This is a genomic window from Streptomyces sp. NPDC005402, assembly GCF_040606575.1.
Lineage (GTDB): Bacteria > Actinomycetota > Actinomycetes > Streptomycetales > Streptomycetaceae > Streptomyces.
In genome coordinates, this window is sequence record NZ_JBEXFB010000029.1 from 1 (window position 1) to 105223 (window position 105223).

Here is a 105223-nt window from a genome sequence, read left to right on the forward strand (position 1 = left end):
GGGACTGTCCATCGCCCGCCAGATCGTGACCGACCATCAGGGGACGATCGCCGTGGACCCCGGACCTGCGTCCGGGGCGCCGCCGTACGCCATCGGACCGCTCACCGCCGGGCGGTCACCGTGCTCTCCACCGCGAACAGCTGCTCCTCCACATGGTCGAGAGCCAGTCGCAGCGCACCCGTCGCCACGGCCGCCTCGCCGAGGAGTGACAGGGCGACCTTCGGCGGCCGCAGACAGTAACGGGCCAACTCGCGCCGCAGCGGCTCCAGTACGCCGTCCAGGCCGGCCGCCCAGCCGCCGACCACGACGAGTTCCGGGTCGAGGGCCAGGACGAGAGCCGCCACGTCGTGCACGAGCCGCTGGATGAAGCGGTCCACGGCCGCCCGGGCCCGCTGGTCGCCCTCACGGGCCTGCGCGAAGACCGCGGCGACGGCCTGCTCGTCGAGCGGGTGCAAGGGCTGGTCCGTGGTGGACAGCAGCGTCTCCGGGGTGACCTCGCGGCCCAGCAGATGCAGCGCGCCGATCTCCCCGGCCGCTCCGCCGTACCCCCGGTGCAGCCGCCCGCCGATCAGCGAACCCGCCCCCGGGCTCAGCCCGGCCAGCACGAACACCACGTCGTCGGACTCGGTGGCGGAGCCCTTCCAGTGCTCGGCGACGGCGGCCGCGTTGGCGTCGTTCTCGACCAGCACCGGGCACTTGAAGGAACGGCTGAGCCGCTCGCCGAGCCGCAGCCCCGTCCACTCGGGCAGCGCCGCGCACAGCCGTATGGTGCCGTCCGCCTCCACGATGCCGGGCGAGGCGACTCCCACGGCCCACAGGGAGTCGCGCGCGACCCCGGCCCGGCGCAGCAGTTCGGCGACCGCCGTGCGCAGCCGCTCCAGGCGTTCGTCGGCCGAGGCCGTCTCGTCGACGTCCTTGGCCACCGCGCCGAGCACCCGGCCGTCGAGGTCGGACAGGAGCGCGGCGACCCGGTGCGGCCCGATGTCGAGGCCCAGCAGATGCCCGGCCTCGGCCCGGAACCGGAACCGCCGCGCGGGCCGCCCCTGCCGCCGGGCGACGCTCTCGTCCGCCGCCTTCTCGACCACCAGGCCGCCCTCGATGAGCCCCTCGACGACCCCCTCGACGGTCGGCCGGGACAGGCCCGTCACCCGGGTGATCTCGGTCAGCGTCGCGCAGTCCGTGGCACGCAGCGCGTGCAGCACCACCGCGGAATTGATCCTTCGCAGGAGCGAGGGATCCCCGCCGGTCAGTCGCCCCAACGTCCGTCCTCCCAGCTCGTGCGCGTGTTGCGCGGATCGTACCGGTCGCACCGCCGGGTCGGGCCGCGCCGGGTCGTCTTTTGTCCGCCGCGCTGTCGTGGCCGGTCGCGCGGTTTTGTTCAGCCCGGTGCCACGAACCCCGATTCGTACGCCGCTATCACAGCCTGTGTCCGATCGCGCGCCCCCAGCTTCGCCAGGACGGCGCTGACGTGCGACTTCACGGTCTCGGTGCCGACGACCAGCCGCGAGGCGATCTCCGCGTTGGACAGCCCGCGCGCCATCAGCCGCAGCACCTCGGCCTCCCGCTCGGTCAGCTGGGCCCGCTCCATCGCGGCCCGGGCCGCCCGGTTGCCGCCCTCGTCGCCGTACTGGGCGGCCAGCCGCCGTACCGACGCGGGGAACAGCAGGGACTCGCCCTCGGCGACCAGCCGCACCGCGTGCACGATCTCGGCCGGCCGCGCCCGCTTCAGCAGGAACCCGTCGGCACCGGCCCGCAGCGCCTCGTACACGTACTCGTCGTTCTCGAACGTCGTCACCACGACGATCTTCGGCGGGTCCTCGACCGTCCGCAGCACCGCGCGCGTGGCCTCGATGCCGTCCAGCAGAGGCATCCGTACGTCCATGGCGACCACGTCGGGCCGCAGCTGCCGCACCAGAGGGATCACCGCCGCCCCGTCGGCCGCCTCGCCGACGACCTCGATGTCGGGCTGCGCCTCCAGCACCGCCCGCAGACCGGCGCGTACGAGGGGTTCGTCGTCGACGAGGAGAACGGTGACCGGCATACGGTCAGCGTAGATCAGCGGAGCGGCAGCTCGGCATGCACCTGCCAGTCACCCCGATCGGGCCCGGTGTGCGCGTGTCCGCCGAGCAGGGCCGCCCGCTCCCGTATGCCGCGCAGCCCGCTGCCCCGCCCGGGGCCGGCTACGTCGGCCGTCAGCGGATTGCGGACCTCCAGGGCGAGGGCCTCGCCCGTGACCTCGATACGCACCCGGACCGGGACGGCCCCCGCGTGCCGCAGCACATTGGTCAGCGACTCCTGGAGGATCCGGTAGCCCTCGCGGGAGACCGGCCCGGGCACGGTGTCCACCGGGCCGGTCAGTTCGGCGTCCACCTTCGCGCCGGACGCGCGCGCGGACTCCAGGAGCCGGCCGGCGTCCGTCAGGGTCGGGCGGCTGCTCACCGGCCGCTCGGACTCGCGCAGGATGCCGAGGACGCGCTCCAGGTCCTCCAGCGCGGCCCGGCCGGTCTCCTCGATGGCGTCCAGGGCACGGTCGGTGAAGGCCGGATCGCCGGCCGCCCGGGCGGCGCCCGCCTGGACGACGGCGACGGTCAGGGCGTGCCCGATGGAGTCGTGCAGCTCCCGCGCGATGCGGGTGCGCTCGAGGAGCTGTTCGGTGCGTTCCTCCATGGCGGCCAAGCGATCGGCGGGGGAGGGGCCGAGCAGCCGGAGCGCGAGCGCGGTGATCACCCGGCCCGAGCCGACCACGGTCGCCGCCAGCGCGACCAGCGGCAGGGGGGCGAGCAGGACGTGCCACCACCGGTGGCCGTCGAGGAGGAGCAGCACCCCCTCGTCGACGTCATGGCCGAAGGCCGACGCCACCAGGTCCACCGAGCCGATGAGCAGGTGCACGCTGAGCATCACCGTCGCGTAGCCGAGCAGCAGCCGTACCTCCAGCCACACGACGAGCCGCCACCGGTCGCTCCAGGACGCCGACGGCGCGACGACGATGTCCAGGCTCTGGCTGTTGTGCCGGTGTCCTGTCAGCAGCAGCCTCGCCTGCAGCCCCTCCACGGTGCGCATCGCGGGCACCAGCCCGGCGGGCGCGAGCGTCACGGCCGCCACCAGCCAGGTCCACCACGCCTCCTCGACGAACATCCACATGGCCGGCCACACGACGGCGATGAACAGATGCAGCCATCGTGTGTACGTCACCGCCCGGCCGAACGGGCGCAGCAAGCGGACCATGCGGCCATCGTGCCAGCCGCCACCGACAACGAACCTCCCCCGCACGGGGGAGACGATCTCCACGCGCGGGGGAGGCCCCGCACCCGCGGCACCGGTCAGGCTGCTGCCATGACCAGCATCGAAGTCCAAGCCCTCACCAAGGAGTTCGGCACCCGACGAGCCGTGGACGACGTCACCTTCCGTGTCCTCCCCGGCCGTGTCACCGGCTTCCTCGGGCCCAACGGCGCCGGAAAGTCCACCACCATGCGACTCGTCCTCGGCCTCGACCGCCCGACCTCCGGGACGGCCACGATCGGCGGCCGCGCCTACGTCACCCTCGACGAACCGCTGCGCCATGTGGGCGCCCTGCTCGACGCCCAGGCCGCGCACGCCTCCCGCACCGGCCGCGACCACCTGCGCACCCTGGCGGCGAGCAACCGCATACCCGACCGCCGGGTCGACGAGGTGCTGGAGCGCACGGGGCTGGGCTCGGTCGCCCGGCGCCGGGTGAGGACGTACTCCCTGGGCATGAGGCAGCGGCTCGGTATCGCGGCGGCCCTCCTCGGCGACCCGGGCGTGGTCATGCTCGACGAGCCCTCGAACGGCCTTGATCCCGAAGGCATCATCTGGATCCGTGAGTTGCTGCGCCGGCTGGCCTCGGAGGGCCGCACGGTGCTGGTCTCCAGCCACCTCATGAACGAGACCGCGACCTTCGCCGACCACCTCGTCGTCCTGGGCCGGGGGCGCCTCCTCGCCGACACCCCCATGCGGGAGTTCATCCACGCACGCGCGCAGCCCAGCGTGCGCATCCGCACGACCGACCCCACCGCACTCAAGAGCGCCCTCGCCCGGCACGGCCATGACGGCGTGGAGCACGAGGACGGGCACTGGACGGTGCAGCACGCACGCGTGGACGAGATCGGCGCCATCGTGTCCGCCGCGGGCGTCCCCCTCCTCGAACTCGCCGCGGAGGAAGGCACCTTGGAGCAGGCCTATCTCGACCTCACCGCCGCCGAAACCGAGTTCACCGCACAGCCGCAGGAGGCCTGACATGTCACCCGCATCAACCGCCGGCTCCTTCGCCCCGGTCCTCCGCTCCGAGTGGCTGAAGATCCGTACGCTGCGCTCGCTCCCCGGCGCGCTGTTCGCCCTGTTCGCCGCGACCACCGCGTTCTCCGCGATCGCCGGAGTCTCCGACACCTCCGATCCCGAGTTCGACCCCCTGTTCATGGCCCTGTCCGGAGTGACGCCGGGCCAGATCGCGGCCATCTCCTTCGGTGCCATGGCGGTGTCCTCGGAGTTCCACGGGGGTGGGCTCCGGCTGTCGCTGGCCGCGGTGCCGCGGCGGGGGCGGTGGTTCGCGGCGAAGGCGACGGCCATCGCCGTACCCGCTCTCGTGGTCGGCCTGGTGACCGCCCTCACCGCCCTCGTCGTGGCACGTGCCGGACTCGGCGATGCGGCGAACGGCCTGAGCGCCGGTGAACAAGTACGCGGTGTCGTCGGCTGCGGGATCTACCTCACCTTGATGGCGCTGCTGGCGGCCGGTCTCGCGGCGGTGCTGCGCAGTGGAGTGGCAGCGCTCTCGCTCCTGATCCCGTTCATCCTGGTCGTCTCGTTCGTGATCGGCGATGTGGCGGGTGGGGCCACCGACTTCCTGCCGGACCGGGCGGGACAGATCGTCCTGTACGAGTCGCACGACGGACCTCTTGGACCGTGGACGGGACTCACCGTGACCGCGGCCTGGGCGGCCGCTGCCCTGGCGGCGGGGGCGTGGAGTGTGCGCCACCGGGACGCCTGACCCCCCCCACGTCGCCTGACGCCCCGCCAAATGTCAGTGGCGGCCGGTTTACTGGATCACATGGACAGTGCGAAGTACCTCGCCGCGATCGACTCGCTGTGCGCCCGCGACCTGACCGCGGCGGACGGCGAGTCGGACGCGTACCGGTCGGGGCCCGGCTACCGCATCGAGTCGTTAGAGGTGAGCCACGGGACGCGGACCGGTGACGCGACGCTGCGCATGGCGGCCGTGGCCGACTTCTACGCCCTGAAGAGCTCCATAGCGCGGCAGTTGGACGACCGCTGGGGCAGGAAGCAGCCGCTCTGGGGGATGGGCACGCTCAAGCTGCGCTGCGAACGGGGCGAGGAGATACCCGAGCCCTGGAACACGACGAGCATCGTGACGGACGACCTCGACCTCTGGCAGCCCCCGGGCTCGGACCGCTGGATCGCCCTCGGCGTGGGCTACCGGGACGAGACCGACGAGGTCCACGTCCTCGCCGTGGCCTCGGACATCGACCCGGTGTGACCCGCTGACCGTCCTGCTGACCCGTTAGACGTCCTCCGCCGCCACCCGCAGCCGGGCGAACTCCTCCGCCATCGTCGCCGCCGTCCAGTGCGCGTTGAGGCCGCTCGGGTTGGGCAGCACCCATACGCGCGAGTTCCCGATCGTCCGCTCCTGCGGCCCGACCTTCGCCTTCTTGTCGTCGAAGGCCGCGCGATAGGCGGTGACCCCCACCACGGCCAGCCAGCGGGGCCCGAGCCGCGCCACCTTCTCCGCCAGCAGCCGCCCGCCCGCGCGGTACTCCTCGGCGCTCAACTCGTCCGCCCGCGCGGTCGCCCGGGCCACGACATTGGTGATGCCGAGCCCGTACGACAGCAACTCCTGCTGCTCCGACGGCTTCAGCAGCCTCGGGGTGAAGCCGGACAGATGCAGCACCGGCCAGAACCGGTTGCCCGGCCGGGCGAAGTGATGGCCCGTCGCGGCCGTCATCCGACCGGGGTTGATGCCGCAGAACAGCACATGGAGACCGTCCGCGACCACGTCCGGTACCAGACGGTCGCGGGCGGCCTCCAGCTCCTCGGGGGTGAAGCGCGTCATCGCGTGAGGAGTGTCAGAGGATCGCCCCGGGCGCGTAGCCCGCGGCCGCCGGGTGCTGCTTGACGATCTCCTCGATCCGGCCGACCACGACGGCGACCTGGTCGGCGGCGGCGCCCGTGAAGGACAGCTTGTCGGCCATCAGCGCGTCGAGCCCGTCGCGGTCGAGCGGGATGCGCGCGTCGGCCGCCAGCTTGTCGAGGAGTTCGTTGCGCTCGGCGCCCTGCTCGCGCATCGCGAGGGCGGAGGCGACGGCGTTCTCCTTGATCGCCTCGTGTGCGACCTCCCGGCCGACACCCGCGCGCACCGCGCCCATCAGCACCTTGGTCGTGGCGAGGAAGGGCAGGTAGCGGTCCAGTTCACGGGCGACGACGGCCGGGAAGGCGCCGAACTCGTCCAGGACGGTGAGGAAGGTCTCCAGGAGGCCGTCGAGCGCGAAGAACGCGTCCGGCAGCGCGACCCGGCGCACCACCGAGCACGACACGTCGCCCTCGTTCCACTGGTCGCCCGCCAGCTCACCGGTCATCGAGGCGTAGCCGCGCAGGATGACCATCAGGCCGTTGACGCGCTCGCAGGACCGCGTGTTCATCTTGTGCGGCATCGCGGAGGAGCCGACCTGACCCGGCTTGAAGCCCTCGGTCACCAGCTCGTGCCCGGCCATCAGCCGGATCGTCTTCGCCATCGAGGAGGGTGCCGCAGCCAGCTGCACCAGCGCGGTGACGACCTCGTAGTCCAGAGAGCGCGGGTAGACCTGGCCGACCGATGTGAACGCCTGCGAGAAGCCCAGGTGACCGGCGATCCGCTGCTCCAGCTCGGCCAGCTTCGACGCGTCCCCGCCCAGCAGGTCCAGCATGTCCTGCGCGGTTCCGACGGGGCCCTTGATGCCGCGCAGCGGATAGCGGGCGAGGAGCTCCTCGACCCGGCCGTACGCCACGAGCAGCTCGTCCGCCGCGGTCGCGAAACGCTTGCCGAGAGTGGTGGCCTGCGCGGCCACGTTGTGGGAGCGGCCGGCCATGACCAGCTCGCCGTACTCGGCGGCCAGCTTGCCGAGGCGGGCCAGGACGGCCACGCTGCGGTCGCGGATCAGTTCCAGGGAGAGCCGGATCTGGAGCTGCTCGACGTTCTCCGTGAGGTCCCGGGAGGTCATGCCCTTGTGGACGTGCTCGTGCCCGGCGAGGTCGTTGAACTCCTCGATCCGCGCCTTCACGTCGTGCCGCGTGACCTTCTCGCGCTCGGCGATGGAGGCCAGGTCGACGGTGTCGAGGACCCGCTCGTAGTCGGCGAGGGCCGCCTCCGGCACCTCGATCCCGAGGTCCTTCTGGGCCCGCAGCACGGCGAGCCAGAGCTGACGCTCGAGCCTCACCTTCTGCTCGGGCGACCAGAGCGTGGCGAGCTCGGCGGAGGCGTAGCGTCCGGCGAGGACGTTGGGGATGCGGGGCTTGGCGGGAGCGGAAGTCACGTGTACGGATTCTACTGGCGATTCCTGCAGGCCAGCGTCAGGGTCCCGTTCGTCGGAACCTACGAGAGCGCTTCCGCGAGCTCCGCCAGCACCTCGGCATGGCACGGCTCGGGCGCGCACCAGCAGGCCAGGGCCCTGCCGCGAAGGCCGGGCAGCAGAGCGAGCAGCTCCGGCCGCTGCCGCAGATACGCCCGGTACTTCGCCATGACCTCGGCTCGCGTGCCGTCCCGGCGGCGCGAGGGGGTGTCGTGGGCGAAGGGGTTGTACAGCGGGTGCTTCGGCAGGTCCCAGCCGCCCATGGTCCAGCGGCGGCCCACGTAGACGAGGTCGGCGGGCGCGTGTTCGAGGCGGGGGCCGTACTCGTGGATACGGCCCCTGACGTTGACCACGCGCGTGTGCACGACGTCCTCAGTGCTCGTAGGGCAGGAGGTCGGGCCGCTTCGGCGGCAGGCCGTCGCCCGAGGAGCGGCCCGTCAGGCGCCGTCCGATCCACGGCAGGAGGTGCTGCCGGGCGAAGCGGGCGTCCGCGATGCGCCGCGCGACCCACTTCGGCGGGACCGTCGCCGGGATCGGCGTACGCCACTCCGTGTCCTCCGGGTCGTAGCCGAGGGTCTGCCACACGGCCTCGGCGACGCGGCGGTGGCCCTCGGCCGTCAGGTGCAGTCGGTCCACGTCCCACAGGCGCGGGTCGGAGAGCGAGCGGGCGCCGTACAGGTCGACGACCACCGCGCCGTGCCGGGCGGCGAGCTCGTCGACGACCGTGAACAGCTCCTCCATGCGCGGCCGGAAACGCTCCAGGACCGGGCCCTGGCGGCCGGGGCTGCGCATCAGCACCAGTTGCTTGCAGGACGGGGCCAGCCGCTCCACGGCCTCCGTCAGCAGGTCGCGCACCCGGACCATGTCGCACTTGGGCCGCAGGGTGTCGTTGAGCCCGCCCACCAGCGTGATCACGTCCGCCTGCATCGCAGCGGCCACGTCGACCTGCTCGTCGACGATCTGCTGGATCAGCTTGCCGCGCACCGCGAGGTTGGCGTACCGGAAGCCGGGGGTCACGGCGGCCATCCGGCCGGCGAGGAGGTCGGCCCAGCCGCGGTAGGAGCCGTCCGGAAGCAGGTCCGACATGCCCTCGGTGAAGGAGTCGCCGACCGCGACCAGGCTGGAGTAAGTGGGATTCGTCTGCATGGCGGGAGAAATGGTAACGCGATCACATACTTGCCGGTCGGTGGGTTCGGGTCGTCACACCTGCCGCCCGAACAACTCCCGCAGCACGTCCTCCATCGTCACCAGCCCGGCCAGCCGTCCGTCCGCGCCGAGCACGGCCGCCAGATGTGTCCGGCTGCGCCGCATCGCCGTCATCACGTCGTCCAGCGGTGTGCTCTCCCGGATCCGTGCGATCGGCCGCATGTCTCGCACCGGGAACGGCAGATCCCGCGGTGAGGCGTCCAGCGCGTCCTTGACGTGCAGGTAGCCGACGATCCGGCGCCCCTCGTCCACCACCGGGAACCGGGAGAACCCGGACTCGTTCGACAGCGCCTCCAGCTGCTCCGGAGTGACGCCCACGCTCGCGTAGACGACGCTTTCCAGGGGCAGCACCACGTCCCGCACCGGCCGCCGGCCCAGCTCCAGCGCGTCGTGCAGCCGCTCCCGCGCGCGCTCGTCGATCAGTCCCGCCTCGCCGGAGTCCCGCACGATCCGCGCCAGCTCGGCGTCCGAGAAGCTGGCCGTGACCTCGTTCTTGGTCTCCACGCGCAGCAGCTTCAGCAGGGCGTTCGCGAACGCGTTGACCGCGAAGATCACCGGGCGCAGCCCGCGCGCCAGCGTGACCAGCGGTGGCCCGAGGAGCAGCGCGCTGCGCACCGGCTCGGCGAGCGTGACGTTCTTGGGGACCATCTCGCCGAACAGCATGTGCAGATAGGTCGCCAGGGTCAGCGCGATCACGAAGGACACCGCGTGCCCCGCGCTCTTCGGTACGCCCACCGCGTGGAACGCCGGCTCCAGCAGATGCGCGATCGCGGGCTCCGCGACCACGCCCAGGACCAGCGTGCACAGCGTGATCCCGAGCTGCGCGGCCGCCATCAGCGCGGAGACGTGCTCCAGCCCCCACAGCACGCTCTTGGCACGCCGGTCGCCCTGGTCGGCATACGGCTCGATCTGGCTGCGCCGCACCGAGATCAACGCGAACTCGGCCCCCACGAAGAAGGCGTTCACGACGAGCGTCGCCAGACCGATCAGCAACTGGACAGCGGTCATCGCTCGGTCCTTCCCCAGTGGGTGGTCGGGCGGCGATCTTGGCCTGGGTTGTCGTGTGGGGAGATCGAGCGGCGGACACCGTCCGCTCCCGCGGTCACCGCTCGCGTCTCCTCCCGCGCCCACTGAACGGCGGTCACGACCCGGCCACCTCCCCGTTCCCGGCCAGAGGCGCATGCAGCAGTACTCGTGCGGCCCTGCGCCCCTGCGCGTCCGTCACGTCGAGCCGCCAGCCGGTGACCTCCACCGAGTCGCCGACGGCCGGGATCCGGCCCAGTTCCGTCGCCAGCAGTCCGGCCAGCGTCTCGTACGGTCCCTCGGGTGCCCGCAGTCCCACGCGCGCGAGCTGGTCCACGCGGGCCGAGCCGTCGGCCCGGAAGAGCTCCCTGCCCTCCTCGTCGGTGCCCGCGGGGTCCAGGTCGGGCGTCTCGTGCGGGTCGTGCTCGTCGCGGACCTCGCCGACGACCTCCTCGACGATGTCCTCCAGCGTGGCCACGCCCGCCGTACCGCCGTACTCGTCGATGACGACCGCCATCGTGCGCTTGCCGGAGAGCCGGTCCAGAAGCCGGTCGACGGTGAGCGACTCGGGCACCAGCAGCGGCTCACGCAGCAGCTCGGCGACCGAGGCGCGGGGCCGGCGTTCGGCCGGTACCGCCAGGACGTCCTTGATGTGCGCGATGCCGACGACCGAGTCGAGGCTGCCGCGGTAGACGGGGAACCGGGACAGCCCGGTCGCACGTGTCGCGTTCGCCACGTCCTCGCAGGTCGCCTGGACGTCCAGGGCGATCACCTGCACCCGCGGGGTCATCACGTTCTCCGCGGTCAGGTCGGCGAGGTTGAGCGTGCGTACGAACAGCTCGGCGGTGTCCGCCTCCAGCGCGCCCGCCCGGGCGGAGTGCCGGGCCAGCGCGGCCAGCTCCTGCGGGCCGCGCGCGGACGCCAGCTCCTCGGCGGGTTCCAGGCCGAAGCGGCGCACCACCCGGTTGGCCGTGTTGTTGAGGTGGGTGATGAAGGGGCGGAAGGCCGCGCTGAACCAGCTCTGCGCGGTGCCCACCCGTTTGGCCATGGCCAGCGGCGAGGAGATCGCCCAGTTCTTGGGCACCAGCTCGCCGACCACCATCAGGAACACCGTCGACAGCGCCGTTCCCAGCACCAGCGCCAGCGACCGGGACGTGGACGGCGAGACGCCGAGCGACTCCAGGGGCCCCGCGATCAGCGCCGCGATCGACGGTTCGGCGAGCATGCCGACGACCAGGTTGGTCACGGTGATCCCGAGCTGCGCCCCGGACAACTGGAACGTCAGATTCCGTACGGCCTTCAGGGCACCGGACGCGCCCCGCTCGCCGCGTTCCGCCGCCCGCTCCAGCTGGCCGCGCTCGACCGTGGTGAGCGAGAACTCCGCAGCCACGAAGCCACCGCAGGCCAGCGAGAGCAGGATCGCCACCAGCAGGAGGAGCACTTCGGTCATCGGGTCACCTCCGTCCCATGATCGGACAGGGTCCCCAGGATCGCCCGTCCTAGCCGGCGAGGGGCTTCACCCAGCGCCGCCACTTTTCCTCGGGCGCATACCCCGCCGCGCGCCAAGCGTGCTGTGCCGTCTCGTTGCGCACCAGCACCATCGCGTCCCCGCGCCGCCCGCCGAGCCGTACGAACCGCTCCTCCGCGGCGGTGAGCAGCGCCGCCCCGATGCCGCGCCGCCGGCGCTCCGGGTGCACCGCGAGCCGGTACAGATGGCACCGCCAGCCGTCGAAGCCCGCGATCACCGTGCCGACGAGTTCGCCGTCGAGCTCGGCGAGGATCAGCGCCTCGGGGTCCCGCGTGACCAGCCGCTCCACGCCGTCCCGGTCGTCGCTGATGCTCGTCCCCTCGGCAGCCTGCCTCCAGAAGGCCAGCACCGTGTCGAGGTCGTCGGGCGTCGCGGCCCGTATCCGCAGGTCGGTCATACGGTGATCCCATCACGCCCCACGGCCCGGCACCCGGAGTTCCAGTATTCGGACGCCTACCGGCCGCGCAGCTGAGCCATCACCGGCGCGAACGCCTCCATGGACGCCTCCAGCACGGTCAGATAGGTGAAGCCGTACCTTTCGCGCTGTGCCAAGACCTGCGCGACGATCTCCTCGACCGTGCCGATCAGCATGATGGGCAGGTCCAGGGCCTGCTGGAGGGTCAGGTCCGGGAACCGGTGCAGGAACGGCGTGGCTGCCGCCTCGCGGTCGTCGGTGACGACCACCATCTGGATGAGCAGGTTCAGTTCGGCCGGCTCCTTGCGCCCCTCGGCCAGGTGCACATAACGCGCGACGCGCTCGTCGAGTTGCCCGGCGGTGGTCGGGGTCAGCTTGCCGGTCGTGTTGCCCGGCACGAGGGTCGCCCCGGTGAAGGCCGCGATGTCGGCGTGCTCGGCGGACAGTTCCAGCATCCGGTTGCCTATGCCGCCGATCAGCAGGGGCACCCGGGGCCGCTGCACCGGCTGCGGCACATGGTCGGCCGAGGACAGCAGCCGCTCCAACTCCTCGACCGTGTGCCGCAGATGGTCCACCCGCTCACCCGGCGAGCCGAAGGGCAGCCCCGCCTGGTCGTGCTCGGACCGCACGTAGCCGGTGCCCAGACCGAGTTCGAGGCGGCCGCCGGTCAGGGCGTCCACCGTGGCCACCTCACGGGCGAGCAGGGCGGGGTTCCAGAACCCCGCGTTGAGGACGAACGTGCCGAGCCGTGGCCGCTCGGTGACCTCCGCCGCCGCGACCAGCGCAGGGAACGGCGCGACCTTGCCGAGATGGTCGGGGACCAGGATCACGTCGTAACCGAGTTCCTCGGCCTGTCGGCACTTGGCGCGCCAGTCGTCGTCGGTGGCGGCGGCGGTCAGGTTGACGGCGAAGCGAAACGGGTGGAGCTGATCGGTGCGGGGCTGATCGGGACGGGGCATGAACTCTCCTCAGCGGTAAGCGACTTGAGTTGTCTGCCCCGCGATTCCATCATTCGTGCGCGATCGCCGCCAGTACGTTCATGCGCGATGCACGCAACGCCGGCAGCAGCGCCGCCACGATGCCCACCACCGCCGAGCCGACGACGACCGCGACGATCGTGCCCCAGGGGATCGCCAGCGCGTTCATGCCCTGAAGCGCGAGCACCTGCTGGGTGCACACACCCCACACCAGCCCGAGCGCGAGCCCCAGGACCGCGCCGAACACCGCGATGACCACCGACTCCAGCCGGATCATCCGCCGCAGTTGACGCCGGGCGAGCCCGATGGCGCGCAGCAGCCCGATCTCCCGGGTGCGCTCCACGACGGACAGGGCGAGGGTGTTGACGACGCCGAGCACCGCGATGACGATCGCGAGCCCGAGCAGCGCGTACACGAGGTAGAGCAGGACGGCGATCTGGTCGTGGACCAGGTCCTTGTAGTCGGCGAGGTCGCGCACCTGGACCTGCGGATACGGGTCGAGGGTCTTCTCCAGACCGGTCCGCAACCGGTCGGCGCCGGTGCCGGAGGCGGCGTTCACGTACAGCGCGGAGTCCTGGCCGCCCCGCGCGAACCGCTCCAGCGTGGCCAGACCGAAGTAGATGCCGCCCTGCGTCCCGAACCCCTCCGCCGAGTCCTGGTCGGTGAGGGCGCCCACGGTCAGTTCGGCCCGGCGTCCGCCCTGGAACTCGACGGGCACCTCGCTGCCGACCTTCACGTCGTGGTCGCGCGCGAAGTCCAGGTCCATGCCCAGGTGCCCGGCGGCGAGCGCGGCCGCGGTGTCGCCCTGCGCGTAGGTGATGTGGGCGACCTCGTCGAGCTGCGGGTCGTACCCGGCGGCTGTGGTCTCGACCCGCTTGCCGTCCGGCAGCCGTACGGCGACGGGCGCGAACCTCGACCGTACGACGAGCCCGGCGCCCTCGGTGTCGCGCACCGCGTCGGTGACCTCCTGCGGGAACGGCAGGAAGTTGCCGTTCTGGACGACGAAGTCCGCGCCCAGGGTCTTGTCGATCTGGTCGTCGAAGGACTTGGACATGGAGGCGCTGGCCACGGACATCCCGCCGACGAGGGCGAGGCCGACCATCAGGGCGGCCGCGGTGGCGCCGGTGCGGCGGGGATTGCGCAGGGCGTTGCGCTGGCTCATCCGTCCGACCGGGCCGAAGAGGGCCGGGAAGGCCCCGCCCAGGACCCGGATCACCGGCCGTACCAGCAGCGGGCCCGCGATGACGGTCGCGAGGAGCGTCAGGACGACACCGAGGCCGAGGAAAGAGGCCGCGGAGGCCGTCCTCGACGACAGCACGCAGCCGAGTAGGGCCGCCGCGCCCGCCGCGCCCACCAGGCCGCCCACGATCGCGCGGACCCGGAGCGGCCGTCCGATCCCGGCGATCTCGGCGTCCGAGAGGGCCGCCATGGGGGAGACGCCCGCCGCGCGCCGGGCCGGGAGATAGGCCGCGACGAAGGTGACGCCCACGCCGACGACGTACGCCGCCACGGGAGTGCCCCAGCCGATGACCATCTCGCCGGTCCGGATGTTCATGCCGAAGGCGTTCATGAGCGCGATGAGCCCGACGGCGAGGCCGATGCCGGTGCCGAGTCCGACGGTGGAGCCGACCAGGCCGAGCAGGGTGGCCTCGGTGAGCACCGAGCGGCGGACCTGACGCCGGTCGGCGCCGAGCGCACGCAGAAGGCCCAGCTCACGGGTGCGTTGGGCGATCAGCATGGAGAAGGTGTTGACGATCAGGAAGATGCCCACCAGGACGGCGATGCCCGCGAAGCCGAGCATGACGTACTTGATGACGTCCAGGAACCCGCCCAGTTGGTCGACGTCCGACTTCGCCTGCTCGTCGGCGGTCCGGTACTCGTAGGTGCCCGTGCCGAGTGCGGCGGCGACGCGCTGTTTGAGCCGGTCGTTGCTGACGCCCTCGGCGGCGTCGACCGAGATGCTGGTGGCGGCCTTCGAGGAGCCGAGCAGCTTCGCCTGCGCGGTCGGCGGGTCGAGGAACAGCAGTGTGGCACCGGGGTTGGTGGTGGTGAACGTGACGATGCCGACGATCCGCACCTTGAACGAGCCGGGCCCCGCGATCACGGTGAGCGGGTCACCGATGCGCAGGTCCTTGCGGTCGGCGGTCTCCGAGTCGAGCAGGGCCTCGGCCGGGCCGTGCGGCGCGTGACCCGAGGTGAGCTTCACCGGGCTGCGCGAGGTCGGGTTCCAGTCGGTGCCGATGGTGGGGGCGCCGGTGGTCGAGCCCACCGACTCGTTCTCGGAGTCGGCGACGGTGATCCCGTCGTCCTCGGCGTCGAAGCGCGCGGCGCCGACCCCGTCGACCCGGGCGACCCGGTCCGCGAGCGCGGCCGGCAGGGTGGCCGTCGTGCCGGACGGGATGGCCTCGCTCAGGTCCTGCTTCGGGCTGATCGTGAGGTCGGGAGCGGTCGAGGCGAAGAGCCGGTCGAAGGTGCGGCTCAGGGTGTCCGAGAAGATCAGGCTGCCCGAGACGAACGCCACGGACAGGATCACGGCCAGCGCGGAGAGCAGCAGCCGTCCCTTGTGGGCGAGGAAGCTGCGGAGCGTCGCCTTCAGCACGGGGTCATCCCTCGTCGGGAGCGGCGTCGAACTGACCGCGGAGCACGTCGAAGCGTTTCATGCGTTCCAGCACGGCCTCCGCGGTGGGCCGCTCCATGCTGTCCACGATCCGCCCGTCCCCGAGGAAGAGCACCAGGTCGGAGTGGGCGGCGGCGCCCGGGTCGTGGGTGACCATGACGACGGTCTGCCCGAGCTGGTCGACGGCCTCGCGCAGGAACCCGAGGACCTCGAGGCCCGCCCGTGAGTCGAGGTTGCCGGTCGGCTCGTCCGCGAAGATCAGCTCGGGCCGGGAGGCGAGCGCGCGGGCGCACGCGACGCGCTGCTGCTGACCGCCCGAGAGCTGCGAGGGCCGGTGCTTGAGGCGGTCCCTGAGGCCCAGGGTGTCGATGACCTGGTCCAGCCACTTCTCGTCGGGCTTCTTGCCGGCGATGTCCATGGGCAGGGTGATGTTCTCGGCCGCGTTCAGCGTGGGGATCAGGTTGAACGACTGGAACATGAACCCGATCCGGTCCCGGCGCAGCCGGGTCAGGTCGCGCTCCTTGAGTCCGGTGATCTCGGTGTCGCCGAGCCAGACCTGACCGGCCGAGACGTTGTCGAGCCCCGCCAGGCAGTGCATCAGCGTGGACTTTCCGGAGCCCGAGGGCCCCATGACCGCGGTGAAGCGGCCGCGCGCGATGTCCACGTCCACCGAGTCCAGGGCGAGCACGGCTGTCTCGCCCGAGCCGTACGCCTTGGTCAGACCGCGGGCGCGGGCCGCGATCGCGTCGGCCGGGGCGTGCTCCGCAGCAGCTGTGGACAAGGCTCTCTCCTCGCTCGTGGACGGCGCTCTTGAATGGCTCGCGGACCGGGTGGTCCCCATCCGGCTGAGGGTAATGTGATCCATCCCATACCGGTATCCTCCGTGGGGTCGAGGCGGGCTCCATCGCAGGTCGGGCTTCCGGTATCGGTGTAGGGGGCACACTCCACCCGGTCCAGGGCCCCCCTTGCCGTTGCTAGCACTTCGGCGCTAGCTTCGAGGTATGGCGAAGACTCAGTTGAACGTGCGGGTGGACGAGGGCACCGCCCGCGCCGCCCGTGAACGTGCCCTCGCCCGCGGCGTGAGCGTCAACCGCTACATCGAGGAACTGGTCATGAAGGACACCGGCGAGGCGGGCCAGGCCTTCGTGGAGGCCGCGGCCGACTTCATGAAGCAGTACGAATCCGTGTTCGCGGAGGAGTTCGGCAAGGAAAGCAAGGAACACGAGACTCGTTGAGCGATCTGCACATCGATCTCGCCTGGCTCCTGATGCTCGCGGAGCAGAAGATCCCGGGCGATCCCCAGATCACCGACTGGGGCGCCCTGGTGGCCGCCGTGGCACGGCATCAGGCGGAGATCTTCGACATCCCCGTCTACGACAGCCCGCATCTGCGCGCCGCCGCGCTGCTGCAACTCCTCATCCACGTCCCGGCGTTGGAGCGCACCAACGCCCTCTTCGCCTGCGCGGTCGGGTACGCCTATCTCGTCGCGAGCGGGCTCAGGGTCGTCACCTCGCCCGAACTCGTCCGGGACCTCGCCAAGGTGGCCAAGAAGGGCGACGCCTCGGTGCACGACATCGCGCGCGAGCTGCAGAGGTGGACCCTCTGATCAGCGCTGCGCCGACGGCGGCCGCCAGGCGGTGCCCAGCACACAGAAGGACGTGGGCATCGTCGGCCCTTTCTCCGGCATCGACACCCTTCGGTAGGGGCCGAGTTCGAATCCGGCGTCGCGCAGCGCCGCGACCGGGTCGCGGGCCAGATGGCAGCCGCCGCTCAGCGGGGGCCACACCGTGCGGTCCAGGGCGCGCTGGGTGAGGCGCATCGCCGGGCCACCGCCCCTGCCGTGCTCGAAGAACCGCACGACCCCGCCGGGCCGCAGCACCCGCCGCACCTCGCCGAGCGCCCGCGGCACATCGCGCACACTGCACAGCACCAGCGAGATCACCACGGCGTCGAAGGCCTCGCTCTTGACGGGCAGCGCCTCCGCGGCCCCGGGCACCACGTCGACCGGCACCTCGGAGCGCAGGGCCGCCTCCACCGCCAACCGCCGCAGCCGGCGCTCCGGTTCGATCGCCACGACCTCGGAGACCGCGCCGGGATAGTGCGAGAAGTTCAGGCCGTTGCCCGCGCCGATCTCGATCACCCGCCCGGAAAGTCCGGCGAGCAGCCGCTCCCGCACCCCGGCCATGCCCCACCTGCTCTCGGCGGTGACACTGACCCGGGCGTAGCACCGGGCGAACAGTGGATGGTGGACGGGGTCCCGGGACACCTTGCCGGAACCGGTGGACCGCAGCGCCATGGCAGCCTCCCTCGCAGGACAGGACTGACCTCACCGCAATTGTCCCCCGCGGGACCCTGTCGCACCCCCTGCGGACGCTCACCGCACGAAGTCGCGCACCTGCCCGTAGACGCCGTGGTCGTTGTTCATGTCGGTGTGCGAGACGCACCCGACCTCGACATTGGTCGCACCGCTGAGGATCGCCGTGGTGTCCGGGGTGAGGGCGTCGTCGCAGTTGGACCAGTAACTGGCGTAGGTGACGCCGCCCGGCGTCTCGTCACCTGAGTTGAGAGCCGTGAGGAAGGAGCTGCCGGTGTACATCTCCGCGCACGAGGTGTACAGCCAGGAGCACCAAGAGGCCGTGGTCGTCCCGTGGTTGACGCCGGCGGCCGAGACGAAGTCGTCCACGTACGCCGTGCCGCCGAGGTTCTTCAGGTAATAGCGGGCGCTCAGCGCGCCCATCGAGTGGGTGACCAGGTCGACCTTCGAGGCGCCGGTCGCCCTCAGTACCCGCTGGACCTCGGTGGCCAGCTGCTGGGCGGTGGTCACGTTCGACTGCGACCAGCTGTACGACCAGGCGTCCAGCTCGGACGTGGTGTAACCGTCCGCCTTGAAGTCGGCGATCCAGTCGTCCCAGCTGCTCGCGTCGCTGCTGAGGCCGTGCACGAAGACGATGGGGTTGTGGGTCGCCGCGTGAGCGGGGACCGCGGCGAAGGAGAGTGCCAGAAGGAGAGAAGTGACCACGGCCGTGGCGGCCGCGGCGATGCGACGCCCGAAGCGCTGCATGATGCCTCCTGAAACGGGTGGGGTTGTCAGGAGTGTCGGGCCGGTCTACGCGCGCCGCATCGGCGAAATCGCCGGTCTTTACGGGTCAATTAACTCGCCAGTAACGTGAGTTGTGTGGTGACTCCGGTGAACCCCCCGCATCAGACACCTACTTCGCCTCCACGGCGCGTGATCTCGGCGCTTCCCGAGGGCGTCAGGGTGCGGCTGCTGCATTCCGTTCACGGCGATCCGCGCGCCGCGGCCGAACTCGTGAGGCTGCTGAGCGACCGTCAGTCGGCCGGCCTGGACCCGCTCCCCACCGAACCCGCCGACCTCGCCCCCGCGCATCTCCACTCGATGCGCGCGGAGATCCGCGCCCTGCCCGACGACACCCGCCTCCTCCTGCTCCTCGCGGCGGCCGACCAGTACCCGGTCGCCACCCACGCCTTTCTGCGCGCCGTCACCGCCGCCCGCCTCGACACCCGCCCGCTCGAGAGCGCGGAGGCGGTCGGCGTGGCGCACTCGGGAGCGGGCGGAGTGGTCTTCCGGGACGCCTGGACGAGGATCGCCGCCTACGAGTCCGGCTCCCCGGCTGACCGCCGTGACGTCCACCGACTGCTGGCCGGCGTGCTGCACGGCGACGGTGAGACGCCCCGTCGGTCCTGGCACCGGGGCGCGGGCGCGCTCGGTCCGAGCGGACGGCTCGCGGCGGAGCTCCGCGGCTCCGCGGACACGGCCCGGCGCACCGGACACCTGGCTCTGGCGCGGGCGCTGCTGGAGCGTGCCGCCGCGCTCTGCCCGGATCCGGCGGAACGCTCCCGTCTGGTGACACGTGCCGCCGCCGACGCCTGGCAGGCCGGCGACGGCGACCGGGCCCGCCGCCTCGCGGCCGACGGCACGGCCGACGACGCCCTCACGGGCCTGTTCGCACTGCGCGCGGGCAACGCCGCGGAGGCGTTCGACGCGCTCCTTGGGGCAGCGGTCCACCGCGCGAGAACCACGAGAGGGAACGATTCTCTTGAGGCGGCTGGGACACCAGGTGACGGTGCAGTGACCTACGACGGGGAGGTGGGTCATGACCGTGCGGTGACCCAAGGCGAGGCGACCTTCGATCCCGCCGCTCATCTCCTCGCCCGCGCCACCGAAGCCGCCGTCTACACCGGCGACCTGCGCCGCTGCCGGGAAGCCGCCCGGGTCGCCGGACGGCTCGGGATCGCGCCGACCGGCACGCTCGGCGGACTCGCGGCCGCCTTCGAAGGGCGCTACGAGGACGCCCGCGACCTCCTCCGGGCGGCGGCCGGGCGCTGCGGCCCCGGCGGCGATCCCACCCTCCTCGTCCACGCGGGCATAGCCGCCCTGATGCTCGGCGACCACACCCGCGCCGCCACCGCGACCCTCCGCGCCGCCACCTCCGCCCGCGCCCGGGGCACGACGGCCGTCGTCGCCCAGGCCATGGAGTTCCGCGCCTACGCCGATTTCTGGACCGGCCGCCCACAGGCCGGACAGGCCGCAGCGACCGAGGCCCTGCACCTGGCGCACGCCACCGGGCAGGACAACGGGGCCTGCCATCTCCAGGCCGCCCTGGCCATGTTCGCGGCGATCACGGGAGACGCCGATGTCTGCCGTGAGCGCGCAGCCGCCGCACGCTCGTACGCCCTCGCCAGGGGCCTCGGCCTGCCCGCCGCCCTCGCCCAGTGGGCGCTCGCCTTCCTCGACCTCACCGACGGCCGCTTCGCCGGCGCGGCGGCCCGGTTGCGCGCCCTCGCCGGGTTCGGCCCCGGCCACGGCCACCGGGCCATCCGGCACCTGGCCACCCCGCACTACGTCGAGGCCGCCGTCCGCACCGACGACACCCGGATCGCCCGCGGCGCCCACGCCGACTACCACCGCTGGGCCACGGCCGTCCACAGCGCCGACGATCTCGCCCTGAGCGCCCGCTGCCGTGCCCTGCTGGCCCCCGGTGAGGAGGCGGTGGAGCACTATCGCACCGCCCTCGACCTCCACGCGCGCGGCACCCGCGACTTCGAACGGGCCCGCACCGAGCTGCTGTTCGGCAGCGCACTGCGCCGACTGCGCCGCCGCACGGAGGCACGCGACCGCCTGCACAGCGCCCTGGAGGCCTTCGACCACTTCGGATCTCCGCACTGCGCGGCCCGGGCCCGGGCCGAACTCCGCGCCCTGGGCGCCCCCGCCGCCCCGACGCACGCCGTCGACCCGGCCGCCCGCCTCACCGCCCAGCAGTTGCTGGTCGCCCGCATGGTCGCCGAGGGCGCCACCAACCGCGAGATCGCCGCCCGCCTGGCCCTCAGCCCGCGCACGATCGACCACCATCTGCGGGGCGTCTTCACCCGGTTGGGCATCCGCTCCCGCATCGACCTGGTCCGGCTCATCGCCGAGAGCGAGGTTCCCTAGAGGTCTCTCAGGGCGCCTCGCGCACCCCGAACAGCTCCGCGTCCCACGTCCCGTCCAACCGCGGAGCCAGCCAACCCGGCGCCGCCGCACGGAAGTCGACGGGGGTCAGCCGGCCGGCACCGGCGGGCAGGGCGCCGAGCAGCGGAGCCCCGGACACGTCCGGCAGATCCGCGAGGTTGCAACGCGAGGCGAGGTCAGGGGAGTCGGGCCAGCTGCCGATCACCACCCCCGCCAGGTCGAGCCCACGGCGGCGGAGTTCGCGGGCCGTCAACTCCGTGGTGTTGAGGGTGCCCAGGCCGGCCGTCGCCACGACCAGGACCGGCGCCCGCAGCAGCTCCGCCGCGTCGGCCAGCGTCCCGCCCTCGTCGTCGAAGCGGACGAGCAGCCCGCCCGCCCCCTCCACCAGCACCAGATCGTGCTCGGTGGCCAGTTTGGCGGCGGCCTCGGCGACCTCCCGCGGACGCACCGGCCTGAGAGCCGCCCGCCGGGCGGCCGTCGCCGGGGCCAACGGCTCGGGATAGCGGGCGAGTTCGGCCTTCGTCACACCACCCGCGAGCCGCGCCACCTCGTCGGCGTCCCCGGGCTCGTCCGGCCGTACGCCGGTCTGCGCGGCCTTCAGGACGGCGACCGTCCGTCCGGCGGCGAGCGCGGCGGCGGCGACGGCAGCCGTGGTGACGGTCTTGCCGACCTCCGTGCCCGTTCCCGTGATCACCAGTACCGGCATGTCATCCCTCCCGGGCGGCGGCACCCAGCGCGCGCGCGATCCGTGCCACGTCCTCGTCACCCGTGACGTACGGCGGCATCGTGTAGACGAGGTCGCGGAACGGCCGCAGCCACACGCCCTCGCGCACGGCGGCCTCCGTCGCGGCCTTCATGTCGACGTCGTGGTCCAGCTGCACGACCCCGATGGCGCCGAGAACCCGTACGTCCTTCACACCGGGCAGCGCACGGGCCGGCTCCAGCCCTTCCCGCAGCCCCGCCTCGATCCGTTTGACCTCCGCGAGCCAGTCCTGCCCCAGCAGCAGCCCGATCGACGCGCAGGCCACCGACGCGGCGAGCGGATTGCCCATGAACGTCGGGCCGTGGGCCAGCACCGGCACCTCGCCCCGCGAGATGCCGTCGGCCACGCGAGGCGTGCACAAGGTCGCCGCCATCGTCAGGTAACCGCCGGTCAGCGCCTTGCCCACACACATCACGTCCGGCGTGACCGCCGCGTGCTCCGCCGCGAACAGGGCGCCCGTGCGCCCGAATCCGGTCGCGATCTCGTCGAACACCAGCAGTACGTCGTGCGCGTCGCACGCCTCGCGCAGCACCCGCAGATACGCGGGGGAGTGGAACCGCATCCCACCCGCGCCCTGCACCACCGGCTCCACGATCACAGCGGCCAGCTCGTCCGCGTGCCGCTCGATCGCCGCGCGCAGCCGATCGGCGTACGACTCCTCGAACTCGGCCGGGGGAGCGTCCACGAACACCTGGCGGGGCAGGACCCCGGACCACAGCTCGTGCATCCCGCCCTCGGGGTCGCACACCGACATGGGCTGCCAGGTGTCACCGTGGTAGCCGCCGCGCCAGGTCAGCAGGCGCTGCTTGCCCGGACGGCCCAGCGAGCGCCAGTACTGCAGGCACATCTTGACCGCGACCTCGACCGACACCGACCCCGAGTCGGCGAGGAAGACATGCTCCAGGCCCTCGGGGGACATGTCGACAAGGAGCTTCGCGAGTCGGACGGCGGGCTCGTGGGTGAGCCCGCCGAACATCACATGGCTCATCCGCCCGAGCTGCTCGCGCGCCGCCTCGTTCAGCACCGGGTGGTTGTAGCCGTGGATCGCCGACCACCAGGACGACATGCCGTCGACCAGCTCCGGGCCCTCGGCGAGCCGCAACCGCACCCCGCTCGCCGACTCCACGACGAGCGGGTCGACCCGGCCGGGCATCGGACCGTACGGATGCCACACGTGCCGCCGGTCGAGCGCCAGCAGCTCCGGCACGGGCAGGAGGGGCAGATCAGGCATTGGGCGCGAGGTCCGTTCCGGCACCTCGACGGCGTACGGCGACCAGGTCCGTGCGCGGCTCGCTCACCGTCGGCGCGGCCGGGGCGGCCGTACCGCAGACCCCGCCGCCCTCGTGGGAGCCGCAGTCCGCGCTCTCATGGCAGCCGCCGGTCACCCGGTGCTCCGGCAGCGTCACCTCGCCCGCGCCCTCCACCTCGAACCCTGCGTCCGCGATCATCTCCAGGTCGGCCTTGCCGGCCTGGCCCTCGGTGGTGAGGTAGTCGCCGAGGAAGATCGAGTTGGCCAGGTTGAGGGCGAGGGGCTGCATCGTGCGCAGATGGACCTCGCGGCCGCCCGCGATGCGGACCTCGACGTCCGGACAGACGAAGCGGACCATCGCCAGGATGCGCAGACAGCGCTGCGGGGTGAGGTTCCACTCCTTGGCCAATGGGGTGCCCTCGACAGGGATCAGGAAGTTGACCGGAACCGAGTCGGGGTCCAGCTCGCGCAGCGCGTACACGACGTCGACCAGGTCCTCGTCGCTCTCGCCCATGCCCGCGATCAGGCCCGAGCAGGCGGACAGACCGGCCGCGTGCGCCTTGTTCACGGTGTCGACCCGGTCGGCGTAGGTGTGCGTGGTGGTGATGTCGCCGTAGGTCGACTCGGACGTGTTGAGGTTGTGGTTGTAGGCGTCCGCGCCCGCCTCGCGCAGTCGCTCGGCCTGGCCGTCGGAGAGCAGACCGAGACAGGCGCACACCTCGACGCCCTCGTTCTGCTCCTTGATCGCCTTGATGGTGCCCGCGACCCGGTCCACGTCACGGTCGGTCGGACCGCGCCCGCTGGCCACCAGGCAGACCCGCTTGGCGCCCCCCGCGAGCCCGGCCGCCGCGGCCTGGGAGGCCTGGTCGGGCTTGAGCCAGGTGTACTTCAGGATGCCGGTGTCGGCGCCGAGCCGCTGCGAGCAGTAGGAGCAGTCCTCGGGGCACAGCCCGGACTTCAGGTTGACGAGATAGTTGAGTTTCACCCGACGCCCGAACCAGTGCCGGCGCACCTTTCCGGCCGCGGCCACCACGTCGAGCAGGTCGTCGTCGGAGGTGGCCAGCACGGCCAGCGCCTCCTCGCGGGTCGGCAGCTCGCGCCGAAGCCCCTTGTCCACCAGCGTGTTCAGCAGGTCCATGAGAGCCGATCCTGTCTTACGGACCCGCCCCGGGCCAAGGTAGGGATCGCACAACACACCCGCAGCGACGTGTGGGTATTGCCACACCGTGGGTAGCGTTTGCTGCGACTAGGGTCTGTCCGTTGTCTACAAAAGCCCCGGAGGACCCATGGCGTTCGGCTGGATCGACGAGCAGGCGGCGGCGCGCCGGCGGGCCGGACTCGTACGGACCCTGCGGCCGCGTCCGGCCGACTCGCCGCTGCTGGACCTCGCGAGCAACGACTACCTGGGCCTGGCCCGCCATCCCGAGGTCGTGGCAGGCGCCGCGACGGCCGCGCGGACCTGGGGCGGCGGTGCGACCGGGTCCCGGCTCGTCACCGGCACCACCGAGCTGCACGGCGAACTCGAGCGCGAGCTGGCCGACTTCTGCGGCTTCGAGGCGGCGCTGGTCTTCTCCTCCGGATACGCGGCGAACCTGGCCGCCGTCACCGCGCTCGCCCCGCACGGCTCACTGATCGTCTCCGACGCGGGCAACCACGCCTCCCTCATCGACGGCTGCCGGCTGGCTCGCGGTACGACCCAGGTCGTCGCGCACGCCGACCCGGACGCGGTCCGCAAGGCACTGGGCACGCACGAGGGGCCCGCCCTCGCCGTGTCCGACACGGTCTTCTCGGTCGACGGCGACGCGGCACCGCTGGCCGGCCTCGCCGAGGCATGCCGGGAGCACGGCGCGGGCCTGGTCGTCGACGACGCCCACGGCCTGGGGGTGCTCGGCGCCGGCGGCCGCGGAGCCCCGCACGCGGCGGGACTCGCGGGCGCCGACGACGTGGTCGTCACGGTCACGCTGTCCAAGTCGCTCGGCAGCCAGGGCGGCGCCGTCCTCGGCCCCGCACGGGTGATCGAGCACCTGGTCAACGCGGCACGGACATTCATCTTCGACACCGGTCTGGCCCCCGCGTCGGCGGGAGCCGCCCTCGCGGCCCTGCGACTGCTCGGCCGTGAGCCCGAGCGGGCCGCACGCGCGCGCGAGGTGGCGACCGGACTGCACGCACGTCTGACCGCCGCGGGTCTGGAAGCGGTACGTCCGGACGCCGCGGTGGTCTCGGTGCGCGCACCCTCCCCGGAGGAGGCCCTGCAGTGGGCGGCCGACTGCCGTGCCGCCGGGCTCTTCGTGGGCTGTTTCCGGCCCCCTTCCGTGCCCGACGGCATCTCACGGCTCAGGCTGACCGCCCGCGCGGACCTCTCCGAGGAGCAGATCGAACGCGCTGTACGTGTGATCGGCGGAACACGACCATGAGTCGGCGTGACACGGCCGTGCACCGAACGGACTGAAACGGTCAGAACGCCCGGACGAAGCCCGCCCAGCTCTCGGGGGAGAAGAGCAGCGCGGGTCCGTCCGGATTCTTGGAGTCGCGTACGGCGAGCAGCCCGGCGCACGGCCCGGCCGACGGCCTCGCCGTCTCCACACAGTTGTTCGCCCCAGTGCTGTAGCTGCTGCGCAGCCAGCGCACTTCGGGCAGTCGGGTACTGGAGGTTACGTTCCGAGGCAGTGCAGACATGGTGCCTCCTTACGTGCCGTCACCCATCCCCGCGAGGTAATCCAACGAGTCCTCGGGCGAAAGGGCGTGGATCCGAAGGGTGTTGAAGGCCTCGGTGTAGGCCTGGAGGTCTTCTTTCCGTTCGAGATAGAGGCTACTCGTCAAGTGGTCGAGAACAACCACATCCAGATCAGAAGTGCGCGAAAATGAGAAGATAACGAAAGGCCCGGTGATACCCACATGTGCCCCGGCAGCGAACGGCAGTACCTGCAGCCGCACTTGGGGCAGCCGCGCCGCCTCCAGGAGTCTCTTGCGCTGACGGGCCATCACCTCGGGGCCGCCGACCTCCCGCCGCAGCACCGCCTCGTCCAGGACGGCGCTCAACTCGAGTGGCGGCTGTGCGCGCAGGATGTCCTGACGGGCCAGCCGGACCTCCACCAGGGCGTCGAGACGTTCGTCGTCGAGACCCTCCACCGCGGCCCTGGTCACCGCACGGGCGTACTCGGGCGTCTGGAGCAGGCCGGGCACGACCGAGGTCTCCAGCGTGCGCATCGTGCTCGCCTGGGCCTCCAGACTGATGAAGTCCCGGTATGTCGGCGGCAGGACGCCCCGGTACGCGTGCCACCAGTGGTGCCGGCCGCCGTTCTCGTCGGAACCCGCCAATACCAGCAACAGCTCCCGCAGATTCGCGTCCCCCACGCGGTAGGCGTCGAGCAGTAACCGCACATCGGCCGGTTTCACCCCGCTGGCACCGGTCTCGATGCGGCTCACCTTCGACTGGTGCCAGCCCACGAGCCGGGCCGCCTCGCCGCTGGTGAGCCCCGCACTCGCGCGCAACGCACGCAGTTCGGCGCCCAGTTTCCGCCGGCGCACCGCGGGACCGTGCTGCATGGCGCTACTCCTTACTCCTTACGAGCCGCCCAAATACGGTCTCGCGTCGCAGAGTTCACCGCTTCGAGCGACAGATATATGCACATCTTGGTGGATCGGCACCCGTCACAGCCTCGGTGGTGGCACTCTGGCGATGAACCACCAGTCCGGGACCGTACTCGAACCATCCGCACCGTGTCGGACTCCGGTCCTGTGGGAAAGGGACGACGTCGCCATGGCAGACCACCTGGAAGCATCCGTCACTCTGCCGAGCGAACCCGCCTCGGTCTCCGCGGCCCGCACCTATGTCCTGAGCACACTGGCGGAGTGGGGGCTGCCGCCCACCACGGACGCCGCCGAGACCGTCCGGCTCATCGTCTCCGAACTCGCCACCAACGCCGTACAGCACACCTTCGGGCAGTCACCCACCTTCACGGTGGACCTCGAGCTGGACCGTGACGAACAACTGCGCATCGGCGTCACCGACAGCCACCCCCGCTTCCCCAAGCGTCTGCCCGCCGCGGTCCAGCAGGACAACGGACGGGGGATGGTGATCATCCGCTGGCTCGCCGCCGAGTACGGCGGCAGGCTGAAAGTCAGGCCCACCCGGGAAGGCGGCAAGACCGTCTCCATCGAACTCCCGTGGAAGGTACCGGCGGAGCCGGTCACGGCCGCCGGACAGCAGGAGCCGTAACCCGCCCCACGGGGGACGCGAGGCCGTCGAACCGACGTCAGAGGGAAGCCGAGGCGGCGGTGCGGCCGTTGCGGCAGGGATTCGTCACGAACGCGTGCCCATCCCAAGGCCCCCATCTCAGCCTGCTGGGGGCGGTGGCAGCGTCGGCCGCGGGCGGCTCGGGCCGTAGCCGGGGTCACCGGAGGCGTGTTGACGGTTCTCGGGGTGATGCTCCTGGCCGAGCCGTTGCTCGCGGCCTGATCACCTCGCGCCTCGCCGACGGAGGGGTGGAGTGCGACTGCGCCGCCTTGCGGTCCTCGGCGAGTCCCGCCCGCCGGACCAGTCGGGGGAGCAGGCCCCACAGGCCCAGACACACCAGCAGGGTCGCCGCGCCCGCGGCCACTCCGCCGGCCCGGCCTGTGGTCACGTCCACGACGAGCAGTACGGAGCCGGTGAACGCGAGCACCAGAACCCCCATGCCGACCGTGGCGAGCCGGGAGGAGACCTGCGCGATGCGGGCCTTGGCGCCGCGTTGGAAGAGCGAGTGGTGCAGGGCCGCCGGTGCGGTGAACAGGGCCGCCGCGACGACCGCCAGCAGCAGCGTGGTGACGTACGTGCTGCGCTGGAAGGTGTCGAGGGACGGGAAGCGCTGGGTGAAGGCCAGGGCCAGCAGAAAGGCGAAGAGGATCTGCACCCCGGTCTGGGTGACGCGCAGTTCCTGGAGCAGCTCGCCGAAGTTGCGGTCGGCGCGCTCCAGCGGGGTCTCGTAGCGGGCGGTGCAGGGGCGGTGGTCGGCCATGCGGGCGCGGATAACCAGCTGAGCGCGTGTCACGCGCCCCCGGGAGCCCGAGGGGGCGGCGGGAGGTCAGGTCGCCGCCGCCCCCTCGGGGGCGTCACTTGACCCGGCCGTACCAGACGCTCTTCGTCCAGATCTTCTGCAGCCTCACCACGTCCCCGGTCTTCGGGGCGTGCCAGATCTTTCCCTTCCCGGCGTAGATGCCGACGTGGTAGACGTTCGAACCCGAGTGGAAGAACACCAGGTCGCCGGCCTTGCGGCTGCCCGAGCCGATGTGGCGGGTCTTGTTGTACTGCTGGGCCGCCGTGCGCGGGAGCTTCTTGCCCGCCTTCTTGAACGAGTACAGCGTGAGCCCCGAGCAGTCGAAGCGGCGGGGTCCTGTGGCGCCGTACTTGTACGGCGAGCCCTTCTTGGAGGCCGCTACCTTGAGCGCCTTCGTCGCCGGCGTCGCGGCGGCGGCGTCGGCTGCGACGCCCGGCACCACGACGGAGCCGCCCACGGCGGCGATGGCGAAGGCCGAGGCCGTACCGGCCCGGACCATCAGCGACGGGACACGATTGAGCGCAGTCATGCGCAACCCTTCGTCAGCCGCCTGTGAAGGATGACCTGTCGGATTCGGGCTGGCGAAGTTGCCCGGCCGCTGACGCGGCTTCACCCCAAGGGATGCTCGGCCCGGCCATGGCGTGACCGTTCCGGCGACCCGTCGTGCTTGGGTCCTCCACTCCTGCCGATCCACTCCTGTCGACCGGTCATCCGGGCGGCGGCAGGACTCGGCGTCCGCCCGGATCGCCCCGCCGTTGTGGCGGGGGCTTGTCGTCAGTCAGGGATCTTGGCGCACGGATGTCCCAAAAACCCAATGGAACCGGGGATTTGTGTTGTTACTCACCACTCACCCGTTCGGGTGGACACATGAGCGTTCGAAGAGGCGTCGAGGGGTCCGCTGCCCCCTCGACCAGCACAGGAACTCCTCATCCCCCACCTGAAACACGCGCATTGCGCAACCCGGACGGGCGCGAAAAAGGACTCGCGCCTCCTGCAAACGGCGGTACGTCTTTTGGTCCGTTTCAACCGAGCTCCGGACGCCCCGTCAGACCCGTGGAACGTCCGGAGTCACAGCCGGCGCGTCAATGCGTCAATTGCCGGGTTCGGGCGGCACGGTGACCCTGGCCGTACGCCGCTCTCCGTCCAGGACCCGCAGGGCCCGCGCCAGCGTCGCGGCGTGCAGTTCGCGCTCACCCCGGCCGTGCATCAGCACGAGCGCGTCCCGCAGCTCGGCCGCCCTGCTCACCAGCGCCTGCGCCGCGCGCAGTCCGCCGTAGGTGTCCTCGCGCCGGGCCGGGTTGATCCGGCCCAGCAGGTCGACCACGTCGAGATAACGGTCGATCAGCTCGCCCTCGGCGCGTGTGAGCGCGGGCAGCGGTGGAAGGTCCGGCACCATCGAGGGCTCACCTCGCGCCCGGAGCGGAGTGCGAGGACTTGCGGCTCGGGACGATCGCGTCCACCAGGCCGTAGTCCAGGGCGCCCTGCGCGTCCAGGATCCTGTCCCGCTCGATGTCCGCGCTCACCTGCTCGGAGCTGCGCCCGGTGTGCCGGACCAGCATCTGCTCCAGGCGGCCCCGCACCCGGATCAACTCCTCGGCCTGGATGGCCAGATCGCCGGCCTGCCCCTGCACCGGCTCGCTCAGCGCGGGCTGGTGGATCACCACCCGGGCGCCCGGCAGTACGGACCGCTTGCCCGGGGTGCCCGCCGCCAGCAGCACCGCCGCGGAGGAGCCGGCCTGTCCGAGACACGTCGTCTCCACGTCACAACTGACGTGCTGCATGGTGTCGTAGATCGCCGACATCGCGCTGAACGAGCCGCCGGGGGAGTTGATGTACAGCGCGATGTCCCGGTCCGGGTCCTGGTACTCGAGGTACATGAACTGCGCCATCAGATCGTTCGCCGCGATGTCGTCGATCCGCGTCCCGAGGAAGACGATCCGCTCCTCCAGCAGCTTCGAGTACGGATCCATCGTCTTCTGCCCGAAGCTCGTGCGCTCATGGAACTCGGGCAGGACATGGCGGGCGGTCGGTCGGGTCATGGCGTACCCCTCCTCGCTGCGGACAGCTGTCTGTAAAAAATGTACAGGACGTACGTGACGTTATGATGGGGGTATGGCCTACGAGATTCCGGTGACGCAAGCCAGGGCTGAGCTCGCCGACCTGATCAACCGGGTGGTGTACGGCGGCGAGCGCGTCGTCGTCACACGACACGGAAAGCCGCTGGTCGCCCTGGTGTCCGCCGCCGACCTCGAACGGCTGGAGGAGTCCCGGGCGCCCGTCGAGGAGCCGGTGATCAGCGCGGTCTCCACCGTGCGCGAGGTGGCGTCCGCTCCTCGCGAACAGCAGCGGTTCGGTATCGCGGCACATCACCGGGGGACCGGCCCCGCGTAGCGGCCCCTGCGGCAACGTGTGTGCCCCCGGCCGTCGGGCCAGGGGCACGGGGGAGCGGGTTCGGTCAGCCGACGGGGGCGAGTTCCCGCTCGTCGGCGGCGGGCGTGGCGCCCTTCGCCCGCACCTTCAGCGCGTTCCCCAGCCATACGGCACCCAGGCCCAGCACGGCCCACCAGGTGAGCGTCAGAGCGGGCCCGGTCGCCGCCGCGCCGTCGAAGAAGGACACCGAGCGCAGCAGGGTCGCGCTCGCGCCCGGCGGCAGCCACTGGCCGATCGTGCCGACCGGCTCGGGCAGCAGCTGCGGGGCCGAGGCGGCACCGGAGAACGGATTGCCGAGGAACATCACCAGGAACGCGGCGGCGCCGATCCCCGCGGGCCCGGCCAGGGCGGCGAGGCCCGCGACGGCCGCGCTCACCGCCAACGACGCCAGGGCGAGCGTCCCCGCCTCCGCCCACCAGTTCCCGGTGAGCGCGCCGAGCCAGCTGTGGGCCAGGGCGGCCGCGATGACGCCCACCAGTGCGGCGCTGACGACCAGCGCGGTCACGGCACGCAGACCGCGCAGTCCGAGCAGGGTCACGAGGGCGCCCGCAATGATGCCGCTCAGTGCCAGCGGCAGCACGGACGAGCTCAGGGCCGCGCCCCGCGGGTCGGACGCCGGGGACGGGACGACGTCCACGATCCGCACCTCGCCGCCGTTCGCCGCGGCCTGCCGGGTCACGGCCTGCTGGAGGAGCTGGGCCACGACCGGGCTCGCGGCCGACGCGGTGAGCAACTCGGGGCCCTGATCGGTGACGACGACCGCGCCGTATACGGTCCGGTCCTCGATCGCCGCCCGGGCGGCCCTCTCGTCGGCGTAGCGGTGGATCTCGAAGGCGCCCTCGTGCTGCCGGAGCTGTCTCTCCACCTGTGCGGTCGCGGTGGCCGGTCCCGCCACGCCGAGCGGCAGGTCGCGAGGGGCGGTGCGGGCGGCGGGCCAGGCGAAGGCCCACAGGGCCAGGGTGGCGAGCAGCGGCACGAGGACGACGGCCGCGATCATGCGACGGGTGGACATGGTGGTCCTCTCCGGGGTCGAGGCGCCCCCGCTAAAAAGAAGGATCGTTCGTTTTGATTCATCCACACCGTCTCGCCGTCACCGCGGCTTGTCAAGAAGGAATGTTCGTTTTACTTTGGGCGGCATGGCTCGCGTATCCCAGGCACACCTCGACGCAAGGCGCCGGCAGATCCTCGACGGCGCGGCGGTCTGCTTCGCGCGCAACGGCTTCCACGCCACGTCCATGCAGGACGTCCTGAAGGAGGCCGACCTCTCGGCCGGAGCCGTGTACCGCTACTTCAGCGGCAAGGAGGAGCTCATCGGCGCGATCGTCGGGGAGGTGCTCGCCCAGGTCCACGAGGGTTTCGAGGAGGCGGCCCGCAGCAGCCCGCCCCCGCCCCCGGACGTCCTGGTGGCGTCGGTGCTCAGCCGTGTCCTCGCCACCAAGGAGTCCCTGACGGTGGACGGGCGGCCGGCGTTTCCCCGGCTGGTCGTCCAGGTGTGGACCGAGACACTCCGCAACGAGGAGCTCGCCACCGTCCTGCGCGAGGGCTACGGCGCCGTGCGCGAGACCTGGACGCGGATCGCCGGGGCGTACCAGGACGCCGGGACGATGCGCTCGGACGTGTCCCCGGAGTACGTGGCCCGCACGATGATGGCGGCCGCGATGGGCTTCCTCGCGCAGCAGGCCCTTTTCGGGCCGACGCCCACCGAGGTCCTGGGCGACGGTCTGCGGGCCCTGATGAGCGTGCGGGAGGAAGCCGACACCCGCTGATGGATCACAGCTCGGTTAACGTGCCTGAAACCGGATCCAACTAGCCTGCGGATCCACGCCACCAGGGACTTTGCCCCGGGGCTGAGGCAACCGGGCCCCGCACGGTCCGGAGCGAGGACTGTGAGGTGGGACGTGCAACTGACCCCGCACGAGCAAGAGAGGCTGCTGATCCACGTGGCGGCCGACGTCGCCGAGAAGCGCCGGGCCCGCGGGCTGAAGCTCAACCACCCCGAGGCGGTCGCGCTCATCACGTCCCACATCCTCGAAGGCGCGCGTGACGGGCGTACCGTCGCCGAACTCATGGTCTCCGGGCGGGAGCTGCTCGCCCGGGACGACGTCATGGAGGGCATCCCCGAGATGATCCACGACGTCCAGGTCGAGGCGACCTTCCCGGACGGCACCAAGCTCGTCACCGTCCACGACCCGATCGTCTGAGGGGGCCGTCGATGATTCCCGGAGAGATCCTTTTCGCCGACGGGCCGATTGCCTACAACGAGGGCCGCGAGGTCACCTGGCTGACCGTCCTCAACGCCGCCGACCGGCCCGTCCAGGTCGGCTCCCACTACCACTTCGCGGAGGCCAACCCCGGCCTGGAGTTCGACCGCGCCGCGGCGCGCGGCAAGCGGCTGAACGTCGCCGCCGGCACCGCCGTGCGCTTCGAGCCCGGGATCCCGGTCGACGTGGAACTCGTCCCGCTCACCGGTGCCCGCGTGGTGCCGGGCCTGCGCGGGGAGACCGGAGGTGCCCTCGATGCCTGAGATCTCTCGTGCCGCCTACGCCGACCTGTTCGGCCCCACCACCGGCGACCGCATCCGGCTCGCCGACACCGATCTGCTGATCGAGGTCGAGGAGGACCGCAGCGGCGGTCCCGGACTCGCCGGTGACGAGGCCGTCTTCGGCGGCGGCAAGGTCATCCGCGAGTCGATGGGCCAGTCGCGTGCTACGCGCGCAGAAGGCACCCCCGACACGGTCATCACGGGCGTGGTCGTCGTCGACCACTGGGGTGTCGTCAAGGCCGACGTCGGCATCCGCGACGGCCGGATCACCGGGATCGGCAAGGCGGGCAACCCCGACACCATGGACGGGGTGCACCCGGACCTGGTGATCGGCCCCGAGACCGAGATCATCGCGGGCAACGGCCGGATCCTGACCGCCGGCGCCATCGACGCGCACGTCCACTTCATCTGCCCGCAGATCGCCGACGAGGCGCTCGCCGCGGGGATCACCACCCTGGTCGGCGGCGGCACCGGCCCCGCCGAGGGGTCCAAGGCCACCACCGTCACCCCCGGCCCCTGGCATCTGGCCCGGATGCTGGAGGCGATGGAGCAGTACCCGCTCAACATCGGCTTCCTGGGCAAGGGCAACACCGTCTCGCACGAGGCGATGCTGTCGCAGATCCGCGGGGGCGCGCTCGGGCTGAAGCTGCACGAGGACTGGGGCTCGACCCCGGCCGTCATCGACGCCTCGCTGACCGTCGCCGAGCGGACCGGCATCCAGGTCGCCATCCACACCGACACCCTCAACGAGGCCGGATTCGTCGGCGACACCCTCGCCGCGATCGCCGGCCGGGGCATCCACGCCTACCACACCGAGGGTGCCGGCGGCGGGCACGCGCCGGACATCATGACCGTGGTCTCCCAGCCCCACGTGCTGCCGAGCTCGACCAACCCGACCCGGCCCTTCACCGTCAACACCGCCGAGGAACACCTCGACATGCTGATGGTGTGCCACCACCTCAACGCGGCGGTGCCGGAGGACCTCGCCTTCGCCGAGTCCCGCATCCGTCCCACGACCATCGGCGCCGAGGACATCCTGCACGACCTTGGCGCCATCTCGATCATCTCCTCCGACGCCCAGGCCATGGGACGCGTCGGCGAGGTCATCATGCGGACCTGGCAGACCGCGCATGTCATGAAGCGGCGCCGGGGTGCGCTGCCGGGCGACGGGCAGGCGGACAACCATCGGGTACGGCGTTATGTCGCCAAGTACACGATCAACCCCGCCGTCGCCCAGGGGCTCTCCCGCGAGGTGGGGTCGGTGGAGACCGGCAAGCTGGCGGACCTGGTGCTGTGGGAGCCCGCGTTCTTCGGGGTCAAGCCGCATCTGGTGATCAAGGGCGGCCAGATCGCCTACGCGCAGATGGGCGACGCGAACGCGTCCATCCCGACTCCGCAGCCGATCCTTCCCCGGCCGATGTACGGGGCGATCGGACGGGCCCCCGCCGCGAACTCCTTCAACTTCGTGGCACCCCTCGCCATCGAGGACGGGCTGCCGGAGCGGCTCCAGCTCGGGAAGCGGTTCGTGGCGATCGAGTCGACGCGCGGGGTCACCAAGGCCGACATGCGGGAGAACGACGCGCGGCCCGACGTACGGGTCGACCCCGACAGCTTCGCCGTGCACATCGACGGGGAGCTGGTGGAGGCCACACCGGCGGCCGAACTGCCCATGGCCCAGCGTTACTTCCTCTTCTGATGTCCAGGGCCGCACTTCTCGTCCTGGCCGACGGCCGGTTCCCCGCCGGAGGGCACGCGCACTCCGGCGGGGCCGAGGCAGCCGTCAAGGCGGGGCGCGTCACCGGAGCGGAGAGCCTGGAGTCCTTCTGCCGGGGGCGGCTGCACACGGCGGGGCTGGTGTCGGCGACGCTGGCCGCGGCCGCCGTGCTGGGCGTGGACCCACGGCAGTTGGACGAGGCGGCGGACGCCCGCACGCCGTCCCCCGCACTTCGCACAGCCGCACGCAAGCTGGGCCGTCAGCTGATGAGGGCGGCACGGGCGACCTGGCCTTCGTCCGAACTCGACGCGCTGGCACGGGAGTTCCCCAAGGGCGCCCATCAGCCGGTGGTACTGGGACTGACGGCACGCGCGGCGGGCCTGGATGCGGTGGACGCGGCGTACTGCGCGGCGTACGAGAGCGTGAGCGGCCCGGCGAGCGCGACGGTTCGGCTGCTGAGCCTCGATCCCTTCGACGCCACGGGCGTACTGGCACGGCTGGCACCGGAATTGGACCGGGTCGCGGACCGTGCGGTGGAGGCGGCGAGGCGAGTCATCGCCGACGAGGACGTCGAAGCGCTGCCGTCGGCGTCCGCACCATTGCTGGAGATCGGGGCGGAAGTCCATGCCGCCTGGCCCGTACGCCTGTTCGCCTCGTAAAGGGCGTTCAGGTAACCCACCCAGGGGCGCGGGGAACTGCGCGACCAGCCCCCACGGACCCGCACCCGACAACGAACCCGAGGAGCCGTAGATGCACTTGGACCACCACCACAACGGCCCCGCCGCAGTCAGCGCCGACGCCCACCGCCCGGACGGCTCCCACCGAGCCCTGCGTATCGGGCTGGGCGGCCCCGTCGGCTCCGGCAAGACAGCCACCGTCGCCGCCCTCTGCAGAGCCCTCCGCGACGAGTTGTCCCTCGCCGTCGTCACCAACGACATCTACACCCGCGAGGACGCCGAGTTCCTGCTCAGGGAAGCCGTGCTGCCTCCCGAGCGGATCACCGCGGTGGAGACCGGCGCCTGCCCGCACACCGCGATCAGGGACGACATCTCCGCCAACCTGGAGGCCGTCGAGGACCTGGAGGACGAGGTCGGCCCCCTGGACCTCATCCTCGTGGAGAGCGGCGGCGACAACCTCACCGCCACCTTCTCCAAGGGCTTGGTCGACGCCCAGATCTTCGTGATCGACGTGGCCGGGGGAGACGACATCCCGAGGAAGGGCGGCCCCGGCGTCACCACCGCCGACCTGCTCATCGTCAACAAGACCGACCTGGCCCCGTACGTCGGCTCCGACCTCGCGCGAATGGCCGCCGACGCCAAGGCCCAGCGCGCCGAACTACCCGTTGTGTTCCAGTCCCTCCGTGGCGAGGCCGGTGTCACGGCCGTCGCCGACTGGGTGCGGGCGCAGCTCACCGCGTGGACGGCGTGACCGCGGCCGTGACCGGAGTGCGGGCCGGCGCGCGGATGGTCGCCCGGGACGACGGGCGCGGCGGCACGGCCCTGCCCGTCCTGGAGAGCGACGGGCCGCTGGCGTTGCGGCGGACCCGGGGGAGCGGTGCGGAGGCGCGGGTCATGCTCGTCGGCGCGATGAGCGGACCTCTGGGCGGTGACCACTTCACCGTGGCGGCCGACGTCCAGGAGGGCGCCCGGCTCCGCGTCGGATCGGCCGCCGCCACCATCGCCCTGCCGGGGCAGATCAAGGGCGAGGCCCGCTACGACGTCCGGCTCACCGTCGCCGACGGAGGCGAACTGCGGTGGCTCCCCGAGCAGTTGATCTCCGTGGCCGGCAGTGACGCGTATGTCACCACGCGGATCGATCTCGCAGCGACGGGCCGGCTCGTGCTGCGGGAGGAGCAGGTCCTCGGGCGGGTGGGGGAGGACCCCGGGCGGCTGAGCAGCCGGCTGGTGCTGCGGGTCGCGGGACGGACCGTGCTCGATCAGGAGCTGGCCTGCGGTCCCGGGGCGCCCGGCGGCTGGGACGGTCCGGCCGTGCTCGCGGGGCACCGGGCGGTCGGCCAGCTCCTTGTCGTACGACCGGAGTTCGCCGACGAACCGGTGTCCGCGCAGGTGCTCGGCGAGGGCGCCGCCGTCGTACCCCTCGCCGGACCCGCCGCGCTCGTCACCGCCGTGGCCCCGGACGCCCTGGTGTTGCGCCGGGTGCTGGACGCGGCGCTGGGGGCGCTGGCCCCGTAGTCCGCCGAGCGAACAGGTTCTTCCGTTTATCGGATTGGCAAAGAAGCCCAACAAACCCTGTTCACAGCGACTTCACAACCACGAGGATCCCCGTACGCAATCGAAACGACGTACGGGGAGGGATCCCTCTTGAGGGAGACGAGACCGAAGTGGCGCACGACGGCACTCGGTTCGGCCGGCGTGCTCATCACGGCCACACTCATATCCTGTGCCGTGGCGGCACCCGCGTCCGGCGCGGGCACGTCCGACCGGACGGCCCGGCACGGCAAGGACCGCGAGGCCGTCGGCGCCGCGATCGCCGCCGCCCGGGCCGCGAAGGCCGGCATCGACTGGGCGGACTGCCCCGCCGACTGGGGCATCGCGAAGCCGGTCCAGTGCGGCTGGGTCAGTGTGCCGCTGGACTACGCCAAGCCGAACGGCAAGCAGATCAAACTCGCCGTCGACCACATCGGAAACACCGGCACCAAGGCGGAGCGCCAGGGCGCCCTCGTCTACAACCCGGGCGGACCCGGTGGCTCGGGCATGCGCTTCCCGCTCCGCGTCACGACCAAGAACCCGATCTGGGCCAACGCGGCCAAGGCCTACGACTTCGTGGGCTTCGACCCGCGCGGTGTCGGCCACTCCGCGCCCATCTCCTGCATGGACCCGCAGGAGTTCGTGAAGGCGCCCAAGATGGACCCGGTGCCGGACAGCGAGGCCGACAAGCGCGCCCAGCGCAAGCTGGCCCGTGAGTACGCCGACGGCTGCGCCGAGCGCACCGGCAAGGCGATGCTCCAGCAGATGACCACGCCCAACACCGTGCGCGACCTGGACGTCATCCGTGCCGCGCTCGGCGAGAAGAAGCTCAACTACCTGGGCGTCTCCTACGGCACCTACATCGGCGCCGTCTACGGCACGATGTACCCCGGCCATGTGCGTCGCATGATCGTCGACAGCGTGGTCAACCCGTCCCGGGAGAAGATCTGGTACGAGGCCAACCTCGACCAGGACATCGCCTTCGAGGGCCGCTGGAAGGACTGGGAGGACTGGGTCGCCGCCAACGACGCCGCCTTCCACCTCGGCACCACCCGGGCCGCGGTCGAGGCGAAGTGGCTCGAACTGCGGGCCGCCGCCAAGAAGAACCCCATCGGCGGGGTCGTCGGCCCGGCCGAGCTGATCGGCTTCTTCCAGAGCGCCCCGTACTACGACTCCTCATGGGTGCCGGTCGCGACGGTGTTCAGCAAGTACGTCGCCGGTGACACCCAGGCACTGGTCGACGCGGCCGCCCCGGACCTGTCGGACACCGCGGGCAACATCGCCTCGGAGAACGGCAACGCCGTCTACACGGCCGTCGAGTGCACCGACGCCAAGTGGCCCACCAGCTGGAAGAAGTGGGACCGGGACAACACCGCGCTCCACAAGAAGTACCCGTTCATGACCTGGGCCAACGCCTGGCTGAACCTGCCCTGCGCCACCTGGCCGGTCAAGCAGCAGACCCCGGTGAACGTCAGGACCGGCAAGGGCCTGCCCGGCGTACTGATCGTGCAGTCCGAGCGTGACGCGGCCACCCCGTACGACGGCGGCGTCGAACTGCACAAGCGCTTCAAGGGCTCCCGCCTGATCACCGAGAAGGACGCGGGCTCCCACGGCGTGACCGGTCTGGTCAACCCGTGCATCAACCCGCGGGTGGACGCCTACCTGCTCACCGGCAAGCTGGACAAGGCCGACGTGACGTGCACCCCGCACGCCACGCCCAAGCCGTAGCACGTACGACGCGAGGAGGCGGCCGGAGCCACCGGCCGCCTCTTCTCATGCGCCGAGCGAGTCGAGATACGCGTCCTCCGCCGCGTAGTCGAAGAGGTCGCCGTAGGTCTGGAACATCTTGGGGTACGCCTCCCGCCAGTCCCGTCCGGCCAGGTGCGCCTCGATCCAGGCGACGGTCTCCGGCAGCCGGTCCGCGTACCGCACCACGGCGCGGTAGCCCAACTCCCGTTCGGCGGCTGACATGTCGCAGACGACCGGCACGGGCACCGACCAGGGGGTGTCGCCCACGGTCGGCGACGGCGGCGGCCCGTCCAGCAGGACCGTCTCGGTCTCCACGCCCATGACGGCGTCGATCGCGGCGGCGATCTCCGCCACCGTCGGTGCGTCCGGATCCACGGCGTTCAGGGCCCGTGTGCCCGGCCGCGCGGCCGCGAGCCGGATCAGCTCGGCGATGTTGTGGACGCTCGCGGGGTGGAAGCGGCTCTGCCCGCCGAAGGGGAGAACGCGGCGGGTCCGGCCGTCCAGGTTGCGCTTGACGAAGTAGAGCTCGCGCGGCGTTAGGCAGTGCGGTCCGTGGATCGCGCCGGCCCGCAGCAGCGTCGTCGGCAACTGCTCTCCGGCCGCGAGGAGTTCACGCTCGAGGCCGGCCTTGCGGGTGCTGTACGAGGTGTCGCCCGGGGTGACGGTCCGCTGGTCCTCGGTCAGCGGCACCGGATACTCCGGGAAGCCGTCCGGCTCGCCCTGGGTGTCGAAGCCCCGGCCCTTGTCGTCCTCGTACACCGACACACTGGAGATCACCACGGCCGAGCCCACGCGGTCGGCCAGCGACACCAACTGCCGTGCGTGCGCGGGTCCGTAGGCCACCATGTCCACCAGGACCTCGCAGCCGTCGCCCACCGCGGCGGCCAGGGCGGCGTCGTCCGCCCGGTCGGCCCGCGCGGTACGCACCTGCGCGGGCCAGCTCTCGTCCCGTCCGCCGCCCCGGGAGACGGCCGTCACCTCCCAGCCGTCCCCGGCCAGCGCGCCCACGGCCGCCCGCCCGATCTGTCCCGTCGCTCCGACCACCACAGCACGTCGTGTCATGCGGCGACCGTACGGCGCTCACCCCCGGTTCCTCCAGGGGGTTCTGCCGACGGCAGACCTCAACTCAACGGCAGCCGCCGGAACTTGCGTTCCTTCGCCGCGGCGGCCTCCTCCGCCTTCACCACGGCCGCGTACTGGTCGACGTACTCCTGGCCGGACAGCTTCAGGATGGCGTACATGATCTCGTCGGTGATGGCGCGCAGGATCGCCTTCTCGTTCTCCATGCCGGCGTAGCGGGAGAAGTCCAGCGGCTTGCCGAAGCGGATCACCACGGGGTGGATGTTGGGGATGACCTTGCCGGGCGGCTGTGCCTCGAAGGTGCCGATCATCGCGCAGGGAATGACCGGGACCTGCGCCTTGAGAGCCATCACCGCGACGCCGACCTTGCCCTTGTAGAGGCGGCCGTCGTGGGAGCGGGTGCCCTCGGGGTAGATGCCGAGCAGTTCGTCCTTGCGCAGCACGCCGAGGCCCTCGCGAATCGCGGCCTGGCCCGCTTCCTTGCCGGAGCGGTCGACCGGGATCTGCCCGGCGCTGCGGAAGAAGAACGCGGTCAGCCGGCCCTTGATGCCGGGGCCGGTGAAGTACTCGGCCTTCGCCAGGAAGGTGATGCGCCGCTTGAGCACCGCGGGCATCAGGAAGTGGTCGGAGAAGGACAGGTGATTGCCCGCGACGATGGCCGCACCCGACTCCGGAATGTGCTCCAGGCCCTCTATCCGGGGCCGGAAGACCAGTCTCAGCAACGGCCCCAACAGCACGTATTTGAGCAGGTAGTAGAACAAGAGGGGGCGCTCCTCGGTCGGGCGGACGGCTCAACTCCGCGTTCTGGCTGGTCAACCGGCGTGAGGCGGGGCTGTCAGTGTAGGCGCAGGGGGCGACGGCCGGAACAGGGCCGCCGGCGGGCCCACGGCGGCGACCGCGTCCGCCACCCGTGGGCGTTCACAGCCGCACGATGACCAGTGCCGTGTCGTCCGTGGCGCCCCCGGGCGGGAGGAGCTCCAGCAGGACCGCGTCGGCAAGGGTTTCGGGGTCGTCCCCGCGGTGCCGGGCGAGGGAGTCGGCGAGCCGGGCGAGCCCCGTGTCGATGTCCTCGTGGCGCCGCTCCACCAGGCCGTCGGTGTACAGCGCGAGGGTGGCGCCGCTGGTGAAGGTGGTCGCGGCCTGCGGCCTGCGGCCGGCGCGTCGGGTCGGGGCGGGCGTCGAGCGGCGGGTCGGTCGCCTTGTCCAGGCACTCCACCCGGCCGTCGGGGTGCACCAGCATCGGCGGCGGATGCCCCGCGCTGCTGTAGGTGAGGGTGCCGTGGTCGAGGTCGATGAAGGTGGTGACCGCGGTGGCGGACTCGGCACCGTCGACGACATGCGCGTACCGGCCCAGCACGTCCAGGGCCTGGGCCGGGCCCTCGGCCACCCGGGAGGCGGCACTCAGGGCGCTGCGCAGCTGGCCCATCACCCCGGCGGCCGCGAGGCCGTGGCCCACCACGTCACCGACCGAGACGCCGACGCGGTGGCCGCCCACCAGGTCGACCAGGTCGTACCAGTCGCCGCACACGTGCAGCGCGCCCACCGCCGGCCGGTAGCGCACGGCGGCCCCGTGCTGCAACGTCTGCCGGCAGGTGGGCAGCATGGCCTCCTGAAGGGCGAGGGCGACCTCACGGTCACGGGCGTGGGCCTGCCGCAACCGCTCGTTGACCTCCTGGAGTTCACGGGCGCGGGTGTACAGCTCGGCCTCCAGGGCGCGGTCCCGGTCGCCGCTCGCGCCGCCGTGGGTCCGGATCAGCTCGGTGACCTCCTCGACCCGGTGCACGAGCAGCCGGACCTCGCCGTCCGCGCCGAGCACGGGGGCGTTGCAGGGGCTCCAGTAGCGCTCCTCCCACATCCCCGGCCGCCCCGGCACCTCGACGTCGTACCGCTGCAGGGCCATGGAGTCGCGCTCGCCGGTGTCCACCACCCGGCGCAGGGAGGCGGCCAGATTGCGCATGCCGGTCGACCCGGGGTCGTTCGGGTTGTCCGGGAAGACGTCGAAGAGATAGCGGCCCACGACCTCCTCGCGCCGGCGCCCGGCCATGCGCAGGAACTCCTCGTTGACGTCCGCGTACACCAGCTCGGGCGTGATCAGCGCGACCATGCCGGGCAGGGCCTGGAACACGGCTGCGTAGTCGATGGAGTCGGTGTCGCTGGGTCTGTCGCTCATGGCTGCCGCCTCCCCGCCGGGATCGCACCATTTTCCCACGGTATGCGGGGTGCGGAGGTCGCAGGTCAGTCCGGCGGGTCCACGAGGGACTGCTCGGCCCAGATGATCTTTCCCTCGGGCACGAACCGGGTGCCCCAGCGCCGGGCGAACTGGGAGACCAGCAGCAGTCCCCGGCCGCCCTCGTCGGTGGTGCGCGGGTGGCGCAGATGGGGCGCGGTGTCCCCGCTGTCGAACACCTCGCAGATCAGGGAGCGTTCCCGGATCAGCCGGAGCCGGATCGGGCCGACGGCGTGCCGGATGGCGTTGGTGACCAGTTCGCTGACGACCAGCTCCGTGGTGAAGGCGAACTCCTCCAGGCCCCACTCCGTCAGCTGCCGGGACGCCGTCTTGCGGGCCTCGGCGACCAGGGCCGGGTCGACGGGCACGTCCCAGTCCGCGACCTGGTCGGGCCCCAGCAACCGGGTGCGGGCCATGAGCAGGGCCACGTCGTCGTGCGGCCGGTCCGGGGCCAGGGCGTCGACCACCGCGCGGCAGCGCAGGTCGAGCGAGGGCGCGGCCCTCTCCAGGGCCTCGCGCAGCCGGTTCCGGCCCGCGGCCACGGCCCATCCCTCGCCGCGGGCGAGCAGCCCGTCGGTGTGCAGCGCCAGGGTGCTGCCGGCGGCCAGGGCCAGCTCGACCGACTCGAAGGGCGGACCGCCGACGCCGAGCGAGGGCCCCTGCGGAAGGTCCACGAAGGCGACCGTGCCGTCGGGCATGATCACGGCGGGCGCGGGATGGCCGGCGGAGGCCATCGTGCACTGCCCGTCGACCGGGTCGTAGACGACGTACACGCATCCGGAGCCCCGGGCGCTGTCGGTGTCCTCCGTCTCCGGCCCCGCGCCCTCCTCGCGCGCCGACCGGGCGACCAGGTCGTCCAGGTGACCCAGCACCTCCTCGGGCGGCAGATCCAGCGCCGCCAGGGTCCGTACGGCGGTCCGCAGCCGGCCCATCGCCGCGGCGGCGCCGATCCCGTGCCCGGGCGCCTCGCCGACCACGAGGGCGACCCGCGCGCCGGAGAGCGGGATGAGGTCGTACCAGTCCCCGCCCAGGCCCGTCAGCTCGTCGGCGGGCCGGTAGCAGGCGGTCACCTCCACGGCGTCCTGCTCGGGCAGCCGATGGGGGAGCAGACTGCGCTGGAGGACGAGCGCGGCCTCGCGTTCACGGGTGTACCGCCAGGCGTTGTCCACACAGACGGCGGCCCTGGACACGAGGTCCTCGGCGAGGTTCAGGTCGTCCTCGTCGAAGGGTTCCTGGCGGCGCCGGCGAAAGAACGTGGTGACGCCCAGGGTGACGCCTCGCGCGCGGATCGGCACGACCATCACGCTGTGCAGGCCCAGCTCCAGGAACGTGGCCTGCCGCCCGCCGGGTATGTCGGTCGCCCACTCCGCGGCCAGCGGGTCGAGCCGCTCCTCCCGCCAGGGCCTGCCCTCGGCCAGACACCGCAGCGGGGGCGACCCGGGCCGGTAGGCGGCCACCTCGTCGACCTCCACGACGGCCTCGGGGACGCCCTCGTTCACCGACGCCTGCCCGGCCCGCAGCAGAGTCACCCGCGTGGCGGGCTCCGCTCCCCGCAGCACCGACTCCAGCAGGTCCACGGTGATGTAGTCGGCCAGCGCCGGTACCGCCACGTCGGCCAGCTCCTGCGCGGTGCGCCGGATGTCCAGGCTGCGGCCGATGTACTCGCCGGCCCGGTCGAGCAGGGCGAGCCGCTGCCGGGCCCGGTGCCGCTCGGTGATGTCGACGACCGTGTAGTAGACGCCCATCGGATGGCCCCGGTCGTCGTCGAGCCGGGTGAACGACATCGTGTGCGCGGTCTCGCGGTGCGGGGCGGAGCGGACCCGGCCGACGTGCTCGTACCCCACGACCCGCTCACCGGTCTCCAGCACGTGCCGCATCTGCGCCTCGATCGCCTCGGCGTCCAGACCCGGCTGGATCTCCGCGAACCGCAGCCCCAGCCGCCGCTGGGCCGGTGCGCTGCCGAACTGTTCCAGCGCCGGGTTGGACCACACACAGCGCAGATCCGTGTCCACGATCGCGATGCCGATGGGGGAGCGGGTGACCATCTGCTCCAGCACTTCGCGGCTCATGTCCCAGCCCGGCGCCTGCGCCATCTCGGACAGCAGGACCAGCCAGCGGGCCGAGCCGTCGCAGTCGCCGGGATCGTCGGCCACCGTGATCCGGACCATGACCCGCACCGGCCGGCCCTGTCTGTGCTGGGCGGTCAGCAGCCCCGCCCAGCTTCCGTCGGCCCGGCAGCGCGCGGTGATCTCCGGCAGCCGCCGGGCGTCCTCGGGGATGAGCAGGGCTGCGACGCTTCGTCCTACGGCTTCGGAGGCGGCGTAGTCCAGCAGGCGCTCGGCGTCCCTGGTCCAGCCGGTCACCGTGCCGTGGGCGTCGAGCAGCAGGGGCGCGGCATCGGCCACGTCGAACCGGTGCCGGGTGGTGTCGTGCTCCTCCTGAGCGCCCACGGACGACCTCTCTGTCGCTGAGAGTGGTCTATCACCTCTTCGTCACATCTTCACCCGGTGTGGGGGAGTGCGCGGCCGGGAAGGGGGTGGGTGGGTCAGCGCCTGAGTACCTCTTCCAGTACGTGCAGTGCCTCACGCAGTTCCTCCGCCGTGATGGTCAGCGGGGGTGCCAGGCGGATCGTCGAACCGTGCGTGTCCTTGACCAGGATTCCCTCGTGCATCAGCAGCTTGCTGACCTCCCTGCCCGTGCCGATCGTCGGATCGACGTCCACGCCTGCCCAGAGGCCACGCGCGCGGAAGCCGACGACCCCCTTGCCGACCAGGTCCGCCAGTCCGTCCCGCAGGACCGACCCCAGCTCGGCCGCCCGGTGCTGGAACTCGCCCGTCTCCAGGAGCTCGACCACCGCCGTGCCCACCGCCGCCGCCAGCGGGTTGCCGCCGAAGGTCGAGCCGTGCTCGCCCGGGCGCAGTACGCCGAGGACGTCACGGCGGGCGACCACCGCGGAGACCGGGACGATGCCACCGCCCAGGGCCTTGCCCAGGAGCAGGACGTCGGGGACGACCCCCTCGTGCTCGACGGCCAGCGTGCGGCCCGTACGGCCGAGGCCCGACTGGATCTCGTCCGCGATGAACAGACAGCCCTTGCGGCGGGTCAGCTCGCGGACGCCGGTGAGGTAGCCGTCGTCCGGGATGACCACGCCCGCCTCGCCCTGGATGGGCTCCAGGAGCACCGCCGCCGTCGTCTCGTCGATGGCCGCTTCCAGCGCCGCCAGGTCGTTGTACGGCACGATCCGGAAGCCCGGTGTGAAGGGGCCGAAGCCCGTCCTCGCCGTCTCGTCCGTCGAGAACGACACGATCGTCGTCGTACGGCCGTGGAAGTTCTCCGCCGCCACCACGATCGTCGCCCGGTCGGCCGGGACGCCCTTGACCTCGTACGCCCACTTGCGGGCGACCTTGATGCCGCTCTCCACCGCCTCCGCGCCGGTGTTCATCGGCAGCACCATGTCCAGGCCGGTCAGCTCGGCCAGGCGCTCCGCGAACTCGGCGAGCCGGTCGTTGTGGAAGGCCCGGGAGGTGAGGGTCAGGCGGTCCAGCTGCTGGTGTGCCGCCTCGATCAGCGCCGGGTGACGGTGGCCGAAGTTCAGGGCGGAGTACCCGGCCAGCATGTCGAGGTAGCGGCGGCCCTCCACGTCCTCCACCCAGGTGCCCTCGGCACGGGCGACGACCACGGGCAGCGGATGGTAGTTGTGCGCGAGGACCGGCTCCTCGGCGCTGATGAGATCGGCGGAGGAACGCGTGCCTACGGGTGCGGTCATGAGCGGATCTCCTGGGTGCAGCACTTGATGCCGCCGCCGGCCTTGTGGAACTCGGAGAGGTCGACGGGGACGGGGACATAGCCGTGGTCGTCGAGGCGCAGGGCGAGGGCCTCGGCCTGCGGGGCGATGAAGACGTGCCGGCCGTCGGAGACGGAGTTCAGGCCGAACGCCATCGCGTCGTCGCGGGTCGCGAGCACCGCGTCCGGGTACAGCTGTGCGAGTACCGCACGGCTGCCCGGCGAAAAGACCTCCGGGTAATAGGCGATGTTGTTCTCGTCCAGGACGAACAGCGCGGTGTCCAGGTGGTAGAAGTGCGGGTCCACCAGCGTCAGGCTGATCACCGGGTGGCCGAAGAACTCCTGTACCTCGCGGTGCGCCTCCCGGGTCGTGCGGAACCCGGTGCCGGCCAGCACGTACCGGCCCGTCCAGACGAGATCGCCCTCGCCCTCGCAGACCGCCTGCGGGCGCCGGACGTCGTAGCCCGCCCTCTTGAACCACAGGTCGTAGTGCGTGGACTCGGGGCGCCGCTCCGGCGCGTGGAAGAGGGAGCCGAAGACGCGGCCGCCGACGACGACCGCCGAGTTCGCGGCGAAGACCATGTCCGGGAGACCGGGGACCGGCTCCACGGCGTCGACGCTGTGACCGTGGGTCTCATAGGCGCGGATCAGGGTCCGCCACTGCTCCTGCGCGAGGTCCACGTCGACATGGGTGTCGGGATGCATCCAGGGATTGATCGCGTACTGCACGGCGAAGTGTCTGGGTTCGCAGACGAGGAAACGCCGTCGGCGCGGCACACGGGAGTCGGACACAGAGGGGTTCCTCCGCTTCCTGCGGTGTGTACTGAGGGTTGACACCAAGGTAGGAAGTGACGGTCACGCCCGACAAGCAACAGGAATTGCGTGTCCGCGCAGGAACGCTGCGTATTCGACGGATATGACGCACGACCGCTGCGCCCTCGGATGCTTATTCGGGAGCGGGCTGGGTCGCCCCCGCCTCGGGGCTTTCCGGGATGAGGTGGGACAGCACCATCACACTGATCGTCTTCCGGATGAACGGCTCCACGCGGATACGCTCCAACACCTCCTCGAAGTGCTCCACATCCCGCGCCCGCACGTGCAGCAGGGCGTCCGCGCCGCCGGTCACCGTCATCGCCGCGGTGATCTCCGGATGGTTGCGGACCACCTCCGCGAGCCGCCGCGGCGGGGCCGCGCCCTCGCAGTACACCTCGACGTACGCCTCCGTGCGCCAGCCCAGCGCCGACGGCTCCACCGTCGCCGTGAACCCGGTGATCACCCCGGTCTCCCGCAGCCGGTCCACGCGCCGCTTCACCGCCGTGGAGGACAGCCCGATCGCCGAACCGATCTCCGCGAAGGACGTCCGCGCGTTCGCCATCAGCGCGGTGATGATCTTCCGGTCCAGCTCGTCGAACGCGACGGTCCTGCTGTTCATGTCGGCACTGTATCCAGCGGGGCGTCCGCACCTCCGCACGTGTCCAGTCGTACGAATTACTCCTACACTCCGGGTTCATGCTGCGCGCCCTGGCTGTCGACGACGAACGCCCCTCGCTGGAGGAACTGCTCTACCTGCTGAACGCCGACCCCCGGATCGGCAGTGTGGAGGGCGCCGGCGACGCCACCGAGGCGCTGCGCCGCATCAACCGCGCGCTGGAGTCCGGACCGCACGGGCCCGAGGCGATCGACGTCGTCTTCCTCGACATCAACATGCCCGGCCTCGACGGCCTCGACCTCGCCCGGCTGCTGACCGGCTTCGCCGAACCACCGCTCGTCGTGTTCGTCACCGCCCACGAGGACTTCGCCGTCCAGGCCTTCGACCTCAAGGCCGTCGACTACGTCCTCAAACCGGTCCGCAAGGAACGCCTCGCGGAGGCCGTCCGCCGCGCCGCCGAACGCCTCGACAGCGCACCCCGCATACCCGTGCACGAACCCGACCCCGACCACATACCCGTCGAACTGGGCGGGGTGACCCGGTTCGTCGCCGTCGACGACATCACCCACGTCGAGGCCCAGGGCGACTACGCCCGGCTGCACACCGACAAGGGCAGCCACCTCGTACGGATCCCGCTGTCCACGCTGGAGGACCGCTGGCGCTCGCGCGGCTTCGTCCGCATCCACCGCCGCCATCTCGTCGCCCTGCGCCACGTCGGCGAACTGCGCCTGGACGCGGGCACGGTGAGCGTCCTCGTCGGTGGCGAGGAGCTCCAGGTCAGCCGCCGCCACACGCGCGAGCTGCGGGACCTGCTGATGAGGAGGCCGTAGCCATGCCCCAGGACCCCGCCGAGCGGCGCGTCGTCGTCACCGGGCCGCCCCGCCGCGGCCGCCCCACCTCCGGCTACTACCGGCCACGCACCGAGATCGACGAACAGACCACCCTCGGCCACACCTACGTCCGCTCCCTGATGCGCACCCAACTGCGCGCCGCCCTCGCGGTGTTCGCCTTCCTCGGCCTCCTCATCGGCCCGCTCCCACTGCTCTTCGCGGCCATGCCGGACGCCCACCGCCTCGAATGGGGCGTCCTCGGCTTCGGCCTCTACGTCCCGATGGTCCTGCTGGCCCGCTGGTACGTGCGGCGCGCGGAGCGCAACGAACGGGACTTCGTGCGGCTGGTCGAGGACCGATGAACGCCGAGGCCCGATGAACTCCAGCTACTCCGTCCCCGCCGTCGCGCTCGTCGTCGTCGCCACCGTCCTCGTCGGCGCCTTCGGCCTGCGCATCTCCCGCACCACCTCCGACTTCTACGTCGCCTCCCGCACCGTCGGCCCCCGCCTCAACGCGGCCGCCATCAGCGGCGAGTACCTCTCCGCCGCCTCCTTCCTGGGCATCGCGGGCCTGGTCCTCGTCCAGGGCCCCGACATGCTCTGGTACCCGGTCGGCTACACGGCCGGCTACCTCGTCCTGCTGCTGTTCGTCGCCGCCCCGCTGCGCCGCTCCGGCGCCTACACGCTCCCCGACTTCGCCGAGGCCCGGCTCGCCTCCCAGGCCGTGCGCCGGCTCGCGGGCGCCTTCGTCGTCGGCGTCGGCTGGCTCTACCTGCTGCCCCAACTCCAGGGCGCCGGGCTGACGTTGACCGTGCTCACCGGCGCACCTCAGTGGCTCGGCGGAGTGATCGTCGCCGCCGTCGTGGTCGCCACCGTCGCCGCGGGCGGCATGCGCAGCATCACCTTCGTGCAGGCCTTCCAGTACTGGCTCAAGCTCACCGCCCTGCTCGTCCCCGCCCTCTTCCTCGTCCTCGCCTGGCAGGGCGACGGCGCCCCCAGCCACGCCTTCGACGAACCGGCCGCCTTCCGCGAACAGCGGGTCGTCCGCGTCGACTCCACCCTCGACCTCAAGGTGGAGAGCCCCCTGACCGTCACGGTCAGCGGCACGATCGACGGCCGCCGCCACGACGGCCAACGGCTCCAACTGCCCATCGGCACGCACCACATCGAACAGGGCACCCGCCTCACCTTCGCCAAGGGCACCACCGTCCCCGCCGCCGACCGCGGCACCAGCGACGGCATGTCGACCTCCCTCGCCGCGGGCCGCGAGGAACGACCCCTGTACGCCACCTACGGACTGATCCTCGCCACCTTCTTCGGCACCATGGGCCTGCCCCACGTCGTCGTCCGCTTCTACACCAGCCCGCACGGCGTCGCCGCCCGCCGCACCACCGTCGCCGTCCTCGGCCTGATCGGCTGCTTCTACCTCCTGCCCCCGGTCTACGGCGCCCTCGGCCGCCTCTACGCCCCCGAGCTCACCCTCACCGGCGACGCCGACGCCGCCGTCCTGCTGCTCCCGGAGCGGATGATCGGCGGCCTCGGCGGCGACCTGCTGGGCGCGCTGGTGGCGGGCGGTGCCTTCGCCGCGTTCCTGTCCACGGCCTCCGGACTCACCATGGCCGTGGCGGGCGTGCTCACCCAGGACGTCCTGCTGTCGCGCGGCGTACGGCACTTCCGGCTCGGCACGGTCCTCGCGATGTGCGCCCCGCTCGCCGCGAGCGTCCTGGTCGGCGGACTGCCCGTCGCCGACGCGGTGGGGCTCGCCTTCGCCGTCTCGGCCTCCTCGTTCTGTCCGCTGCTCGTGCTCGGCATCTGGTGGCGGCGGCTGACCCCGCCCGGCGCCGCCGCGGGCATGCTGGTCGGCGGCGGCTCGGCGTTCGTCGCCGTGGCCGCCACCATGGCGGGCTTCCCGGCGACCGGAGCCCTGCACTCCCTGCTCGCCTGGCCCGCGCTCTGGTCGGTGCCGCTCGGCTTCCTCACCATGGTGCTGGTGTCCCTGGCCACCGCGGGCCGGGTTCCGGCGGGCACGGCGGCGATCCTGGCCCGCTTCCATCTGCCGGAGGAGCTCAGGGCCGAGGTGAAAGCATGAGCGGGTTCCTGGCCGGCCTGTGCGTGGCGATCCTTCCGCTGCTGGCCGCCGGTTTCTGGCTCGGCCGGCGCACGGCCCGCCCGCAGACCCTGGGCGGCCTCGGCACCCCCGTCGAACACGCCACCTTCGAGACCCTGCACACCGCCTCCCTGGCCGCGCCCCCGCTGCGGGCCGGGCTGACGGAGGAGACCGCCCGCAAGTCGGCGCGCAGACTGCGCTCGCTGCTCGGCACGGACGCGCTGTGCCTCACCGACCAGAAACAGGTCCTGGTCTGGGACGGCGTGGGCGGCCACCACCGCACCGAGATCATGGAACGCCTCGCCGGCCCGCTGGAGACCGGCCGCGGCGAGGCCTTCCCGCTCACCTGCGACACACCCGACTGCCCGGTCCGCTGGGCGATGGTCGCCCCGCTGACCGTCGACGACCGGGTCCACGGCGCCCTGGTCGCCTGCGCGCCCCGCGAGTCCGCGGTCCTGGTCCGCGCCGCCGGGGAGGTCGCCCGCTGGGTCAGCGTCCAGCTGGAGCTGGCGGACCTGGACCAGTCCCGCACCCGGCTGATCGAGGCCGAGATCAAGGCACTCCGCGCTCAGATCTCCCCGCACTTCATCTTCAACTCGCTCGCGGTGATCGCCTCGTTCGTCCGCACCGACCCCGAGCGCGCCCGCGAACTCCTCCTCGAATTCGCCGACTTCACCCGCTACTCGTTCCGCAGGCACGGCGACTTCACCACCCTCGCCGACGAACTCCACGCCATCGACCACTACTTGGCCCTCGTCAGGGCACGCTTCGGCGACCGCCTCGCCGTCACCCTCCAGATCGCCCCGGAGGTACTGCCGGTCACCCTGCCGTTCCTGTGCCTGCAACCGCTGGTCGAGAACGCCATCAAGCACGGTCTGGAGGGCAAGACGGAGAAGTGCCACCTCCAGATCACCGCCCAGGACACCGGCGCCGAGGCCCTGGTCGTCATCGAGGACGACGGCGCCGGAATGGACCCGGTCCTGCTCCGCCGTATCCTCGCGGGCGAGGTCAGCCCGTCGGGCGGCATCGGACTGTCCAACGTCGACGACCGGCTCCGCCAGGTGTACGGCGACTCCTACGGCCTCGTCATCGAGACGGCCGTCGGCGCGGGCATGAAGATCACCGCCCGGCTGCCCAAGTATCAGCCGGGCGTGCACTCGGCGGGCCGTCTCACGGACGGCTGAAGGTCAGGTACTGCGGGTGGCCACCATGCCGAGGGTGATCAGGCCCAGCACGACCCAGCCGAACCACAGCCAGCCGTTACTGCCGAGCGCCACCGTGTAGGCCGTCACCGCGACGAGACCGCCTACGGTGAGCACCCCCATCGTTCTGGTCGAGCCATCCGTGGAACCGGAACCGGGCATCGCAACACCCTCCTCAGGATTCGTCCTCCTCCATGGTGCCCCCGTTCTGCCTGCGGACGGTGCACACGACAAAATGTGTGCCGTTCTTCCAGGGGCCCTCGCTGGTCCAGGAGCCCGCCGTGTAGACGGACGGATCGAAGCCGTAGTCGCCCGGCGGCACGTCACGCGCGCATGCCGTGTCCGATTCGGTCCGCGCCTCGGACAGCGTGACGTCGGGGGCCAGTCGGGTGAATCCGAGCACCTGCTCGTCGTAGGAGCCCGCGCAGGAGACCAGCCGGGCGTCCCGGTTGGTGCGCACGTCCAGACAGTCCCGCCGCTGCATGGTCGCGGTGTCCGCGAAGCCCGAGCCCGTCTCGCGATGGGTGCCGATCGGCCCGTACACCGGCCCGTTCCCGCCCAGTACCAGACACGCGGTACGCCGTCCCGCGGCCTCGAATCCGCCCTCGGCCGGTACGACGGCCTGGCTGCGGACGTCCGCGAGCCGGTCCCGGACCTGCCGCGTCCGCTCCTCGCACTTCGCCGCCCCCGTCCGCCGCGCCTCGTCCGCCGAGGCGGCCGTGACGAACGCCATCACCTGGCCGTCCGGGGCCGTGCCGCAGGTGGGGTCCAGCCGCAGCCGGGGCGTTCCGCCGAAACGCCCCGACCCCGGCCAGTCGGCGATCACGCAGTCGCCGTCCCGCAGCGGTTTCGTGAGCCCGACCGCCTCGCCGTACGGCTGCCGGGAGCCCTGGATCGCGCCCCCGGCGTCCGACGACCGGTCGGCCATGGCGTACCACACACCGCCCAGGGCCAGCAGCAGCCCGAGACCGCAGGCGAGCAGGGCCCGCAGGGCGTGCGAGCGCTCCCGCCGGTGCCCGTTCAGAGGCGGTGGCCCGGGCGGCGCCGCCTGCACAGCCGCCCAGGGCGGCTGGGAACCGAGATCGGTCTGCGTCCGGACGTACGGCTCGGCCTGCGGTGTCACGATCCGCGACAGCGCCGCCTCCGCCTCCGCCGCCGACAGCCGCCGCCCGGGGTCCTTCGCGAGCAGACCCTGGAGTACGGGGCCCAGCGCACCGGCGCGCACGGCGGGCCGCGGCTCCTCCATGACCACCGCGGTCACCTCGGCGAGATGCGACTCCCGCTCGAAGGGCCCCACGCCCTCCACCGCGTGGTAGAGCGTGCAGCCCAGCGAGAACAGGTCGGCGGCCGGGGTGGGCGTCCCGCCCGTGGCCCGCTCCGGCGCCAGATAGCCCGCCGTGCCGACCAGCACCGACGCCAGCGTGTACCGGGTCTCCCCGGCGTCCGGCCGCACGGAGATGCCGTAGTCGGCGAGCAGGACGCGCCCGTACGGCGATCCCGTGCGGTCCGGCGCCAGCAGGATGTTCGCCGGCTTGACGTCCCGGTGCATCACGCCCCGCTGGTGCCCGGCGGTCAGCGCGTCGAGCACGGCCAGGCCGATGCGGGCGCATTCCGCGGGGGCGAGCGGTCCGCGGGAGTCGACCAGGTCGCGCAGGTCCACGGCGTCCGCGACGTACTCCATGACGATCCACGGCAGGCCCTCGTGCTCCAGCACGTCGTGCACGGTCACCACGTGCGGGTGGCCGCGCAGCCCCGCCGCGTGCCGGGCTTCCGCGCGGGCCCGCGCCACCCGGGCCTCCCGCTCGTGGTCCGCCTCCACCGGGTCACGGAACACGATCTCCTTGAGCGCGACCTCGCAGGCGAGTCTCTGGTCGTGGGCGAGCCACACATGGCCCATGCCGCCGCTGCCGAGCGGGTTCAGCAGCAGATACCGGCCGGCGATGACGCGGCCCACTCCCGACGTCGGTGATCCTGAAGGCATGCGGTGCCCCTCCGGTTCTGCGGGACGCTACGTGGCGACGGCGGTGCTCGGCCCGTCGTCGGCGGGCTCACTCGTCGCGGGCTCACTGGTGGTCGGCTGCGAGGTGGCGGGCCGCGTGGCCGGGGGCGCGCTGGTCACCGACGGAGGCGGCGGAGGCGGAGGGGCCGCGCTGCTGGTGACCGGGGCGCCGGCCGGCGGTGATCCGGTCGAGGGCGGCGGGCTCGGCCGGCTGCTCGACTTCTGGGGCGACGGCGAGCCGGGAGCCGTACTCGACGACGGCGGTGACGACGAGGCCTCAGGCTTGCCGCTGGGCGACGGAGGCGGCGCCGAGGAGGACGCCCCGGGCTTGCCGCTGGTCGAGCCCGACGAGCCCGACGAGCCCGAGGGTGGCGGTGCGCTCGTGGGCGGTGTCTTCGCCCCCGACGGCGGCGGCGGGGGAGTGGTCGTCGGCTCCGTGCCCCCGCCAGAGGTACTCGTGCCGCCCCCGGCCACGGTCAGCATCACGTACCGCCCGAACGGCACCTCCGTCCCCGCGGGCGGATCGGTCGCCGTGACCTTCGCGCCCGCGGAAGGCGCCGCCTGACCGGTGTACCCGGCCGCCAGCCCGGCGTCGATCAGCTCCCGACCGGCCTGGGCGAAGGTCGTCCCGGCGAGGTCCGGCACCGTGCGCCGCTTCCTCGCGTCGAAGGCGGTGTCCTTCGCACCGGTGGTGCCGACCGGCCGGTCGATGCCGCGGGCGGGTTCCCGGACGTCGACCAGAGCGACCCGTTCCAGTTTCCGCGGCGCGGGCTTCACGGCCACCACCGATTCACGCTCGAATCCCGCCCACTTCTTGTTGCCGTCCTCGAACCGGACGGAAATCCTGCCGGTGTCGCCCTCGAAGGGCCGCAGTGGATTTCCACACGAGCACTTCACAGCCGGAAGCCCTTGTTCATCGACGAGAATCGCGATTCCCGCCTGGAGCAGGGAGTTGTACGGGACGGCCTTTTCCTTCTTGTAGTCGTGGTTCTCGACGAGAGTGTCGTGACGCAGCAGAACCGGTGTGAGTCGATCGAGATATTCCGGTATCCCGTCCGTGCCGATGCCCAGCACACCGGCCCACGCCTGTGCCTTTTTGTGATTCCTGGGATCGGTGAGGAATCGTTCGAGTTCGGCGACGTCACAGATGGTCGGCTGCTTGCTGCCGCCGTACAGACCGGGCGTGTCCCCCTGCTGGAGACTTCCCTGGACGGGCTGCGACCGCACGGTGACGGCGTCCTCGCCCAGACCGCTGTTCTCCTCGAAGAACGGCGCGAGCGAGGGCACACCGACGGCGACCGCCTTGACCACCGTCAGTGGATTTCCCTTCCCACAGCCGCTCAGCAGCAGTGAGAAAATCGCCAGTACGGCGATCCTGTGCATAAATGCGCGCAGTGTCATGACCGCTCCCCCCGGCGGTTCCCCCAACGCGCTTCATGCTACTGAATGCTTCGGAAAGACGAAGCCTTTCAACGCTCGCGGGTGCTCAATGAGGCCAAATACGCGTTGTACGCCTCGAGTTCCTTGTCGCCGTCCCGGTCGGCGGCCCGGTCCGTGCGCTTGGCCTGCCGCTGCTCGGAGCCGTACCACTGGAACAGCAGCGCGATCAGCACCAGTACGGACGGAACCTCACTGAACGCCCAGGCGATACCGCCGGCGTAGTTCTGGTCGGAGAGCGCGTCGATGCCGAGCGAGGCGGGCGGATTCTTGAACGTCTTCACCATGGGCTCCGACGCCATCATCAGCGCGATGCCGAAGAACGCATGGAACGGCATCCCGGCGAACAGCTCCAGCATCCGCATCAGGTACCCGGGCCGGTGCGGCCCCGGGTCGACGCCGATGATCGGCCAGAAGAAGACGACACCGACGGCGAGGAAGTGCACCATCATCGCGACGTGTCCGGTTTTCGATCCCATCAGGAAGTCGAAGATCGGCGTGAAGTAGAGGGCGTACAGGCTCGCGATGAACAGCGGGATGGTGAACGCCGGATGCGTGACGATCCGCATGTACCGGCTGTGCAGCAGCGCGAGCAGCAGTTCACGGGGGCCCTTGCGCCCCTTGCCCGCGACGGGCAGCGCCCGAAGAGCCAGAGTGACCGGGGCGCCGAGCAGGATGAGGATCGGCGACAGCATGCTGATCACCATGTGCTGCACCATGTGCGCACTGAACATGACCATCCCGTAGTCGTTCAGCTTCGTGCACATCATCAGCCCGATGGACAGCACACCGGCCACATAGGAAACGGTCCGCCCCACGGACCACGAGTCCCCCCGCCGCCGCAGCCGCACGACTCCCCAGGCATAGAGGCCGAGCGCAAGGAGGCAGGCGACGAGGAAGAAGGGGTCGGCCGACCACTGAAGCCCTCGTCCCAGCGTGAACGGCGGCAGATCGTGCGTCATGCCGTGCCCGCTGTGGTCCATCGCGGCGGCTCCTGATTCGTGGGGGTTGTACAAGTCTGTCCGCCACACAGACTAGAACCGCCCCCGGCCGCTGCTGCGACCGGGGGCGGACTCCTCAGTGTCGTACGACCTGATCTAGAGCACGCACTCCGCTTCCGCGTACCGATCCTCCGGTACCGTCTTCAACGTCTCGACGGCCTCCGCGAGTGGCACCATCACGATGTCGGTCCCCCGCAGAGCGGTCATGTGACCGAACTCCCCGCGGTGCACGGCCTCCACCGCGTGCCAGCCGAACCGAGTGGCGAGAACCCGGTCGTACGCGGTCGGCGTACCGCCGCGCTGCACATGCCCGAGGATGACCGGCCGGGCTTCCTTCCCCAGCCGCTCCTCCAGCTCGATCGACAGCTGGCGGGCGATCCCGGCGAAGCGCTCGTGCCCGTAGATGTCCTTGGCGCCCTCGTCGAAGGCCATGGAGCCGGGCGCCGGCTTGGCGCCTTCCGCCGCCACGACGATCGCGAACCGCTTGCCCGCCTCGAACCGCTCCCCGACCCGCCGGGTCAGCTCATCGATGTCGAAGGGCCGCTCCGGCACGACGATGGCGTGGGCGCCGGCCGCCATCCCGGAGTGCAGCGCTATCCAGCCGGTGTGCCGTCCCATGACCTCGACGACGAGCACCCGCTGGTGGGACTCGGCGGTGGTCTTGAGCCGGTCGAGCGCCTCGGTCGCGACCCCGACGGCGGTGTCGAACCCGAAGGTGACGTCCGTGACCGCGATGTCGTTGTCGATCGTCTTCGGCACGCCCACGATCGGCAGACCGGCGTCCGACATCAGCCGGGCCGCCTTGAGCGTGCCCTCACCGCCGATGGGAATGATCGCGTCGAGCCCGAGCTCCTCGACATGCCCCCTGGCCCGCTCCACGCCGTCCCGCAGATGCGAGGGCTGGACCCGGGAGGAGCCGAGGATCGTGCCGCCGCGGGCCAGGATGCCGTTGACCGCGTCGAGGTCGAGCTTGAGGTAGTCGCACTCCAGGAGGCCCTTCCAGCCGTCCCGGAAACCGATGACCTCGTCGCCGTGGTCGGCGACGGCACGGTGCACCACGGACCGGATGACGGCGTTCAGGCCGGGGCAGTCGCCGCCGGACGTGAGGACACCAATGCGCATAAGCCCGCTACAACCTTCTCGACAGGGGCTGGATCCGGACCACGTCGTCCGGCACGAACCCCGCCACCCTAGCGGCAGGAGGGGGCGGGGCCGAAGCATGCGTCCGCCTGCTGGACGACCCCGCTCACCTGTGCGGACGTACCGTCAGACGGGCTGGTCACGGCGAGCTGAAAATCAGATGTCCGCGCAGGTCAGGCGGGCTGCTGCGCGGCCGCGATGCGCTCGTTGCGCAGGGCCTCGTACCAGCGGTCGTCGGTCGGTGGCAGCGCGTTCACGTCGAGGGCCAGCTTCAGCAGCAGGTCCGCGATGAGCGGGTTGCGCGCGAGCACGGGTCCGTGCATGTACGTACCGAAGACCGTGTCGTTGTACGCCCCTTCCGTACCGTCCCCGGTGCCGTTGCCGTTGCCCAGCTTGACGTTGGCGAAGGGGCGGGCGGTGGGGCCGAGGTGGGTGACGCCCTGGTGGTTCTCGAAGCCGGTCAGCGGGGGCAGGCCGAGGCGCGGGTCGATGTCGGCGAGCACGTCACCGACGCAGCGCGCGCCCTCGCCGCGCACGGAGACCACGTCGAGCAGGCCGAGGCCGGGCTCGCGCTGGCCGAGGTCGTTGATGAACTCGTGGCCGAGGATCTGGTAGCCGGCACACACCGAGAAGACGATCGCGCCGTTGCCGACGGCCCGGTGCAGACCGCCGTCCCGGCGCAGCCGCTCGGCCGCCAACCGCTGGGGCCGGTCCTCGCCGCCACCGATCAGGTAGATGTCGCCGGACGTCGGGATCGGCTGGTCGCTGCGCACGTCCAGGCGGGCCACGTCGAGGCCCCGCTGGCGTGCCCGGCGCTCGATGACGAGGGCGTTGCCCTGGTCGCCGTAGGTGCTGAGCAGGTCGGGGTAGATCCAGACGATCCGCAGTTGGTTGTCGCTCACAAAAGTCCCCTGTGTCTCAGTTGCCGACGCGGCGGCGCAGGTCCTGGAAGGCGGTGTAGTTCGCGATGACCTCGATGCGGCCGGGCGGGCTCATCTGCACGGCCTGGTCGAGGTTGTCGCAGACCTGGAAGTTCTGGTTCGCGACCTCCAGACGCACCGCGAGGTCCAGCTTGCGGTCGCCGATCACGCAGATCGGGTGGCCGGTGAGCCGCGTGTAGTCGACGTCCCACAGCCAGGAGGTGTCGGTGCCGTCGGCGCCGCGGGCGTTGACGGAGAGGATCACCGGGGTCGGCGGCGGGTCGATCAGGCTGAACGTCTCGAGCCAGCCTGCCGGGTTCTTCGCGAGCAGCAGGCGCAGGTCGCGCTGCTGGAACTGGACGACGTCGTAGCGACCGGCCACGGCCTGCACCTGGTACATGCGTTCCAGGGCGACCTGCGGCGGCACGCCGAAGACGGCGGCGACGGCGGCGGAGGAGGCGGCGTTGGCCTTGTTGGCCCGGCCGGGCAGCTGGAGGTGGATCGGCCAGGCGGATCCGTGCGGGTCGAGGACGTGGTCACCGGAGAGCGCCCAGCTGGGCGTGGGCCGGCGGAACCCGCACTCGCCGCAGAACCAGTCGTCGCCCGGCCGCTGCATCACACCACCGCAGGACGGGCAGGACCAGGCGTCGTCCTTCCACATCTGGCCGGCGGCGACCCAGATGACGTTGGGCGAGGAGGAGGCGGCCCACACGACGAGCGGGTCGTCGGCGTTGGCGACGACGACGGCCTTCGAACCGGCGAGCCCCTCACGCCAGTTCTCGGCGAGCATGCGGGTCTCGGCGGCACGGTCGAGCTGGTCGCGGGAGAGGTTCAGCAGGGCGATGCACTTGGGGTCGGTGTCCCGCGCCACGCCCGCGAGGTACTTCTCGTCGACCTCGATGACACCGAACCGGGCGTCCGAACCACCGGCGAGCGCCGAGGTGATGCCGGCCGGCATGTTGGCGCCGAGAGCGTTGGAGACGACGGGCCCGGCGGCACCGAGAGCCTCCGCGATCAGCCGGGTCGTGGTGGTCTTTCCGTTGGTCGCCGAGACGAGGACGACGTCCAGGTGCTGGGCGAGCCGGGCGAGGAGGTCGGGGTCGAGCTTGAGGGCCACCTTGCCGCCGATGACCGAACCGCTGCCGCGACCCGCGGCCCGGGATGCCGCCGCGACGGCCTTGCCCGCCGTCACGGCCAGCTTGGCCCGCGGCGAGAGCGGGTCCGAGTTGCCTGTCATCAGATCTCGATCCTCCTTGCGTACGCGCCGCGCCTCAGCCTCCGGCCACGTGGTGTGGACCTCAGCCTATCGAGATCCTTAGGCACTCCCGAATCGCCGTACCCTTGCGGCCATGCGAAACGGCTCCATTCCGGGCACCCGTGGCCGGGTCCGGCCCCTCACCCTGCTCGGCAGCCCCGTGCTGCACGAACCCTGCGGGGAGGTATCGGACTTCGGTCCGGAACTGGCGACTCTCGTGGAGGACCTGTTCGCGACGATGTACGCGTACGAGGGGGTGGGCCTCGCGGCGAACCAAGTGGGCGTCCCCCTGAGCGTGTTCGTGTACGACTGCCCGGACGACGAGGAAGTCCGCCATCTCGGCCACGTGGTGAACCCACGGCTGGTGGAGGCGGACGGCCTGGTGCTGCGGGGCCCGGAGGGCTGCCTGTCGCTGCCGGGTCTGGAGGCGGGGGTGGAACGCCACGACCACGCGGTGGTGGAGGGTTTCACGATGACGGGGGAGCCGATCACGATCCACGGCACGGGATTCTTCGCAAGGTGCCTGCAACATGAGTGTGATCACCTGGACGGCAAGATCTACGCGGACCGGGTGGAGGGCCGACGCCATCGGCGGTTGATGCGACAAGTGGCCCGGACTTCTTGGCGCAGAGGTAGCTGAACCTGCTCAGGGGCGCGGGGAACTGCGCGACCAGCCCCCACGAACCCGCAGCCGACCGACAACCGTCAGAACCCCGGCCCCCCCACCTTGTCCCCCGCGGCCGCCAGCCGTCCCCACAACAGGTCGGCCAGACTCCGCACCAACTCCGCCCGCGGACAAGGCCGTTCCCCCAGCCACCAGTCTCCCGCCGCGTACATCATCCCGACGATCCCGTGCCCCCACACCCGGGCCAGCAACTGACTCCCGGGCCCGAGGTCCAGCCGGTCCTCGATGACCTGCCCCAACTCCTCGCCCATCCTGCGCAGCAAGGGCGCGGAATGCTGACCGACATCGAAGCCCTGATCCCCGACCTGGCTCCCTTCGGCGGGATGCATCAGGAACCGGTACACCTGGGGCCGGGCCTCGATCGCGGCCAGGTAGGTGTCCAAGGTGGCCTCGACCCGCTCACGCCGGTCCGCCGGGGCATCCAGCGCCGCCCGCAGGGAGTCCAGCAGGGCGTCGGTGTGCCGCTTGGCGAGCGCGGCGTAGAGTCCTCCCTTGTCACCGAAGTGCCGGTACAGGATCGGCTTGGTGATGCCGGCTTCCGCGGCGATGGCGTTCATCGAGGCCTGCGGGCCATCGCGCAGCACCACTCTGTCCGCGGCCTCCAGCAGCTCGCGCCGACGGCGGTCGGCGGACCGCTGCTGATCGGTCCGCTGTGTGGTGTCCATGAGCTCTCCCCACCCGTGCTGAATCGGTAACGCCTGCGCAAACTAACACCCGACAGGCGGTTGACATCGAACAGGCTGCTGACTGGTCATCGGGAGTTGACTTTTCCTACCCGTGGGTAACACACTCGGGTTACCGCAAGTAACATGCACGTGCGTCGCCGCTGGAGGGGACATGGCCGAGTTCACCATGGAGCTCAACGACGAACAGAAGGAGGTCCGGGACTGGCTGCACGGCTTCGCGGCCGACGTCATCCGCCCCGCGGCCGCCGAATGGGACGAGCGTGAGGAGACTCCCTGGCCGGTCATCCAGGAGGCCGCGAAGGTAGGCATCTACTCCCTCGACTTCTACGCCCAGCAGTACTTCGACCCCACCGGGCTCGGTATCCCGATGGCGATGGAGGAGCTGTTCTGGGGCGACGCGGGCATCGCCCTGTCGATCGTAGGCACCGGTCTCGCCGCTGTCGGCGTTCTCGCCAACGGAACCGAGGAACAGATCGGCACCTGGATCCCCCAGATGTACGGCGACGCGAACGATGTCAAGGTCGCCGCGTTCTGCTCGTCCGAGCCGGACGCCGGTTCCGACGTGGCCTCCATGCGCACGCGTGCCGTCTACGACGAGGCCAAGGACGAGTGGGTGCTCAACGGCACGAAGACCTGGGCGACCAACGGCGGTATCGCCAACGTCCACGTCGTCGTCGCGGTCGTCGACCCGGAGCTCGGCTCCAAGGGCCACGCGTCCTTCATCGTGCCGCCGAACACACCGGGGCTGTCCCAGGGCCAGAAGTTCAAGAAGCACGGCATCCGCGCCTCGCACACGGCCGAGGTCGTGCTGGAGAACGTCCGGGTGCCCGGCTCCTGCCTCCTCGGCGGCAAGGAGAAGCTCGACCAGCGCCTCGCCCGGGCCCGGGAGCGGGCGAAGACCGGCGGGGAGCGGGTGAAGAACGCGGCGATGGCCACGTTCGAGGCCTCCCGGCCCGCCGTGGGCGCCATGGCCGTGGGCACCGCCCGGGCCGCGTACGAGGTCGCCCTCGACTACGCCAAGACGCGGGAGCAGTTCGGGCGCCCGATCATCGACAACCAGGGTGTGGCCTTCCAGCTCGCCGACATGCGGACCTCCATCGACGCGGCCCGTCTGCTGGTCTGGCGTGCCTCCTGGATGGCGATCAACGGAAAGCAGTTCACCGCCGCCGAGGGCTCGATGTCCAAGCTGTTCGCGAGTGAGACGGCGAAGAAGGTCACGGCGCAGGCGGTCCAGATCCTCGGCGGCAACGGCTACACGCGGGAGTACCCGGTGGAGCGCATGCACCGCGACGCGGCGATCTACACGATCTTCGAGGGCACCAGCGAGATCCAGCGCCTGGTCATCGCCCGGACCCTGTCCGGCATGTCCATCCGCTGACGAAGTCCGAAGAACACGTCTTCGCCGACCCGTCGGTCGGGTCGGCGAAGACGCGCACGGCAGCGAACGAGCAGCCCTTACGGCGCCCCACCGCTACTGTGCGCAATGCACGCCACATCGATCCGGTCGGCGAGCTTCGCCAGCTCGATCGTCAGCGCGGCGACCGTATCCTCGTCCAGCCCCTCCGTCCCGGCCTCGACCAGGTGCAGCCACCGCCCGCCGAGACTGCGGAGCAGCTTGCTCACGTCGGCGGCGGCGACTTGCAGGGTGCCGCGGTCATCGACGATCAGAGGCAGAGTCACTTCGCGGTTCACACCCGGGATGTTAGCCGCGCAAGTGTCACGCTCCGTGCCAAACCGTCGTGATGTTGCAGAACTCCCTGATTCCGTGCCCGGACAGCTCACGCCCGTACCCGGACCGCTTCACCCCGCCGAACGGGAACGCCGGATGCGAGGCGGTCATCCCGTTGACGTACACCCCGCCGGCCTCCAGATCCCGTACGAACCGGTCGACCTCGGCCTCGTCCCGGGTCCAGACGTTGGAACTCAGCCCGAACGCCGAGTCGTTGGCGATCAGCACGGCCTCGTCGAGGTCGGCCGCCCGGTACAGCGTGGCCACCGGACCGAAGGTCTCCTCGCGGTGGATGCGCATCTCACGGGTCACGTCCGCGATGACGGTCGGCGGGTAGTACCAGCCCGGCCCGTCGGGCCGTTCCCCGCCGCACAGCACGCTCGCCCCGCTGCGCCTGGCGTCGTCGACCAGCTCCTCCAGGTCGGACCGTCCCTGCTCGCTCGACAGCGGCCCGACCTCCGTGTCCTCCTCCAGCGGGTCGCCCACCTTGAGGGCCTTCATGCCCTCGACGAACCGCTCGGCGAACCGGTCGTAGACGTCCGCGTGCACGATGAACCGCTTGGCGGCGATACAGGACTGTCCGTTGTTCTGCACACGCGCGGTCACCGCGATCTCGGCGGCCCGGTCGACGTCCGCGGACGGCATCACGATGTACGGGTCGCTGCCGCCGAGCTCCAGCACGGTCTTCTTCACCATGTTCCCGGCGGTGGAGGCCACGGCCCGCCCCGCGGGCTCACTCCCCGTGAGCGTGGCCGCCTTGACCCGTTCGTCGCGCAGGATGTCGTCGATGGCGCCGGACCCGACGAGCAGCGTCTGGAAGCAGCCCTCCGAGTAGCCCGCCTGATGGAAGAGGTCCTCCAGGAACAGGGCGGTCTGCGGCACGTTCGAGGCGTGCTTGAGCAGGCCGACGTTGCCCGCCATCAGCGCGGGCGCGGCGAAGCGCACCACCTGCCACAGCGGGAAGTTCCACGGCATCACCGCGAGCACGGGCCCGAGCGGCCGGTAGCGGACCAGGGCGCGGGAGGCACCGGAGTCCTTGACGTCGTGCTCGGCGGGCTCCTCGTCGGCCAGCAGAGACTCCGCGCGCTCGGCGTACCAGCGCATGGCCTTGGCGCACTTGGCGGCCTCCGCGCGGGCCTGCTTGACCGGCTTGCCCATCTCGGTCGTCATCACCCGGGCGATGTCCTGCTGTCCCTCGTCGAGGAGCTCGGCGGCCCGGTTCAGAAGACGGGCGCGCTCCGCGAAGGACGTCATGCGGTACGTGCGGAACGTCGCCTCCGCGAGCTGGAGCCTGCGCTCGATCTCCTCCTCGCCCATGGCCTCGTACGTCTTGAGCGTCTCGCCGTTCGCCGGGTTCACCGTCGCGATGGGCATGACCGACCTCCTGAAGAGCTGACTGTGCTTCGACCTTCCCGCGCGTCGGGGGCGACCGCAACGCGTGGACGTCAGGCCGAGTGCTCAGCCAGCCGGTCGAGAAACGCGGCCTGCGCCTTCACGATCACGGCCCGGGCCCGGTCCAGGCCGAACCACTCGACGCGGTCCAGCTCGGGGAATTCCTGTGTCCGACCCGACTTCGGCGGCCACTCCATGGTGAACACCCCCGGAACCACGGTGGCCGGATCGAGGTCCGCATTGATCGCCCACACGGTGACGACCTTGCCGTTCGTCTGCCGCACCTCGCCCAGAGGTACGGCCTCCCCGTCGGGCGGCGGCAGCCCGAGCTCCTCCTGGAACTCCCGGCGGGCCGCGTCCCAGGCGGGCTCCCCGGGTTCGTACTCGCCCTTCGGAACCGTCCAGGCCCCGGCGTCCCGCCGCGCGAAGAACGGACCGCCCATATGGCCCAGCAACACCTCCAGGCCGTTCCCGGTGTGCCGGAACAGCAGCAGGCCCGCGCTCGTCCTCACGGCCTCACCCCGGGATGCGCGGCCAGCAGCGTCTCGACCGTGTCGGCGTCCTCGGGGCGCTTGTCCTCGCGGTAGCGGACCACGCGGGCGAAGCGGAGGGTGACACCGGCCGGGTAGCGGGTCGACCGCTGGAGGCCGTCGTAGGCGATCTCGACGACGAGTTCGGGCCGTACGGTCACCACGTAACCGCTGCTCTCCACCGCCAACTCCTGGAGCCGCTCGGTCTGCCAGGTGAGCATCGCGTCGGTCATGCCCTTGAAGGTCTTGCCGAGCATGGCGAAGCCGCCGTCGGCCGTGCGGGCGCCGAGGTGCAGGTTGGAGAGCTTGCCGGTGCGGCGGCCGTGGCCCCACTCGGCGGCCAGCACCACCAGGTCGAGGGTGTGCACGGGCTTGACCTTCAGCCAGGACGCGCCGCGCCGGCCCGCGCTGTACGGGGCGTCGAGGGACTTCACGACGACGCCCTCGTGGCCGCGCTCCAGGGTCTCGGCGAGGAAGGCCTCGGCCGCTTCCATGTCCTCGGGCCCGGACACCAGTGTGCGCCGGACCCGCATCGGCTCGGGCACCAGCCGGGCCAGTTCCGCGTGCCGTTCGGCGAAGGGCAGGTCGAGGAGGTCGCGGTCGTCGACGGACAGGGCGTCGAAGAAGACGGGGGAGACGGGGACCGCCTCGGCGGCCGTCGACACGTCCACCCGGGAGCCGACCCGGCCCGCGGTCTCCTGGAAGGAACGGGGACGCCCGTCGCCGTCGAAGGCGATCACCTCGCCGTCCAGGATGAACCGCTCACCCCTCAACTCCAGTGCGGCAGCCGTCAGTTCGGGCAGCCGGTCGGTGATGTCGTCGAGGGTGCGGGTGTACAGCCGTACGACATCGCCGTCCCGGTGGATCTGGACGCGGATGCCGTCCAGCTTCTCCTCGACCGCGCAGGTGCCGAGCTTCTCGACCGCCTCGGCGACCGAGGAGGCGCTGTGCGCCAGCATCGGCAGGACCGGGCGGCCGACCGTGAGGCGGAAGCGGTCCAGGGCGGGCGGGCCGTCGGTGAGCAGGGCCTCGGCGACCGTCTGGAGGGAGCCCGCGAGCATCACGGCACGGCGTACCTCGGCGGGAGGTGCCTGCGTCGCCTGGGCGAGCCCCTCCGTGGCGACCGCGTCCAGCGCGCCCTGCCGTACCTCTCCGCTGATCAGCCCGAACAGGAACCGCTGCTCGCCCTCGGTGGCCGCGCCCAGCAACTCCCCGACCAGCCGGGCGCGTTCGGCCTGCGAGCCCGCGCCCGCGACCTTGCCCAGCTCGCCGAACAGGGCGTCCACCGCGCGTACGGTCAGGGTCGGCTCGGCGGCCGGGGCGACCGGGCGGCTCAGCACCTTCCAGCCGACGCCGAGCCGGCCCTGCGGGAGCCGTCCCGCCAGATACGGGATGACGATCGGGACGTCGTCCGCCTCGGCGTCCCGGAACAACTCGGCGAGGAGCGCGATCTTCTTCGAGCGCGCCGAGGTCGCGGCGACGTCCTGGGACACCTGGGCCAGCCGGGCAAGCAACATGCCTCCAGGGTGTACCGGAGAAGGCCGGTCTACACCCCGGCAGCCGCGTCGAGGTCGCTCATCAGCAGCTCACCGTTGATCGTGGCGGCCGCCCGGTACCCGGCACTCGCCGCGTTGATCACCTGCTCGCCGAAGCCGGCCGCGTTGCCCACGGCGTACACACCGGGCGCGGTCGTCTGCCAGCTCCCGTCGACCACGGGGTAGCTGCCGAAGGGGGTTTCCTGGAACTCCGCGCCGAGCCGCTCCAGCAGGCCGTTCTGCGGGAGGGCCCGGGGTGCGGTGAAGACGACCTCGCGCGCGTGCGTCGTGCCGTCGGCGAGGCGCACGGCGCTGAGGCGGTCGTCGGTGACCACCAGCCCGGCGACCTCGCCCGGCACCACCCGGACACCGGCCGCGGCCAGCCTGCGCAGGTCGTCGTCCGAGAGATCGGACTCGGCGACCGTGTGCAGGAAGAGGGTCACGTCCTTCGACCACTGGGAGACCATCAGCGCCTGGTGCACGCTGAGCGGCGTCGTGGCGAGCACGCCGAAGGCCTGGTCGCGGACCTCCCAGCCGTGGCAGTACGGGCAGTGCAGGACGTCCTTGCCGAAGCGCTCGGCGACGCCGGGCACGTCCGGGAGCTCGTCCGTGAGGCCGGTCGCGACGACCAGGCGACGGGCCCGGACCACGCGTCCGCTCGCCAGGGTCACGGCGAAGCCCGGGGCGACCTCGGTCACCCGGTCCCGGACCAGCTCGACGCCGTATCCCTTGATCTCCTCGCGGCCGACCGCCAGGAACTCGGCGGGTGGCATGCCGTCCCGGGTGAGGAAGCCCTGCATGTGGGCGGCGGGCGCGTTGCGCGGTTCGCCCGCGTCGACGACCAGGGTGCGGCGCCGGGCCCGGCCGAGGACCAGGGCGGCGGACAGACCTGCCGCGCCGCCACCGACAACGATCACTTCATATGTCTCGCCGTATGTCTCGCCGTATGTCTGGGTCATGCCGACACGGTCGCTCCGCGGACGCGGGATTGACAAACAACTTTGCTGATTCTGCAATACGGGTATGAGTACCGACGACGTTCTCGCCGAAGTGGGCCCCAGGCTCAGGAGGCTGCGCAAGGACCGGGAGGTGACCCTCGCGGCCCTCTCGGAGACCACCGGCATCTCCGTGAGCACGCTCTCCCGTCTGGAGTCCGGCCTGCGCAAGCCCAGCCTGGAGCTGCTGCTGCCGATCGCCCAGGCCCACCAGGTGCCGTTGGACGAACTCGTCGGCGCCCCGCCGGTCGGCGATCCCCGGGTGCGCTCCGCGCCGCTCGAACGGCACGGGCGCACCTTCTGGCCGCTCACCCGGCAGCCCGGCGGCCTCCAGGCCTTCAAGGTGCTGGTGCCGCGCCGCGAGGAGGAGCCGGAACTGCGCACCCACGAGGGCTACGAATGGCTGTACGTGCTGGCGGGGCGGCTGCGCGTGGTGCTGGGCGACCACGACGTGGTGATGGCGGCGGGGGAGGCGGCGGAGTTCGACACCCGGGTGCCGCACTGGTTCGGGTCGACGGGGGAGGGGCCGGCGGAGTTCCTCAGTCTGTTCGGCCCGCAGGGGGAGCGGATGCACGTACGGGCGCGGCCCCGGAAGGCGTGAGGCACTGAGACAACCGGCCGACGGGCCAGGTAAGTTCACCGGATGGACGAGATATCGCCCCGGGCGCACTTCGCGGCACGGCAGGTCGCCCGGTGACGAGCAGTGACGTGACCTGTTCCCCCGACGTCGACACCCGGCCGACGGCGGCGCCCCGGGACTGGCAGGAGCGACTGCGCCGGTTCGGCTACACGGCCCGCCCGGTGACGGACCTCCGCGAGCGTCTCGTCCCGCGGTTTCCGAAGCCGTCGGTGTGGGACTGGCTGGGGCCGGTGCTCGTCGCCGTCCTGGCCGGGGCGATCCGCTTCCGGCACCTAGGCCAACCGCGCGCCGTGGTCTTCGACGAGACCTATTACGCCAAGGACGCCTGGTCCCTGCTGCGGCTCGGCTACGAGGGCAGTTGGCCCGACCGCAAGATCGCCGACCCGCAGATCCTCGCCCACCCCCAGGTCGTCCCGCTCTCCGACACCGGGGCGTTCGTCGCCCACCCGCCGACGGGCAAGTGGGTGATCGCCCTCGGCGAGTGGATGTTCGGCCTCACCCCGTTCGGCTGGCGCTTCATGACGGCGGCCCTGGGCACCCTGTCGGTGCTCATCCTGTGCCGTATCGGACGCCGGCTGTTCCGCTCGACCCTGCTGGGCTGCCTGGCCGGCTCGCTGCTGGCGGTGGACGGCCTGCATGTGGTGATGAGCCGTACCGCCCTGCTGGACCTCGTGGTCATGTTCTTCGTCCTGGCGGCGTTCGGCTGCCTGCTGGTCGACCGGGACCATGCCCGGGCCCGGCTCGCGGCCGCCCTGCCGGTCGGCGAGGACGGCCGCGCCCGCCCGGACGCACCCTCCGCCGACCACGCCGGAACCGGACCGCGTCCCTGGCGGCTCGCGGCGGGCGTCCTCCTGGGGCTGGCGGCCTCCACCAAGTGGAACGGCCTGTACATCCTGGTCTTCTTCGTGGTCCTGACCGTGCTGTGGGACGTCGCCTCCCGTCGCGTGGCCGGTTCCGCCCGCCCCTGGTTGGCGGTGCTGAACAAGGATCTCGGCTGGTCCCTCCTGTCCCTGGTGCCGGTCGCCGTGCTGACCTATCTGGCGACCTGGACCGGCTGGTTCCTCTCCGACGACGGCTACGGCCGCCGCTGGGCCGACGGCCGCGGCGGCACCTGGTCGTGGATCCCCGCCCCGCTGCGCAGCCTGTGGCACTACGAGCAAGGGGTGTACCGGTTCAACGTGGGGCAGCACATCCCGCACAAGTACGAGTCCAACCCCTGGAGCTGGCTGGTGCAGGGCCGCCCCGTGCTGTTCGACTACCAGTCGCCGCAGCCCGGCCAGGACGGCTGCAGCACGGCGGTCGACTGCTCCCGGACGGTCCTCGCCCTCGGGACCCCGCTCCTGTGGTGGTCGGCGTGCGCCGCCCTGCTCTACCTGCTCTACCGCTGGGCCCTGCGCAGCGACTGGCGGGCCGGTGCCGTGCTGTGCGCGGTGGGCGCCGGTTACCTGCCGTGGTTCCTGTACCAGGACCGCACGATCTTCTCCTTCTACGCCGTCGTCTTCGTGCCCTACCTCTGTCTGGCCGTCACGATGATGCTGGGCGCGATGCTCGGCCCACCGGGAGCGGATCGCCGACGGCGCACCCGAGGCGCGGTGGCCGCGGGCACCCTCGTCCTGCTCATCGCCTGGAACTTCGTCTACTTCTTCCCGCTCTACACCGGGGAGACCATCCCGTACGCCGACTGGCACGCCAGGATGTGGCTGGACACCTGGATCTGAGACCGGCCGTTCCTGGTACGTTACGGAGCTTCTGCCGCCCGACGACAAGAGACCGAGCCCAGTGACGACCGTCGCTTACCAAGGTGAACCCGGATCCAACTCGGCGACCGCCGCGCACACCCTGTACCCCGGGTGCGCCGAGCAGCCCTGCACGGGTTTCGAGCAGGCGCTGGACGCGGTGACGCTCGGCACCGCCGACGTCGCGGTGATCCCGGTGGACAACTCCGCGGCCGGCCGGGTGGCGGACGTACACCATCTGCTGCCCGAGTCGGGGCTGTTCATCATCGCCGAGCACTTCCTCGCCATCCGCTTCGACCTGATGGGCGTGCCCGGGGCGACACCGGACCAGGTGGAGTGCGTACGCAGCCATGTGCACGCGCTCGGACAGTGCCGCAAGGTGCTGCGGGAGGGCGGCTGGCGCACCCTCGTCACCGACGACACGGCCGGAGCGGCGCGCGAGGTGGCGGAGCTGGCGGATCCGCGGCACGCGGCGCTCGCACCGCCCGCCGCGGCCGGGCTGTACGGCCTCGACGTGCTGCGCCCCGGGGTCGAGGACGACCCCGACAACACCACCCGGTTCGTCGTCCTGTCCCGGGAGCCCGTCGTGGCCCCGGACACCGGGGAGCCGACGATGACGAGCCTGTTCTTCTCCGTGCGCAACATCCCCAGCGCGCTCTTCAAGGCGCTCGGCGGGTTCGCCACCAGCGGGGTGAACCTCACGAAGATCGAGAGCTACCAGATCGGCGCCGGGCTCAACGCCAGCCGCTTCTACGTCGAGATCGAGGGCCACCCCGACGAGCGGCATGTCGCGCTCGCCCTGCACGAACTGCGGTTCTTCTCCACCGAGGTACGCATCCTCGGTGTGTACCCGGCCCATCCGCACCGGCTGGAGCACTGACACCGTCGCCGTGTCAGGACGCGCCGAGGCCGTTCAGCAGGGTGTCGACGACGACGTCCGGCGCCTGCGCCGGGCTCAGCCGCCTGGAGAAGGGCAACTACGTCACCCCCACCGTCTTCGCCGACGTCGACAACTCCATGCGCGTCGCACAGGAGGAGATCTTCGGGCCGGTCCTGGTCGTCATCGCCTAGGACAACGAGGACGAGGCCGTCCGTATCGCCAACGACTCGGAGTACGGCCTGTCCGGCGGTGTCTGGTCCGCCGACGAGGCCCACGCCCTGGCGGTGGCCCGCCGCATCCGCACCGGCACCGTCACGGTCAACGGTGCCTCGGTGACCTTCGACGGGCCGTTCGGTGGTTTCAAGTCGAGCGGGATCGGGCGCGAGTACGGGGCGGTCGGCCTCGGCGGCTACACGGAGTACAAGACCATCACCGTCTGACCCCGGTGCTCGCTCATCGCGATGGTGCGCCCTTGTTTCGTCACCCCCTTGACAGGTGACGCATCGGACGTGAATGCTGGGCATCGCCCAAGGCGACGAGCAGGGCACGGTCCACGAAGGGGAGAGCGGTCATGAGCAAGGACCTCACCACGGACACCGGCACGGCAACGCGCCACGCGCGCTTCGGCAGGCTCCCCGAACGCATCCGCTTCGAGGACATGACCGAAGAGGTGAAGGCCGCGCCCGGCGCCGGGGCGAACGCGTACGACCCCGCGGGCAACTGGAAGTACTACTCGTGCCTGGCCCTGGATCTGGGGCTGTAAGGGGCCAAAGTTCGTTGCGTCACCTGTCTGAGAGGTAACTGCTGGAGGTTCAGCCCTGGTGCTCGGCCTGGAACATCCAGCTCTGCTTCTCCAGGGCGGCGGTGAGGCCGATCAGCAGGTCCTGGGTCACGGCGTCCGCCGGGCCGGTCCGCTCGATGCGTTCGCGGACCCGCTCGACCACCGCGGAGAAGGCCTGCACCAGCGCGCCGACGGCGTCCACGTCCTTCGTCCAACCGGGTGAGAACTCCGGCACCCCGCTGGTGGCCGCGACGGTCGCGGCCCGTCCGTCCGGGCTGACCCCCAGCGCCGCGGCGCGCTCGGCCACCGTGTCGGCGTACTCGCGGGCGGTGGTGACCACCTCGTCGAGCTGGAGGTGGATGGAACGGAAGCGCGGCCCGTACAGGTTCCAGTGCGCCTGCTTCGCGACCAGGGAGAGGTCGAGCAGGTCGACCAGGGTCGCCTGGAGGGCGCTTCCGGCGATCTCGCGTTCCTTCTCCGGCAGCGGGCTGTTGATGACCGTCATGTGCGCGGGTCCTTTCCGGGAATCGTCGGCGTCCGCCCTTGTCACCCTGTGCAGGCCACGCCGGTCGCGCAACCGCTGGGCGGCCCGCCTCGGCTGCGCCTCTGTACCGCCCCCCTTTGTGCGGATGCCGACACTTTCCCCGCGGGCTGTTCCCTGATCGGCAAGCGACCGCTTAGTATGCGGAGGACCCCGGTCAGACCCCGGCATGACGACGCAGTCCCGTGGAGGCCCCCCATGCAGGCTTGGCAAGTGCACGAGAACGGTGAGCCGAGCGAGGTGATGCGCCTCGCGGACGTGGCGCAGCCGGTGCCCGGCGACGGCCAGGTCCTGCTGAAGGTGCGTGCCGCGAACATCAACTTCCCGGACGTGCTGATGTGCCGCGGCCACTACCAGGTCCGTCCGCCGCTGCCCTTCACGCCGGGCGTGGAGATCTGCGGCGAGACCGAGGACGGACGGCGCGTGATCGCCAACCCCGTGCTGCCGTACGGCGGTTTCGCCGAGTACGCCGTCGCGGACGCCGCCGCTCTGCTGTCCGCGCCGGACTCGCTGGACGACGCCGAGGCCGCCGCGCTGCACATCGGCTACCAGACGGGCTGGTTCGGCCTGCACCGGCGGGCCCACCTGGAAGCCGGTGAGACGCTGCTCGTCCACGCTGCCGCCGGAGGGGTCGGCAGCGCGGCCGTGCAGCTCGGGAAGGCGGCCGGGGCCACCGTCATCGGTGTCGTCGGCGGTGCCGAAAAGGCCGTCGTGGCCCGGGAGCTGGGCTGTGACGTGGTGATCGACCGGCGCAGCGAGGACGTCGTCGCCGCTGTGAAGGAGGCCACCGGGGGCCGGGGCGCGGACGTGATCTACGACCCGGTGGGCGGCGACGCCTACACGCAGTCGACCAAGGTCGTCGCCTTCGAGGGGCGGATCGTGGTCGTCGGCTTCGCCAGTGGGACCATCCCCAGTCCCGGCCTCAACCACGCCCTGGTGAAGAACTACGCGATCCTGGGTCTGCACTGGGGTCTGTACAACACCAAGAACCCGAAGCTGGTCCAGCACTGCCACGAGCAGCTGACCGAACTGGCCGCCCGGGGCGCGATCAAGCCGCTGGTGAGCGAGCGGGTGCCGCTGTCCGGCGCCGCGGACGCCGTGCAGCGCCTCGGTGACGGCGTGACCACCGGCCGGATCGCCGTCGTACCCACGGGAGCGCAGGCATGATCGACGCAGCCGAACTCCAGCGCCGCACCGCCGAGTTGCTGGCCGCACACCCGCCGGCGACCACGGACCGGCGGGACTTCCTCAAGGCCCGCTTCGACGCGGGGCTCGCCTGGGTGCACTATCCGGAAGGCCTCGGCGGACTGAACGCGCCCCGTTCCCTCCAGGTCGTCGTGGACGCCGAGTTGGAGGCCGCGGGTGCTCCCGACAACGACCCGCGGCGCAACGGCATCGGCCTCGGCATGGCCGCGCCGACGATCCTCAGGTACGGCACCGAGGAGCAGAAGCAGCGCTATCTGCGGCCGCTGTGGGTGGGGGAGGAGGTCTGGTGCCAGCTGTTCAGCGAGCCCGGCGCCGGATCCGACCTCGCCGCGCTCGGCACCCGCGCCGTCCGCGAGGGCGACGGCTGGGTGGTCAACGGGCAGAAGGTGTGGACGTCCGGCGCCCACAACTCCCGCTGGGCCATCCTCATCGCCCGCACCGACCCGGACGTGCCCAAGCACGCGGGCATCACCTACTTCATCTGCGACATGACCGACCCCGGCGTCGACGTCCGCCCGCTGCGGCAGATCACCGGCGAGGCCGAGTTCAACGAGGTCTTCCTCACCGACGTCCGCATCCCCGACTCCCGCCGCCTCGGCGAGGTCGGCGACGGCTGGCGGGTCGCGCAGACCACGCTGAACAACGAGCGCGTCGCCATCGGCGGCATGCGGCTGCCCCGCGAGGGCGGCATGATCGGCCCGGTCTCCAAGACCTGGCGCGAGCGCCCCGAACTGCGCACCCAGGACCTGCACCAGCGGCTGCTGAAGCTCTGGGTCGACTCCGAGGTCGCCCGCCTCACCGCCGAGCGCCTGCGCCAGCAGCTCGTCGCCGGACAGCCGGGACCCGAGGGCGCCGGCATGAAGCTCGCCTTCGCCCGCCTCAACCAGGAGATCAGCGGCCTGGAGGTCGAACTCCGCGGCGAGGAGGGCCTGCTGTACGACGACTGGACCATGCGCCGCCCCGAGCTGGTGGACTTCACCGGCCGCGACGCCGGCTACCGCTACCTGCGTTCCAAGGGCAACAGCATCGAGGGCGGGACCAGCGAGGTCCTGCTGAACATCGTCGCCGAGCGCGTCCTGGGCCTCCCGGCCGAGCCGCGTACCGACAAGGACGTCGCGTGGAAGGACCTGGCCCGATGAGCGCACAGCCCGATCTGCTGTACTCGGAGGAGGAAGAGGCGCTGCGGGCCGCCGTACGGGACCTGCTCGCCGACCACTGCGACGCGCCGGGCGTGATCGCCCGCACCGAGTCGGACACCCCGTACGACCTCGCGGCCTGGAAGGCCCTCGCCGACGGCATGGGCCTCGCGGGGCTCCTGGTGCCGGAGGACAAGGGCGGCCAGGGCGCCTCGCACCGCGAAGTCGCGGTCGTCCTGGAGGAGTTGGGCCGAGCTGTCGCTCCCGTGCCCTACCTCACCAGTGCGGTCGTCGCCACCGAGGCCCTGCTCGCCTGCGACGCCGACGACCTCCTCGCCGAGCTCGCGTCCGGGCGCAGGATCGGCGCCCTCGCCGTCGCGCTGAACGTCGCGCCGGGCGGCGCCTACAAGGTCGTACGCCACGAAGGCGGGGCCCTGCACGGGGAGTTGACCGCGATCGCGGACGCTCGGGCGGCCGACGTGCTGCTCGTGCCCGCGGACGACGGGGGGCTGTACGCGGTGGACGCCTCCTCCGCGACCGTCACCCCGCAGGTCTCCTTCGACCTGACCCGACCGCTCGCGACCGTCACCCTCGACGGAGCTCCGGGCCGCCTGCTGGGCGACGCCGAAGTCGCCGTGCCCCGCGCGCTGCGGGCCGGGGCCGGACTGCTCGCCTCCGAACAACTCGGGCTCGCCGAATGGACGTTGACCGAGACCGTGCGCTACCTCAAGGAGCGCAAGCAGTTCAACCGGCCCGTCGGTGGCTTCCAGGCGCTCAAGCACCGGCTCGCCCAGCTGTGGCTGGAGGTCGTCAATCTCCGTGCCGCCGCCCGCAACGCGGCCGACGCGCTGGCCACCGGTGAGGACGCCGACGTGGCGGTCGCCGTCGCGCAGGCCTACGCGGCGTCCGTGGCCGTGCACGCCGCCGAGGAGGCGCTCCAGCTGCACGCCGGCATCGGCATGACGTGGGAGCACCCGATCCACCTGTATCTCAAGCGGGCCAAGGCCGACTCGATCGCCTACGGCTCGGCGGGCGCGCATCGCGCCCGGTTGGCCGAACTCGTCGACCTGCAGGCGCCTTGAGCATCGCCCGGTGAACGCCGGTGAAGCCCGCCCCACCTGGGGCGGGCTTTTCCGTGCGCCTGCGCGGAAGGAGTGAACGGGCGGCGGCAGTCCGGCCAACTCCTGGCACGTACAGGTCCCTTGAGGGCCGACGGGCCCCATACTCCCTGTGGTTCCGACCCGCCCCACAGGGAGGCAGAACATGGCCCTCATCACCCGTCGCAGAGCCCTCACCACCCTCGGCGCCGCGGTCGCGGCGACGCTGGCCCCGCCCGTCGGCAGCGCGTGGGCCGACAGCCGGAAGCACCGCCCCCGCCCGTTGTGGCGCGCCCACGCCCACAACGACTACGAGCACCCGCGTCCCCTCCTCGACGCCCTCGACCACCGCTTCGGCAGCGTCGAGGCCGACATCTTCCTCATCGGCGACCAGCTCCTCATCGGCCACACGCCCGACGACCTCGACCCCACGCGCACCCTGGAGCCCCTGTACCTCGACCCGCTGGCCGGGATCGTCAAGGCCAACCGCGGTGCCGTGTACCGGGGGCACCGCCGCCCCCTCCAACTGCTCGTCGACATCAAGACCGAGGGCTCCTCGACCTACCTCGAACTCGACCGGCATCTGCGGCGCTACAGGCACCTGTTCACGACGTACGCGCACGGCAAGGTCGTCCCCGGCCCGGTCACCGCCGTCATCTCCGGCGACCGTGCCGCCCGCATCCCGATGGAGACCCAGACGGTACGGCGGGCCTTCTACGACGGCCGGCTCGCCGACCTCGGCACCTCGGCGCCCGCCTCCCTCATCCCGCTGATCAGCGACAACTGGACGCTCAACTTCACCTGGCTCGGCGAGGGCGTCTTCCCCGACGCCGAGCGGCAGAAGCTGCGGAGCATCGTCCAGCAGGCCCACGCGCGCGGGCAGAAGGTGCGGTTCTGGGCCACCCCGGACCTGGCCGGGCCCGCCCGGGACGCGCTGTGGACCGAACTCCTCGCCGCCGGTGTCGACTACTTCAACACCGACGACCTGGCGGGCCTGGAGGCCTTCCTCGACGCCCACAGGTAGGCGCCTTCGAGCGGGCGTGACACCACTCGTTCGGAGGACACAGCAGCCGCCCGGACGAACCCTCCGCTACGCCACACTTGCGGCCGAACGCCGCGAAACGGACCTGGCGGCGTGGCGGAGGAGGCTGCTCATGGTGATTTCCCTTTCTGTGCTGGTGCTGCTGCTGATCCTGGCGGTGATCTTCCTGCGCAGCGGCGGACTCAAGGTCTCCCACGCGCTGGTGTGCGCGCTGCTCGGCTTCTGTCTCGCCGGCACGAGCATCGCGCCCACCATCCACAGCGGCATGACGGCGACGGCGGACATCGTCAGCGGTCTGCGCCCCTGACCTCAGCCGGTGGAGAAGACCCCGATGCCGTTCGGTACGGGCCGTTCGGCGCCGCCCGAGGGGTGGTTGAGGGCGGCGACAGCGCTGGCGCCCGGCGTACGGGCGGCCATGGTCGTGGAACCCCCGCCGTCCAGGCTGAAGGCGTCGACCGAGCCCAACCCCCGCATGGTGTAGGCGACTTCGGCGATCGTCAGCCCACTGCGATAGCCGGGCGCGCCGTCCAGCGCGAGGAGATACAGCCGCTGTCCGCCGTCCGCGATGCCCACGGCCGTGCGCACGGCCGACGTCGTGTCGTCGAGGCCGGGCAGCGGGCGGCTGTCTTCGAGCACCGGATAGCCCCCGAGCGCGAAGCGGTACGCGATTCCCGCCGAGGCCGCGACCAGGCGGTGCTGCACCGTCACCGCCGAGCCGACCGAGAGCTTGCGCAGTTGCTGCGCGCCCGCCTCCCGGCCCACCAGCACCGTGGTGCCGCCGGCGATCGCCCCGCTGCCCGGGGTGTCGGCCGTGGCGACGACGTGACCGTCACGGACCGTCACCTCATGGGTGTCCGTGCTGCACGGGGCGGCCCGGTCCTTGTCCGTCCCGCAGGTCGCCCGCACCCGGGACGCGCCGCCCCAGTCCGAGGTGAACGCGCCGACCGAACCGACGGGCAGCGCGTACTGGTTCAGCCCGCCGAGCGGCAGCTGCCCCTCGGGCGTGCGCACCGACCCGTCGAGCGCGAGGTCGTCGAGCCGGGCCCGACGGTCGGTGCCCACGCCGAAGACGTCCCTGGTGCTCGTGCCGGGCGGCAACGCGGGTCCGAAGCGCTGGCCGTCCGGCACCGCCGCCTTGAGCGCGCGGCCCTCGGCGATCGCCGGGCCGACGCTCGCGCCGGTGGCCGTGACACCGGGGTGCTGGGTCTCCGAGATGTTGAAGAAGTCGCCGTTCACCCCCGCGAGGGCGCCCTGCGAGGTGGCCAGCCGGGACACCGTGGCCCGCGCGGCCACCGCCCCCGGATACAGCAGCTCCACCCGCACCCCCGGCTCGCCCAGGTCCACGCGGATCACATGGGCATGCGTCACCCCCGCGGCCGCGGAGATGTCGAACTGCTCGTACTGCACGCCCGTGGCGAGCTCTGTCCACCCCTGCGCGGCGCCGGCCGGTGCCGCCCCCACCAGGGCCGCACCGGCCAGCGTGCCGAGTGCCGCGAGAAACGTCAGTACCGATCTGCCTGCGCCGAAACGTCTTTGACGGTGCGTCACAGCTCTCCCTGAGGTCGTGTCAACTGTGCCGGAACTCAGGGAAGTGCACCAGACGACGGTGGCCCGAGGGGCTACCCGGCGCCGACCACACGCGAACGGATGAGGAAACGCACCCCCTCGGGTGCCTCGAGAGAGAATCCGCTGCCCCGGCCCGCGACGACATCGACGATCAGCCGGGTGTGGGCCCACACCGCGTACTGGCTCCTCGACATCCAGAACGTCACCGGTTCCTCGACCCCCGCCACGTCCAGCTCGGCGAGCAGCACGTCCGAGCCGCCGGTGCGGAACTCACCCGCCGGGTAGCACATCGGCGCGCAGCCGTCGCAGCAGCCGCCCGACTGATGGAACATCAGCGGCCCGTGCGCCTCGCGCAACCGGCGCAGCAGCTCTGCGGCGGCGGGCGTGACCTCGACGCGCTGCACCTCGTCGTACCCGGCACGTGCGGAATCCTCGTCCATGGTCGTCGAGTGCAGCACGGGGAAGGTTGCGAGGGGGTTGCAGGGCGCTATCCGGCGTACGGCGTGAAGTGCGCCGGAGTGTGGTCGATCGGCAGGTCCGGGCGCCAGGCGGTCAGGCCCTGGGCGCTGCACACGAACAGGTTCTCCGGGAGCCGGTCCAGGGCGAACCAGCGCCAGTCGCCGACGCGTTCGTCGGGCTGGTCCGAGGGGTCGCCCCGCCAGGCGGTGACCTGGCTGGCCACCGTCATCCGGACCACGCCGTCGACGTCGTCGAGGAGCGTGCCCAGAAGCCGGACGTCGGTCGGGCGGGCCTCGATCCCGGTCTCCTCCCGGAGTTCGCGCACGACCGTCTCCTCCAGTGACTCCCCGGGCTCGACGGTGCCGCCGGGCAGCTCCCAGGTGCCGCGCCGGTGCCGGCCGAGCAGCAGTCCGCGGGGGCCGTACAGGATGGCGCCCACCCCGATCGCCGCGTGCGGAACCGGACCGCGATTGCTACGGGGGCGGGAGGAGACCCGGACGGAACGGGTCGCCCGGACGATCCGGTACGAGGCGTGGTTGCCCTCCTCCGGCGCGTCGAGGACGTCGATCCCCTCGATGCGCAGTCCGTGGTCGCCGAGCAGGTCCGTCCAGAGTTCGGGGGTGAGCACCCACATCCGGACGTCGACCTCCCCGCCCCCGGCGAGCCGCAGGATCTCGGGCCGGGACTCGACCACGGAGGAGGGGCCGTCTCCGCGCGAGGTGGTGTGCAGCACGGTGAAGCACAGTGTCCCGCCGGGCCGCAGCGCCCCGGCGAGGGCGGGCAGCAGCCGGCGGGGGTCGAGGTACGGCACCGCGTTGACGGAGTAGACGACGTCGTACGGTTCCGTCGAGCCGAGGTGTTCGACGGCGTCGGCCCTGATCAGGCGCAGACCGGGCAGGGAGCCGTAGCGGGCCAGGGCCCGTGCGTGCTGCGTGGGGGAGGAGTCGACCGCGTCCACCGAGGCGCCGTACCCGCGGACGAGGTGCGCCGCGTGCCGGGCGGGGCCGCAGCCGAGGTCCAGTACGCGCCGTCCGGCGAGTTCACCGAGGATCTCGGCGCCCGGCCCGGTGTCCCGCAGTCCCCAGTCGAAGCGCTCCAGTTCCGGCAGTACCGTGCCGCGCCGCAGATGGTGGTCGCCGTAGGTGTGCCAGGCCTCGGCGTTGACCGAGTGGGGATCGAGGGGTCGTGTGGGCAACGTGCCTCCCAGGTGCGGTGGTCGAGGCTGGGAACCCTATGCGCGGTCGCGCCCTTTGCCGTCGCGCATCTTGACGTGTACTTGACGGGGTGGCTTCTATGGGAGCGCTCCCATACCCCTTCCGGCTGCCTCACCCACCCCTGGAGCCGCAGTGAGAAGCACAGGAAAGAGCCCCTTACACATCCTCCTGGCCAGGCTGGCCGCCCTCGTCGGACTGGTGGTGCTCGGCGCCCTCTGTCCCGGTACGGCCCAGGCCGCCGACACCGGCGCCCAGGCCACCGGTCTGCACATCAGCAACGGCCGCCTGGTCGAGGGCAACGGCAACGACTTCGTGATGCGTGGCGTCAACCACGCCCACACCTGGTACCCCAACGAGCTCGACTCGCTGGCCGACATCAAGGCGCAGGGCGCGAACACGGTGCGGGTGGTTCTCGCCGACGGCCACCGCTGGACCGCCAACAGCGCCTCGGACGTGGCCAACGTCATCGCCCAGTGCAAGGCCAACCGGCTCATCTGCGTCCTGGAGGTGCACGACACCACCGGATACGGCGAGGACAGCGCCGCCGGCACCCTCGACCAGGCCGCCGACTACTGGATCGGCCTGAAGAACGTGCTCGCCGGCCAGGAGAGCTACATCGTCATCAACATCGGCAACGAGCCCTGGGGCAACACCGACCCCGCCGGCTGGACCGCCCCGACGATCGCCGCGATCCAGAAGCTCCGCAACGCAGGGTTCCAGCACACGATCATGGTGGACGCGCCCAACTGGGGCCAGGACTGGCAGCAGGTCATGCGGACCAACGCCCAGTCCGTGTACGCCGCCGACACCACCGGCAACCTGATCTTCTCGATCCACATGTACAGCGTCTTCGACACCGCGGCGGAGGTCACCGACTATCTGAACGCCTTCGTCACGGCCAAACTGCCCATCTTGATAGGGGAGTTCGGCGGTCCCGCCGACCAGTGGGGCGATCCGGACGAGGACACCATGATGGCCACCGCCGAACAGCTCCGCATCGGCTATCTGGCCTGGTCCTGGAGCGGCAACACCGACCCGATCCTCGACCTCGTGCTCAACTTCGACCCGGCGCAGATGACGTCATGGGGCAAGCGCATCTTCAACGGCGCCAACGGCATCGCGCAGACCGCCAAGGAAGCCACCGTCTTCGGCGGCGGTTCCAGTGACACCCAGGCCCCCACCGCCCCCGGCACGCCGACCGCCTCGGCGGTGACGGCGACCTCCACCCAGCTGTCCTGGACGGCGTCCACTGACAACGTTGGCGTCGCCGGATACGACGTCGTGCGGATCAGCGGTGGCACCGAGACGAAGGTCGCGGCCTCGACGACCAACTCGGTGACCGTGACCGGTCTGACCGCCGACACGGCCTACTCCTTCGCCGTCTACGCCCGTGACGCGGCCGGGAACCGGTCGGCCCGCTCGGCGACGGTGAGCGTCACCACCGCCACCACGCCCGCCGGGAGTTGCTCCGTGGGCTACCGGGTGGTCGGCGAGTGGCAGGGCGGCTTCCAGGGCGAGATCGTCATCCGCAACACCGGCACCGCCCCGGTCAGCGGCTGGAAGCTCGGCTTCGCCTTCGCCGACGGACAGACCGTCTCCAACATGTGGGGCGGGACCGCAGCGCAGAGCGGGGGCTCGGTGACCGTCACCCCGGCCTCGTACACCAGCACCATCGCGGCCGGAGGTTCGGTCACCGTCGGCTTCATCGGCAGCAAGGGTGCCAAGAACACCGCGCCGACCGCTTTCACTCTCAACGGAGCGGCCTGCGTGAACGGTTGATGTCCCCCAGGTATCAGGTCAACTGTCCCGGACTCTTGACTCGGAACGCGCTCGGTCGCGATCCTCGACGCATCTATTGCGCCGGTCATGACAATTCCAAGGGCAGTCAAAACGCCCTCGGTCGACGGCGCCCTCCCGCCGACCGAGGGACGTGGGCCATGGCCGGACGCACCTGCCGCAGAAGCAAGAACATCACCGTCACTTCCCTGCTCCTCCTGGTGCTGGCCACGATCCTCGGCCCCACCCAGAGCTCGGCGGCCACCGACTGGTGGACACCGACGGCCAGACCCGCCCCGGACGCCCAGGTGGGCGTGACGGGAGCGCCCTTCACCGGCACCAACTCCGCAGGCGAGGTGAAGGGGTTCATCGACGCCCACAACCACCTCTTCTCCAACGAGGCCTTCGGCGGGCGGCTCATCTGCGGCAAGGTGTTCTCCGAGGCCGGAGTCGCCGACGCGCTCAAGGACTGCCCCGAGCACTACCCCGACGGCAGCCTCGCGCTCTTCGACTACATCACCCACGGCGGCGACGGCAAGCACGACCCCGTCGGCTGGCCGACCTTCAAGGACTGGCCGGCGTACGACTCGATGACCCACCAGGCGAACTACTACGCCTGGGTGGAGCGGGCCTGGCGCGGTGGCCAGCGGGTGCTCGTCAACGACCTCGTCACCAACGGGATGATCTGTTCCATCTACCCGTTCAAGGACCGCAGTTGTGACGAGATGACCTCGATCCGCCTCCAGGCCAGAATGACGTACGACCTCCAGGCGTTCATCGACAAGATGTACGGCGGCACCGGCAAGGGCTGGTTCCGGATCGTCACCGACAGCGCGCAGGCCCGACAGGTCATCCAGCAGGGCAAGTTGGCGGTCGTCCTCGGCGTCGAGACCTCCGAGCCGTTCGGCTGCAAGCAGATCCTCGACATCGGGCAGTGCAGCAAGGCGGACATCGACAAGGGGCTCGACGAGCTGTACGGCCTCGGCGTGCGCTCGATGTTCCTGTGCCACAAGTTCGACAACGCCCTGTGCGGTGTCCGCTTCGACGAGGGCGGCCTCGGCACCGCCATCAACGTCGGGCAGTTCCTGTCCACCGGCACCTTCTGGAAGACCGAGACCTGCAAGGGCCCGCAGCACGACAACCCCATCGGTACGGCGGCCTCCGAGGCGGAGAACGACCTGCCGGCCGGCACCGAGGTCCCGGAGTACGACAAGGCCGCGCAGTGCAACGTCCGCGGGCTCACCGATCTCGGCGAGTACGCCGTGCGCGGAATGATGAAACGCAAGATGATGCTCGAGATCGACCACATGAGCGTCAAGGCGACCGGCCAGGTCCTCGACATCTTCGAGGCCGCGAACTACCCGGGCGTGCTCTCCTCGCACAGCTGGATGGACCTGAACTGGACCGAGCGGGTCTACTCCCTCGGCGGTTTCGTCGCCCAGTACATGCACGGCTCCGAAGGGTTCGCCGCGGAGGCGAAGCGCACCGACGCGCTGCGCGACAAGTACAACGTCGGCTACGGCTACGGCACCGACTTCAACGGCATCGGCGACCACCCCGCACCGCGCGGAGCGAACGCCGCGAACAAGGTGACGTATCCCTTCAAGAGCGTCGATGGCGGCTCGGTCATCGACAAGCAGACGTCCGGGCAGCGCACCTTCGACTTCAACACCGACGGGGCCGCCCACGTCGGCATGATCCCGGACTGGATCGAGGACATCCGGCTCGTCGGCGGCCAGGGCGTGGTCGACGACCTCTTCCGGGGCGCCGAGTCCTACCTGGACACCTGGGGCGCGTCCGAGCGGCACCTGGCGTCGGTCGATCTCGCCGACGGGCGTACGGCGACGGCCAGTTCGTCCGAGTCCAACCCCTTCACCAGCTACCAGCCGGGGCGGGCGGTGGACGGCGACGACTCCAGCCGCTGGGCGAGCGACTGGAGCGACGACCAGTGGTGGCAGGTCGACCTGGGCTCCACCAACCTGGTCTCCAAGGTCACGCTCGACTGGGAGCGGGCGTACGGGAAGTCGTACCGGATCGAGCTGTCGACGGACGGGACGAACTGGACGACCGCCTGGTCGACGACCGCCGGGGACGGCGGGCTCGACACGGCCAAGTTCACCGGCACACCGGCCCGTTACGTCCGGGTCCACGGTCTCGGCCGCGGCACCGACTGGGGATACTCGCTCTACGAGGTGGGCGTCCACAGCGGCTGATTCATTCGACAGCGGGGGACACGTATGGCACGCATGCCGTCGGCCGAGCGGCGCAGACAGCTGACGGAAGCGGCCATCAGGGCGATGGCCCGGGACGGCGTCGCGAAGACGACGACCCGGTCCATCGCCGCCGAGGCCGGCGTGTCCCTCAGCGTCTTCCACTACTGCTTCGACTCCAAGCAGGCCCTGATCGAGGCCGTGATCACCACGCTCACCGACCACTCGGTGCGCGTGGTCCAGGAGGCGCTGCGCCCCAGGGACACCCTGGAGGAGACCGTCGCCGCTGGTTTCCGGGCGTACTGGGACCACGTCCGCGCCCACCCCGAGGCGCACATGCTCACCTACGAGCTCACCCAGTACGCCCTGCGCGAGCCCGGGTTCGAGCACCTGGCCAGGCGGCAGTACGAGCTGTACGGCGAGGCGTACGCCGAGCTCATCGAGCAGCTCCGCAAGGACATGGACCTGGAGCTGCGGGTGCCGGTCTCCGTGCTGGCCCGCTATCTCGCGGCCATGACCGACGGGCTCACCCTGAACTACCTCGTCCTCGGCGACGAGGCCGCCTGGGCGGACATCCTCGACACGGTCACCGCGCACATCGCGGGCCTGGTGCGCTGAGACCGGTCAGGATCCGAGAAGCGCGGGCCGGGAGCCGTGGCTAGCGTGGCGGGCATGGACATCCGCATTCGGGCGAGCTTCCTCCCGCACGACGACCCGGAGGCCTCCCTGGCCTTCTACCGGGACGCGCTGGGCTTCGAGGTGCGCGGTGACGTGGGCCGCGACGGGATGCGGTGGATCACGGTCGGCCCCGCGAGCCGGGCCGGTGCCTCGGTCGTGCTGCACCCGGCGGGCGACGGCCCCGGGCTCCTGCTCGCCACTCCCTGCCTCGATCCCGTCTTCGAGCGGCTCCAGGCCCGCGCCGAGGTGATCCAGGAGCCGATCGAGCAGTCGTACGGCATACGGGACTGCGCCTTCCTCGACCCCGCGGGCAACATGATCCGCGTCCAGGAACTGCGCTGAGGCGTGCGCTTCGACGTAGTGTTCGAAGCTGTCGAAAACGGGAGGACACATCACCATGAGCAAGGCCACTTCGGGCGACCGGCACGCCGCTGACAGCCACGACCTGATCCGCGTGCACGGGGCGCGCGAGAACAACCTCAAGGACGTCAGCATCGAGATCCCGAAGCGCCGGCTCACGGTCTTCACCGGAGTCTCCGGCTCCGGCAAGAGCTCGCTGGTGTTCGACACCATCGCCGCCGAGTCGCAGCGGCTGATCAACGAGACCTACAGCGCCTTCGTACAGGGCTTCATGCCGACCCTGGCCAGGCCCGAGGTCGACGTCCTCGACGGACTGACCACCGCGATCACCGTCGACCAGCAGCGCCTCGGCGGCGACCCGCGCTCCACCGTCGGGACCGTCACCGACACCAACGCGATGCTGCGGATCCTCTTCAGCAGACTCGGCACCCCGCACATCGGCTCGCCCAAGGCGTTCTCCTTCAACGTCGCCTCCATCAGCGGGGCGGGCGCGGTGACCATGGAGCGCGGCGGACAGACCGTGAAGGAGCGCCGCAGCTTCAGCATCGTCGGCGGCATGTGCCCGCGCTGCGAGGGCCGCGGCACGGTCAACGACATCGACCTCACCCAGCTCTACGACGACTCCAAGTCCCTCAACGAGGGTGCGATGACCATCCCCGGCTACAAGGCTGGCGGCTGGAACTACCGCCTCTACAGCGAGTCCGGCTTCTTCGACGCGGACAAGCCGATCCGGAAGTTCACCAAGCGCGAGCTCCAGGACTTCCTGTACCGCGAACCGGTGCGGATGAAGATCGCGGGCATCAACATGACCTACGAAGGTCTCGTCCCGCGGATCCAGAAGTCGATGCTCGCCAAGGACCGCGAGTCGATGCAGCCGCACATCCGTGAGTTCGTGGACCGCGCGATCACCTTCATGGTCTGCCCCGAGTGCGAGGGCACCCGGCTGAGCGAGGGCGCCCGGTCCTCGAAGATCAAGGGGATCAGCATCGCCGACGCCTGCGCGATGCAGATCAGCGACCTCGCCGAGTGGGTGCGCGCGCTGGACGAGCCGTCGGTCGGGCCGCTGCTGACGGCGCTGGGGGAGACCCTCGACTCCTTCGTGGAGATCGGGCTCGGCTATCTCTCCCTCGACCGCTCCTCGGGCACGCTGTCCGGCGGCGAGGCGCAGCGCACCAAGATGATCCGGCATCTTGGTTCCTCGCTCACCGACGTCACCTACGTCTTCGACGAGCCGACCATCGGGCTGCACCCCCATGACATCCAGCGCATGAACAACCTGCTGCTGCGCCTGCGGGACAAGGGCAACACGGTGCTCGTCGTGGAGCACAAGCCGGAGACGATCGTGATCGCCGACCATGTCGTCGACCTCGGCCCCGGTGCCGGGACGGCGGGCGGCTCGGTCTGCTTCGAGGGGTCCGTGGAGGGGCTGCGGACCAGCGGCACCGTGACCGGCCGCCACTTCGACGACCGGGCCGGACTCAAGGACACGGTCCGCAAGGCGAACGGGGCGCTGGAGATCCGCGGTGCGAGCACGCACAACCTCCAGGACGTCGACGTCGACATCCCGCTCGGGGTGCTGACCGTGATCACCGGGGTCGCGGGGTCCGGCAAGAGCTCGCTGGTGCACGGGTCGATCCCGGCCACGGAGGAGGTCGTCTCCGTCGACCAGGGCGCCATCCGCGGCTCCAGGAGGAGCAACCCGGCGACGTACACCGGACTGCTCGAACCGATCCGCAAGGCGTTCGCGAAGGCCAACGGGGTGAAGCCGGCGCTGTTCAGCGCCAACTCCGAGGGCGCCTGTCCCACCTGCAACGGCGCCGGGGTCGTCTACACCGACCTCGCGATGATGGCCGGGGTCGCCACGACCTGTGAGGAGTGCGAGGGGAAGCGGTTCCAGGCCTCGGTGCTGGAGTACCACCTCGGCGGGCGGGACATCAGCGAGGTGCTCGCGATGCCGGTGACGGAGGCGGAGGAGTTCTTCAACACCGGTGAGGCGCGCACGCCGGCCGCGCACAGGATCCTGGAGCGGCTCTCGGACGTCGGGCTCGGCTATCTCACCCTCGGGCAGCCGCTCACCACGCTGTCCGGCGGTGAGCGGCAGCGGCTGAAGCTGGCCACCCACATGGGCGAGAAGGGCGGCGTGTACATCCTCGACGAGCCGACCACCGGACTCCACCTCGCCGACGTCGAGCAACTCCTCGGTCTGCTCGACCGGCTCGTCGACTCCGGCAAGTCCGTCATCGTCGTCGAGCACCACCAGGCGGTCATGGCCCACGCCGACTGGATCATCGACCTCGGCCCGGGCGCGGGTCATGACGGCGGGCGGATCGTGTTCGAGGGGACTCCGGCGGAGCTCGTCGCCACGGGGAGCACGCTCACGGCGGAACATCTGGCGGCGTACGTGGGGGAGTGACGGAGAGCCGGCGGGTGCGGGTGCGGGTGCGGGACCGGGCCCGTGTCCGCGCCTGCCGCCCGGCCGGAACCGACCTCTTGACCCATGGCTCCCCCTCCTCGATGCTCAGTTGCGCATAGCGATACGTGTCGCGAATGAGGCAACCGAGAGTGCAGTCGGAGGAGTGACCCATGGCTCATGAGGTTCGTGCTGTCGTCGCCCGTGCGAAGGGCGCCCCGGTCTCGGTCGAGACGATCCTGGTCCCCGACCCCGGCCCCGGCGAGGCGCTGGTGAAGGTCGAGGCCTGCGGGGTCTGCCACACCGATCTGCACTACCGGGAGGGCGGGATCAACGACGCCTTCCCCTTCCTGCTGGGCCACGAGGCGGCCGGCCGCGTCGAAGCCGTGGGGGAGGGCGTCACCGGTGTCGAGCCGGGTGACTTCGTCATCCTCAACTGGCGTGCCGTCTGCGGTAAGTGCCGGGCGTGCAGCAAGGGGAGACCCTGGTACTGCTTCGACACCCACAACGCGACACAGCCGATGACCCTCCTCGACGGCACCCCGCTCTCGCCCGCCCTCGGCATCGGCGCCTTCGCCGAGAAGACCCTGGTCGCCGCCGGGCAGTGCACCAAGGTGGACCCGGCGGCCCCGGCGACCGCCGCGGGACTGCTCGGCTGCGGTGTCATGGCGGGCTTCGGCGCGGCCGTGAACACCGGCGCCGTCGGCCGCGGGGACTCCGTCGCCGTCATCGGCTGCGGCGGGGTCGGCATGGCCGCCGTCGCGGGGGCACGGCTCGCCGGCGCGACCAAGGTCATCGCCGTCGACATCGACCCGCGCAAGCTGGAGCGCGCCCTCGGGATGGGCGCGACCCACACCGTCGACGGCTCGGCCACCGACGTCGTGGCGGCGGTGCGCGAACTGACCGGGGGCTTCGGCGCCGACGTGGTCGTCGAGGCGGTCGGCCGCCCCGAGACGTACCGGCAGGCCTTCTACGCCCGCGACCTCGCCGGCACCGTCGTCCTGGTCGGTGTGCCGACCCCGGAGATGAAGCTGGAGCTGCCGCTGCTCGACGTCTTCGGACGCGGCGGCGCTTTGAAGTCCAGCTGGTACGGCGACTGTCTGCCCTCGCGGGACTTCCCGGCGCTCATCGACCTCTACCTGGACGGGCGCTTCGACCTGGACGCGTTCGTGTCCGAGACCATCGGCCTCGGGGACGTGGAGAAGGCGTTCGAGAAGATGCACCGCGGCGAGGTGCTCCGCTCCGTGGTTGTGCTGTGAAAGCCTGCTCGGCGTTGCCCCCTGTGCATGATGTTGCATATCAAGCAACGCAGATTGCCGCAGGTGTCCGCCCTCTGGACTCCTTGACAAGGGTTTGCGGGCGCCCCCAAACTGGCGTTGCGTTCACCGCAATCCGTTTCGTTATACGCACCGAGGTGTCATGATGATTCCCGCGTGCCGTCTCGTGGATCTCCCCCGAGGCGAGGCCTACCGGCTCGACATCGATCCGCCGGTCTCGGTGTTCCACACCGACGACGGCGAGGTCTTCGCCATCGACGACACCTGCACCCATCAGGACGCCTCGCTCGCCGACGGCTGGCTGGAGGGCTGCGAGGTCGAATGCCCGCTGCACGCCTCGAAGTTCGACCTGCGGACGGGCGCCGTCGACGCCCCGCCCGCCAAACGCCCGGTCCGCACCCACGAGGTCCTCGTCGAGGACGGCATGATCTACGTCCGGCTGTCCCTGGACGCCCCCAACCTGCCGCCCTGTGTCGCGGCCAGGCTCGCCGGCGGACCCGCGTGAGGACGGTCGCCGTGGTCGGTGCCTCACTCGCCGGTCTGTCGGCGGCGCGCTCGCTGCGGAAGCAGGGCTACGACGGGCGGCTCGTCGTCATCGGCGACGAACTCCACCGCCCGTACGACAGGCCCCCGTTGTCCAAGGAGTTCCTGGCCGGCTCCCTGGCCGAGGCCGATCTCGCGCTGGAGCCGGACGACGAGGACCTGCGGGTGCAGTGGCTGCTCGGCGTCCGTGCCGTAGGTCTCGACGGCCACCGGCGCGCCGTACGGCTCGCCGACGGCAGCGAGGTACGGGCGGACGGCGTCGTCATCGCGACCGGCGCCGCCGCCCGGACCCTGCCCGGCACCGACGGACTGGCCGGGGTGCACACCCTGCGCACCCTGGACGACGCCCGTGCCCTGCGCGACGAACTGGCCCTCGGGGGACGGCTGGTGGTGATCGGCGGCGGCTTCATCGGCGCCGAGGTCGCCTCCACCGCGTACGCCCTCGGACTCGACGTGACCGTCGTGGAAGCGGCCCCGACCCCGCTGGCCGGACCGCTCGGCGAGACCATGGGCGCAATCGTCTCCGCCCTCCACGCGGACCACGGCGTACGGCTGTTGTGCGGAGTGGGCGTCAAGGGGCTGCGCGGCGGGAGCCGTGTCGACACCGTCCTGCTGGCGGACGGCCGCGGCCTCCCCGCCGACATCGTGGTCGTGGGGGTCGGCGCACGTCCGTGCGTCGACTGGCTCGCCGACTCGGGGATCGCACTCGACGACGGCGTCACGTGCGGGGCCGACGGCCGCACCAGCCTGGCCGGCGTGGTCGCGGTCGGCGACTGTGCCTCCTGGTACGACCCGCGCGCGGGCCTGCACCGCCGCGTCGAGCACTGGACCGGCGCCCGGGAGCGGCCCGACGCGGCCGTGACCGCACTGCTGGCGGGCGGCGCGGTGGAACCGAGCGCGCCGAGGCCGCCGTACTTCTGGTCGGACCAGTACGGCGTGAAGATCCAGTTCGCCGGTCACGCGGCCGCCGCCGACAGCGTGACCATCGAGGAAGGCGCCCGGGACGACCGCAACGTCCTGGCCGTGTACCGGCGTTCCGGCCATCCGGTCGCCGTGCTCGGGATGAACCAGCCGCGGCTGTTCACGCGCTGGCGCAAGCAGCTCGCCGCCGCTGCCTGACAGCACCGACGCTGTCGCTCCGTTCAGAACGCCGTCCGCTCTTCCCGGCGTGCACCACCGGTACACGAAGGCGTGCATCACCGGTCCCCGACGTCCCCGAGGAGTGCACTGTGACCTCGACCAGCCTGCCGGACAGCCTGATCGCCACCCTTCCCGGCGTCTCCTACACGGATCCCGGCATCTTCGCGCAGGAGCAGGAGCGCATCTTCGAAGCGATGTGGTTCTGCGCCGTCCGCGCCTCCGACCTGCCCAAACCCGGCGCCTTCAAGACCGTGGAGGTGGGCCGGGAGAGCATCCTGATCACGCGTGCGCGGGACAACTCGGTGCGCGCTTACTTCAACGTCTGCCGGCACCGGGGCGCCCGGCTGTGCACGGAGGAGTCGGGGGAGGTGAAGCGGGCGTTCCAGTGCCCGTACCACGCCTGGACGTACGACCTCACGGGCAAGCTCGTGGCCGCGCCGAACCTGACGAAGATGCCGGACGTGGGCCGGACCGAGTACGGCCTGGTGAGCGTGGCCGTGCGCGAGTGGCTGGGCTATGTGTGGGTGTGCCTCGCCGAGGACCCGCCGCCCTTCGACGAGGTCGTCCAGGACGTGATCACGCGCCTCGGCGACACCGAGTCGATCGAGCGCTACGACATCGGGGGGCTGGAGGTCGGCCGGCGGATCGTCTACGACGTGAAGGCGAACTGGAAGCTGATCGTCGAGAACTTCATGGAGTGCTACCACTGCGCGACGATCCATCCCGAACTCACCGAGGTGCTCCCGGAGTTCGCCGACGGATACGCGGCGCAGTACTACGTGGGGCACGGCGCGGAGTTCGGTGCGGACGTCAGAGGCTTCACGGTCGACGGCTCGGAGGGCCTGGACCGTATCCCGGGGGTCTCCGAGGACCAGGACCGCCGCTACTACGCGATCACCGTCCGGCCGCAGGTGTTCGTCAACCTCGTGCCCGACCATGTGATCTTCCACCGGATGTACCCGGTCGCCGCCGACCGCACGATCGTCGAGTGCGACTGGCTGTACCTTCCGCAGGTCGTCGAGAGCGGTCGGGACGTCAGCAGGTCGGTGGAGCTCTTCGACCGGGTCAACCGGCAGGACTTCGACGCGTGCGAGCGCACCCAGCTTGGGATGAGCTCACGGCTGTACGCCAAGGGTGGTGTGCTGGTGCCCAGCGAGCACCACATCGGCGAGTTCCACGACTGGGTCCAGGCCCGGCTGGGGAATCCGCCCGGGCCGGGGGTGGCTCAGCCCAGGTAGCCCATGCGGTGGCTGATCTCCTCGGCGCCCTTGACCAGGACCGGGGCGAGCTCGTGAAGGCGCTCCTCGGAGAGCCGGTACGAGGGCCCCGAGGCGCTGAGTGCCGCGATGACCTCTCCGTCCCGGTCGCGGACCGGCGCGGCCATGGCGTGCAGGCCGAGCTCCAGCTCCTCCAGGGCCCAGGCGTAACCGCGCTCCCGGGCCTCGGCGAGGTTCTTCTCGAGCTTCGTCTTCGCGGTGATGGTGCGCGGGGTGACCTTCTTCAGACCGGCCTCCGTCAGCAGCGCGGCGCGCTCCTTGGCCGGCAGGTGGGCCAGCAGGATCTTGCCGCTCGACGTGGCGTGCAGCGGGGTCAGTTGGCCGACCCAGTTCTGCGCGGTGACGGCACCGGGGCCGCGCACCTGGTAGAGGTTGACCGCGTAGCGCTCCTGCATCACGGCGAGGTTCACGGTCTCGCCGATCTCCTCGGCGAGGTCCTCGCAGACCGGGCGGCTCTGCTGGGTGATGTCGATGCGGCCGGTGACCGCGCCGGCCAGGCGCACGATGCCGAAACCGAGACGGTACTTGCCGCGCTCACCCGCCTGTTCCACCAGGCCGCGCGCTTCCAGGGCGCCGAGGAGCCGGAACGCCGTGGACTTGTGAACGTCGATCTCGGCGGCCACCTCGCTGACGCCGGCCTCGCCCCGCTGGGCCAGGATCTCCATCACGTGAATGGCCCGGTCGACGGACTGCACCCCACCGCTCGACGACCCTGTCGTTTCGTTATCCGGGTTGTAGTTGCTCACAACGCAACTATACGGGGGGTAAACAACAAGGATGCGGGAGTGTTTCGAGGACTCCGTGCATGTGTCGTGCAAGTTGCGCGCTTCGCAACCTGGTGCGTATCACGCTACCCGTACTACCATGCCGCGCGTATCTACGGCGCGAGCGAGACGAGGCACCATGGCTCCTCAGCAGTACGACTTCGTCATCGTCGGCGGTGGATCGGCCGGCAGCGCACTGGCCAACCGGCTCTCCGCGGACCCGGGCAACCGGGTGCTGGTCCTGGAGGCCGGCCGGCCCGACTACCCGTGGGACGTCTTCATCCACATGCCCGCGGCGCTGACCTACCCGATCGGCAGCCGCTTCTACGACTGGAAGTACGAGTCCGAGCCCGAGCCGCACATGGGCGGCCGGCGCGTCTACCACGCCCGCGGCAAGGTACTGGGCGGCTCCAGCAGCATCAACGGCATGATCTTCCAGCGCGGCAACCCCCTGGACTACGAGCGCTGGGCCGCCGATCCCGGCATGGAGAGCTGGGACTACGCGCACTGTCTGCCGTACTTCAAGCGCATGGAGAACTGCCTCGCGGCCGACCCCGACGACGAGTTCCGCGGCCACGACGGCCCTCTCGTCCTGGAACGCGGCCCGGCCACCAACCCGCTCTTCACCGCCTTCCAGAAGGCCACCGAGGAGGCCGGGTACGCGCCGACCGACGACGTCAACGGCTACCGGCAGGAAGGCTTCGCCAAGTTCGACCGCAACGTCCACCGCGGTCGCCGGCTGTCGGCCTCGAAGGCCTATCTGAAGCCCGCCCGCAAGCGACCCAACCTCACGGTCACAACCCGCGCCCTGGTCACCCGCGTCCGGTTCGAGGGCAAGCGGGCCGTCGGCGTCGAGTACCGGCGCGGCAAGGGCGCGCTCCAGCAGGTCCGCGCCAAGGAGGTCATCCTCTGCGGCGGCGCGATCAACTCCCCGCAGTTGCTTCAGCTTTCGGGCGTCGGAAACGCTGAGGAACTGCGCGCGCTCGGCATCGACGTCGTGCACGACCTGCCGGGCGTCGGCGAGAACATGCAGGACCACCTGGAGGTGTACATCCAGTACGCCTGCAAGCAGCCCGTCTCCATGCAGCCGTACCTCACGAAGTGGCGGGCGCCCTTCATCGGCCTGCAGTGGCTCTTCCGCAAGGGCCCCGCCGCCACCAACCACTTCGAGGCGGGCGGCTTCGCCCGCAGCAACGACGACGTCGACTACCCCAACCTGATGTTCCACTTCCTGCCCATCGCGGTCCGCTACGACGGCTCGGTGCCCGCCGGCGGACACGGCTATCAGGTGCATGTCGGACCCATGTACTCCGACGCCCTCGGCTCCGTGAAGATCAGGAGCAAGGACCCGCAGGAGCACCCGGCGCTGCGCTTCAACTACCTGTCCACCGAACAGGACCGCCGCGAGTGGGTCGAGGCGATCCGCGTCGCGCGCAGGCTGCTCAACCAGCCCGCGCTCGCCCCCTACAACGGCGGGGAGATCTCGCCGGGCCCGTCCGTCGAGACCGACGAGGAGATCCTCGCCTGGGTCGCCAAGGACGGCGAGACCGCCCTGCACCCCTCCTGCACCTGCAAGATGGGCACCGACGAGATGGCCGTCGTGGACCCGGCCAGCATGCGCGTGCACGGCGTCGAGGGGCTGCGGGTCGTCGACGCGTCGGTGATGCCCTATGTCACCAACGGCAACATCTACGCGCCGGTGATGATGATCGCGGAGAAGGCGGCCGACCTCATCCTCGGCAAGGACCCGCTCGCGCCCTCCGAGGCCGTGTACTACCGGCACCGGGACGCCCGCACGCAGGCCGGGTAACGCGGATTTTTCGTGGGACCGCTTGTACCGGAAACCGGCCGGACCCGCGCTGCGCGCAAGGCGCCCGCGTGCCCAAACCGTCATCCCCCAACCCCTTGACGTGGGGTGCCGCAGTCTCCAGAGTGTTCCACCAAAAGCAATACGATGCGTCATGCGCAACGAAATCGCTCGAAGGGCTCCCGACGTGGCAGACCTGTACGTGGACGGTGAATGGCGGGAGCCGGTGGCCGGGGGGCGCCGGGAGATCCGCTGTCCCGCCGACGGCACGCTTTCCGCGACCGTGTCGGAAGGCACCCGCGCCGACTCCGAGGCAGCCGTCACCGCCGCCCGCCGGGCCTTCGACGAGGGCCCCTGGCCGCGCACCCCCGAGCGTGAGCGCGGCGCCCTGTTGCTGCGCACCGCCGACCTGATCGAGCGTGACGCCAAGGAGTTCGCCCGCGCCGAGTCGCTGGACACCGGCAAGCGGCTGGTGGAGCGCGAGTACGACATCGCCGACATCGTCTCCTGCTTCCGCTACTACGGCGGGCTCGGCGGCACCGACGCCGGCCGCGTGATCGACACCGGCCGGGACGACGCCGTCAGCCGCGTGGTCTACGAGCCGATCGGGGTGTGCGGACTGATCACACCCTGGAACTACCCACTTCTGCAAGCGAGTTGGAAGGTCGCCCCGGCCCTTCTCGCCGGCAACACGATCGTCCTCAAGCCGAGCGAACTCACTCCCTCCACCTCGATCCTGCTGATGAGGGCGCTGGCGGAGACCGGACTGCCCGCCGGTGCCGCCAACCTCGTCCTCGGCACCGGGCCCGAGGTCGGCGCGCCGCTCTCCGAGGACCCCCGCGTCGACATGGTCTCCTTCACCGGGGGCGTGGAGACCGGCAGACGGATCATGGCGACGGCCGCCGCGACCGTGAAGAAGGTCGCGCTGGAGCTCGGCGGGAAGAACCCCAACGTCGTCTTCGCCGACGCCGACTTCGAGACGGCCGTGGACTTCGCGCTCACGGCCGTCTTCCTGCATTCGGGGCAGGTCTGCTCGGCCGGTGCCCGGCTGATCGTCGAGGACTCGCTGCACGACCGCTTCGTCGACGAGGTGGTCCGCCGCGCCCGGCAGATCCGTCTCGGCGGGCCCTTCGATCCCGAGGCCGAGACCGGGGCGCTGATCTCGGCGCAGCACCTTGAGAAGGTCGAGGCGTACGTCGCCGCGGGTGTCGCCGAGGGGGCCGTACTGCGCTGCGGCGGCGAACGGCCCGCCGACCCGGCCCTCGCGAACGGCCACTACTACCCGCCCACCGTGCTCGACGAGTGCCGGCAGGACATGCGGGTGGTGCACGAGGAGTCCTTCGGGCCGGTGCTCACCGTGGAGCGCTTCACCGGTGAGGACGACGCCGTACGCATCGCGAACGACACCGAGTACGGCCTCGCCGGGGCGGTCTGGACGCAGGACGCCGGGAAGGCCCAGCGGGTCGCCCGCCGGCTGCGGCACGGCACGGTGTGGATCAACGACTACCACCCCTATGTGCCCCAGGCCGAGTGGGGTGGCTTCGGGCACTCCGGTGTCGGCCGGGAACTGGGACCGACCGGCCTCGACGAGTACCGCGAGCCCAAGCACATCTGGCAGAACATCCAACCCCGGCCGCAGCACTGGTTCCGCGGCTGAACGCCGAGAAGAGGTCGACCATGACCCCAACCCAGACCGAGGTGCCGCCGCGCCGCGGCACCCCCGAGGACGCGGCGCCCACGCCCGTCATATCCGTACGCGGGCTGTGGAAGGTGTTCGGGCCGAAGGCGGACCAGGTACCGGACTCCGAGGAGCTGCGCGGGCTCACCCGCCGCGAGCTCATGGACCGGACCGGCTGTACCGCCGCCGTGCGTGACGTGAGCTTCGAGGTCGCGCCCGGCGAGGTCTTCGTCGTCATGGGACTGTCCGGCTCCGGCAAGTCCACCCTGGTGCGCTGTCTGACCCGGCTGATCGAGCCCACCGCCGGTGAGATCGTCTTCGAGGGCGAGGACATCCGGGACGCCGACGAGCGGCGGCTGCGCGAGCTGCGGCGCAGCAAGTTCTCCATGGTCTTCCAGCACTTCGGTCTGCTGCCCCACCGCCGCGTCGTCGACAACGTGGCGTTCGGCCTGGAGATCCGCGGCATGGGCCGGGCCGAGCGCACCAGGCGGGCGCTGGAGGTCGTCGAACTCGTGGGCCTCGCGGGCTACGAGAACTCCTACCCCGACCAGCTCTCCGGCGGTATGCAGCAACGCGTGGGCCTGGCCAGGGCGTTGGCCGGAGATCCGGACGTCCTCCTCTTCGACGAGCCGTTCTCGGCGCTCGATCCGCTGATCCGCCGTGACATGCAGAACGAGGTCATCCGACTGCACCACGAGGTCGGCAAGACGATGGTGTTCATCACCCACGACCTCTCCGAGGCGCTGAAGCTCGGCGACCGCATCCTCATCATGCGCGACGGCAAAACGGTCCAGTGCGGCACCGGCGACGAACTCGTGGGTGCCCCCGCCGACGACTACGTACGCGACTTCGTGAAGGACGTGCCGCGCGGCGACGTGCTGACCCTGCGCTGGATCATGCGTCCGGCGACGCCCGAAGACCCTCTGGACGGACCCGAGTTGGGTCCCGACGTCGTGGTGAAGGAGGCCACCCGGGCGGTGCTCGCCGCCGACAAGCCCGTCAAGGTCGTCGAGAACGGCAAGCTGATCGGCATCGTCGGTGACGAGGAGATCCTCGCGGTGGTCGCCGGGCAGGAAGGCGACGCGTGATGACGGTCGCCATGGAGAAACCCGAGACCTCGGGGGAGGCGCAGCAGTCCGTCCCGCCGCCACCCGTCGCCTCCGCCCGCCGGATCAGCCGATCCATGGTGGTCGGCGCGATCCTGGTCGTCTGGCTCCTCCTCTTCGCCGTACTGCGCGGGCGGCAGACCCTGTCGCTGGCCGCGGCCGACCTCACCGATCTGCACCGCTGGCTCAACGACGTCAACGACTCCATCGGCGCCGACCGCAACTCCAACCCGCTGTTCCTGTACTTCTTCAACGAGATCCGGCTGGTCATCGACACCCTGGTGACCTTCGTCCAGGACCTGATCTCCCAGCCGTCCGGCGACCGGCCGGTCCCGCAGATCGGCTGGCTCGGCGTGGTCGGCCTCGCCGGCTATGTCTCCTGGGCGGTCGCCAACTGGCGGGTCGCGCTGCTGGCCGTGGCCGGGTTCACCTTCCTGGGGCTCCAGGGCCTGTGGCAGGAGAGCATGGACACCCTGTCCCTGACCCTCTCCGCGGTCCTCGTGGCGCTGCTGTTCGCGATCCCGCTCGGGGTGTGGGCGGGCCTGTCGGAACGGGTCAACCGGATCGTCACGCCCTTCCTGGACTTCATGCAGACGATGCCGACCATGGTCTACCTCGCGCCGCTCACTCTGTTCTTCCTCATCGGCGGCGCCTCCGCGACCATCGCCACCGTCATCTACGCGGCACCCCCGGCCCTGCGCATCACCGCGCACGCCATTCGCTCGGTGCCCCCGACGACGGTCGAGGCGGCCGAGTCCATGGGCGCCACCCGCAGGCAGTCCCTGCTGAAGGTGCTGCTGCCGATGTCCCGGCGGACCGTGGTGATGGGCGTCAACCAGACCATCATGGCCGCCCTCGCCATGGTGACCATCGCCGCTCTGATCGACGCCCCCGGCCTCGGCAAGACCGTCGTCCAGGCCCTCCAGTCCCTCGACGTCGGCACGGCCTTCAACGCGGGCCTCGCGATCGTCGTCATGGCGATCGTCCTGGACCGGGTCACCACCGCGGCGAGCGAACGTGCGGAGGCGGCCCGGCGATCCGGCAACCCCCTGCTCAAGTGGCGGCGGCACCTGCTCGTGGCCGGGGGAGTCGTGGCGGCCGTACTCGTGTACCTGTCGCACACCTACCTGTGGGCGGCCGAGTTCCCCGGCGACGGCGGCACCGGCAGCACCATCGCCAAAGCGGCCGACAACGTGACCACCTGGGCACAGGACCACCTGTCCGGGCTGACCAACGGCTTCCGGGACGTCATCACCAACGGCCTGCTCAACCCGTTCCAGACGCTGCTCACCGACTCCCCGTGGTGGCTCGTAGGCGCCGCCCTGATCGGGATCGCGGTGGTCCTCGGCGGGTGGCGTGCCGGGATCACCACCGCGGTGTGCGTGGGCCTGCTCGTCGCCACCGGCGTGTGGTCGGACGGCATGACGACCCTCGCCTCGACCGTCGTGGCGACCGTGCTGGTCATGCTGCTCGGCATGGTCTTCGGGGTGTGGATGGGGCGCAGCGCGCTGGTGGACCGGCTCGTGCGGCCCACCCTCGACGCGGCCCAGGTGATGCCGCCGTTCGTCTACCTCGTGCCGTTCCTCGCTCTGTTCGGCGCGACCCGGTTCACGGCCATCGTCGCCGCGATCGTCTACGCGGCCCCGGTCGCCATCAAGATCATCGCCGACGGGGTGCGGACCGTGCCCGCGGCCACCGTCGAGGCGGCCACCTCCACCGGGTGCAACACCTGGCAGATCATCACCAAGGTCCAGCTGCCGATGGCCCGCGGCGCCCTGACGCTCGCGACCAACCAGGGCCTCATCTACGTGCTGTCGATGGTCGTCGTCGGCGGCCTCGTGGGCGCGGGCGCCCTCGGCTACGACGTGGTGGCCGGCTTCTCGCAGGGACAGCTGTACGGCAAGGGCCTGGCGGCCGGTCTCGCCATCGTCCTGCTCGGCGTCATGTTCGACCGGATCACTCAAGCAGCGGCTCGCCGCACCAGTAACTGAGGAGCACCACACCATGGCAAGACACTGGCGAGCCGGCGCGGTCGGCGTGGCCGTCCTCGGCCTCACCCTCACGGCCTGCGGCGGCGCGAAGGTCGGTGACTCCTCGGAGGCCGGCGGGTCGGGCAGCTCCGGCAAGTGCGGCACCTTCAACCTCGCGGTCAACCCCTGGGTGGGCTACGAGGCGGACGCGGCGGTCGTCGCGTACGTCGCCGAGCACGACCTGAAGTGCAAGGTGACCAAGAAGGACCTCAAGGAGGAGATCGCCTGGCAGGGCTTCGGCACCGGCGAGGTCGACACCGTCCTGGAGAACTGGGGCCACGACGACCTGAAGAAGAAGTACATCACCCAGCAGAAGACCGCCGTGGAGGCCGGCTCGACCGGCAACAAGGGCATCATCGGCTGGTACGTGCCGCCGTGGCTGGCCAAGGCCCACCCGGACATCACCGACTGGAAGAGCCTCAACAAATACGCCTCGAAGTTCAAGACCTCGGAATCCGGCGGCAAGGGCCAACTCCTGGACGGCGACCCGTCGTACGTCACCAACGACGAGGCGCTGGTGAAGAACCTGAAGCTGGACTTCAAGGTGGTGTACGCGGGCAGTGAGACCGCGCTGATCCAGGCGTACCGCAACGCCGAGAAGAACAAGCAGTGGGTGATCGGCTACTTCTACGAGCCGCAGTGGTTCCTGTCCGAGGTGCCGCTGGTCAAGGTCGACCTGCCCGCGTACAAGACGGGCTGCGACGCCGACCCGGCCAAGGTCGCCTGCGACTACCCCGTCTACGACCTCGACAAGATCGTCAGCGCGAAGTTCGCCAAGTCGGGCAGCCCCGCCTACGACCTGGTGAAGAAGTTCAACTGGACCAACGACGACCAGAACGTCGTGGCCAAGTACATCGCGGTGGACAAGATGACGCCGGACGCGGCGGCCAAGAAGTGGGTCGACGCCAACCGCGCCAAGGTCGACGCCTGGATCAAGTAGGCCGGTCGGGTGAGCCCGGTGGGCGGTGCGCGTGGGTGCGCGCCGCCCACCGGGCGTTGTCGTTTTCCAGGCCGTTCCCCAAGCCTTTTCCCGGGCCGTTTGCCTGGCCGTTCTCCGACGTCACCGGGCCTCTTGACACCCACCGGCACGGCGGGCACATTGAGTTGCGCAGCCTGAATCGTGTTGCGTACAAAGCAACTTAACCGGAGGTGCGGCGATGGCGGGACCCCGAGTGGTCATCATCGGAGCGGGCGTCGTCGGCGCGGCACTGGCCGACGAGATCTCCGCGCGAGGCTGGACCGAGGTGACCGTGGTCGACCAGGGCCCGCTCCCGGCCACCGGAGGGTCGTCCTCGCACGCCCCGGGTCTGGTCTTCCAGGCCAACCCCTCCAAGACCATGACCGAGCTGGCCCGCTACACCGTCGAGAAGTTCTGCTCCCTCGACGTCGACGGACAGCCCTGCTTCCTCCAGGTCGGCGGCCTCGAAGTGGCGACCACCCCGGAGCGCGTGACGGAACTCCACCGGAGGCACGGCTGGCTCACGGCCTGGGGCGTCGAGTCGCGGGTCATCACCGCCGACGAGTGCGTCGCCATGCACCCTCTCGTCAACCGCGACCGGATCCTCGCCGGCCTCCACATCCCCACCGACGGCCTCGCCAAGGCCGTCCTCGCCGTCGAGGCGCAGATCCGCCGGGCCACCGAGCGCGGTGTCACCTTCCTGGACCGCCACGAGGTCCTCGACGTGCTCCGGGCCGACGGCGAGGTGACCGGCGTCCGCACCGACCAGGGTGATCTGCGGGCCGACATCGTCGTGTGCTGCGCCGGCATCTGGGGCCCCAGGATCGCCCGCATGGTCGGCATGAACCTCCCGCTCACCCCGCTCGGCCACCAGCTCGCCTGGACCGGTCCGGTCCCCGCGCTCGCGGGCCAGGCGGAGGAGGCGGTGCGCCCGATCCTGCGCCACCAGGACGCCGACCTGTACTACCGCGACCGTTACGACACCCTCGGCATCGGCTACTACGGCCACCGCCCCATGCCGATCACCGCCGACGAGATCCTCTCCGTCGACGAGGCCGAAGGGATGCCGTCGGTCCTGAAGTTCACCGAGGACGACTTCGCGGACGCCTGGACCGAGACGCAGTCACTGCTCCCGGCGACGAAGGACGCCAAGGTCGAGGAGGGCATCAACGGCCTGTTCTCCTTCACCACCGACGGCCTGCCCCTCCTCGGAGAGTCCCCGGACGTCAAGGGCTTCTGGGTCGCCGAGGCCGTCTGGGTCACCCACTCCGCCGGCGTCGGACGGGCCGTCGCCGAATGGCTGGTCGACGGCCACTGCTCCTCCTTCGACCTCCACGAGTGCGACGTCAACCGTTTCGAGCCGCACCAGCTCTCCCCGGAGTACGTACTGGCCCGCGACTGCCAGAACTTCGTCGAGGTCTACGACATCCTGCACCCGCTGGAGCCGTCCGGCGACCCGCGCCCGATCCGCACAAGCCCCTTCCACACCCGCCAACAGGAGCTGGGCGCCTTCTTCCTGGAGGCGAACGGCTGGGAGCGGCCGCACTGGTACGAGGCCAACGCGGGTCTGGTGGAAGGCCGTTCGATCGTCACCCCCAACGACTGGGCCGCACGGTACTGGTCGCCGATCGTCGGTGCCGAGGCCCAGGCCACCCGCGAGACCGTCGCGATGTACGACATGACGGCCCTCAAGCGCCTGGAGGTGAGCGGCCGGGGAGCCGCCGACCTCCTGGAGCGGTTGTGCACCGGCAAGGTCGCCAAGTCCGTCGGCTCGGTGACGTACACGCTGCTGCTGGACCACGACGGCGGCATCCGCAGCGACATCACCGTCGCACGGCTGGCCCCGGACCTCTTCCAGGTCGGCGCCAACGGCAACCTCGACCTCGACTGGTTCACCCGGCACCTCCCCGCCGACGGCACGGTCCAGGTCCGCGACATCACCCCCGGCACCTGCTGCATCGGCCTGTGGGGACCGCTGGCCCGGGATGTCCTCCAGCCGCTCACCGACGAGGATTTCTCGGCCGCGGGCCTGAAGTACTTCCGCGCCAAGCGCGCCCACATCGGGTCCGTCCCGGTGACCGCCATGCGCCTGTCGTACGTCGGCGAGCTCGGCTGGGAGCTGTACACCACCGCCGACCTGGGCCAGAAGCTGTGGGACACGCTGTGGCGGGCGGCGAAGCCGCTGGGCGGGATCGCCGCCGGACGGGGCGCCTTCAACAGCCTCCGCCTGGAGAAGGGTTACCGCTCCTTCGGCACCGACATGACCTACGAGCACGACCCCTACGAGGCCGGGGTCGCCTTCGCCGTCAAGGCCGACAAGGAGGACTTCGTCGGGAAGGCGGCGCTGGAGCGACGCGCGGCCGACGTACGGCGGAGGCTGACCTGCCTGACGATCGAGGACCCGCGGGCCGTCGTCATGGGCAAGGAGCCGGTGTACGACGGGCAGCGCGCGGTCGGCCACGTCACCAGCGCGGCCTTCGGATACACGATCGGCAAGGGCATCGCGTACGCCTGGCTGCCGGCGGAACTCGCGGTGACCGGCCGTGCGCTGCACATCGGATATTTCGACCAGCGCGTGGAGGCCGTGGTGGCGGAGGAGCCGCTGTTCGACCCGGCGATGTCCCGGCTTCGTGGCTAGCAGCGGCCGCCGCCCTCGCGTACCGGGGCCTCAGCCCACGTAGCCGAGCCGGTGGCTGAGTTCGTCGGCCGCCTCCACCAGCACCGGTGCCAGCTCGTGCATCCGCTCCTCGGTGAGACGGAAGGCGGGACCGGAGGCGGTGAGGGCGGCGACGACCTTGCCGTCGCCGGAACGCACCGGCGCCGCCATGGCGTTGAGGCCCTCCTCGTACTCCTCCACCGTCATGGCGTAACCCAGCTCGCGCACCCGGACCAGCTCCGCCTCCAGCTTCTGCCGGGAGGTCAGCGTGCGGGCTGTCATCCGTTCGAGCCCGGCCGCGTCGACGAGTTCGTCCCGGCGCTTCTCGGTGAGATGGGCGAGCAGGACCTTGCCGCTCGACGTGCAGTGCATCGGCGTCAGCCGGCCGACCCAGTTCTGCGCGGTGATGGCGGACCGGCCGCGCACCTGGTCGAGGTTGATCACATGGTGGGACTCCAGGACCGCGATGTTCATCGTCTCGCCGAGCCTGTCGGCGAGGCGCTCGCAGATCCCGCGGCCGTACTTGGTGACGTCGATGCGTCCGGTGACCGCTCCGGCCAGCCGCACGATCCCGAAGCCGAGGCGGTACTTCCCGCGCTCGCCCTCCTGCTCCACCATCCCGTGCGCCTCCAGCGCGCCGAGCAGACGGAACGCGGTGGACTTGTGGACGTCGATGGCCTCGGCCACTTCGCTGACGCCTGCCTCGCCGCGCAGGGCCAGGATCTCCAGCACGGTGACAGCCCGGTCGACGGACTGCACCCCGCCGCCGGACGTGCCCCCGGACTCGGTGCCGTTGTTGCTCATGGCGGAACCCTATGCGAACAGGTCAATACCGGTCAGCGGAAGACCACCGTGCGACGACCATTGATCATGACGCGGCTCTGGCTGTGCCACTCCACGGCCCGCGCGAGGACCTGCGCCTCTACGTCCCGCCCCAGGGTGACCAGACTCTCGGCGCCCTGGGCATGGCTCACGCGGATGACGTCCTGCTCGATGATGGGCCCCTCGTCGAGGTCCGGGGTGACGTAGTGGGCCGTGGCCCCGACGAGTTTCACGCCCCGCTCGTGCGCCTGGACGTAGGGCCGCGCGCCCTTGAAGCTCGGCAGGAACGAGTGGTGGATGTTGATCGCCCGGCCTTCGAGCTGCTTGCACAGGTCGTTCGACAGGATCTGCATGTAGCGGGCGAGGACCACGAGGTCGATGTCCAGCCGGTCGACGAGTTCGAGCAGCCGCGCCTCCGCGTCCGCCTTCGTCTCCGGGGTCACCGGAATGTGGTGGAAGGGGATGCCGTAGCTCTCGGCGAGCGGTGCGAAGTCCGGGTGGTTGGAGACGATCGCCGGCACCTCGATGCCGAGCGCGCCGGTGCGCTGCCGGAAGAGCAGGTCGTTCAGGCAGTGGCCGAACTTCGACACCATGATCAGTGTGCGGGTGGGGGTGGACGCGTTCCGCAGCTGCCAGGTGATCCGGTATGCCTCGCCGACCGGTGCGAAACCGGACCGCAGATCCTCCAGGGTGGTGCCCGGGTCCGAGACGTCGAAGTGCACGCGCATGAAGAAGCGGTCCTGGAGCCGGTCGTCGAACTGCTGGCTCTCCTGGATGTTCCCGGAGTGCCGGACCAGGAATCCGGTGACGGCGTGGACGAGGCCGGAGCGGTCCGGGCAGGACAGGGTGAGGACGAACTCGCGGTCGGGTTGCGGTCGAAGAGACACGGAGTCCTCCAGGGGCTGCGCAATACGCAACAGTGTGACTGATACGCAACATGGTCCCGGCTGGGGCGGCTCTCGGTCAAGGGTTCGCCTGCCGCGTTCCCCGCTCTTGGCGGTGGTGTGGGCCCGAGGGGACGGCACCAGCAAGGTACTCACGCCGCAGAGCCCGGCCGGCTCCTGCGGTCGCGCCGAGTGCGGTGCCTCGCCGGAGTGCGGGCGGGGCGTCGGGCCAGCCGCGCAGGGCGGCTTCAACACCGTCGGCGGCGTCAGTACCGGAGATCTCGCGAGCCCGGGCGACGACCCCTTCCGGGTGCACCAGCGCCCCGGTCGGCGTGCCGGGATCGTCGCTCACGCGGCTCACGCCTCCGTCCCAGACCGCCGGCGGGGGCGAGGTCGTGGCCGTGGTCGAACAGTCCGGGGCCGTCCCTCAGCCTCAGGTTGGGCGCGAACCGGCTGACCAGCGGATGGTGCCGGGCTGGTCGAAGCGCTGTGCGACCCCGGAGAGCTGGACTGCGTAGGTCGTGCCGTCCCGGGTGGCCCCCGGGCCTCGGGCACCGACGGGACGATCACCGTGCCGCATGCCACCGTGGCCACGCGCCGAGCCGACTGCGCAGATCCGACTACGCGGTCATGGCGGGCGGTCATAGAGGGCCGACAAGCCCTCGACCGGCCACTCTGGCTAGAATCTGAGCCGCCGGACATCGGGAGACGTCAATGACGCCAGTGGGAGGACAGGGCACGAGCCCTGGCGCGGCGCGCGCCGTGGATGTGGCCCGGCTGGCCGGCGTCTCGCAGAAGACGGTCTCCCGGGTCTTCAACGGCGAGCGGTACGTGTCGGAGGATGTCCGCGGGCGAGTTCTCCAAGCCGCGGAGGAACTCGGGTACCGGCTGAACAGCGCAGCCCGGGCCCTGGCCTCGGGACGCACCCGTTCGATCGGCGTGGTCACCCTCGGAACCGCCCTGTACGGTCCCGCCTCCCTGCTCATCGGCATCGAGCGGGCCGCCCGCGACGCGGGTTACGCGCTCCGGGTCGTCAACACGCTGGAGGGCGACCCGGCGGGCGTCGCCGGGGCGGTGGAGGCACTCCTCGAACAGGGCGTGGACGGCATCGTCGTGTCCGAACCGATCGACGAGGGTTCGGTGTCGCTCAGTGTCGGCGTCCCGGTGCTGGTCCTCGGGGCGCCCGCCGCCTTCGGTGGCCCACGAACCGTGGCCGCGGGCGTCGGCGCCGAGTCACTGGCCCGGGCGGCCACCGAACACCTGCTGGACCTCGGACATATGACGGTCCATCACCTGGCCGGCCCGCAAAGATGGTTCGCCGCCCGGGACCGCCTCCAGGGCTGGCGGGCGGCGCTCGCGGCACGGGACAGGCGGCAACCGCCCGTCATCGAGGGTGACTGGTCGGCCTCGTCCGGCTACGCGGCGGGCCACGAACTCGCCGCTGCCGGTGAGGCCACCGCGGTCTTCGCCGCCAACGACGACATGGCCATCGGTCTCATCCGCGCGCTCCTTGAAGCAGGCCTGCGGGTGCCGGAGGACGTGAGTGTCGTCGGCTTCGACGACGTCCCCGTCTCCGCCTATGTCACCCCCCCGCTGACCACCGTGCGCCAGCCCTTCGACGCCGTCGCCCGCGAAGGCCTCCGGCTCCTGGTGCAGGCCATCGAGAAACCGGACGCCGAGCCGGCACCGGCGAGCGACCCACCGGTCGAGCTCGTCGTACGCGCCTCGACGGCACCCCCGCCGAGAGGCGGGCGGCGTCCGGCCTCCGGCTCGCGCGACTCGGCGCAGGCGCCCTCGACCACCACCGACTGACCAAACCTCCCCGGTCTCGGGAGACGGTCTCTCCCGAGACCGGGGGATGAGCGGCCCGTGCGATGTGCCCGACGTCGTCCTGGAGGACGCGGGCGCGGCGGCGGACAAGGACACCCGCGGCGGACCGGCGAGTGGGTCGACGACAGCTCGACGGGAAGCCGGGATCCGTCAGGGGCCGGCGGCTCGTCCCGGCCCGCCGACCCCGGCCGGGGTACCGGCGGCGCCCCCGGGCGCCCCCCGAACCCCCCCCCGCCCCCCCCCCCCCCCCCCCCCCCC

General features: G+C 71.2%; 99 protein-coding genes, 2 pseudogenes and 1 riboswitch. Of the genes and pseudogenes, 49 read left to right on the forward strand and 52 right to left on the reverse strand.

Annotated features, from left to right (window positions below):
* Positions 1-101: 101 nt before the first annotated feature.
* The 3 genes from ABZT02_RS38475 to ABZT02_RS38485 all read right to left on the reverse strand — a co-directional run bounded on the left by ABZT02_RS38475 (position 102) and on the right by ABZT02_RS38485 (position 3225).
* Positions 102-1259, reverse strand: coding sequence for an ROK family transcriptional regulator (locus tag ABZT02_RS38475; RefSeq protein ID WP_356026347.1), 1158 nt, complete (start codon positions 1257-1259; stop codon positions 102-104).
* 119 nt (positions 1260-1378) lie between these two features.
* On the reverse strand, positions 1379-2041 hold the full coding sequence (locus tag ABZT02_RS38480; RefSeq protein ID WP_356026349.1) for a response regulator transcription factor: 663 nt from the start codon (positions 2039-2041) through the stop codon (positions 1379-1381).
* Positions 2042-2055: 14 nt separating this feature from the next.
* A complete protein-coding gene (locus ABZT02_RS38485; protein WP_356026352.1) occupies positions 2056-3225 on the reverse strand; it encodes a histidine kinase in 1170 nt (389 codons plus the stop codon).
* A 108-nt stretch (positions 3226-3333) separates the two neighbouring features.
* Here ABZT02_RS38485 and ABZT02_RS38490 point away from each other — a divergent pair, with 108 nt between their 5' ends.
* From ABZT02_RS38490 to ABZT02_RS38500, 3 genes are read left to right on the forward strand one after another with little or no spacing between them, the layout of a single operon-like run.
* On the forward strand, positions 3334-4254 hold the full coding sequence (locus ABZT02_RS38490) for an ABC transporter ATP-binding protein (protein ID WP_356026355.1): 921 nt from the start codon (positions 3334-3336) through the stop codon (positions 4252-4254).
* A gap of 1 nt (position 4255) precedes the next feature.
* Positions 4256-5002, forward strand: coding sequence for an ABC transporter permease (locus ABZT02_RS38495; RefSeq protein ID WP_356026358.1), 747 nt, complete (start codon positions 4256-4258; stop codon positions 5000-5002).
* A 60-nt stretch (positions 5003-5062) separates the two neighbouring features.
* Entirely contained in the window at positions 5063-5509 is a 447-nt protein-coding gene (locus tag ABZT02_RS38500) for a hypothetical protein (RefSeq protein ID WP_356026360.1), read from the forward strand.
* 24 nt (positions 5510-5533) lie between these two features.
* On the opposite strand, the gene mug is transcribed toward ABZT02_RS38500, so the two are convergent.
* From mug to ABZT02_RS38550, 10 genes are all read right to left on the reverse strand, one after another.
* Entirely contained in the window at positions 5534-6082 is a 549-nt protein-coding gene (gene mug / locus ABZT02_RS38505; protein WP_356026363.1) for a G/U mismatch-specific DNA glycosylase, read from the reverse strand.
* 13 nt (positions 6083-6095) lie between these two features.
* Positions 6096-7538 carry an adenylosuccinate lyase gene (gene purB, locus ABZT02_RS38510; protein WP_356026366.1) on the reverse strand — a complete coding sequence of 481 codons (1443 nt, stop codon included), beginning with the start codon at positions 7536-7538 and terminating at the stop codon, positions 6096-6098.
* A gap of 59 nt (positions 7539-7597) precedes the next feature.
* A complete protein-coding gene (locus ABZT02_RS38515; protein ID WP_356026368.1) occupies positions 7598-7939 on the reverse strand; it encodes a DUF4326 domain-containing protein in 342 nt (113 codons plus the stop codon).
* A gap of 7 nt (positions 7940-7946) precedes the next feature.
* Positions 7947-8720, reverse strand: a complete 774-nt coding sequence (locus ABZT02_RS38520; RefSeq protein ID WP_356026370.1) for an SGNH/GDSL hydrolase family protein — start codon at positions 8718-8720, stop codon at positions 7947-7949.
* A gap of 54 nt (positions 8721-8774) precedes the next feature.
* Positions 8775-9788: a hemolysin family protein gene (locus ABZT02_RS38525; protein WP_356026373.1), complete on the reverse strand. Its 1014-nt coding sequence runs from the start codon at positions 9786-9788 to the stop codon at positions 8775-8777.
* Positions 9789-9921: 133 nt separating this feature from the next.
* Positions 9922-11253 carry a hemolysin family protein gene (locus ABZT02_RS38530; protein WP_356026376.1) on the reverse strand — a complete coding sequence of 444 codons (1332 nt, stop codon included), beginning with the start codon at positions 11251-11253 and terminating at the stop codon, positions 9922-9924.
* A gap of 49 nt (positions 11254-11302) precedes the next feature.
* Positions 11303-11728, reverse strand: coding sequence for a GNAT family N-acetyltransferase (locus ABZT02_RS38535; protein ID WP_356026378.1), 426 nt, complete (start codon positions 11726-11728; stop codon positions 11303-11305).
* A gap of 56 nt (positions 11729-11784) precedes the next feature.
* Complete coding sequence (locus tag ABZT02_RS38540) at positions 11785-12705, reverse strand: LLM class F420-dependent oxidoreductase (RefSeq protein ID WP_356026380.1); 921 nt, start codon at positions 12703-12705, stop codon at positions 11785-11787.
* A 49-nt stretch (positions 12706-12754) separates the two neighbouring features.
* Positions 12755-15322, reverse strand: a complete 2568-nt coding sequence (locus ABZT02_RS38545; RefSeq protein WP_356026382.1) for an ABC transporter permease — start codon at positions 15320-15322, stop codon at positions 12755-12757.
* Between the two features lie 4 nt (positions 15323-15326).
* Entirely contained in the window at positions 15327-16121 is a 795-nt protein-coding gene (locus ABZT02_RS38550; RefSeq protein WP_356026384.1) for an ABC transporter ATP-binding protein, read from the reverse strand.
* A 220-nt stretch (positions 16122-16341) separates the two neighbouring features.
* Between ABZT02_RS38550 and ABZT02_RS38555 the strand changes: the two genes are divergently transcribed.
* Entirely contained in the window at positions 16342-16575 is a 234-nt protein-coding gene (locus ABZT02_RS38555) for an antitoxin (RefSeq protein ID WP_356026386.1), read from the forward strand.
* Positions 16572-16946 (forward strand): fic family toxin-antitoxin system, toxin component, encoded by a 375-nt coding sequence (locus tag ABZT02_RS38560; protein WP_356026389.1) that lies wholly within the window; start codon positions 16572-16574, stop codon positions 16944-16946. The genes ABZT02_RS38555 and ABZT02_RS38560 overlap by 4 nt, the downstream gene beginning before the upstream one ends.
* On the opposite strand, the gene ABZT02_RS38565 is transcribed toward ABZT02_RS38560, so the two are convergent.
* Positions 16947-17636, reverse strand: coding sequence for a class I SAM-dependent methyltransferase (locus ABZT02_RS38565; protein ID WP_356026391.1), 690 nt, complete (start codon positions 17634-17636; stop codon positions 16947-16949). It abuts the gene before it with no gap.
* Between the two features lie 78 nt (positions 17637-17714).
* Positions 17715-18401: a triacylglycerol lipase gene (locus ABZT02_RS38570; RefSeq protein WP_356026393.1), complete on the reverse strand. Its 687-nt coding sequence runs from the start codon at positions 18399-18401 to the stop codon at positions 17715-17717.
* A 168-nt stretch (positions 18402-18569) separates the two neighbouring features.
* Here ABZT02_RS38570 and ABZT02_RS38575 point away from each other — a divergent pair, with 168 nt between their 5' ends.
* Positions 18570-20792 carry a LuxR C-terminal-related transcriptional regulator gene (locus tag ABZT02_RS38575; protein ID WP_356026396.1) on the forward strand — a complete coding sequence of 741 codons (2223 nt, stop codon included), beginning with the start codon at positions 18570-18572 and terminating at the stop codon, positions 20790-20792.
* 7 nt (positions 20793-20799) lie between these two features.
* Here ABZT02_RS38575 and bioD read toward each other — a convergent pair whose 3' ends face one another.
* The 3 genes from bioD to bioB are packed head-to-tail and all read right to left on the reverse strand — an operon-like array spanning position 20800 to position 23960.
* On the reverse strand, positions 20800-21516 hold the full coding sequence (gene bioD / locus ABZT02_RS38580; RefSeq protein ID WP_356026398.1) for a dethiobiotin synthase: 717 nt from the start codon (positions 21514-21516) through the stop codon (positions 20800-20802).
* A gap of 1 nt (position 21517) precedes the next feature.
* Complete coding sequence (locus ABZT02_RS38585) at positions 21518-22804, reverse strand: adenosylmethionine--8-amino-7-oxononanoate transaminase (RefSeq protein WP_356026400.1); 1287 nt, start codon at positions 22802-22804, stop codon at positions 21518-21520.
* Positions 22797-23960, reverse strand: a complete 1164-nt coding sequence (gene bioB / locus ABZT02_RS38590; protein ID WP_356026403.1) for a biotin synthase BioB — start codon at positions 23958-23960, stop codon at positions 22797-22799. Before bioB ends, ABZT02_RS38585 begins: the two co-directional genes overlap by 8 nt.
* Positions 23961-24108: 148 nt before the next feature.
* Here bioB and ABZT02_RS38595 point away from each other — a divergent pair, with 148 nt between their 5' ends.
* Positions 24109-25236: an 8-amino-7-oxononanoate synthase gene (locus ABZT02_RS38595; RefSeq protein ID WP_356026406.1), complete on the forward strand. Its 1128-nt coding sequence runs from the start codon at positions 24109-24111 to the stop codon at positions 25234-25236.
* A 40-nt stretch (positions 25237-25276) separates the two neighbouring features.
* Here the strand turns inward: ABZT02_RS38595 and ABZT02_RS38600 are convergent, their stop codons facing one another.
* Together ABZT02_RS38600 and ABZT02_RS38605 are read right to left on the reverse strand one after the other, a co-directional pair.
* Positions 25277-25498: a DUF397 domain-containing protein gene (locus ABZT02_RS38600; RefSeq protein WP_356026408.1), complete on the reverse strand. Its 222-nt coding sequence runs from the start codon at positions 25496-25498 to the stop codon at positions 25277-25279.
* A 9-nt stretch (positions 25499-25507) separates the two neighbouring features.
* Positions 25508-26368 (reverse strand): helix-turn-helix transcriptional regulator, encoded by an 861-nt coding sequence (locus ABZT02_RS38605; protein ID WP_356026410.1) that lies wholly within the window; start codon positions 26366-26368, stop codon positions 25508-25510.
* Between the two features lie 214 nt (positions 26369-26582).
* Here ABZT02_RS38605 and ABZT02_RS38610 point away from each other — a divergent pair, with 214 nt between their 5' ends.
* On the forward strand, positions 26583-27041 hold the full coding sequence (locus tag ABZT02_RS38610; protein ID WP_356026413.1) for an ATP-binding protein: 459 nt from the start codon (positions 26583-26585) through the stop codon (positions 27039-27041).
* Between the two features lie 175 nt (positions 27042-27216).
* On the opposite strand, the gene ABZT02_RS38615 is transcribed toward ABZT02_RS38610, so the two are convergent.
* The 4 genes from ABZT02_RS38615 to ABZT02_RS38630 form a co-directional block, all read right to left on the reverse strand.
* A complete protein-coding gene (locus tag ABZT02_RS38615; RefSeq protein WP_356026415.1) occupies positions 27217-27819 on the reverse strand; it encodes a DUF6328 family protein in 603 nt (200 codons plus the stop codon).
* Positions 27820-27913: 94 nt separating this feature from the next.
* Positions 27914-28387, reverse strand: coding sequence for an NlpC/P60 family protein (locus ABZT02_RS38620; RefSeq protein WP_020122382.1), 474 nt, complete (start codon positions 28385-28387; stop codon positions 27914-27916).
* Positions 28388-28390: 3 nt separating this feature from the next.
* A riboswitch (cyclic di-AMP (ydaO/yuaA leader) is annotated at positions 28391-28602 on the reverse strand.
* 346 nt (positions 28603-28948) lie between these two features.
* Complete coding sequence (locus ABZT02_RS38625) at positions 28949-29254, reverse strand: hypothetical protein (RefSeq protein WP_356026418.1); 306 nt, start codon at positions 29252-29254, stop codon at positions 28949-28951.
* 7 nt (positions 29255-29261) lie between these two features.
* Positions 29262-29897 carry an ATP-dependent Clp protease proteolytic subunit gene (locus ABZT02_RS38630; protein ID WP_356026421.1) on the reverse strand — a complete coding sequence of 212 codons (636 nt, stop codon included), beginning with the start codon at positions 29895-29897 and terminating at the stop codon, positions 29262-29264.
* Positions 29898-29970: 73 nt separating this feature from the next.
* Here ABZT02_RS38630 and ABZT02_RS38635 point away from each other — a divergent pair, with 73 nt between their 5' ends.
* On the forward strand, positions 29971-30249 hold the full coding sequence (locus tag ABZT02_RS38635) for a type II toxin-antitoxin system Phd/YefM family antitoxin (protein ID WP_356026423.1): 279 nt from the start codon (positions 29971-29973) through the stop codon (positions 30247-30249).
* 64 nt (positions 30250-30313) lie between these two features.
* Here the strand turns inward: ABZT02_RS38635 and ABZT02_RS38640 are convergent, their stop codons facing one another.
* On the reverse strand, positions 30314-31300 hold the full coding sequence (locus ABZT02_RS38640; protein WP_356026425.1) for an ABC transporter permease: 987 nt from the start codon (positions 31298-31300) through the stop codon (positions 30314-30316).
* A 124-nt stretch (positions 31301-31424) separates the two neighbouring features.
* Here ABZT02_RS38640 and ABZT02_RS38645 point away from each other — a divergent pair, with 124 nt between their 5' ends.
* From ABZT02_RS38645 to ABZT02_RS38680, 8 genes are all read left to right on the forward strand, one after another.
* Complete coding sequence (locus ABZT02_RS38645; protein WP_356026428.1) at positions 31425-32054, forward strand: helix-turn-helix domain-containing protein; 630 nt, start codon at positions 31425-31427, stop codon at positions 32052-32054.
* A 132-nt stretch (positions 32055-32186) separates the two neighbouring features.
* Positions 32187-32489, forward strand: coding sequence for an urease subunit gamma (locus ABZT02_RS38650; RefSeq protein WP_356026430.1), 303 nt, complete (start codon positions 32187-32189; stop codon positions 32487-32489).
* An 11-nt stretch (positions 32490-32500) separates the two neighbouring features.
* Entirely contained in the window at positions 32501-32812 is a 312-nt protein-coding gene (locus ABZT02_RS38655; RefSeq protein ID WP_356026433.1) for an urease subunit beta, read from the forward strand.
* Entirely contained in the window at positions 32805-34526 is a 1722-nt protein-coding gene (locus ABZT02_RS38660) for an urease subunit alpha (protein WP_356026435.1), read from the forward strand. The genes ABZT02_RS38655 and ABZT02_RS38660 overlap by 8 nt, the downstream gene beginning before the upstream one ends.
* Positions 34526-35203, forward strand: a complete 678-nt coding sequence (locus ABZT02_RS38665) for an urease accessory UreF family protein (RefSeq protein WP_356026437.1) — start codon at positions 34526-34528, stop codon at positions 35201-35203. The genes ABZT02_RS38660 and ABZT02_RS38665 overlap by 1 nt, the downstream gene beginning before the upstream one ends.
* Before the next feature lie 91 nt (positions 35204-35294).
* Positions 35295-35972 carry an urease accessory protein UreG gene (gene ureG / locus ABZT02_RS38670; RefSeq protein ID WP_356026440.1) on the forward strand — a complete coding sequence of 226 codons (678 nt, stop codon included), beginning with the start codon at positions 35295-35297 and terminating at the stop codon, positions 35970-35972.
* Positions 35960-36736: an urease accessory protein UreD gene (locus tag ABZT02_RS38675; protein WP_356026443.1), complete on the forward strand. Its 777-nt coding sequence runs from the start codon at positions 35960-35962 to the stop codon at positions 36734-36736. Before ureG ends, ABZT02_RS38675 begins: the two co-directional genes overlap by 13 nt.
* Before the next feature lie 129 nt (positions 36737-36865).
* Positions 36866-38479: an alpha/beta hydrolase gene (locus ABZT02_RS38680; protein WP_356026445.1), complete on the forward strand. Its 1614-nt coding sequence runs from the start codon at positions 36866-36868 to the stop codon at positions 38477-38479.
* A 45-nt stretch (positions 38480-38524) separates the two neighbouring features.
* Here the strand turns inward: ABZT02_RS38680 and ABZT02_RS38685 are convergent, their stop codons facing one another.
* The 7 genes and pseudogenes from ABZT02_RS38685 to ABZT02_RS38715 form a co-directional block, all read right to left on the reverse strand.
* A complete protein-coding gene (locus ABZT02_RS38685; RefSeq protein WP_356026556.1) occupies positions 38525-39547 on the reverse strand; it encodes an NAD(P)-dependent oxidoreductase in 1023 nt (340 codons plus the stop codon).
* 74 nt (positions 39548-39621) lie between these two features.
* A complete protein-coding gene (locus ABZT02_RS38690; RefSeq protein ID WP_356026448.1) occupies positions 39622-40341 on the reverse strand; it encodes a lysophospholipid acyltransferase family protein in 720 nt (239 codons plus the stop codon).
* Between the two features lie 157 nt (positions 40342-40498).
* Positions 40499-41750, reverse strand: a pseudogene (locus ABZT02_RS38695) (SpoIIE family protein phosphatase).
* 65 nt (positions 41751-41815) lie between these two features.
* Positions 41816-44257 carry a SpoIIE family protein phosphatase gene (locus ABZT02_RS38700; protein WP_356026450.1) on the reverse strand — a complete coding sequence of 814 codons (2442 nt, stop codon included), beginning with the start codon at positions 44255-44257 and terminating at the stop codon, positions 41816-41818.
* A gap of 95 nt (positions 44258-44352) precedes the next feature.
* The gene (gene rocD / locus ABZT02_RS38705; protein WP_356026453.1) at positions 44353-45573 is read right to left on the reverse strand and encodes an ornithine--oxo-acid transaminase; all 1221 of its coding nucleotides are present in this window, start codon (positions 45571-45573) and stop codon (positions 44353-44355) included.
* Positions 45570-46382 (reverse strand): dimethylargininase, encoded by an 813-nt coding sequence (gene ddaH, locus ABZT02_RS38710; protein WP_356026455.1) that lies wholly within the window; start codon positions 46380-46382, stop codon positions 45570-45572. Before ddaH ends, rocD begins: the two co-directional genes overlap by 4 nt.
* Positions 46383-46536: 154 nt before the next feature.
* Positions 46537-47022 carry an Lrp/AsnC family transcriptional regulator gene (locus ABZT02_RS38715; RefSeq protein ID WP_355752385.1) on the reverse strand — a complete coding sequence of 162 codons (486 nt, stop codon included), beginning with the start codon at positions 47020-47022 and terminating at the stop codon, positions 46537-46539.
* 77 nt (positions 47023-47099) lie between these two features.
* On the opposite strand from ABZT02_RS38715, the gene ABZT02_RS38720 reads away from it, so the two are divergent.
* Genes ABZT02_RS38720 through ABZT02_RS38735 form a run of 4 tightly spaced genes read left to right on the forward strand, consistent with a single transcriptional unit; the run spans position 47100 to position 51139 of the window.
* A complete protein-coding gene (locus ABZT02_RS38720) occupies positions 47100-47849 on the forward strand; it encodes a LytTR family transcriptional regulator DNA-binding domain-containing protein (RefSeq protein WP_356026458.1) in 750 nt (249 codons plus the stop codon).
* Positions 47850-47851: 2 nt separating this feature from the next.
* A complete protein-coding gene (locus tag ABZT02_RS38725; RefSeq protein WP_356026460.1) occupies positions 47852-48211 on the forward strand; it encodes a hypothetical protein in 360 nt (119 codons plus the stop codon).
* A gap of 13 nt (positions 48212-48224) precedes the next feature.
* Positions 48225-49937, forward strand: a complete 1713-nt coding sequence (locus ABZT02_RS38730) for a cation acetate symporter (protein WP_356026463.1) — start codon at positions 48225-48227, stop codon at positions 49935-49937.
* On the forward strand, positions 49934-51139 hold the full coding sequence (locus ABZT02_RS38735; protein ID WP_356026465.1) for a histidine kinase: 1206 nt from the start codon (positions 49934-49936) through the stop codon (positions 51137-51139). Before ABZT02_RS38730 ends, ABZT02_RS38735 begins: the two co-directional genes overlap by 4 nt.
* A gap of 3 nt (positions 51140-51142) precedes the next feature.
* Here ABZT02_RS38735 and ABZT02_RS38740 read toward each other — a convergent pair whose 3' ends face one another.
* The 7 genes from ABZT02_RS38740 to ABZT02_RS38770 form a co-directional block, all read right to left on the reverse strand.
* Positions 51143-51319, reverse strand: coding sequence for a membrane protein (locus tag ABZT02_RS38740; RefSeq protein WP_007380401.1), 177 nt, complete (start codon positions 51317-51319; stop codon positions 51143-51145).
* A 13-nt stretch (positions 51320-51332) separates the two neighbouring features.
* On the reverse strand, positions 51333-53138 hold the full coding sequence (locus ABZT02_RS38745) for a protein kinase (protein WP_356026467.1): 1806 nt from the start codon (positions 53136-53138) through the stop codon (positions 51333-51335).
* Positions 53139-53165: 27 nt separating this feature from the next.
* Positions 53166-54557 carry a PASTA domain-containing protein gene (locus ABZT02_RS38750; protein WP_356026469.1) on the reverse strand — a complete coding sequence of 464 codons (1392 nt, stop codon included), beginning with the start codon at positions 54555-54557 and terminating at the stop codon, positions 53166-53168.
* A 68-nt stretch (positions 54558-54625) separates the two neighbouring features.
* Complete coding sequence (locus tag ABZT02_RS38755) at positions 54626-55576, reverse strand: cytochrome c oxidase assembly protein (protein WP_356026472.1); 951 nt, start codon at positions 55574-55576, stop codon at positions 54626-54628.
* A 114-nt stretch (positions 55577-55690) separates the two neighbouring features.
* Positions 55691-56716 (reverse strand): 6-phosphofructokinase, encoded by a 1026-nt coding sequence (locus ABZT02_RS38760; RefSeq protein WP_356026474.1) that lies wholly within the window; start codon positions 56714-56716, stop codon positions 55691-55693.
* 191 nt (positions 56717-56907) lie between these two features.
* Positions 56908-57636, reverse strand: coding sequence for a glutamine amidotransferase (locus tag ABZT02_RS38765; protein ID WP_355752367.1), 729 nt, complete (start codon positions 57634-57636; stop codon positions 56908-56910).
* Between the two features lie 16 nt (positions 57637-57652).
* Positions 57653-58891 (reverse strand): MurT ligase domain-containing protein, encoded by a 1239-nt coding sequence (locus ABZT02_RS38770; protein WP_356026476.1) that lies wholly within the window; start codon positions 58889-58891, stop codon positions 57653-57655.
* Between the two features lie 112 nt (positions 58892-59003).
* On the opposite strand from ABZT02_RS38770, the gene def reads away from it, so the two are divergent.
* Complete coding sequence (def, locus tag ABZT02_RS38775) at positions 59004-59549, forward strand: peptide deformylase (protein WP_356026479.1); 546 nt, start codon at positions 59004-59006, stop codon at positions 59547-59549.
* A gap of 65 nt (positions 59550-59614) precedes the next feature.
* On the opposite strand, the gene ABZT02_RS38780 is transcribed toward def, so the two are convergent.
* Entirely contained in the window at positions 59615-60259 is a 645-nt protein-coding gene (locus ABZT02_RS38780; protein WP_356026481.1) for a TetR family transcriptional regulator, read from the reverse strand.
* Positions 60260-60431: 172 nt separating this feature from the next.
* On the opposite strand from ABZT02_RS38780, the gene ABZT02_RS38785 reads away from it, so the two are divergent.
* Positions 60432-61658 (forward strand): acyl-CoA dehydrogenase family protein, encoded by a 1227-nt coding sequence (locus ABZT02_RS38785; RefSeq protein WP_306984885.1) that lies wholly within the window; start codon positions 60432-60434, stop codon positions 61656-61658.
* A 77-nt stretch (positions 61659-61735) separates the two neighbouring features.
* On the opposite strand, the gene ABZT02_RS38790 is transcribed toward ABZT02_RS38785, so the two are convergent.
* The 5 genes from ABZT02_RS38790 to ABZT02_RS38810 form a co-directional block, all read right to left on the reverse strand.
* Positions 61736-61972: a DUF6213 family protein gene (locus ABZT02_RS38790; protein ID WP_355752358.1), complete on the reverse strand. Its 237-nt coding sequence runs from the start codon at positions 61970-61972 to the stop codon at positions 61736-61738.
* A 25-nt stretch (positions 61973-61997) separates the two neighbouring features.
* Positions 61998-63383 carry an NADP-dependent succinic semialdehyde dehydrogenase gene (locus tag ABZT02_RS38795; RefSeq protein ID WP_356026484.1) on the reverse strand — a complete coding sequence of 462 codons (1386 nt, stop codon included), beginning with the start codon at positions 63381-63383 and terminating at the stop codon, positions 61998-62000.
* 71 nt (positions 63384-63454) lie between these two features.
* Positions 63455-63913: an NUDIX domain-containing protein gene (locus ABZT02_RS38800; protein ID WP_356026487.1), complete on the reverse strand. Its 459-nt coding sequence runs from the start codon at positions 63911-63913 to the stop codon at positions 63455-63457.
* Positions 63910-65448, reverse strand: coding sequence for an ATP-dependent DNA ligase (locus tag ABZT02_RS38805; RefSeq protein WP_356026489.1), 1539 nt, complete (start codon positions 65446-65448; stop codon positions 63910-63912). Before ABZT02_RS38805 ends, ABZT02_RS38800 begins: the two co-directional genes overlap by 4 nt.
* A 29-nt stretch (positions 65449-65477) precedes the next feature.
* Positions 65478-66425 carry an NAD(P)/FAD-dependent oxidoreductase gene (locus ABZT02_RS38810; protein WP_356026491.1) on the reverse strand — a complete coding sequence of 316 codons (948 nt, stop codon included), beginning with the start codon at positions 66423-66425 and terminating at the stop codon, positions 65478-65480.
* A 64-nt stretch (positions 66426-66489) separates the two neighbouring features.
* Between ABZT02_RS38810 and ABZT02_RS38815 the strand changes: the two genes are divergently transcribed.
* The 5 genes and pseudogenes from ABZT02_RS38815 (at position 66490) to ABZT02_RS38835 (ending at position 70480) form a co-directional block, all read left to right on the forward strand.
* Positions 66490-67062, forward strand: coding sequence for an XRE family transcriptional regulator (locus ABZT02_RS38815; protein ID WP_356026493.1), 573 nt, complete (start codon positions 66490-66492; stop codon positions 67060-67062).
* Between the two features lie 92 nt (positions 67063-67154).
* Positions 67155-68819, forward strand: a complete 1665-nt coding sequence (locus ABZT02_RS38820; protein ID WP_356026496.1) for a phospholipid carrier-dependent glycosyltransferase — start codon at positions 67155-67157, stop codon at positions 68817-68819.
* 61 nt (positions 68820-68880) lie between these two features.
* Positions 68881-69717, forward strand: a complete 837-nt coding sequence (locus ABZT02_RS38825; protein ID WP_356026498.1) for a prephenate dehydratase — start codon at positions 68881-68883, stop codon at positions 69715-69717.
* Positions 69718-69800: 83 nt separating this feature from the next.
* Positions 69801-70157: pseudogene (locus tag ABZT02_RS38830) on the forward strand (aldehyde dehydrogenase family protein); the annotation flags it as partial.
* Positions 70158-70288: 131 nt separating this feature from the next.
* Positions 70289-70480: a hypothetical protein gene (locus ABZT02_RS38835; protein ID WP_356026500.1), complete on the forward strand. Its 192-nt coding sequence runs from the start codon at positions 70289-70291 to the stop codon at positions 70478-70480.
* A gap of 49 nt (positions 70481-70529) precedes the next feature.
* On the opposite strand, the gene ABZT02_RS38840 is transcribed toward ABZT02_RS38835, so the two are convergent.
* A complete protein-coding gene (locus ABZT02_RS38840; protein ID WP_356026503.1) occupies positions 70530-71003 on the reverse strand; it encodes a DNA starvation/stationary phase protection protein in 474 nt (157 codons plus the stop codon).
* A 234-nt stretch (positions 71004-71237) separates the two neighbouring features.
* Here ABZT02_RS38840 and ABZT02_RS38845 point away from each other — a divergent pair, with 234 nt between their 5' ends.
* The 5 genes from ABZT02_RS38845 (at position 71238) to ABZT02_RS38865 (ending at position 75827) form a co-directional block, all read left to right on the forward strand.
* Positions 71238-72206: an NADPH:quinone oxidoreductase family protein gene (locus ABZT02_RS38845; RefSeq protein ID WP_356026506.1), complete on the forward strand. Its 969-nt coding sequence runs from the start codon at positions 71238-71240 to the stop codon at positions 72204-72206.
* The gene (locus ABZT02_RS38850) at positions 72203-73384 is read left to right on the forward strand and encodes an acyl-CoA dehydrogenase family protein (protein ID WP_356026508.1); all 1182 of its coding nucleotides are present in this window, start codon (positions 72203-72205) and stop codon (positions 73382-73384) included. The genes ABZT02_RS38845 and ABZT02_RS38850 overlap by 4 nt, the downstream gene beginning before the upstream one ends.
* Positions 73381-74463 carry an acyl-CoA dehydrogenase family protein gene (locus ABZT02_RS38855; RefSeq protein ID WP_356026510.1) on the forward strand — a complete coding sequence of 361 codons (1083 nt, stop codon included), beginning with the start codon at positions 73381-73383 and terminating at the stop codon, positions 74461-74463. The genes ABZT02_RS38850 and ABZT02_RS38855 overlap by 4 nt, the downstream gene beginning before the upstream one ends.
* Before the next feature lie 181 nt (positions 74464-74644).
* Positions 74645-75502: a phosphatidylinositol-specific phospholipase C/glycerophosphodiester phosphodiesterase family protein gene (locus ABZT02_RS38860; protein WP_356026512.1), complete on the forward strand. Its 858-nt coding sequence runs from the start codon at positions 74645-74647 to the stop codon at positions 75500-75502.
* 130 nt (positions 75503-75632) lie between these two features.
* Complete coding sequence (locus ABZT02_RS38865; RefSeq protein ID WP_356026514.1) at positions 75633-75827, forward strand: hypothetical protein; 195 nt, start codon at positions 75633-75635, stop codon at positions 75825-75827.
* 2 nt (positions 75828-75829) lie between these two features.
* Here ABZT02_RS38865 and ABZT02_RS38870 read toward each other — a convergent pair whose 3' ends face one another.
* From ABZT02_RS38870 to ABZT02_RS38880, 3 genes are all read right to left on the reverse strand, one after another.
* Positions 75830-77068: a phosphodiester glycosidase family protein gene (locus ABZT02_RS38870; RefSeq protein ID WP_356026516.1), complete on the reverse strand. Its 1239-nt coding sequence runs from the start codon at positions 77066-77068 to the stop codon at positions 75830-75832.
* Positions 77069-77139: 71 nt separating this feature from the next.
* A complete protein-coding gene (locus ABZT02_RS38875) occupies positions 77140-77526 on the reverse strand; it encodes a DUF779 domain-containing protein (RefSeq protein ID WP_356026518.1) in 387 nt (128 codons plus the stop codon).
* A 47-nt stretch (positions 77527-77573) separates the two neighbouring features.
* Positions 77574-78740 (reverse strand): bifunctional class I SAM-dependent methyltransferase/NUDIX hydrolase, encoded by a 1167-nt coding sequence (locus tag ABZT02_RS38880; RefSeq protein WP_356026520.1) that lies wholly within the window; start codon positions 78738-78740, stop codon positions 77574-77576.
* A gap of 151 nt (positions 78741-78891) precedes the next feature.
* Here ABZT02_RS38880 and ABZT02_RS38885 point away from each other — a divergent pair, with 151 nt between their 5' ends.
* The 9 genes from ABZT02_RS38885 to ABZT02_RS38925 all read left to right on the forward strand — a co-directional run bounded on the left by ABZT02_RS38885 (position 78892) and on the right by ABZT02_RS38925 (position 90391).
* A complete protein-coding gene (locus tag ABZT02_RS38885) occupies positions 78892-80538 on the forward strand; it encodes a cellulase family glycosylhydrolase (RefSeq protein WP_356026522.1) in 1647 nt (548 codons plus the stop codon).
* 158 nt (positions 80539-80696) lie between these two features.
* The gene (locus ABZT02_RS38890; protein ID WP_356026524.1) at positions 80697-82748 is read left to right on the forward strand and encodes a discoidin domain-containing protein; all 2052 of its coding nucleotides are present in this window, start codon (positions 80697-80699) and stop codon (positions 82746-82748) included.
* A 24-nt stretch (positions 82749-82772) separates the two neighbouring features.
* Complete coding sequence (locus tag ABZT02_RS38895; protein ID WP_356026526.1) at positions 82773-83363, forward strand: TetR family transcriptional regulator; 591 nt, start codon at positions 82773-82775, stop codon at positions 83361-83363.
* 54 nt (positions 83364-83417) lie between these two features.
* Positions 83418-83765 carry a VOC family protein gene (locus tag ABZT02_RS38900; RefSeq protein WP_356026528.1) on the forward strand — a complete coding sequence of 116 codons (348 nt, stop codon included), beginning with the start codon at positions 83418-83420 and terminating at the stop codon, positions 83763-83765.
* A gap of 55 nt (positions 83766-83820) precedes the next feature.
* On the forward strand, positions 83821-86196 hold the full coding sequence (locus tag ABZT02_RS38905) for an excinuclease ABC subunit UvrA (RefSeq protein ID WP_356026530.1): 2376 nt from the start codon (positions 83821-83823) through the stop codon (positions 86194-86196).
* 170 nt (positions 86197-86366) lie between these two features.
* Complete coding sequence (locus tag ABZT02_RS38910) at positions 86367-87452, forward strand: S-(hydroxymethyl)mycothiol dehydrogenase (protein WP_356026532.1); 1086 nt, start codon at positions 86367-86369, stop codon at positions 87450-87452.
* 160 nt (positions 87453-87612) lie between these two features.
* Complete coding sequence (locus ABZT02_RS38915) at positions 87613-87975, forward strand: bifunctional 3-phenylpropionate/cinnamic acid dioxygenase ferredoxin subunit (RefSeq protein WP_356026534.1); 363 nt, start codon at positions 87613-87615, stop codon at positions 87973-87975.
* The gene (locus ABZT02_RS38920; protein WP_356026536.1) at positions 87972-89132 is read left to right on the forward strand and encodes an FAD-dependent oxidoreductase; all 1161 of its coding nucleotides are present in this window, start codon (positions 87972-87974) and stop codon (positions 89130-89132) included. The genes ABZT02_RS38915 and ABZT02_RS38920 overlap by 4 nt, the downstream gene beginning before the upstream one ends.
* Positions 89133-89242: 110 nt before the next feature.
* Positions 89243-90391 (forward strand): aromatic ring-hydroxylating dioxygenase subunit alpha, encoded by a 1149-nt coding sequence (locus ABZT02_RS38925; RefSeq protein ID WP_356026538.1) that lies wholly within the window; start codon positions 89243-89245, stop codon positions 90389-90391.
* On the opposite strand, the gene ABZT02_RS38930 is transcribed toward ABZT02_RS38925, so the two are convergent.
* The gene (locus ABZT02_RS38930) at positions 90379-91125 is read right to left on the reverse strand and encodes an IclR family transcriptional regulator (RefSeq protein ID WP_356026558.1); all 747 of its coding nucleotides are present in this window, start codon (positions 91123-91125) and stop codon (positions 90379-90381) included. The genes ABZT02_RS38925 and ABZT02_RS38930 overlap by 13 nt on opposite strands.
* 208 nt (positions 91126-91333) lie before the next feature.
* Here ABZT02_RS38930 and betA point away from each other — a divergent pair, with 208 nt between their 5' ends.
* The 6 genes from betA to ABZT02_RS38960 all read left to right on the forward strand — a co-directional run bounded on the left by betA (position 91334) and on the right by ABZT02_RS38960 (position 101411).
* The gene (gene betA, locus ABZT02_RS38935; RefSeq protein ID WP_356026540.1) at positions 91334-93004 is read left to right on the forward strand and encodes a choline dehydrogenase; all 1671 of its coding nucleotides are present in this window, start codon (positions 91334-91336) and stop codon (positions 93002-93004) included.
* 184 nt (positions 93005-93188) lie between these two features.
* Positions 93189-94658, forward strand: coding sequence for an aldehyde dehydrogenase family protein (locus ABZT02_RS38940; RefSeq protein ID WP_356026560.1), 1470 nt, complete (start codon positions 93189-93191; stop codon positions 94656-94658).
* Positions 94659-94678: 20 nt separating this feature from the next.
* Positions 94679-95767 (forward strand): glycine betaine/L-proline ABC transporter ATP-binding protein, encoded by a 1089-nt coding sequence (locus ABZT02_RS38945; RefSeq protein WP_356026542.1) that lies wholly within the window; start codon positions 94679-94681, stop codon positions 95765-95767.
* The gene (locus tag ABZT02_RS38950) at positions 95767-97776 is read left to right on the forward strand and encodes an ABC transporter permease subunit (RefSeq protein ID WP_356026544.1); all 2010 of its coding nucleotides are present in this window, start codon (positions 95767-95769) and stop codon (positions 97774-97776) included. Before ABZT02_RS38945 ends, ABZT02_RS38950 begins: the two co-directional genes overlap by 1 nt.
* 13 nt (positions 97777-97789) lie before the next feature.
* Positions 97790-98755 (forward strand): ABC transporter substrate-binding protein, encoded by a 966-nt coding sequence (locus ABZT02_RS38955; RefSeq protein ID WP_356026546.1) that lies wholly within the window; start codon positions 97790-97792, stop codon positions 98753-98755.
* Positions 98756-98972: 217 nt separating this feature from the next.
* Positions 98973-101411, forward strand: coding sequence for an FAD-dependent oxidoreductase (locus ABZT02_RS38960; protein ID WP_356026548.1), 2439 nt, complete (start codon positions 98973-98975; stop codon positions 101409-101411).
* A 30-nt stretch (positions 101412-101441) separates the two neighbouring features.
* On the opposite strand, the gene ABZT02_RS38965 is transcribed toward ABZT02_RS38960, so the two are convergent.
* Together ABZT02_RS38965 and purU are read right to left on the reverse strand one after the other, a co-directional pair.
* Entirely contained in the window at positions 101442-102233 is a 792-nt protein-coding gene (locus ABZT02_RS38965) for an IclR family transcriptional regulator (RefSeq protein ID WP_356026550.1), read from the reverse strand.
* A gap of 32 nt (positions 102234-102265) precedes the next feature.
* Positions 102266-103138, reverse strand: coding sequence for a formyltetrahydrofolate deformylase (purU, locus tag ABZT02_RS38970; RefSeq protein WP_356026552.1), 873 nt, complete (start codon positions 103136-103138; stop codon positions 102266-102268).
* A gap of 711 nt (positions 103139-103849) precedes the next feature.
* On the opposite strand from purU, the gene ABZT02_RS38975 reads away from it, so the two are divergent.
* On the forward strand, positions 103850-104947 hold the full coding sequence (locus ABZT02_RS38975) for a LacI family DNA-binding transcriptional regulator (RefSeq protein WP_356026554.1): 1098 nt from the start codon (positions 103850-103852) through the stop codon (positions 104945-104947).
* Positions 104948-105223 lie beyond the last annotated feature (276 nt).

Bases quoted from the DNA above. Each gene is read 5' to 3' on its own strand.
- ABZT02_RS38540 (WP_356026380.1), bottom strand. From the start codon at position 12,705: ATGCCCCGTCCCGATCAGCCCCGCACCGATCAGCTCCACCCGTTTCGC.
- ABZT02_RS38585 (WP_356026400.1), bottom strand. From the start codon at position 22,804: ATGCCTGATCTGCCCCTCCTGCCCGTGCCGGAGCTGCTGGCGCTCGAC.
- ABZT02_RS38965 (WP_356026550.1), bottom strand. From the start codon at position 102,233: ATGAGCAACAACGGCACCGAGTCCGGGGGCACGTCCGGCGGCGGGGTG.
- ABZT02_RS38900 (WP_356026528.1), top strand. From the start codon at position 83,418: ATGGACATCCGCATTCGGGCGAGCTTCCTCCCGCACGACGACCCGGAG.
- ABZT02_RS38500 (WP_356026360.1), top strand. From the start codon at position 5,063: ATGGACAGTGCGAAGTACCTCGCCGCGATCGACTCGCTGTGCGCCCGC.
- ABZT02_RS38720 (WP_356026458.1), top strand. From the start codon at position 47,100: ATGCTGCGCGCCCTGGCTGTCGACGACGAACGCCCCTCGCTGGAGGAA.
- ABZT02_RS38570 (WP_356026393.1), bottom strand. From the start codon at position 18,401: ATGCAGCGCTTCGGGCGTCGCATCGCCGCGGCCGCCACGGCCGTGGTC.
- ABZT02_RS38955 (WP_356026546.1), top strand. From the start codon at position 97,790: ATGGCAAGACACTGGCGAGCCGGCGCGGTCGGCGTGGCCGTCCTCGGC.
- ABZT02_RS38490 (WP_356026355.1), top strand. From the start codon at position 3,334: ATGACCAGCATCGAAGTCCAAGCCCTCACCAAGGAGTTCGGCACCCGA.
- ABZT02_RS38770 (WP_356026476.1), bottom strand. From the start codon at position 58,891: ATGACAGGCAACTCGGACCCGCTCTCGCCGCGGGCCAAGCTGGCCGTG.
- ABZT02_RS38745 (WP_356026467.1), bottom strand. From the start codon at position 53,138: ATGCCTTCAGGATCACCGACGTCGGGAGTGGGCCGCGTCATCGCCGGC.
- ABZT02_RS38805 (WP_356026489.1), bottom strand. From the start codon at position 65,448: ATGTTGCTTGCCCGGCTGGCCCAGGTGTCCCAGGACGTCGCCGCGACC.
- ABZT02_RS38915 (WP_356026534.1), top strand. From the start codon at position 87,613: ATGATGATTCCCGCGTGCCGTCTCGTGGATCTCCCCCGAGGCGAGGCC.
- mug (WP_356026363.1), bottom strand. From the start codon at position 6,082: ATGACGCGCTTCACCCCCGAGGAGCTGGAGGCCGCCCGCGACCGTCTG.
- def (WP_356026479.1), top strand. From the start codon at position 59,004: ATGCGAAACGGCTCCATTCCGGGCACCCGTGGCCGGGTCCGGCCCCTC.
- ABZT02_RS38660 (WP_356026435.1), top strand. From the start codon at position 32,805: ATGCCTGAGATCTCTCGTGCCGCCTACGCCGACCTGTTCGGCCCCACC.
- ABZT02_RS38520 (WP_356026370.1), bottom strand. From the start codon at position 8,720: ATGCAGACGAATCCCACTTACTCCAGCCTGGTCGCGGTCGGCGACTCC.
- ABZT02_RS38535 (WP_356026378.1), bottom strand. From the start codon at position 11,728: ATGACCGACCTGCGGATACGGGCCGCGACGCCCGACGACCTCGACACG.
- ABZT02_RS38780 (WP_356026481.1), bottom strand. From the start codon at position 60,259: ATGGACACCACACAGCGGACCGATCAGCAGCGGTCCGCCGACCGCCGT.
- ABZT02_RS38480 (WP_356026349.1), bottom strand. From the start codon at position 2,041: ATGCCGGTCACCGTTCTCCTCGTCGACGACGAACCCCTCGTACGCGCC.
- ABZT02_RS38665 (WP_356026437.1), top strand. From the start codon at position 34,526: ATGTCCAGGGCCGCACTTCTCGTCCTGGCCGACGGCCGGTTCCCCGCC.
- ABZT02_RS38810 (WP_356026491.1), bottom strand. From the start codon at position 66,425: ATGACCCAGACATACGGCGAGACATACGGCGAGACATATGAAGTGATC.
- ABZT02_RS38845 (WP_356026506.1), top strand. From the start codon at position 71,238: ATGCAGGCTTGGCAAGTGCACGAGAACGGTGAGCCGAGCGAGGTGATG.
- ABZT02_RS38635 (WP_356026423.1), top strand. From the start codon at position 29,971: ATGGCCTACGAGATTCCGGTGACGCAAGCCAGGGCTGAGCTCGCCGAC.
- ABZT02_RS38890 (WP_356026524.1), top strand. From the start codon at position 80,697: ATGGCCGGACGCACCTGCCGCAGAAGCAAGAACATCACCGTCACTTCC.
- ABZT02_RS38755 (WP_356026472.1), bottom strand. From the start codon at position 55,576: ATGGACCACAGCGGGCACGGCATGACGCACGATCTGCCGCCGTTCACG.
- ABZT02_RS38525 (WP_356026373.1), bottom strand. From the start codon at position 9,788: ATGACCGCTGTCCAGTTGCTGATCGGTCTGGCGACGCTCGTCGTGAAC.
- ABZT02_RS38555 (WP_356026386.1), top strand. From the start codon at position 16,342: ATGGCGAAGACTCAGTTGAACGTGCGGGTGGACGAGGGCACCGCCCGC.
- ureG (WP_356026440.1), top strand. From the start codon at position 35,295: ATGCACTTGGACCACCACCACAACGGCCCCGCCGCAGTCAGCGCCGAC.
- bioD (WP_356026398.1), bottom strand. From the start codon at position 21,516: ATGCCGGTACTGGTGATCACGGGAACGGGCACGGAGGTCGGCAAGACC.
- ABZT02_RS38640 (WP_356026425.1), bottom strand. From the start codon at position 31,300: ATGTCCACCCGTCGCATGATCGCGGCCGTCGTCCTCGTGCCGCTGCTC.
- ABZT02_RS38875 (WP_356026518.1), bottom strand. From the start codon at position 77,526: ATGGACGAGGATTCCGCACGTGCCGGGTACGACGAGGTGCAGCGCGTC.
- ABZT02_RS38840 (WP_356026503.1), bottom strand. From the start codon at position 71,003: ATGACGGTCATCAACAGCCCGCTGCCGGAGAAGGAACGCGAGATCGCC.
- ABZT02_RS38485 (WP_356026352.1), bottom strand. From the start codon at position 3,225: ATGGTCCGCTTGCTGCGCCCGTTCGGCCGGGCGGTGACGTACACACGA.
- ABZT02_RS38530 (WP_356026376.1), bottom strand. From the start codon at position 11,253: ATGACCGAAGTGCTCCTCCTGCTGGTGGCGATCCTGCTCTCGCTGGCC.
- ABZT02_RS38905 (WP_356026530.1), top strand. From the start codon at position 83,821: ATGAGCAAGGCCACTTCGGGCGACCGGCACGCCGCTGACAGCCACGAC.
- rocD (WP_356026453.1), bottom strand. From the start codon at position 45,573: ATGACCGCACCCGTAGGCACGCGTTCCTCCGCCGATCTCATCAGCGCC.
- ABZT02_RS38730 (WP_356026463.1), top strand. From the start codon at position 48,225: ATGAACTCCAGCTACTCCGTCCCCGCCGTCGCGCTCGTCGTCGTCGCC.
- ABZT02_RS38895 (WP_356026526.1), top strand. From the start codon at position 82,773: ATGGCACGCATGCCGTCGGCCGAGCGGCGCAGACAGCTGACGGAAGCG.
- ABZT02_RS38625 (WP_356026418.1), bottom strand. From the start codon at position 29,254: ATGGTGCCGGACCTTCCACCGCTGCCCGCGCTCACACGCGCCGAGGGC.
- ABZT02_RS38975 (WP_356026554.1), top strand. From the start codon at position 103,850: ATGACGCCAGTGGGAGGACAGGGCACGAGCCCTGGCGCGGCGCGCGCC.
- ABZT02_RS38860 (WP_356026512.1), top strand. From the start codon at position 74,645: ATGGCCCTCATCACCCGTCGCAGAGCCCTCACCACCCTCGGCGCCGCG.
- ABZT02_RS38910 (WP_356026532.1), top strand. From the start codon at position 86,367: ATGGCTCATGAGGTTCGTGCTGTCGTCGCCCGTGCGAAGGGCGCCCCG.
- ABZT02_RS38715 (WP_355752385.1), bottom strand. From the start codon at position 47,022: ATGAACAGCAGGACCGTCGCGTTCGACGAGCTGGACCGGAAGATCATC.
- bioB (WP_356026403.1), bottom strand. From the start codon at position 23,960: ATGGACCTGCTGAACACGCTGGTGGACAAGGGGCTTCGGCGCGAGCTG.
- ABZT02_RS38750 (WP_356026469.1), bottom strand. From the start codon at position 54,557: ATGACACTGCGCGCATTTATGCACAGGATCGCCGTACTGGCGATTTTC.
- ABZT02_RS38725 (WP_356026460.1), top strand. From the start codon at position 47,852: ATGCCCCAGGACCCCGCCGAGCGGCGCGTCGTCGTCACCGGGCCGCCC.
- ABZT02_RS38785 (WP_306984885.1), top strand. From the start codon at position 60,432: ATGGCCGAGTTCACCATGGAGCTCAACGACGAACAGAAGGAGGTCCGG.
- ABZT02_RS38795 (WP_356026484.1), bottom strand. From the start codon at position 63,383: ATGCCCATCGCGACGGTGAACCCGGCGAACGGCGAGACGCTCAAGACG.
- ABZT02_RS38600 (WP_356026408.1), bottom strand. From the start codon at position 25,498: ATGTCTGCACTGCCTCGGAACGTAACCTCCAGTACCCGACTGCCCGAA.
- ABZT02_RS38865 (WP_356026514.1), top strand. From the start codon at position 75,633: ATGGTGATTTCCCTTTCTGTGCTGGTGCTGCTGCTGATCCTGGCGGTG.
- ABZT02_RS38735 (WP_356026465.1), top strand. From the start codon at position 49,934: ATGAGCGGGTTCCTGGCCGGCCTGTGCGTGGCGATCCTTCCGCTGCTG.
- ABZT02_RS38945 (WP_356026542.1), top strand. From the start codon at position 94,679: ATGACCCCAACCCAGACCGAGGTGCCGCCGCGCCGCGGCACCCCCGAG.
- ABZT02_RS38960 (WP_356026548.1), top strand. From the start codon at position 98,973: ATGGCGGGACCCCGAGTGGTCATCATCGGAGCGGGCGTCGTCGGCGCG.
- ABZT02_RS38815 (WP_356026493.1), top strand. From the start codon at position 66,490: ATGAGTACCGACGACGTTCTCGCCGAAGTGGGCCCCAGGCTCAGGAGG.
- ABZT02_RS38855 (WP_356026510.1), top strand. From the start codon at position 73,381: ATGAGCGCACAGCCCGATCTGCTGTACTCGGAGGAGGAAGAGGCGCTG.
- ABZT02_RS38620 (WP_020122382.1), bottom strand. From the start codon at position 28,387: ATGACTGCGCTCAATCGTGTCCCGTCGCTGATGGTCCGGGCCGGTACG.
- ABZT02_RS38645 (WP_356026428.1), top strand. From the start codon at position 31,425: ATGGCTCGCGTATCCCAGGCACACCTCGACGCAAGGCGCCGGCAGATC.
- ABZT02_RS38760 (WP_356026474.1), bottom strand. From the start codon at position 56,716: ATGCGCATTGGTGTCCTCACGTCCGGCGGCGACTGCCCCGGCCTGAAC.
- ABZT02_RS38630 (WP_356026421.1), bottom strand. From the start codon at position 29,897: ATGACCCGACCGACCGCCCGCCATGTCCTGCCCGAGTTCCATGAGCGC.
- ABZT02_RS38605 (WP_356026410.1), bottom strand. From the start codon at position 26,368: ATGCAGCACGGTCCCGCGGTGCGCCGGCGGAAACTGGGCGCCGAACTG.
- ABZT02_RS38655 (WP_356026433.1), top strand. From the start codon at position 32,501: ATGATTCCCGGAGAGATCCTTTTCGCCGACGGGCCGATTGCCTACAAC.
- ABZT02_RS38835 (WP_356026500.1), top strand. From the start codon at position 70,289: ATGAGCAAGGACCTCACCACGGACACCGGCACGGCAACGCGCCACGCG.
- ABZT02_RS38495 (WP_356026358.1), top strand. From the start codon at position 4,256: ATGTCACCCGCATCAACCGCCGGCTCCTTCGCCCCGGTCCTCCGCTCC.
- ABZT02_RS38595 (WP_356026406.1), top strand. From the start codon at position 24,109: ATGGCGTTCGGCTGGATCGACGAGCAGGCGGCGGCGCGCCGGCGGGCC.
- ABZT02_RS38565 (WP_356026391.1), bottom strand. From the start codon at position 17,636: ATGGCGCTGCGGTCCACCGGTTCCGGCAAGGTGTCCCGGGACCCCGTC.
- ABZT02_RS38950 (WP_356026544.1), top strand. From the start codon at position 95,767: ATGACGGTCGCCATGGAGAAACCCGAGACCTCGGGGGAGGCGCAGCAG.
- ABZT02_RS38740 (WP_007380401.1), bottom strand. From the start codon at position 51,319: ATGCCCGGTTCCGGTTCCACGGATGGCTCGACCAGAACGATGGGGGTG.
- ABZT02_RS38850 (WP_356026508.1), top strand. From the start codon at position 72,203: ATGATCGACGCAGCCGAACTCCAGCGCCGCACCGCCGAGTTGCTGGCC.
- ABZT02_RS38610 (WP_356026413.1), top strand. From the start codon at position 26,583: ATGGCAGACCACCTGGAAGCATCCGTCACTCTGCCGAGCGAACCCGCC.
- ABZT02_RS38615 (WP_356026415.1), bottom strand. From the start codon at position 27,819: ATGGCCGACCACCGCCCCTGCACCGCCCGCTACGAGACCCCGCTGGAG.
- betA (WP_356026540.1), top strand. From the start codon at position 91,334: ATGGCTCCTCAGCAGTACGACTTCGTCATCGTCGGCGGTGGATCGGCC.